Source organism: Pseudomonas paralactis, from assembly GCF_001439735.1.
Classification (GTDB): domain Bacteria; phylum Pseudomonadota; class Gammaproteobacteria; order Pseudomonadales; family Pseudomonadaceae; genus Aquipseudomonas; species Aquipseudomonas paralactis.
Window position 1 is genome coordinate 740,220 of the sequence record NZ_JYLN01000001.1, and the last position, 113,751, is coordinate 853,970.

Consider the following 113,751-nt stretch of genomic DNA (forward strand, 5'->3'; position numbering starts at 1 on the left):
GGCATTGTCAGGGTTGTCGAAGAACTCGCGCACAGCCTTGGCTTGCTTCTCGGGCAGGGCCTGGCGCATATCCAGCCAATCGGCCTTGATCACGCCTTCCAGAGAGCCGAATTTGTCTGCCAGTTTCTGCGCCGCGCCCGGCCCGACGGAAGGCACATGCAGCTTGTCGAGCAAGCCGCCCAAGGTGGTGCTGGCGGCAAATTCGGCACTCAGATCGCCCTGCTCCTGCAATTGCAGGCCGCATTCATCCGGCGACAACAGTGCACCGATCACGCCCTGGTTATGGCTGTCTTCAAAGAAGCTATGGATCTCGTGCGCCACTTCCAGGCCGACGTCGGGCAAGTAGGTCAGCACCTCCGGCAAGGCCTTCTGCACACGCTCAAGGGAGGCCAGGGAGCGCGCCAGCACCTTGGCGGTCTCTTCGCCCACATCGGGAATACCCAAGGCGTAGATAAAGCGCGCCAGCGTCGGGGTCTTGCTGTTTTCGATGGCGCTGATCAGTTTTTTGCTGGAGATATCGGCGAAGCCTTCCAGGTCGATGATCTGTTCGTACTTGAGCTTGTAGAGGTCCGCCGGCGAACCGATGAGTTTCTCATCCACCAATTGCTCGATGGTCTTGTCGCCCAGGCCGTCGATGTCCATGGCACGGCGCGAGACAAAATGAATGATCGCCTGCTTGAGCTGCGCACCACAGGCCAGGCGCCCGACACAACGGTACACGGCGCCTTCGCTGACGGTTTCCTTGCCCTTGCTGCGCTTGACCAGCTGCGTGCGCTCCACATGGGAGCCGCACACCGGGCAGCTCTGCGGGATCTGCACGGCACGGGCGTGTTCCGGACGACGCTCGGTGACCACCGAGACCACTTGTGGAATCACATCACCGGCGCGGCGGATGATCACGGTGTCGCCGATCATCAGGCCCAGGCGCGCCACTTCGTCCATGTTGTGCAGGGTCGCGTTGGACACCGTCACGCCGGCCACCTTGACCGGTTTCAAGCGCGCCACCGGAGTGACAGCGCCGGTACGGCCGACCTGGAATTCCACATCGAGCAATTCGGTCAGCTCTTCCATCGCCGGAAATTTATGCGCAATGGCCCAACGCGGCTCGCGGGCGCGAAAGCCCAATTCACGCTGGTAAGCAATGCTGTTGACCTTGAACACCACGCCGTCGATTTCATAGCCCAGCGCATTACGGCGCTCGCCAATGTCGCGGTAGTAGTCCAGGCATTCCTGGATACCCTTGGCCAGCTTCAATTCGTGACTGATCGGCATCCCCCACTTCTGCAACTGCTGCAGGTTGCCGATATGGGTGTCGCTGATATCGGCGGTCACCTGACCGATGCCGTAGCAGCAGAATTCCAGCGGGCGGCTGGCCGTGATCTTCGAATCCAGTTGGCGCAGGCTGCCCGCCGCCGCGTTACGCGGGTTGGCGAAGGTCTTGCCGCCGACTTCCAGCTGCGAGGCGTTGAGGCGTTCGAACCCAGCCTTGGACATGAACACTTCGCCACGTACTTCCAGGGTGGCCGGCCAGCCTGTGCCGTGAAGCTTCAAGGGGATGTTGCGCACAGTGCGAACGTTGACGCTGATGTCTTCGCCGGTGGTGCCATCACCCCGGGTGGCGCCGCGTACCAGTTCGCCGTCCTGATACAGCAGGCTGACCGCCAGGCCGTCGAGCTTCGGCTCGCAGCTGTATTCCACCGCTGCACCCGCGCCAAACAGATCGCCCACCGGCAGGTCGAGGCCCTCGGTCACCCGGCGATCAAATTCGAGCATGGTGGTTTCATCAAAGGCATTGCCCAGGCTGAGCATCGGGATCTCATGCTTGACCTGGGTGAATGCCGACAGCGCCGCACTGCCGACCCGCTGCGTCGGTGAATCGCGTGTTACCAGCTCCGGGTGCTCGGCTTCCAAAGCCTTGAGCTCGTGGAACAAGCGATCGTACTCGGCGTCCGGAATGCTCGGCTCATCGAGGACGTGGTAGCGGTAGTTATGCTGATCCAGTTCAGCGCGCAGTTCGAGGATGCGGGTATGGGCGGCGGTCATGGGTGTTCTCTCATAAAGCAAAAGAGCAGCCGAAGCTGCTCAATATGTTAGTGCGCTTATTCTACTGACAACGCCGAAGCGTAATCCTCAGCGTTTCTGTGTCAGGGCGCGACGCTCGAACTCGACGATGCGCTGACGGTAGTGCTCAATAGTCTGGGCGGTCAGAACGCTGCGTTGGTCGTCCTTGAGCTCGCCGTTCAATTCCTGGGAGAGCTTGCGGGCCGCGGCCACCATTACGTCGAACGCTTGCTTGGGATGACGCGGGCCTGGCAAGCCGAGGAAGAAACTCACTGCCGGGGTGCTGAACAGATCGATGTCGTCCAGATCGAACGTACCTGGCTTGACCGCATTGGCCATGGAGAACAGCACTTCACCGTTGCCGGCCATGCTCTCGTGACGATGGAAAATATCCATCTCGCCAAAACGCAGGCCGCTTTCCAGAATGTTCTGCAACAGCGCAGGGCCCTTGAAGCCACCGGCGTCGCGGCAGATCACGCTGATGACCAGCACTTCCTCGGCGCCCGGCTGATCGTTGACCGATTGGCGTGGCGCGCTTTTGGTCGCGGTCTCGTCAGGGAAGTCGTCATCACGGCTGCTGAAGCTTGGGCCGTCATCGACGTCGAGGTTCAGGTCGCCCTGATGCGGCTCGGCAACTGCCGCGCCACCACGCTTGCCGCGTTTGGAGGACGGCTCGCGGGCTTCACGCAGCGGTGCGCTCATGGACGGCAAATCATGCTCGTCCAGTTGCGGCTCTTTGTGAGTATCCAGCACACGGGGCGGCCCCAGCAGCTCGGCGGCGCCGTCGTCGTCAGGCAAGTTGGACAGGTTTCGGTCCAAGCGGAACTTGAGCTTGCCCTTGCCACCGCGCATACGGCGCCAGCCATCGAAAAGAATACCGGCAATGACAATGATGCCGATGACGATCAGCCACTCGCGCAGACCGATTTCCATGTAATCCCGTGCCTCTAATAAAAAATGCTGAAAAATAAGGGGTTTAGCACCGTGCAAACCGCTTTAAAACGTGGCGCCAACTCTATGTTCTGACTGACGTTTTGCCCACGCACACGAAAAATTGACATTAAACTAGCACGACCAAAGATAACTTTACACCGTCTGTCAAAATGCCTTGAACAAATATGTCCATTTGCCACTTTCGCCAGACCGGTAAATCGCCCTACAGCGTGCTGTAAATTCTCTCTCTTGGCATGGCTCAGGATTCCACCATTGCCATCGCCTCTTCCACATCCACTGCGACCAAACGCGAACAGCCCGGCTCGTGCATCGTGACCCCCATCAACTGATCGGCCATTTCCATGGCGATCTTGTTGTGGGTGATATAGATGAACTGCACGGTCTGAGACATCTCTTTGACCAACCGAGCGTAGCGTCCAACGTTAGCGTCATCCAGCGGCGCGTCAACTTCGTCGAGCATACAGAACGGCGCCGGGTTCAACTTGAAGATGGCAAATACCAGGGCCAATGCGGTCAGGGCTTTTTCGCCGCCGGACAACAAATGGATGGTGCTGTTCTTCTTGCCCGGAGGCCGCGCCATGATCGTTACCCCTGTATCGAGTAGATCTTCGCCCGTCAGTTCCAAGTAGGCACTGCCACCACCGAAAACTTTTGGGAATAACGCCTGTAAACCGCCATTAATCTGATCAAAGGTATCTTTGAAGCGGTTGCGGGTTTCCTTGTCGATTTTGCGGATCACGTTTTCCAGGGTGTCCAGGGCTTCAACCAGATCGGCGTCCTGGGCATCCAGATAACGTTTGCGCTCTGACTGCTGCTGGTACTCATCGATAGCGGCGAGGTTGATCGCGCCCAGGCGCTGAATGCGCGCAGCAATCCGTTCAAGTTCTTCTTCGGCGTCTTTCTCGTTGGCCTGGGCGGTCAGGGTGTTGAGCACGCCGTGCAGGTCATAGCCGTCTTCCAGCAATTGGTCTTGCAAGGTCTTGCGGCGCACGGTGAGGGCTTGCCACTCCATGCGCTGTTGTTCGAGTTGGCCGCGGATCAACTGGGATTGTTGCTCAGCCATGGTGCGGCGCTTTTCAGCGTCGCGCAGTTCACGGTCGGCATCTTCCAGGGCGATCTGCGCGGTCTTGAGTTCTACGTCGACGGTCATGCGCTTGTCGAGCAGCTCCTCAAGCTTGAGGCGCAGCTCTTCCAGCGGCGCCTCGCCCTCCTCCAGGTTGAGGCTCAGTTGCTCGCGCTTTTCGGTCAGGCGTTCGGACTGCATCTCCAGGCGTTCAAGGGCCTGGCGCGTGGAATCATGCTGAGCCCGCAATGAGCCCAGGCGCACCGCCAACTGGTGAGCGTGATCCTTGTGCTGGCGGGCTTCCTGGCGCACGCGGTCGAGGCGTTCGCGCAGGCTGTCGCGCTGGGCCAGCAGCAACTCGCGCTGCTCGGTGTCCTGGGCCATGCTGTCGAGGGCTTCCTGCAATTGCAGACGCGCTTCGCCAACCTGTTCATGTTCGAGGGCGCGCTGTTCGCCCATCTCGGCCACTTCTTCGTCAAGGCGGGTACGGCGCAGGGTCAGTTGTTCGACCTTGGCTTTGCTCGCCGACAGCTGGGCTTTCAACTCGCCTTGCTGGCGCGCTTCGTCTTGCAACAAGCGGCGCAGGTGTTCGCGGCCGGTCTCCTGCTGACGCTGGGTGGCGCGCAGGGTTTGCAGTTCGGTTTCCAGGCTTTCCAGGGTGGCTTCGCGTTCTTCACGCTCGGCACTCAGGTTGACGATTTCCTGGCCACGGGCCAATACGCCACTTTCCGCCTCACTGGCGCGGCGCACGCGCAGAAAATGTCGGCCAACCCAATAACCGTCGCGACTGATCAGGCTTTCGCCGGCCGCCAATTGGCCGCGTTGGGCCAAGGCTTGCTCAAGGGTCTCCACGGGCCTGACCTGGCCCAGCCAGGGCGACAGATCCATCGCCGCCTCGACCTTGTCCAGCAAGCTGCCCGCTACCCGCACGCCGTCGGGCGCCGGGCTGAGCAGGCGCAAATCGCCCTGGGCGAAACCGGCCAGGTCGAAGCCGCCAAAATCGTCCACCAGCACTGCTTGCAGGTCAGCGCCAAGCACGGTTTCCACCGCCAGCTCCCAACCCGCTTCTACCTTCAAGCCTTCGGCCAGGCGCGGGCGCTCGGCCAGATGCTGGTCGCGCAGCCACTCGGCGGTGCCGGTGCCAGGGTCCAGCGCGGCTTGCTGCAAGGCTTCAAGTGACGCCAGGCGCCCATTGAGCCGCTGCAAATCACCCTGGGCCTGCTGCTGCGCCTGGGTCGCCGTTTGCAGTTGCTGACGCAATTGCTCCAGGCGTTCCACTTGTTGTTCTTCGCTGGCTTCCAACTCTTCCAGCGTCATTTCGCTTTCGGCCAGTTGCTCGCTCAGCTCCATGATCGCCGCGTCTTCGGGGTCGGCGGCGAGCAATACGCGCTCTTCCTGCAGGCGCCGCTGGCGTTCGGCCAGGCGTTCCATGCTGGTTTCCAGTTGCTGGATGCGCGACTGCTGCACCTCGGCCTGGCGACGCGGCTCGGCCGATTGCAGGTTGAACGTGTCCCACTGCTCCTGCCAGGCGTGCATGGTGGTTTCGGATTCTTCCAGCGCTGCGGCGGCCTCTTCGGCGGCGGCGTGGGTGACTTCCTGTTCGGGGGTGAGCATGTCCAGCTCTTCGCCGAGGGTCAGCAGCAAGGTGCGGTCATGGCCCAGGTGCGACTCGGTTTCCAGGCGGGCGCGCTCGGCTTCTTTCAAGTCATCCTGCAACTGGCGCAAACGCTGCTGGCCGTGCTGGATGCTCTGCTCGACCCGGGCGATATCGCCCCCCACCGAATAGAAACGGCCCTGCACCAGATTGAAGCGTTCGGACAGTTCATGGTGCCCGTCACGCAGGCGTTCGATGCTGGCGTCGGCGTTGCGCTGCTCGGCCACCAACGCTTCGAAGCTGACTTCCTGGGTGCCGATGATCGCTTCGCGCTGGCCGACCTGATCATTCAGCGCCTGCCAACGCAGGGCCGAGAGTTGCGCCTTGAGCTGGCGCTCTTCGCCCTTGTACTCCTGATACTTCTCGGCGGCCTGAGCCTGGCGGTGCAGGCGCTCCAATTGGCGCTCCAGCTCTTCGCGCAGGTCGGTCAGGCGGGCGAGGTTTTCATGGGTGCGGCGGATGCGGTTTTCAGTCTCGCGGCGGCGCTCCTTGTACTTGGAGATGCCGGCTGCTTCTTCGATAAAGTTACGCAGGTCTTCAGGCTTGGCTTCGATCAGCTTGGAGATCATGCCCTGTTCGATGATCGAATAACTGCGCGGGCCCAAGCCGGTGCCGAGGAAGATATCGGTGATGTCCCGACGGCGACACTTGGTGCCGTTGAGGAAGTAACTGTTCTGGCTGTCGCGCGTGACTTTGCGGCGAATCGAGATTTCCGCGTAGGCAGCGTATTCGCCGATCAGGGTACCGTCGGAATTGTCGAACACCAGTTCGATGCTGGCCTGGCTGACCGGCTTGCGGCTGGTGGAGCCGTTGAAGATGACGTCGGTCATCGACTCGCCACGCAGGTTTTTCGCCGAGCTCTCGCCCATCACCCAGCGTACGGCGTCGATGATGTTCGACTTGCCGCAGCCATTGGGTCCCACTACCGCCGCCATGTTGCTGGGGAAGTTCACGGTAGTCGGGTCGACGAAGGACTTGAACCCCGCCAACTTGATGCACTTGAGCCGCACGTTTAGGCGTCCGCCAACGCAGCAATGACCAGCGAGCTACTGCGCTGACAATAGGCCGTCAGCACCAGGCGAATCTGCACCAGGTCACGGGCAAGCACCGCTGCGAGCAATTGCTCGAACAGTGCCACGAACTCCCCCATGGACGCTTTACGCTGATCCAGGGCCAGGTAGTAAGCACGGTTCATCGCCGGTTGAAGGTTTTCGACGGTTTCCTGCAAATATGGATTGTTGGCGAATGGGTACGCGGCACGCATCACGTTGAAGCTTTCTTCGACAAAGGCGCGGATGTCCTCGCGCTCCAGGCTCAACTGCAGGCGTTGCTGAATCTGCAGGAACGGCGCCATGTCCGCCTGGGTCTGCCAGCCTTCGGCCACTGCATTGCCGAGCAGGATGTACATCTCGCCCATCAACGTACACAGGCTCTGCACCTTGTGCGCGGTGAGCTCAGTGACGTGGGCGCCACGGCGCGGCAGGATTGCGATCAGATGGCGGCGCTCGAGGATCAGCAAGGCTTCGCGCACGGAACCGCGACTGACGTTGAGCGCCAGCGTGACCTTCTGTTCCTGGATCCGCTCCCCAGGCTTGAGTTCGCCGCGAATGATACGTTCGGCGAGGTGGTGAGCTATTTGCTCGGCGAGACTGTCCGGCGCCTTGAACGTCATGTTTTCCCTTCAAAATCTTCTATCGGTACAAGCGCGGCAGTGTAGCGCATTGGCCCGCTGATGGCGCTACGCCCACCGTGGCGAATTTGGCATGAAATAAGCAACGTTAACAGCCCACACGCCGCCAAAAACACCGGTTCCAGAAGACTGAACCATAATTGAAAGTGTTGCGACCGGATTTTCTTGACCCTTAGGTCAGAAAACCATTGACCGAAAAGTCAGACATGACTAGATTCGGCGCAAAGCGGTTAACAACAATAATGAGTCTGCGAGGCCTTCCGTGATCCAGTTTTTACTTAACCAGGAACTCCGTAGCGAGCACGCCCTGGACCCCAACCTGACCGTGCTCAATTATCTGCGTGAGCATGTGGGCAAATCCGGTACCAAGGAAGGCTGCGCCAGCGGCGACTGCGGTGCGTGCACGGTGGTGGTCGGCGAACTGCATACCGATGAGCAAGGCGCCGAGCAGATTCGTTACCGCAGCCTCAATTCCTGCCTGACGTTCGTGTCGTCGCTGCACGGCAAACAACTGATCAGCGTTGAAGACCTCAAGCACCAGGGCCAACTGCACAGCGTGCAACAGGCCATGGTCGAGTGCCATGGCTCACAGTGCGGCTTTTGCACCCCGGGCTTCGTGATGTCGCTGTTTGCCCTGCAAAAGAACAGCGACGCCCCCGACAGCCACAAAGCCCATGAAGCCCTGGCCGGCAACCTGTGCCGCTGCACCGGTTATCGCCCGATCCTCGCCGCCGCCGAACAGGCCTGCTGCAACAAGCCCCAGGATCAGTTCGACAGCCGCCAGGCCGAGACCATTGCCCGCCTTAAAAGCATCGCGCCCACCCAGACCGGCGAACTCAACAGCGGTGACAAACGCTGCCTGGTGCCCTTGACCGTCGCCGACCTGGCCGACCTCTATGACGCCTATCCGCAAGCCCGCCTGCTGGCCGGCGGCACCGACCTGGCGCTGGAAGTCACCCAGTTCCACCGCACCCTGCCGGTGATGATCTACGTCGGCAACATTGAAGCCATGAAGCGCATCGAGCAGTTCGACGACCGCCTGGAGATCGGCGCCGCCACCGCCCTCTCCGATTGCTACACCGCGCTGAACCCTGAATACCCGGACTTCGGCGAACTGCTGCAGCGCTTCGCCTCCCTGCAGATCCGCAACCAGGGCACCCTGGGCGGCAATATCGGCAACGCCTCGCCGATAGGGGATTCGCCGCCACTGTTGATCGCGCTCGGTGCCCGGATCGTGCTGTGCAAAGGCAACACCCGCCGCACCCTGGCGCTGGAAGACTATTTCATCGACTACCGTGTCACCGCTCGCCAGGACAGCGAGTTCATCGAAAAGATCATCGTGCCCAAGGGCCACGAGCTGTTCCGGGCCTACAAAGTGTCCAAGCGCCTGGACGATGATATTTCCGCCGTGTGCGCAGCATTCAACCTGAAGATCGACAACGGTGTGATCAGCGCAGCACGTGTTGCCTTCGGCGCCATGGCCGCCACACCAAAACGCGCAACAAGTTGCGAGGTCGCGCTGGTGGGCGCCATTTGGAACTCGGCCACGGTCGAAAAAGCCTGCGCCGCCCTGGCAGATGATTTCACCCCGCTGTCGGACTTTCGCGCCAGCAAGGAATACCGCCTGCTCAGCGCGCAGAACCTGCTGCGCAAATACTTCATCGAACTGCAAACGCCGCACATCGAGACTCGGGTGACCGCTTATGTCTAACCATCACGCCGTCGTAAAGACCCAGGCCGAACTCGCCGAACTGTTTGCTCAGGACCTCACCTCCGGGGTCGGGCGCAGCGTCAAGCATGACAGCGCCGCCAAGCACGTCAGCGGCGAAGCGCAGTACATCGATGACCGCCTGGAATTTCCCAACCAGTTGCACCTGTATGCGCGCATGTCCGACCGTGCCCACGCCCGCATCCTCAGCATCGACACCGCGCCCTGCTACGCCTTCGATGGCGTGCGCATTGCGATTACCCACGAAGACGTACCGGGCCTGAAAGACATCGGGCCGTTGATGCCCGGCGATCCGTTGCTGGCCATCGACACCGTGCAGTTCGTCGGCCAGGTGGTGCTGGCCGTGGCCGCCCGCGACCTGGAAACCGCACGCAAGGCGGCGATGGCGGCGGTGATCGAATACGAAGACCTGGAGCCGGTGCTGGATGTGGTCGAGGCCTTTCGCAACAAGCATTTTGTGCTCGACAGCCACACGCACCAGCGCGGCGATTCGGCGTCTGCACTGGCGAGTGCCAGGCACCGTATCCAGGGTACTTTGCATATCGGTGGCCAGGAACACTTCTACCTGGAAACCCAGATCTCTTCGGTCATGCCCACCGAAGACGGCGGCATGATCGTCTATTGCTCCACGCAAAACCCCACCGAAGTGCAGAAGCTGGTGGCCGAAGTGCTCGACGTGTCGATGAACAAAATCGTCGTGGATATGCGTCGTATGGGCGGCGGGTTCGGCGGCAAGGAAACCCAGGCCGCCAGCCCCGCGTGCCTGTGCGCCGTGGTCGCGCGCCTGACCGGCCAGCCGACCAAGATGCGCTTGCCACGGGTTGAAGACATGCTGATGACCGGCAAGCGTCACCCGTTCTATATCGAGTACGACGTGGGCTTCGACGACAACGGTCGCCTGCACGGGATCAACCTGGAACTGGCGGGCAACTGCGGCTGTTCGCCCGACCTGTCCAACTCGATTGTCGACCGCGCCATGTTCCACGCCGACAACTCGTATTACCTGGGCGATGCGACGGTCAACGGCCATCGCTGCAAGACCAACACGGCTTCCAACACCGCCTACCGTGGCTTCGGCGGGCCCCAAGGCATGGTCGCCATTGAAGAAGTGATGGACGCCATCGCCCGCCACCTGGGCCTTGATCCGCTGGCCGTGCGCAAGGCCAACTACTACGGCAAGACCGAGCGCAACGTCACCCACTACTACCAGACCGTCGAGCACAACATGCTCGAAGAAATGACCGCCGAGCTTGAGGCCAGCAGCCAATACGCAGAGCGCCGCGAAGCGATCCGCCTGTACAACGCCCACAGTCCGATCCTGAAAAAAGGCCTGGCGCTGACCCCGGTGAAATTCGGCATTTCTTTCACCGCAAGCTTCCTGAATCAGGCTGGCGCGCTGATCCATATCTACACCGACGGCAGCATCCACCTGAACCACGGCGGCACCGAGATGGGCCAGGGCTTGAATACCAAGGTCGCGCAAGTGGTAGCCGAAGTGTTCCAGGTGGACATCGACCGCGTACAGATCACCGCCACCAACACCGACAAGGTGCCCAACACCTCGCCCACCGCTGCCTCCAGCGGTGCTGACCTGAACGGCAAGGCCGCGCAGAACGCCGCCGAAACCATCAAGCAGCGCCTGGTGGAGTTCGCTGCGCGCAAGTACGACGTGAGCGAAGCGGACGTTGAGTTTCGCAACGGCCATGTGCGCGTACGCGAGCAGATCCTGAGCTTCGAGGCGTTGATCCAGCAGGCGTATTTCGCCCAGATATCGCTCTCCAGCACAGGTTTCTACAAAACTCCGAAAATTTTCTACGACCGCAGCCAGTCACGCGGGCGACCGTTCTACTACTACGCCTTCGGGGCGGCTTGCTGCGAAGTGATCGTCGACACCCTGACCGGCGAATACAAGATGCTGCGCACCGACATCCTCCACGATGTGGGCGCTTCCTTGAACCCGGCCATCGACATCGGCCAGGTCGAAGGCGGCTTCATCCAGGGCATGGGCTGGCTGACCATGGAAGAGCTGGTGTGGAACAACAAGGGCAAGCTGATGACCAACGGCCCGGCGAGCTACAAGATCCCGGCCGTGGCCGACATGCCGCTGGACCTGCGGGTAAAACTGGTGGAGAACCGCAAGAACCCTGAAGACACCGTGTTCCATTCCAAGGCCGTGGGTGAACCACCGTTCATGCTCGGGATCGCTTCGTGGTGCGCGATCAAGGATGCGGTGGCGAGTCTGGCTGACTATCGCCAGCAACCCAAAATTGATGCGCCGGCCACGCCCGAGCGGGTGTTGTGGGGGTGTGAACAGATGCGGCAGTTGCGGCCAGCGAAGGCTGTCGAGGCTGACACTGAATTGGCTTCGCTCTAGACCCAGGCGCTGCCATCGCGGGCAAGCCCAGCTCCCACATTTTGAAGTGCTAACCCGATCAAATGTGGGAGCTGGCTTGCCTGCGGTAGCGGCCGAACTAACAGCAGCAATGTTGAGGTAGACATGGACAACTGGATCAGCGCCCTCGCCACCCTGCAAAACCAGGGCGAACCCTGCGTACTGGTAACCATCATCGAAGAACTCGGCTCAACCCCGCGCAACGCCGGTTCCAAGATGGTCATCAGCGCCGCGCACACCTTCGACACCATCGGCGGCGGGCACCTGGAATACAAGGCGATGCAGCTCGCCCGTGACATGCTCGTGCGCGGCCAGCAAAGCACCCATCTGGAGCGCTTCAGCCTCGGCGCGAGCCTGGGCCAGTGCTGCGGTGGCGTCGCCGTATTGTTGTTCGAACCCATGGGCCAGGTGCAGGCGCAGATCGCGGTGTTTGGCGCCGGCCATGTCGGGCGTGCGCTCGTGCCGTTATTGGCAAGCCTGCCCTGCCGGGTACGCTGGATCGATTCCCGCGAGCAGGAATTTCCGCAGAACATCCCGCAAGGCGTGCGTAAAATCGTCAGCGAAGAACCGGTCGATGAAATTGCCGACCTGCCGGCGGGCAGTTACTGCATTGTCATGACCCATAACCACGCGCTGGACCTGGAACTCACCGCCGCCCTGCTCAAACGCAATGACTTCGCCTACTTCGGCCTGATCGGCTCGAAGACCAAGCGCGTCAAATTCGAACACCGCCTGCGTGACCGCGGCTTCGATACCGCACGGCTGCAACGCATGCGCTGCCCCATGGGCCTCACTGAGGTGAAGGGCAAGTTGCCGGTCGAGATCGCCATCTCCATCGCCGGCGAAATCATCGCCACCTATAACGCCAATTTCGGCCAGCACACCGCCGGCGCCGAACCCATTGCCAAACTGCTGCCGGCTTCGCGCCGCAGCCAAGCTATCAATTGAGATAACCATGCCTTTGACTCGCAAAGCCTACCGCGCCGCCATCCTGCACAGCATCGACGATCCTGCCATCGTTGGCATCGACGCTTCCTACGAGTATTTCGAAGACGGCCTGCTGGTGATCGATAACGGCCAGATCAGTGCGCTCGGCCACGCCAGCGACCTGCTGCCGACGCTGCCAGCAGACATTGATATCACGCACTATCAGGATGCGTTGATCACCCCTGGCCTGATCGACACCCATATTCACCTGCCGCAAACCGGCATGGTGGGCGCCTACGGCGAGCAATTGCTGGATTGGCTCAACACCTACACCTTCCCCTGTGAAAGCCAGTTCGCCGACAAGGCCCACGCCGATGAAGTCGCGGATATCTTCATCAAGGAACTGCTGCGCAACGGCACCACCACCGCACTGGTGTTCGGCAGCGTGCACCCGCAATCGGTGAACTCGTTCTTTGAAGCCGCGGAAAAACTCGACCTGCGCATGATCGCCGGCAAGGTGATGATGGACCGCAACGCGCCGGACTACCTGACCGACACCGCCGAATCCAGCTACCAGGAAAGCAAGGCGCTGATCGAACGCTGGCACGGTAAGGGCCGCCTGCATTACGCGGTGACACCACGCTTCGCGCCTACAAGCACGCCGGAGCAACTGACGCTGGCCGGGCAACTGCTGGGCGAATACCCGGATTTGTACATGCAGACCCACATCAGCGAGAACAAGCAGGAAATCGAGTGGGTCAATGAGCTGTTCCCCGAGCGCAACGGTTATCTGGACGTGTACGACCATTACAAACTGCTCGGTGAGCGTTCGGTGTTTGCCCACGGCGTGCACCTGTGCAACGACGAATGCGCACGACTGGCAGAAACCGGCTCGGCAGTCGCGTTCTGCCCGACCTCGAACCTCTTCCTCGGCAGTGGCTTGTTCAACCTGCCGATGGCCGAGAAACACAACCTAAACGTGGGCCTGGGCACCGACGTGGGTGGCGGCACCAGCTTCTCGCTGCTGCAAACCCTGAACGAAGCCTACAAGGTCATGCAACTGCAAGGTGCGCGGCTGAGCCCGTTCAAGTCGCTGTACCTGGCGACCCTGGGCGGTGCGCGGGCGCTGCGCCTGGAAGGCAAGATCGGCACCCTTCAGCCGGGCACCGATGCGGACTTTTTGGTATTGGATTACAACGCCACGCCGCTGCTGAGCTATCGCCTGAAACAGGCCAATAACATTGCCGAGACGTTGTTTGTGCTGATGACGCTGGGGGATGATCGGACGGTGTTGCAGACCTATGCAGCCGGCCAGTTGGTGCACCAGCGCTGATCTCAGAGACACTACAAAACCAATGTGGGAGGGGCTTGTGTGGGAGCCGGGCTTGCCCGCGATGCAGGCACTGCGGTATGCCAGTTACACCGCGGTGATGCTATCGCAGGCAAGCCAGCTCCCACACAAGCCAGCTCCCACATTTGATTGGGTTTACAACTTTACAGACGTGCGCCCAGGTTTTTTAGTCTGTAGAAGGTGCGAAAACACCGCATGCAGATCATCCGACGCGCTCTCCTCATCGAGGTTGAGCTTGCTGTCGATGTGATCCATGTGATGCATCATCAAGTTCACTGCCAGCACCGCATCCCGCGCTTCGATCGCGTCGATCAACTGGGTGTGTTCATCGTAGGAACAGTGCGAGCGGTTGCCGCTTTCGTATTGGGCGATGATCAATGAGGTCTGGGACACCAGGCTGCGCTGGAAGCTGATCAACGGCGCGTTCCTGGCCGCCTCGGCCAGTTTCAGGTGGAACTCACCGGAAAGACGGATACCCGCACCGCGATCGCCCCGGGAAAAGCTGTCGCGCTCGTCGTTGACCATCTGGCGCAGCTCGGCCAATTGCTCGGCGGTAGCGTGCTGCACCGCCAACTCCGTAATCGCCCGCTCCACCAGACGCCGGGCCATGAATACCTGGCGCGCTTCTTCCACACTGGGGCTGGCAACCACCGCGCCGCGATTGGGCCGCAGCAGTACCACGCCTTCATGGGCCAGACGCGACAGTGCACGACGAATGATGGTACGGCTTACGCCGAAAATTTCGCCCAGTGCCTCTTCACTCAATTTGGTTCCGGGTGCCAGGCGTTGTTCGAGGATCGCCTCGAAGATATGCGCGTAGACGATATCGTCCTGGGTTCCGCTGCGACCGGTCTTGCCGGCTCGCGGTTGTTTCTTGAGAGGTTGCAACTGTTCGTTCATGGGCACTCGGGTTTGGAGAACGGCGGCGAAATAAGGTAATACGGCAACAACGGGTCGCTGGCAAGTATCGCCTAAAAACAGCGCACATTGTACACAACCCAATGCGCCAACACACTGTACGGCTGTTTGCGCCCCCGGCTGTATTGCAATGACTCGTTACGTTTGAGTTTAGGCTTGATTCCACGATTTCCCACGCCCTCTTTCGTAGGAGCGAGCTTGCTCGCGAAAAACCTGAGAGCGCTACGGTTATCCAGGAAGCCCGCGTTATCGTTGACGTTTTTCGCGAGCAAGCTCGCTCCTACAACAAGGATCATCGCTCCATGACCGACGCCACCCAAGCGCCCTTGCGCCCGCTGGCCGACACTTCACCTTCGGCCATCGTCGCCGGTTTTATCGCCATGATGACCGGCTACACCAGCTCCCTGGTGCTGATGTTCCAGGCCGGCCAAGCCGCCGGTTTGACTACCGCGCAGATTTCTTCGTGGATCTGGGCGATTTCCATCGGCATGGCGGTGTGCAGCATCGGCCTGTCGCTGCGCTATCGCACGCCCATCACCATCGCCTGGTCCACACCCGGCGCGGCGCTGCTGATCACAAGCCTGGGCGGCGTGAGTTATGGCGAAGCCATCGGTGCCTACATCACCTGCGCGGTGCTGGTGACGCTCTGTGGGTTGACCGGCAGCTTTGAAAAACTGGTCAAGCGCATCCCGGCATCGCTGGCGGCGGCGTTGCTGGCGGGGATTCTATTCAAGATTGGCAGCGAAATCTTCGTCGCCGCGCAACATCGCACCGGCCTGGTGCTGGGGATGTTTTTCACCTACCTGATCATCAAGCGCCTGTCGCCGCGCTATGCCGTGCTGGCGGCCTTGCTCATCGGCACTGCCTTGTCAGGGCTGATGGGGCTTCTGGATTTCAGCGGCTTTCATCTGGAGGTGGCGACGCCCGTGTGGACCACGCCGCACTTCTCGCTGGCGGCGACCATCAGCATCGGTATCCCGCTGTTCGTGGTGGCCATGACCTCGCAGAACATGCCAGGGGTCGCCGTGCTGCGGGCCGATGGCTACACCGTGCCGGCCTCGCCGTTGATCACCACCACCGGCCTGGCCTCGCTGGTGCTGGCACCATTTGGCTCCCACGGCATCAACCTGGCAGCGATCAGCGCGGCGATCTGCACCGGCCCCCATGCCCATGAGGACCGCAACAAGCGCTACACCGCAGCCGTATGGTGTGGGGTGTTCTACGGCATTGCCGGAGTATTCGGCGCCACGCTGGCAGCATTGTTCGCAGCTCTGCCCAAGGAACTGGTGCTGTCGATTGCGGCGTTGGCGTTGTTTGGCTCGATCATCAATGGCCTGAGCATTGCCATGAATGAGCCCAAGGAACGGGAAGCGGCGCTGATCACCTTTATGGTCACCGCGTCAGGCTTGACGTTGTTTTCCATCGGGTCGGCGTTCTGGGGGATTGTGGCGGGGGTGTTGACGCTGCTGATTCTGAATTGGCGCAAGGCATAACAAAACGGCGACCCTCAGGTCGCCGTTTTGTTTAGTATCACTTGGCCGCGTTGATCGGCTTTTCCGGATACCACACGTCCAGCAACGGGCTGACTTCAGCCTTGGTCAGCTCGGAACGGGTTTTCAGCCAGGCTTCGACAGCAGCGCGCTGCTCTTCGGACACCGAGCCACGCTTCTGCAGGCAAACCAGACCGTAGTCATCGCCGCCGACATAGCCCAGACCATTGGCTTCCATGGCTTCTTTGATGAATGCTTCGAGGAAAGCGTCGATAGCTTCTTCACTCAGGCCTTCGTTGAAGTCCAGGTTCAGTTCGAAACCCAGCTCTTGAAATTCATCAACGCACAGTTTTTTGCGCAGACGCTGGGAACGGTTAGTCGCCATTGGAACAATCCTCATAAGTAATAACGGGCGGCACTTTAGCAGTTTAAGGCGGCAATTGCCCGACTCTCTGGGACGGGCGGCACATCGGCAGTTAAAAAAACCTGATTAGCAGCTATCGTTGAGCTACAAGTGGCGCCACCTTGGGGCATAATGCCGACACTTTCGTGACCATTGAGGGATTTTCTTCTATACCCCTCGCCTTTTTCACCCTTCTCAGCAGTAGGGTTTTATTTCTTATGATCAAATCGTTGCGTTCTGTATTAGTTGCCAGTGTTCTTTTGCCTTTGGCCCTTTCGGCCACCGCTGCTCCCATCAATACCAGCCTGCCGCCCAGCGTCGCGCAGGCCTTGCAGAAAGCCAAACTGCCCAATACCGCGTTATCCCTGGTGATGCTGCCGCTGAACGGCCCCGGTACGCCGACGGTGTTCAACGCCGACGTGTCGGTGAACCCGGCCTCTACCATGAAGCTGGTGACCACCTACGCGGCCCTGGAGATGCTCGGCCCCAACCATCAGTGGAAAACCGAGTTTTACACCGACGGTACCCTCAGCGGTGGCGTGCTACGCGGCAACCTGTACCTCAAGGGCGGCGGCGATCCCAAGCTGAACATGGAGAAACTCTGGCTGCTGATGCGCGACCTGCGTGCCAATGGCGTACAGCAGGTCACCGGCGACCTGGTGCTGGACCGCAACTTTTTCAACCAGCCGCTGTTGCCTGACTTCAATGACGACGGCAACGACGAGAACAAGCCGTTCCTGGTCAAGCCCGATGCCTTGCTGGTCAACCTCAAGGCCCTGCGCTTCGTGACGCGCAATGATTCGGGGCGCGTGATCGTGTCGGTCGAACCGCCGATTGCCAGCATCCGCATCGATAACCAGGTGAAAGTCACCAACGCCAAGCAGTGCACCGGCGACGTGCGCTACAGCCCGGTGACCGCTGCCGACGGCAGTGTGACCGTGACCGTGAGCGGCCAACTGGCTGATGGCTGCAGCTCGCAGACTTATCTGTCGCTGCTGGACCACGCCACTTACACCGCCGGCGCCGTGCGTGCGATCTGGAAGGAGTTGGGCGGCACCATCCAGGGCCGTGATATCCAGGCTCCGGTGCCCAAAGATGCCAAGGTGCTGGCTCGTGCGTTCTCGCCGGACCTGGCTGAAATCATTCGCGACATCAACAAATACAGCAACAACACCATGGCCCAGCAACTGTTCCTGAGCCTGGGCGCACAGTTTCGCAACGACGCCGATGGCGACGATGCCAAGGCTGCGCAACGCGTCGTGCGCCAATGGCTGGCCAAAAAAGGCATCACCGCACCGCACCTGGTGATGGAGAACGGCTCCGGCCTGTCCCGCGCCGAACGGGTCAGCGCCCGCGAGATGGCGGCCATGCTGCAAGCGGCGTGGAAAAGTCCTTATGCGGCGGAGTACATCAGCTCGATGCCAATCGCCGGTACTGACGGCACCATGCGCAAACGTCTGAAGACCACAGCGATGCGCGGCGAAGCTCACGTGAAAACCGGGACCTTGAACACCGTACGCGCTATCGCCGGGTTCAGCCGGGACAACAATGGCAATACTTGGGCGGTGGTGGCGATTCTCAACGACTCCAAGCCCTGGGGCGCGTCGTCGGTACTGGACCAGGTGCTGCTGGACCTGTATCGCCAGCCGAAGGCCGTTGCAGCCGCACCGGTTCTGTAAAGCATCACATTACCTGTAGGAGCGAGCTTGCTCGCGAAAAACGTCAACGATAACGCGCGCCCCCTGAATAAACGCGGCGTCTATGGTTTTTTCGCGAGCAAGCTCGCTCCTACGGGCATCAGGGCTTCCTCGACTCGGTCCCTGCCCGCCTGCTTGGCCACATACACTGCCGAATCAGCACGCAGCAGCAACCCATCGATATCTTCATCGCTCCGCCAACTGGCCACGCCAAAGCTGGCAGTGACAACCCCTACCGGTTCCATCGACGTATCACGCAGCGACTGCCACAACTGAGTGGCCAGGCTATAGGCCTGAGCACCATTGGTACTCGGGCACAGCACCACGAACTCTTCCCCACCCAGTCGGCAAAATACATCGGTACGGCGCAAGCGCTGGCCTATGCGCTTGCACAACTCCTGCAAGACCCCGTCACCCACGGCATGACCGTACTGGTCGTTGATACGCTTGAAGTGGTCAATATCGAGCATGATCAACGACAGTGCACCCGAGCTGCGGTTGATCCGTAGCATCTCGCCCTTGAGACGATCCTGAAAGTAACGACGGTTATAGATGCCGGTCAGCGAGTCAGTGACGGAAAGCGCGCGCAGTTCTTCCTCCACCCGTTTGAGATCGGAAATATCCGACACATAACCGTGCCAAAGCGTACCGCCTCCGGGTAGCTCCTCAGGTGTCGCTTCGCCGCGAATCCAGCGCAGACCTCGCTGAGGCAACTGCACGCGATACTCTTCGCGCCAATGGCTCAGTTGCAGCGCCGACAAACGTATCGAAGTACGCACTCGCTCGATGTCCAAGGGGTGAATGCGTTCCAGCACCTTGCCTGCGTCCTGCTGCAATACGCCAGGTTCGATTTCATAGATATCGCGCATACCTTCGCTGGCGTAAATGAAACGCCCATTGCCCTGCAGGTCCTGGGTGAACTGGAAGATCCCGCCGGGCACATGAGCACTGAGTTTTTTCAGCAGGCGGTCCCGGGCAGCCAGGGCTTCATAAGCGCGCTTTTGCTCGGTGACATCCAGGTAAATTGCCAAATGCCCGACCCACAGGCCAAAGTCATCCAGGAGCACGGTGGCCAGCATGTTTACCGTCAGTTGGGTACCGTCCTTGCGCACCAGCGTCCATTCGCGAGCTTCATGTTGGCTGTCAGGGCTCTCCACCAGCATCGCCTGGCTCGGCGCAATACGCTTGCCTAACGCCTGGCTCAACGGTGCAGCGCGCGCTTCGAGCTCCACGGCCAGGTGCAGGCTCTCCAGGGTCAGGCGCCCCAGCACCTCTTCGGCCTTGAAACCCAGCATCTGTTCGGCGCCGGCATTGAAGGTGTTGATCACACCGCGCAAGTCTGTGGCGATGATCGCTACCTGAGTGGCCGCATTCAGCACACTGCGCAATTGGCCGTGAGCCCCACGCAACTCTTGCTCACGCAAGCGCAACTGCACGGTGCGCTGCTCCACCAGTTTCAACGCGCGCTGGCGCTGGCTGACCAGCACGTAGAGCAAGGCACTGAGCAAGGCGCTGAGCAGCACCCCCATGCCCAGGATGGTGTTTATCGAGGAATGATTGGCCTTGTCGAAGACCTCACTGGCACGCAGGCTCAGGGCATAGACGTGATCGCCAAGCGTGAGACGGCGTGTAGCCGTCAGGTCGCTGTTGCCCACCGTATTGCTGGAGGCATACAACACCCGTTGCTGGGTATCCGAGGTGTCGACGATCTGCATGACCAGGTTGTCGCGATTCGGTTTGGGCAATCCATCAGCCACCAGTTGCCGCATACTGAGCACGGCCATGACAAAGCCGTAGGGCTCGGTGCCGACGGCTTTGCTCACTGGCGCCACCAGCAGCACACCGGCCGCGTAGGCAGGCTCAACGCCCACCAACTGCATGGGTTGTGACACTGCCGGCCTGGCATTTTTTTGCGCACGCTCCAGGGCTGAACGGCGCAAGGGCTGGGCCAGCAGGTCAAAGCCCAAGGGCGAACCCAGCAAGCTCTGCGTCTGGCTGTACAACACCGGTACGTATTCATCGCGCTCGGCAGCGGGCGCCAACTCACCCGCGCTATTGAGTTCACGGATGCTGAAAGGGATGCCGCGCTGGCGGGAAATCTCTTGCTCGAACGCCCTGCGCTGCTCACGAAATATCCGCGGTGCCCAGGCGTAGGCTCGGGCATTGAGCAACAGTGGCTGGGCGAAGCCGTCGAACTCGGCACGGGACACATCGCCGGAGTTGATGAAGAAACGCTGCAGGCTACCCAGGCGTAGCTCCTGGTCTTCAAAGCGTTCCTGAATACGGGTGTAACGTTCATTGACCAGCAACTGGAAACGCTGGCGCACCTGTTGCTGATACAGGTCGGCAGTCGCCCACGCGACAACCAACGTCAACGCGCTGCCAGCCAAAAAGACCACCAATGCCACCAGCCAAGCCGATGCCTGCTCACTGATAAAACCAAGGATTTTCGGGCGGACGGCTTGCATCGGCATAGGCAACACTCACAACGCCAGTGTGCGGGGGTGTCACTTTGGCTGGGGCTTAAGTTATAGCCATTGGTCGTGGGTTTGACCAGCCTAAAAACTGCAGGGGCTTAATGTGGGAGGGGGCTTGCTCCCGATAGCGGTGGATCAGCCAATACATTGGTGACTGATACTCTGCTATCGGGAGCAAGCCCCCTCCCACACCGGATACTCGGCGCATTCAGAACTGCTGATATTAATCAGCGGGCAGTGATTTTCCAGGCACGGTGGATTTTCGCATTGCGCGCGAAATCCGGGTCGATGGTCTTGTCGCTGATCTCCTCGACCGCATAGCGTTCGCTGAGGTTGGCTTCCAACTGGAACTTGCGGAAGTTGTTGGAGAAGTACAGCACGCCACCCGGCGCCAGGCGCGCCATGGCCAGGTCGAGCAACTGCACGTGGTCACGCTGCACGTCGAAGATACCTTCCATGCGCTTGGAGTTGGAGAAGGTCGGCGGGTCGATGAAAATCATATCGAACTCATCGCGACTGGCCTCCAGCCACGCCATTACATCACCCTGCTCCAGGCGGTTCTTGTCGGAGAAGCCGTTGAGGGAGAAGTTGCGACGCGCCCAGTCCAGGTAGGTCTTGGACAGGTCAACGCTGGTAGTGCTGCGCGCACCGCCCTTGGCAGCATGGACGCTGGCGGTGGCGGTGTAGCAGTAAAGGTTGAGGAAGCGCTTGCCGGCCGCTTCTTTCTGAATACGCATACGCATCGGGCGATGGTCGAGGAACAGGCCGGTATCCAGGTAGTCGGTGAGGTTGACCAGCAGCTTCACGCCACCTTCGCTGACCTCGGTGAACTTGCCCTGGGCGCTCTGGCGCTCGTACTGCTTGGTGCCGCTCTGGCGCTCACGACGCTTGACCACCACGCGGCTCTTGTCAACGTTCAGGGCCTGGGGAATCGCTGCCAGGGCATCGAACATGCGCGCCGAGGCTTTTTCCGGGTCGATGGATTTGGGGGCGGCGTACTCCTGTACGTGAACCCAATCGTGGTACAGGTCGATAGCCATGGAGTACTCGGGCATGTCGGCGTCATACACACGGTAGCAATCCACGCCTTCACGCTTGGCCCATTTGCCCAGTAGCTTGAGGTTCTTTTGCAGGCGGTTGGCAAACATCTGCCCGCCTTCGCTCAAGCGCGCCTGCTCGACCACCGGGGCCGGGGCTGGCTTGATCGGGTTGCCGTTCTTGTTGTACTGGCGCTCAACCGGCTCGGTCGGAGCCTGGTCGTAAGCCGCTTGCTCACGCTCGGCCTGACGCTGCTCCGCAGTGCGGCGTTCGCCGGTGACGAACTGATCCGGGTTGACCTTGATCAGCAGCAACTTGCACGGCAACGCGCCGTTCCAGAACGAGTACTGCTTGTGGCTGCGGATCCCCATGCGCTTGCCCAGGTCCGGCGCGCCGGTGAACACCGCGGCTTCCCAGCCCATGCAGGCTTGGCGCAAGCGTTCGCCAAGGTTCTGGTAGAGATACAACAGGCTGGCTTCGTCACCCAGACGCTCACCGTAGGGTGGGTTGCAGATCACCAAACCTTTCTGATTCTGATCCGGGCGCGGCTCGAACGTGCCCACTTCGCCCTGGTACACCTTGATCCAGTGGCTCAGGCCGGCGCGCTCGATGTTATTGCGTGCAGGTTGGATCAGCCGCGGGTCGGCTTCGTAGCCACGTACCCACAATGGCGGCTTGTTCATGCCGATGGCCGCCCGCTCAGTGGCCTCGGCGTGCAGCTTTTTCCACAACGCCGGGACGTGACCCAGCCACGTGGTGAAACCCCACAGCTCGCGGTTGAGGTTGGGGGCCATGTCGGCGGCGATCATTGCGCCTTCAACCAGGAAGGTGCCGACACCGCACATCGGGTCGGTCAGCGCGCCGCCTTCGGCGGCAATACGTGGCCAGCCGGCGCGAATCAGGATCGCCGCTGCCAGGTTTTCCTTCAGCGGTGCCGCGCCCTGCTGCAGGCGGTAGCCACGCTGGTGCAGGCTGTGGCCGGAAAGGTCCAGGGACAGGATCGCTTCGCCGCGGTCCAGGCGCAGGTGAATGCGCAGGTCCGGGTTGATCTTGTCGATGGACGGACGCTCGCCGGTCGGGGTGCGCAGCTTGTCGACGATCGCATCCTTAACCTTCAGCGCGCCGAAGTGGGTGTTGTCGATGCCCGAACCGTGACCGCTGAACTCAACCGCCAGGGTACCGTCGGGGACCATGTGGTCGGCCCATTCGATATCCAGCACGCCGTGGTAGAGGTCCTCGGCGTCCTTCATCGGGAAGCGCTTGAGCACCAGCAACACACGGTTGGCCAAGCGTAACCACAGGCACAGACGGTACGCGGTTTCCATGTCGGCCATGCCGCGAACGGCCGAGGTGTGCTCGCGGGCCTCCTCAAGGCCAAGCCCGACGGCTTCCTCGATCAGCAGGCCTTCGAGGCCCTTGGGGCAAGTGAGGAAGAGTTCAAAACGGTCCGACATGGGGCAATCCAGGCTTTTCAGCAATAAATGAACGGGCGACGCATCGCCGGTTCGGTTTTCAATCAAGCACTTTTCTTGAAGAGTGCTCGCGTGGCACGAATGTGCCGTCCCACCCCGCTTTGCGGGCCGTTGAGCCTTGTTTGACGGGGCAGAAAAAGAATGTGAAGCAACAAAAGGAAATATTCCGACCCTTCGTCGAATAATAACCGACTGCAACAGGCGGGCATTCTCACTAAAGGATTAACCCGCTTCGCTGTGCAGGGCACATCATAGCTGGCTTTGATCCATAAAAGGGGCGAAAAACCATCCCAGCTTATGGCTATAGCATCGTTATCGTTACGTGCTTATGACAAAACGATCATTGAATACATGTGACCTATTGGTTAGAACTCAACACAGGTTGGCGCCGTAACGACGCCGACACATCGGCTCGCCACGCCGGCAGCGAGCCCACCAACGGCAGAAAAACTCTGCCCGGCCTTGGACAAGGCCGAAGGATATCTAGACAGTCAACAAGTGAGGGAAACACCCTATGAGAAGACTTAAGCGTGATCCGTTGGAAAGAGCATTTTTACGCGGATATCAATATGGCGTTCATGGAAAATCCCGTGAGCTTTGCCCATTTACTCTACCGTCGGTACGCCAAGCCTGGATCAACGGCTGGCGAGAAGGACGCGGCGACAACTGGGACGGTATGACTGGCACTGCGGGCATCCACAGACTCAACGAACTTCACGCCGTCGGCTAATCAGGGGCATTTTATTCCGACATACATCTTTGAATGAGTAACGACTTAACCACGCGCGCCCCATCCGGGCGGCGGGCTTCGGCCCAGGGGCTCCTTTATGGAGCCCTTTTTATTGCCTGTCAGATTGTCAGCGCAAGGCAGCGATGGCATCCACCGATTGGCGAATCAACGCCGGCCCCTTATAGATAAAGCCGGAGTACAACTGCACCAGGCTGGCGCCAGCCGCGATCTTCTCGGCCGCGTGCTTGCCTTCGGTAATGCCGCCCACCGCGATGATCGGTAAACGCCCAGCCAACTCGGCCGCCAGCACCTTGACGATATGGGTGCTCTTGTCCCGCACCGGCGCGCCCGACAGGCCACCCGCCTCATCACCGTGGGCCAGGCCTTCGACGCCGACGCGGCTAAGGGTGGTGTTGGTCGCAATCACTGCGTCCATCCCCGAATCCACCAGGGCCTGGGCCACCAGTACGGTTTCTTCATCGCTCATGTCCGGGGCGATCTTGATTGCCAGGGGCACGCGCTTGCCATGACGCACGGCCAAGTCTTCCTGACGCTGGCGCAAGGCTTCAAGCAGTTGCTTGAGAGAGTCACCGAATTGCAGGCTACGCAGGCCCGGGGTGTTGGGCGAGCTGACGTTGACGGTGACGTAGCTGGCGTGGGCGTAAACCTTGTCCAGGCAAATCAGGTAATCGTCCACCGCACGCTCGACCGGCGTATCGAAGTTCTTGCCGATATTGATACCGAGGATGCCCGTGTATTTTGCCGCTTGAACCCGCGATAACAGGTGATCGACGCCGAGGTTGTTAAAGCCCATGCGGTTGATGATCGCCTCTGCTTCCGGCAGGCGGAAAATGCGCGGCTTTGGGTTACCCGGCTGAGGCCGTGGCGTCACGGTGCCGATTTCAACGAAGCCGAAACCCAACTGTGCAAACCCGTCGATGGCCGCGCCGTTTTTGTCCAGGCCGGCTGCCAGGCCGACCGGGTTGGGGAAATCCAGGCCCATCACCGACACCGGCACTTTAGCCGCAGCCTTGCATACCAGGCCATTGAGCCCCAGGCGGCCACCGGCACCGATCAAGTCCAGGGACAGATCGTGGGACGTTTCCGGGGAAAGTTTGAACAACAGCTGGCGGGCCAAGGTATACATGGGCGGGCTAGACTCGGATGGCGGCAAAAGGTGGCGCGATTATAGCCGGGGTGGCGGGCCTCATGCGAGGCGTGCTGAGCTCATCGGCGCTGCGCAATCAACGCCTCATAACGCACCCAGATCCTTTCGGCGTAGCGCTGGCGCAACGCCTCACGCTGCGGGCCGGGCCCAGGCCCGACATTGTAGGAGCCCACCGCCGTCCAGTTGTAGCCAAAACGCTGAATAAATTCGGCCAGAATCGAAGCCCCGACTTCCACCGACAGACAAGGTTCGCTCAACAACCGCTCCTCGGTAATGCCCTGCTTGAGCAAACGCGGCAGGTGGATGCTGTTGATCTGCATCAAACCTATATCACGCGTGCCATTGCGGTTGGTGTGGTTGATCGCCTGCGTGCGGTAACCTGACTCGACAGCCGCGATAGCCTGCAACAACTCCGGTTCGAGACCGTACCGACCGGCCACCTCTTCCCAGCAATAAGCCAAGGCCTGGTGACTGACCATCAGTCCACTGAGCAGCAGTACCCTGCTCCACACCTTAAACATTGCTGGCCTGACCACACACAGAGCACACATGCACGACGCCTTGCGGTGGTTGCCCCACCCGCACCGGGCACGTAAAGCGATAGCCCTTGCCGTAAATCGTCTTGATAAACCCTTTGTCGGCCCTCAAATGTTTGCGCAGGGAATAGATACAGCGCGTCAGTGACTCATCGGCCACCTCTCCCCGGGGCCAGGCCAGCTCCAGCAGGCGATCCTTGGTCATCAGCGTGCCACCGGAGGCCAGCAGCAATCGCAGCACATGCCACTCCTTGGGCGGCAACTGAATATCCGCATCGCCCCCCGTCAACCGGCCATCGCCATGCAAGGTCCAGCGAGCGAAGACCAGGGAGGTCGTCGATTCATCAATCGCGACGGCCATACGCACCTCTGCTTTGGACTACCGACATTCAAATCCTTACTTTCCGTACCGGCTCACCTGCCAATCTCACGACTATAAAAAACCGGCCGACGGCTCGCGCTAGGACAAAGCCCATTCGATCGCCTTTTTTGGGCCGCTTTCGGTCAGATAATTCTCCTGACGTACCTATTTGGGTAGCCATTCCTGATACGTCTCCTGCAACTCAACGCCCAGCCGATCCTCCAGTTGCACCAGCTCACCCAACGCCATCAGTTGCCCATTGACCCGTACCTCCACACAGCGAGTCGCCCCTGGATCCAGGGGCAGCACCTTCCCCGGTGCGAACGCAGCCAACCGCTTGCGGCTGATCAGTTGCTCCTGCAGCAATATTTCCAGGTGCATGGACAAACGCCTTTTTCATGGGGAAAACTCACGATCCGTGCGCAGGAAGGCACGTTGCACACGCTCATGTTGTGCTGCGGTCAACTGCGCCGGTTCGGCCGGTGGCGGTAAGGGGTCAGGGCCTGACAAAACGGCATTCTGCGCCGCGGCCATATCCAGCTCTGCCACCAGTTTTTCGATAAGGCTCACCTGGGCTGGTTGGCCCTTGATCAACACGCTGTTGGTATCCGAATAAGCCACCAGCACCAGGCTGCCGTCGGCCAATTGGCCTTTCTGCTCACGGGATAGCCGGGCCTGAATCATCGAAGCCATACCCGGGACGCGGACCTTATGGGCACCCGCTCCTTGCTGGCGATCCTCCACGGCGGCATTCATCACCTGAACAACCCCGAATGCCGTCGCGTCTTCGGCCCGCTTGCGGCGTGGCTGGTCCATCAGTTTGGCCAGCCGCAAGACATGATCGACATAGCTCGGTGGCCCGTCGACGTAGAAGGTACGCGCCCCACTCTCCCGCAATGGGTAGCGCGGCTCATCCAGCCCGGCACGCCGCATGATGCCGCGCAGCCGATTGACCGAGATATGCCGCAGCACGACCGCAGAGCTACGCCCCTCATCGGCGGTGTAGAGATGCACCACTTGCCCGCTGCGGTGCCAGATCAAATCTTCCTGCTCAGCGAGGGATCCCAAAACCCGCTGCGGCGCGGCGAAGTCGAAGGTTCCGCTGATGCGCCTGCGCGCCACCGCACCGCTGGTGACCACAGGCAGGCCCAATGGCCCCGACAGCGCGGTAAAGAAAGTATGCAGGCCTTCATCCTGTGCCAGGTACGCCTGGCCCCAGGCTACGCGGCTGCCCAGCAACAGGGCGGCACACAGTAGCCCGCAGTGCAGCCAGCGGCAGTTCATGGGTTTCGGGGAGTCAGTGTGCACCGTGGGCATACCTGGGCGGTGTGGCTTGAAGAAGCGGCCATACTGCGAGGCACTGGAGCTTCAATCATGATCGAAAGTTGACGGCAGACTGCACCACGCCACCCGTGGCATGTGCCTTGCTTCGCACTTCGTATCAGGCTCGCACCAAAGGCGGCGCGGGCCTACGGACAAAGGCGTCGTTACCCTGCAATGGCCCGTCATGCCAAACAGGGAAACGACGCCTTTTTTTCAGAAAAGGCAGGTACCGATGAACGATCCGCTGGCTTGGGTAAACGGCAGCGATGCCCCGGAAAAGAGCAGCCTTGACCTGGGGTTCATGGCCCTGACCGATTGCGCTTCGCTGGTGGTCGCTGCCACCCAGGGCTTTGCCCAGCCCTACGGCCTCACATTGAATCTCAAGCGCCAATCATCCTGGGCCAACCTGCGCGACAAGCTGGTCAGCGGCGAGCTGGACGCCGCACACGGCCTGTACGGGCTGATCTATGCCGTGCACCTTGGCATCGGCGGCGTTGCACCTACCGACATGGCCGTCCTGATGGGCCTCAACCAGAACGGCCAGAGCCTTAACCTGTCCCACGGTCTGCAACAGCAGGGCGTGGTCACTCCTGAGGCGCTGGAACGCCACGTGCACCAAAGCCGGACAAAACTGACCTTCGCCCAAACGTTCCCCACGGGTACCCACGCCATGTGGCTGTATTACTGGCTGGCGAGCCAAGGCATTCATCCATTGCAGGATGTGAACAGCGTGGTGGTGCCGCCGCCGCAAATGGTGGCCCACCTGCAGGCCGGACGCATCGACGGTTTTTGTGTCGGCGAGCCCTGGAGCGCCAGCGCGGTGCAACAGCATCAAGGTTTTACCCTGGCGACCACCCAGGCGATCTGGCCCAATCACCCGGAAAAGGTCCTGGGCTGCACCCAGGCGTTCGTCGACGCGTACCCCAATACCGCGCGTATATTGGTCATGGCGATCCTTGAGGCCAGCCGGTTTATCGAACAGAGCACTGAAAACCGCCGCTCCACCGCGCAGTTGCTCAGCGCCCGCGACTACCTCGACGCCCCGTTGGACTGCATCGAGCCGCGCCTGATGGGTTACTACGACGACGGCTTGGGTAACCAGTGGCAGGATCCCCATGCACTGCGCTTTTTCGCCGGTGGTGAGGTGAATGTGCCCTACCTCAGCGACGGCATGTGGTTCATGACCCAGTTCCGGCGTTGGGGCTTGTTGCGTGAAGACCCTGACTACCTCGGCGTCGCCTGCCAGGTTCAGCAATTGGCGCTGTATCGCCAGGCCGCCGGTGCGCTGGGCCTCAGCGTTGGCGACTCGCCGATGCGCAGCAGCCAACTGATCGACGGCAAAATATGGGACGGCTCCGACCCCGCCGGTTACGCCCGCAGCTTCCGCCTCAATGCCCTGGCCGATGACAACCACCGTCAAGCGCTGCGCTGACAGGAGCTCAATGATGCTACGAATCCTGTTGATCAATGACACCCCGCGCAAGGTCGGGCGCCTCAAAGCCGCGCTGACCGAAGCCGGTTTCGAGGTGATCGATGAATCGGGCCTGACCATCGACCTGCCCGCACGCGTCGAAACAGTGCGCCCGGACGTAATCCTGATCGATACCGAGTCACCCGGCCGCGATGTGATGGAGCAAGTGGTGCTGGTCAGCCGCGACCAGCCCCGGCCTATCGTGATGTTTACCGATGAACATGACCCGAATGTGATGCGTCAGGCGATCAAATCCGGCGTCAGTGCCTACATCGTTGAAGGCATTCAGGCCCAACGCCTGCAACCAATCCTCGATGTGGCCATGGCCCGCTTCGAGAGTGACCAGGCCCTGCGCGCGCAGTTGCACGCCCGCGACCAGCAACTGGCCGAACGCAAACGCATCGAGTTGGCCAAGGGCCTGCTGATGAAAATGAAGAGCTGTAATGAGGAAGAGGCTTACACCCTGATGCGCCGCCAGGCCATGAGTCGCCAGCAGAAACTGATCCAGGTGGCAGAGCAGATTATTGCCATGAGCGAATTGCTCGGCTGATCTGGCTCAGCTCTTGCTAAAGAATCCTCACAGGTAGCCAACGGCGGTTGCCCCCTCCACGACAAAGACGTCGCCCACCCGGTTTGCCCTCGCGAACCCGGTGGCGGCGTTTTTTCGTTTTAGACCCCCAACCGTTGAGGTGCGTGATGAAATCAAGCTTCTGGAAATCCGGGCACACCCCGACCCTGTTTGCCGCGTTCCTGTATTTCGACCTGAGTTTCATGGTCTGGTACCTGTTGGGCCCGCTGGCGGTGCAGATTGCTGCCGACCTGCACCTGACCACTCAACAGCGCGGCCTGGTGGTGGCCACGCCGATCCTGGCGGGTGCAGTGCTGCGTTTTCTAATGGGCATGTTGGCCGACAAGCTGTCACCCAAAACCGCCGGGCTGATAGGCCAAGTGATTGTGATCGTGGCACTGTTCTGCGCCTGGAAGCTGGGGATCCACAGTTACGAGCAAGCCTTGCTGCTGGGTGTGTTCCTGGGCATGGCCGGTGCGTCCTTTGCCGTGGCCCTGCCCCTGGCATCGCAGTGGTATCCCGCGGAGCATCAGGGCAAGGCCATGGGCATCGCCGGGGCCGGCAACTCCGGCACTGTGTTTGCCGCGTTGCTGGCACCGGTGCTGGCGGCGGCGTTCGGCTGGAGCAATGTGTTCGGCTTTGCGCTGATCCCGCTGATCCTTACCCTGATCGTATTCGCTTGGCTCGCACGCAACGCGCCGCAGCGTCCGAAAGCCAAATCCATGGCCGACTACTTCAAGGCCCTGGGCGATCGCGACAGTTGGTGGTTCATGTTTTTCTACAGCGTGACCTTCGGTGGCTTCATCGGCCTGGCCAGCGCCCTGCCCGGCTACTTCAACGACCAGTACGGCCTGAGCCCGGTGACCGCCGGCTATTACACCGCGGCCTGCGTGTTCGGCGGCAGCCTGATGCGCCCATTGGGCGGCGCCCTCGCCGACCGTTTCGGTGGGATCAAAACCTTGCTGGGCATGTACAGCGTGGCGGTGATCTGTATCGCGGCAGTGGGGTTCAACCTGCCCAGTTCCTACGCGGCGCTGGCGCTTTTTGTCTGCACCATGCTCGGCCTGGGTGCCGGAAATGGCGCGGTATTCCAATTGGTGCCGCAGCGTTTTCGCAGTGAAATCGGCGTGATGACCGGCTTGATCGGCATGGCCGGTGGTATCGGCGGCTTCGCCCTCGCCGCCGGCATGGGCGCGATCAAACAGAGTACCGGCAGTTATCAGTTGGCCCTGTGGTTGTTCGCCAGCCTCGGTGTGCTGGCCTGGTTTGGCCTGCATGGCGTCAAGCGCCGTTGGAGAACTACCTGGGGCTCGGCTGCGGTCACCGCTGCCCGCGTGTGATGAGCCTTCGACTGAGCGTCGCCCAGGCCAGCGCCATTGGCCCGCGCAGCGAAAACCAGGATGCGCTGCGGGTGGTCACGCCCGTGGCGGAACTGGCGGCGAGCAAAGGCTACCTGTGCGCGCTGGCCGATGGCGTCAGCCAATGCGCCGACGGTGGCCTGGCCGCGCGCTCGACCTTGCAGGCGCTGGCGCTGGACTACTACGCCACGCCGCAAACCTGGGGCGTAGCCCAGGCGCTCGAACGTCTGTTAGTCGCGCAAAATCGCTGGTTGCAAGCCAACGGAGGTGGGCAACCGTTACTCACCACACTCAGTGCCCTGGTGTTTCGTGGTCAACGTTTCACGCTGGCCCATGTCGGTGATTGCCGCGCGTATCGCTGGTTCGACGGCGAGTTGCAACGCCTCAGCGAAGACCATGTGTGGGAACAGCCGGGTATGCAGCACGTACTCAAGCGCGCCCTCGGCCTGGATCAGCACCTGGTGCTGGATTTTCTCGACGGCCAAATGCGCGAGGGCGAATGTTTCCTTTTGCTCAGCGACGGGGTGTGGGCCACGTTGGGCGACCAGAGCATCGGCGCCATCCTGCGTGAGCAAGACGACCTCGACGTGGCCGTCAACACGCTGGTCAGCGCCGCCCACCTGGCAGGTAGCCAGGACAACGCCAGCGCCTTGCTGGTGCGCATCGACCAACTCGGCGCCGCCACACTCGGCGACGCTCTGGTGCAGTTGCAGCAATGGCCCCTGCCGCCGCCGCTGAAGGTTGGGCAAGTTTTTGAGGGCTGGGAGGTGCAAAGCGTGCTGGCGCAGAGTCGGCAGTCGTTGCTGTACCGCGTGCACGATGCGCAGCGGCAACCCTGGCTGCTCAAGACCTTGCCCTTGCGTCACGACGATACCGATGCGGGCCAAGCCCTGTTATCAGAAGAATGGTTTTTACGCCGCGTCGCCGGCCGTGCCTTCCCGGAAGTACATGCCGGCAGTGCTCGTCAGCATCTGTACTACGTGATGCGCGAATACCCCGGGCAGACCCTGGCCCAGCTGTTTCAACAGCAAGGCCCGCTGCCGTTGGCGCAATGGCAGTCGATCGCCGAACGCTTGCTGCGCGCCGTGGGCCTGCTGCATCGTCGGCAGATTCTGCACCGCGACATCAAGCCGGAAAACCTGCTGCTGGGCGATGACGGTGAACTGCGCGTGTTGGACTTTGGCCTGGCCTATTGCCCTGGCCTCTCTGAAGACCGTGCTCACTTACTGCCCGGCACCCCGAGTTTCATCGCGCCCGAAGCTTTCGGTGGCGAGGATCCTACTGCGCAACAGGATTTGTATAGCGTCGGTGTGACCCTGTATTACCTGCTGACCGGGCATTACCCCTACGGCGAGATTGAAGCCTTCCAACGCCCGCGTTTTAACCAGCCTGTCAGCGCCAGCCGCTATCGCCCTGACCTGCCGGATTGGTTGCCCCACAGCCTGGAGCGCGCCGTAGCCGCCCTGCCCGCACACCGCTATGAAACTGCCGAAGAATGGTTGCTGGTACTGGAACAGGCCGACCGCCGCGAATTGAGCGTGCGGCCACGGCCACTGCTGGAGCGCGAGCCGTTGAAGGTCTGGCAAACCCTGGCAGCGGCCTCACTGTTGATCAATCTGGTGCTGCTGTACTGGCTGCTGCACCACTAACGGGCAAAAGTGTTCCGCGTCCCCCTTTAAACGCCCAATAAACCTGGGGATAAGCAACTTGGCACAGCTGCTGCATCAGGTCTTCCCAACAACCCACATATAGCCGCCCCTTCAACGTCGAAGGGTCGAGCTTCCCGAGAGAACGGGACCAGGACAAAGGCGTCCTCGCTAGCTGACTAGCGGGGACGCCTTTTTTTGTTTGCGCATGATTTGTCGAGCCATTGCGGAGAACGACATGAAAAAACTCAAACTGGTGATGATCGGCAACGGCATGGCCGGGGTTCGCACCCTTGAAGAACTGCTCAAGCTGAGCAACGAGCTGTACGACATCACCGTGTTCGGCGCCGAGCCTCACACCAACTACAACCGCATCCTGCTGTCGCCGGTATTGGCCGGTGAGCAAACCTTCGAAGAGATCGTGCTCAACGACCTGGATTGGTACTTGAACAACAACGTCAAGCTGCTGCTCAACCGCAAGGTGGTGCAGATCGACCGGGTCAAGCGCAAAGTCATCGCCGAAGACGGCACTGAGGCCGAGTACGACCGCCTGCTGATCGCCACCGGCTCCACGCCGTTTATCCTGCCGATTCCCGGCAACACCTTGCAGGGCGTGATTGGTTACCGCGACATTGCCGACACCCAGGCGATGATCGACACCGCCAAGACCCACAAGCACGCGGTGGTGATCGGTGGCGGCCTGCTCGGCCTGGAGGCGGCCAACGGCCTGATGCTGCGTGGCATGCACGTGACGGTGGTGCACATCGGTGAGTGGCTGCTGGAGCGCCAACTGGACAAGACCAGCGGCCAATTGCTGCAAACCGAACTGGAGAGCCGCGGCCTGGTGTTCCGCCTGTGCGAGCAGACCCAGGCCCTGCACGATGCCGGCAATGGCCGCGTCGGCTCGGTGCAGTTCAAGAATGGCGACATCATCCCCGCCGACCTGGTGGTGATGGCTGCCGGTATCCGCCCCAACACCGAACTGGCGGAAAAGTCCGGCATCCCCTGCAACCGTGGGATTCTGGTCAATGACACGATGCAAACCTACGACCCGCGCATCTACGCGATCGGCGAATGCGCCAGCCATCGCGGGATCGCCTATGGCCTGGTAGCGCCGTTGTTCGAGCAGGCCAAGGTCTGCGCCAACCACCTGGCTCAACTGGGGTTTGCCACCTATAAAGGCTCGGTGACCTCGACCAAGCTGAAGGTCACCGGCATCGACCTCTTTTCTGCCGGCGATTTTATGGGCGGTGAAGGCACCGAAACCATCACCTTGTCCGACCCGATCGGCGGCGTATACAAAAAGCTGGTGATCAAGGACGACATCCTGGTCGGCGCCTGCCTGTACGGCGATACCGCCGATGGCGGCTGGTACTTCCGCCAGATCCGTGAGAACCACGCCATCGGTGAAATCCGCGATCACCTGATGTTCGGTGAAAATGCACTCGGCGATGTCGGCCACCAGGGCCAGGACAAAGCCATGAGCATGGCCGACAGCGCCGAAGTCTGCGGCTGCAATGGCGTGTGCAAGGGCACGATCGTCAAGGCGATCCAGGAACAAGGGTTGTTCAGTGTCGATGAGGTGAAAAAACACACCAAGGCCGCCAGTTCCTGCGGTTCCTGTGCCGGGCTGGTTGAGCAGATCCTGATCAACACCGTGGGAGGCGCGGCGGACGTCAAACCCAAAAGCGAAAAAGCCATCTGCGGGTGCAGCGACCTCAATCATGGGCAGATCCGCCAGGCTATCCGCGAGCAGCACCTGCTGACTATCGACAGCACCATGCGCTACCTGAACTGGCGTACCCCCAATGGCTGCGCCACCTGCCGCCCCGCGCTCAACTATTACCTGATTTCGACCTGGCCGGGCGAGGCCAAGGACGACCCGCAATCGCGACTGATCAACGAACGGGCCCACGCCAATATTCAGAAAGACGGCACCTACTCTGTAGTCCCACGGATGTGGGGCGGTGTGACCAACCCTTCGGAGCTGCGCCGCATCGCCGATGTGGCCGACAAATACAACGTGCCGATGGTCAAGGTCACCGGCGGCCAGCGCATTGACTTGCTCGGCATCAAGAAGCAGGACTTGCCAGGAGTATGGAAGGACCTGGATATGCCGTCCGGCCATGCCTACGGCAAATCCATTCGCACCGTGAAAACCTGCGTGGGCAGCGAGTTCTGCCGGTTTGGTACGCAGAACTCGACGCAACTGGGTATCGAGCTGGAGCACGACCTGTTCAATATGTGGTCGCCGCACAAGGTCAAGCTGGCGGTGTCCGGCTGCCCACGCAACTGCTCCGAAGCCGGCATCAAGGACGTGGGAATCATCGGCGTCGACTCCGGTTGGGAGATGTATATCGGCGGTAACGGCGGTATCAAGACCGAAGTCGCGGAGTTCTTCGTCAAGCTCAAGACCGCCGAGGAAGTACGCGAATACAACGGCGCGTTTCTGCAGCTCTATCGCGAAGAAGCTTTTTATCTGGAACGCACGGTGCACTACCTGCAACGGGTCGGTATGGAGCACATCAAGAAGGCTGTGCTGGAAGACCCGGCCCGCCGCCAGGCGCTCAATGAGCGTTTGCAGTTCTCCCTGTCGTTCGAACAGGACCCGTGGAAGGAACGTCTGGAACAGCCGCTGCTGAAAAAGGAATTCGACGTGATCCCGGTCAAACAACTGGAGGTGTCGCTATGAACTGGCTGGATATCTGCGCCCTCGATGAAATCAACACCCTGGGCTCGCGCATCATCAGCGGGCCCAAAGGTGACATCGCGATCTTTCGTACCAGTGACGACGAAGTCTTCGCCCTCGATGACCGTTGCCCGCACAAGGGCGGCCCGCTGTCCCAAGGCTTGATCTACGGCAAGCGCGTCGCCTGCCCGCTGCACAACTGGCAGATCGACCTGGCGTCCGGCGAAGCCCAGGCCCCGGATATCGGCTGCGCCCATCATCATCAGGCCCGGGTTGAAAACGGCCGGGTGATGCTGGCCCTGCGGGATGCGGGTTGATGAACCGCCAGACCACCGCGTCCACCTGCTGTTATTGCGGCGTGGGCTGCGGCGTGCTGATCGAGCATGACGGCGAGCAGATCCTGGGGGTGCAAGGCGACCCAAGCCACCCGGCCAACTTCGGCAAATTGTGCAGCAAAGGCGCCAGCCTGCACCTCACCGGCGACGTGAGCGCCCGCGCCCTGTATCCGCAATTGCGCCTGGGCAAGGGTTTGGCCCGTGCCCGCACCGACTGGGATACCGCCCTGGATCACGCCGCCAATGTGTTCGCCGAGACCATCGCCGAGCACGGCCCGGACAGCGTGGCGTTCTATATCTCGGGGCAACTGTTGACCGAGGATTACTACAGCTTCAACAAGCTGGCCCGGGCGCTGGTGGGCACCAACAATATCGACAGCAATTCTCGGCTGTGCATGTCATCGGCGGTGGTCGGCTACAAACGCAGCCTGGGCGCCGACGCGCCGCCGTGCAGTTATGAAGACCTGGAAAACAGCGGCTGCGTGATGATCGTCGGCAGCAATATGGCCTACGCCCACCCGGTATTGTTCCGACGTCTGGAGCAGGCCAAGGCCCAGCGCCCGCAGATGAAAGTACTGGTGATTGATCCCCGGCGTACAGACACCTGCGATCTGGCTGACCTGCATCTGGCAATCTTGCCGGGGACGGATGTGGCGTTGTTTCATGGAATTTTGCATGTGCTGCTGTGGGAAGACTGGATTGATCGTGCCTTCATCCAGGCCCACACCGATGGCCTGGCCGAGCTCAAGCGCCTGGTGCATGACTACACGCCGCAGATGGTCACTCAGTTGTGCGGCATCAGCGTCGAACAATTGCGCCTGTGCGCGCAGTGGGTCGGCACCTCCAGCAGCTTTTTGTCGCTGTGGTGCATGGGCCTCAACCAATCCACTGCCGGCAGTGCAAAAAACAGCGCGCTGATCAACCTGCACCTGGCCACGGGCACCATTGGCAGGCCGGGGTGCGGGCCGTTTTCCCTGACCGGGCAACCGAACGCCATGGGCGGCCGCGAAACCGGCAGCCTGTCCAACTTGCTGCCGGGCCACCGCGAGGCGTCCAACCCGGAACACCGTGCTGAAGTGGCCGCCTATTGGGGGGTGGAACAACTGCCTGCGCCCACCGGGCTTACCGCGATCGAACTGTTTGAACAGGTGCAGGCCGGAAAGATCAAGGCGCTGTGGATCGCCTGCACCAACCCTGCGCAATCCTTGCCCGACCAGAACGCCGTGCGTGCGGCCTTGGCGATGTGCCCGTTCGTGGTGTTGCAGGAGGCTTTTCGCACCACCGAAACCGCCGCTTATGCCGACCTGCTGCTGCCCGCCGCCAGTTGGGGCGAAAAAGACGGCACGGTCACCAACTCCGAGCGGCGCATTTCCCACGTACGCCGCGCCATCAACCCACCGGGAGAGGCGCGAGCGGACTGGGCAATTACAGTAGATTTCGCACAGCGCCTGGAGCGTCGCCTGCGGCCAGGGTTGCCCAGCCTGTTCGCCTTTTCGCAGCCGGCGCAGCTGTTTGACGAGTTCAAGGGGCTCACTCAAGGGCGGGACCTCGACTTGTCCGGTATCAGCCATGGCCTGCTTGACCAACTCGGCCCGCAGCAATGGCCGTTTCCTGCAGGCGCACAGGCGGGCACAGCGCGCTTGTATACCGACGGCATCTTCCCCACCGACAATGGCCGCGCGCGATTTGTGGCCGACCCATACCGTGCGGCCAAGGAACAACGTGACGCACGCTTCCCCCTGACCTTGATCACAGGGCGCCTGCGTGACCAATGGCACGGTATGAGCCGCACCGGCACCGCCGCGCAGTTGTTCGGGCATGTCAGTGAAGCGCTGTTGAGCCTGCACCCGGATGAGCTTCGCCGTCATCGCTTTCAGGAGGGTGACCTGATCAGCCTGAAAAGCCGTCGCGGCAGTGTGATCGTCGCCGTCAGCAGCGATGACAGCGTACGTCCCGGCCAGGCATTTCTGCCGATGCACTGGGGCGACCGCTTTCTCAAGGGCGGCGTCAATGTGATCACCCAGCCGGCGTTTGACCCGCTGTCCAAACAGCCTGAACTCAAGCACAGCGGCGTGCGCCTGGAAGCCGTGCAACTGCCGTGGCAGTTGTTCGCGCTGATCGAGGGCGATGTACAGCAACACTTCCAAGCCCTGCGCCCGCTGTGTGAGGAGTTTGCCTACGTCAGCTTGAGCCTGGCTGGGCGCGAACGCCCTGCGCTGCTGGTACGGGCAGCCCATACCGCAGCGCCGGACCTGCAATTGTTGACTCGGATTGACCAATTGCTGGGCCTGAACGACGGCCCGGTCATGGCCTACGACGATCCGCGCCGCTCAATCGGCAAGCGCGTGAAAATCGAGAAAGGCCGCATCACCGCCCTGCGCCTGGCCGGCGAAACCCTGGCCCGCCACTGGTTGCAAAGCCTGTGGCTGGAAGGTCGGGCCGACGAGCAACTGCGGCGCTGGCTGTTGGCGCCTTTAAGCGCACCACCCGGTGGCGCAACCGCCAGCAACAAGATTGTGTGCAACTGCAAGAACGTCAGCGAAAGCGCGGTGTGTGCGGGCGTTGAACGTGGCCTGGATCTGGATGGACTCAAACAGCAACTGGGCTGCGGCACTCAATGCGGCTCCTGCGTGCCGGAAATCAAACGTCTTTTGGCCAGCAACCCGCAGCCAATCGCCATCAGTGTGTAAGGGGAACAACATGAGCGCAAAAGTGTGGCTGGTAGGCGCTGGGCCCGGTGATCCGGAGTTGCTGACCCTGAAAGCGGTCCGGGCTCTGCAGGCAGCGGACGTCGTGTTGATTGATGACCTGGTCAACCCGGCAGTACTGGAACACTGCGCCAGTGCCCGGGTGATTACCGTCGGCAAGCGCGGCGGCTGCCGCTCTACCCCACAGGATTTTATTCACCGCCTGATGTTGCGTTATGCACGCCAGGGCAAGTGCGTGGTACGCCTTAAAGGCGGTGACCCGTGTATTTTTGGCCGCGGTGGCGAGGAGGCAACCTGGCTGCGCGCGCGTGGAGTCGAGGTGGAATTGGTCAATGGCATCACCTCAGGGCTGGCCGGAGCAACCCAGTGCGATATCCCGTTGACCTTGCGTGGCGTGAGCCGTGGAGTGACCTTGGTCACCGCGCATACCCAGGATGACAGCAGCCTGAACTGGCGTGCGCTGGCGGAGGGTGGGACCACGCTGGTGGTGTATATGGGTGTGGCGAAGCTGGAAGAAATCCGCGAACAGCTGCTCAACGGCGGCATGGCTGCGGATATGCCGGTGGCAATGATCGAAAACGCTTCATTGCCCCAGCAACGGGAATGCCGCAGCTCGCTTGCGGCCATGCATGAAGCGGCAAAAACCTTTGCGCTGAAGAGCCCGGCCATCCTGGTGATTGGCCAGGTTGCCGGCGCCGCACAGATGGCTAGCATCGCCGCTGCGGCAAGCGCCTGAGGCAAATCGCAGGCGAAAAAAAGCCCGGCCTGAGCCGGGCTTTTCTTTACTACTCAGTAATTACTGAGCGGTAGCTTCAACCGACGCTTCTACGCGACGGTTAACAGCGCGACCAGCTTCAGTTGCGTTGTCAGCAACTGGGCGGGATTCGCCGTAACCAACAGCAGTTACACGGCTAGGAGCAACGCCGTCTTTAACCAGGACTTGCTTAACAGCGTCAGCACGACGCTGGGACAGCTTCTGGTTGTAAGCGTCTGGACCTACGGAGTCAGTGTGACCAGCAACTTCTACGTTGGTAGCTGGGTACTGAGCCATGAAGTCGGCCAGGTTTTTCACGTCGCCGTAGCTGTTAGGCTTAACAACCGACTTGTCGAAGTCGAACTTAACGTCCAGCTCAACACGAACAACCTGAGCAACCGGAGCTTCTGGCTCTGGAACTGGCTCTGGAGCTGGTGCTGGGGTAGGAGCTGGAGCTGCTGCGCCAGCGTTACCGCCGAAGTTCACGCCCAGGCCGACCAGTGCGGAGTAGTCCCACTTGCCGTTGTCCAGACCGTAGTCAGCTTCAACACCAGCACGAGCGTACAGGTTGTTGGTGAAGTAGTACTTCACGCCGGTACCGATGGTAGCGAAAGTGGTCTGATCGCGACCGGTGTGGCCGTCAGCGCGCACGTTGCCACGGCTCTGGTGGCCGAAACCGCCTTCAACGTATGGACGCAGGCTATCAACGCCAGCCTGACCGAAGTGGTACTGAGCAACGAGGCTGCCAGTGTCACCTTTGATCTTCTGGTTGCCAGTGCCGTCGTTCGAACGGGTGTGGTTGGTCTTGTCGTACGACAGATTCAACGACAGATCGTCGGTCAGGAAGTAACCAATGCGAGCGCCTGGGTTGAAGCCGTCTTCGATGTGCTTAACGCTATCGTTGTACTGCTTCTTGTAGAACAGCTCGCCTTCAACTGCGCCTTGGCCTTGTGCCAGAACGCCGAAAGAAGTAGCGGCAATAAGAGAACCAATGGCCAAGCCCAAGGTGTTTTTCAGTTTCATCCGTTAAATCCCCATCTGGTGATTGTAAAGCAGTCCCACAAACCGGGGGACAACTCGGCGACAAGTCTAACAGAACTTGCCTACACGTAAGAGATATTTGCTACGCACTAAGTTTCAGTCTCGCCCGCAAATTTCTCACGTAATTTATCAAGAGCACGTTTGTACCGCATTTTTGTAGCACTCAAGCCCATATGCATGATGTCAGCGATTTCCTGGAATTCCAGCTCTGCGACAAAGCGAAGCACCAGAATTTCCCGGTCAATCGGGTTCACATGCACCAGCCAGCGATCAAGTCCGCCCTTCTCCTCGGGTGCCGGCGCCTTTTCTTCAGACGCCTCCTCAAGGGGGTCCAGACTCAAAGCGTCCATCAAGCGACGCTTTCGCCGTTCCTTCCGATACTGCGTGATGCACTCGTTGTACGTGATGCTGTACAGCCACGTCTTGAACTTCGATTTGCCCTCGAAGTTCTTCAGGCCATATAGCACCTTGAGCATCACTTCCTGACAGACATCGTCCGCGTCTCTATCGTTCCCCAAATACCTTGAACAAACGTTGAACAGAGTGCGTTGATACCTGCGCATCAATTCTTCGTACGCGCGTGTTACGTGAAACAGCTCCGTGTGCGAGCGCGCGACCAACTCCTCATCAGAGAGCTCACGGGGGTCATAGCGCGTGGACAGCGTTTGGGCTTTATTCAAAACAAGTCGTGCCGGCAGTCAGGTCAATGTCCGTTGCAACCCGGTCACCCGGGTTTGCGGCGGCGTACATTAGCAGGGTTTGCCGGATTAGCGGCTACTGACCTGCTGCTCCAGGAGAATCCGGTTGGACAGCGAAACCAGTTCCCCGTCATCGGTCAGCACTGTCGTCTTGACTGTGCCGATCTCCTCGATTTGCCCTTCAACCTCGCCCACACGCACTTGTTGCCCAACCTGATATAGCTCACGCACATAGATTCCCGCAAGAATCTGACCGGCAATTTCCCGGCTTCCCAAGCCCATGGCCAGTGCAACGGCCAGACCAACGGTAATCAAAACAATCACAATAACGTGGTTGAGCAGGTCAGTTTTGACCTCCAACTGGCTGATCGCGACGGAAATACTGATGATGATCACCAGCCCCTGTGCGATTCGCCCCAGGCCTGCCGCGTAGTCCAGACCCACGCCTTCAGCGGCCCCGCGCACCAGCCCATTGGCCAATTGTGCGAGCAAAACACCTACCAGCAGTACCAGCGCGCCGCCGAATACCTTCGGCAAATACAGTGCCAGCATGTCGAGCGTAGCTGAAACTCGCTCAAGTCCAAGGGACTGTGCTGCAGAAACCAGAAAAATAAGTAGAACAAACCAGTAGACGATCTTGCCGATCAAGGTAGAAATCGGCACCTGCAGCCCGGCGCGACCGAGCAACTTGGTCAAGCCAGTGCCGGCCATCAGGCGATCCAGCCCAAGTTTGGCAAGCAGCTTGGACAGCAGGGTGTCGAGCAACTTGGCCACGACAAAGCCCAGCAATACCAGGACCAGGGCACCAAACAAGTTGGGAATGAAATTCGCAACCTTGGTCCACAATGCGGTCATCGCGGTGACCAGGCTCTGGGTCCAGAGATCAAGTTCCATATTCAATCAGCCTTATCAGCAGTGCGAGCAAGAGGTTTACGGCGGGAAACCGGTGACACATGGGCCGAACCGTTGTTCAGGGCCATCATCAATGCCGGCAACCAACGCCCGAGCAGACCGAACAGATCACCCGCACCCACCTGACGGTTGGCGGTTTTCAACACGCGACCCAGGCAAGCATCGTCATCACGGTTGGATGGCGAAGCATTGAGCATGTCACGCAAAGACTGTTCGAACGGATCGTGCATAGAGACCTCTCGCAAGTGAATTAAAAGACGAGGGTAAAATTCATCGGGTCACATCGACCCTTTCTTACGTTCAGGTCACATTCAGCTCAAACCCATCGTAATCGTCGAAATAGCCACCATTGTCCCAGGGCTACCGAAATCATTAACAGGCACGCAATCATGAATCCGTAGGGGCTTTCGGAGAACGGAATGCCCCCCACATTTATACCGAGCAAACCGGTGAGAAAACTCATCGGCAAGAAGATCCCGGTGATGATCCCGAAGCGGTACATGGTGCGGTTCATGCGCAGGCTCAAGCGCCGGTCTTCGGCCTCAAGTACAAGCCCCACGCGCTCTCGGGCCAGTTCCAGCTCCTCCAGGTAACGGGTCAGACTGTTGTGCAACTCGTTCCAATAGTCAGCATCGTCATCGCAGAACCATGCCAATTTTATGCGCGTGAGCTGGGCAAAAATATCCCGCTGCGGTGCCAAAAAACGCTTGAGCCCGGCCGCACGCCGACGGATCTGCAAAACGCTGCCGTGCTCCGGGGTATACCGTTCGTCGGCATCGAGTTTTTCTTCCTCGGAATCGACGATTTCAGACAAGCCTGTGACCAGATCCTGCACTTTATTGGTCAGGTACTGGGCCATATAAAGGATGAGTTCAGACGCCGTTTTGGGGCCTTTACCGTCCGCCAGTTGCACCAATAGCTCATCGGTGGCGCGCAACGGACGCAAACGCAGGGAGATCACACGATTGGCGGCGGCGAAAATACGCACCGACACCATGTCCTCCGGTTCTGCCCCAGGGTTGAGATTGATCCCGCGCAAAAACAACAGCAATTCGGCGTCGGGCAATGGCAACAACCGTGGGCGGGTGTTCTCTTCCAGCAGCAGGTCGCAGGCAAATTCGCTCAGGCCGCTGGATTTGCGCAGCCAGGTCTGGGTCTGGGGATGGCTGCGATCCCAATGCAGCCACAGGCTTTCCTGGGGTTGCAACTGCAGATCGTCGAGCTCAGTCCGGGCAATCGAACGCGCACCGCCTTTACCGTCCAGCACCAGGGCATGCACCAGCCCCCATTGCGCGTTCTCTTCCTCGAACATCCAGACTCCTTGGGTTTATTCAGGCATTTTCAGCGGGCTGGGCGACACGATCACACCGTTGTTGTCGGCGTAGATGTACTCACCGGGACGAAACGTCACACCCGCGAATGTCACGACAACGTTCAAATCACCGAGGCCACGTTTGTCGGTTTTCATCGGATGGGAGGCCAGCGCCTGTACACCCAGGTCGGTCTGGGCGAGAACGTCGACGTCCCGGACGCAACCATAGATCACCAGCCCTTCCCAGCCATTTTTCGCGGCTTTATCGGCGATCAGATCGCCCAGCAATGCGCGGCGCAGTGAGCCTCCGCCGTCGACGACCAACACTTTACCGGCGCCCGGCTGGTCGGCCTGTTCCTTCACCAGGGAATTATCTTCGAAGCATTTGATGGTGACGATCTCCCCCCCAAAAGAGTCTCGACCACCGAAGTTACTGAACATCGGCTCCACTACCTGCACCAGTTCCGGGTAGGCGTCACACAGGTCGGGGGTCACGTAATGGTTCATCGAGAAGCTCCTGTCGTCAAAGAAGAGATCGAACATCCACGGTGTACATCAGAAAAACGCGCCATAACAGGCATTCTTTAACTGCCTGCCAGTGCGGGGCGGCCATGATCGGATCCGCATCGGCGCAACGCAATACACGTTGCGCGACTGAATATGACCAGAAGCGCCCAGCGCGTCATATCTTAGCCGCAACCACTCAAGAGTGAAACGCCCTTGGTAGAGCGTTTGCTTAGACCGCTGCGGCTACCTGGGGCCGAGCCCCGAATAATGGTGTCAGTGGATCGTTCAACCATCGCTCCACCAATGGCCATACTTCGGCCTGCGCGGCTTTGCTGACCAGCATCTGCACATGCCCGAAATCCTCGCTGAAACCCTGCTCGCGCCCCAGGCACAGGTACTGGCGATGCTCGCTGCCGACCTGTTCGAAGAGCTTGCGACACGCCCAGTCCGGGTCTTGCCGATCGCCGGCCGCACTGACCGCCAGCAACGGCACATCGATCTGCGCCAAGCCCTTCCACCAGTCACACTCGGCATCGCCGAAGCGGCCGAACAGGCCATTCCAGCGCATCGCTTCGATCATCACGCCCGCCGGCTCATCCTCGGGCCCGCGCTTGAAGCGTGGGCCAGACACGTGGGCAAGGCGCTTGAGGATCAATCGAGTCCCCCACTCCACCGGTGGAATTTTCAACGGCCAATGGGTGCGGCTGACCTGGCAGCCGAACAATGCCACCGAAGCCACCTCAGGCGCCCCCAGGTGTTGCCCGCCCAGGGCCGCAGCCAAGGTCGTGGCACCGAGGGAGTGCCCGATCCAGTGCGGAATTTGCCCGCTTTGCTCACGCACAAATGAGCCAATGGCTGGCAAATCGTAGCGGCCGTAATCGGCGACGCGGTTTCTGGCGTACTCATGGTTGCGTTTGGACAGCCCATGGCCGCGCATTTCCGGGATCCACACATCAAACCCTCGACGCGCCAGGTAAGCGCCCAGACCGACCCCCTTGGGCGAGTACCAGAAACGTCGATTGGAAAAGCTGCCATGCAACAAAATAATCGGCTTGCCCCGGTTTTCAGGGGCATCGGCCAGGCCCAAACGGGTCACCGCCAGTTCGACGGTGCCGTCAGGGCTGTTACCGGGCTTGAGCCGGTAGACGTCTTCACTCAGGTCGCCACGACGTTCAGCGCTGATCAAGGCGACGGGAAACAGGTTGCTGCTGCTTTGCATAATGCTCTTGCACAAAAAAGGGCGGCGTCCGCAAGGAGTTCCCGCCCAGTACAGATAAGAATGCCGGTCACCCTCACGAGTGACCGGCACTTTTGACGCCGCGATGTTAAGCGGACGCTTGGCCTTCCGCCAGGAAGAACCAGGTTTCCAGCACCGAGTCGGGGTTCAGCGAGACGCTTTCGATGCCCTGCTCCATCAGCCATTTGGCCAGGTCAGGGTGGTCGGAAGGGCCCTGGCCGCAGATACCGATGTACTTGCCGGCCTTGTTACACGCCTGGATGGCATTGGCCAGCAGCTTTTTGACCGCCGGGTTACGCTCGTCGAACAGGTGAGCGATGATCCCGGAATCGCGGTCCAGGCCCAGGGTCAGTTGGGTCAGGTCGTTGGAACCGATGGAGAAACCGTCGAAGAACTCCAGGAATTCTTCGGCCAGAATGGCGTTGGACGGCAGTTCGCACATCATGATCACGCGCAGGCCGTTCTCGCCACGGGTCAAGCCGTTTTCGGCCAGCAGGTCAACGACCTGGCTTGCTTCGCCCAGGGTCCGTACGAACGGCACCATGATCTCGACGTTGGTCAGCCCCATCTCGTTGCGCACACGCTTGAGGGCACGGCATTCAAGCTCGAAGCAGTCACGGAAGGCTTCGCTGATGTAACGCGAGGCGCCACGGAAGCCCAGCATCGGGTTTTCTTCTTCCGGCTCATAGAGCTTGCCGCCGATCAGGTTCGCGTATTCATTGGACTTGAAGTCCGACAGGCGCACGATAACCTTTTTCGGGTAGAACGCCGCAGCCAGAGTGCTGATGCCTTCGACCAGTTTCTCGACGTAGAAACCTACCGGGTCGTTGTAGCCGGCGATGCGCTTGTCGACGCTTTCCTTGATGTCCAGCGGCAGGCCGTCATAGTTCAGCAGTGCTTTGGGGTGCACGCCGATCATGCGGTTGATGATGAATTCCAGGCGGGCCAGGCCCACACCGGCGTTCGGCAACTGCGCGAAATCAAAGGCGCGGTCCGGGTTGCCGACGTTCATCATGATCTTGAACGGCAGGTCGGGCATGGCATCGATGGAGTTTTGCTTGATATCGAAGCCCAGCTCACCTTCGAAGATGAAACCGGTATCGCCTTCGGCGCAGGAAACGGTCACGCCCTGGCCATCCTTGAGCAATTGAGTGGCGTTGCCGCAACCCACTACCGCTGGAATCCCCAGTTCACGGGCAATGATCGCCGCGTGGCAGGTACGCCCGCCACGGTTGGTGACGATGGCGCTGGCGCGTTTCATCACCGGCTCCCAGTCCGGGTCGGTCATGTCGGAAACCAGTACGTCGCCTGGCTGGACCTTGTCCATCTCGGACACGTCCTTGATGATCCGTACCTTGCCCGCGCCAATGCGCTGGCCAATGGCACGGCCTTCCACCAGCACGGTGCCGGTTTCCTTGAGCAGGTAGCGTTCCATGACATTGGCTGAAGTGCGGCTCTTCACGGTTTCGGGGCGAGCCTGCACGATGTACAGCTTGCCGTCGTCACCGTCCTTGGCCCACTCGATGTCCATCGGGCACTTGTAGTGCTTTTCGATGATCATCGCTTGTTTGGCCAACTCGCTGACTTCAGCGTCGGTCAGGCAGAAACGCGCGCGCTCGGCCTTGTCGACTTCAACGGTTTTCACCGAGCGACCGGCCTTGGCCTCGTCGCCGTAGATCATCTTGATGGCCTTGCTGCCCAGGTTACGGCGCAGGATGGCCGGGCGGCCCGCTTCGAGGGTGCCCTTGTGTACGTAGAATTCGTCGGGGTTAACCGCGCCTTGTACGACGGTTTCGCCCAGGCCGTAGGCACCGGTAATGAATACCACATCACGGAAGCCCGACTCGGTGTCCAGGGTGAACATCACGCCGGCAGTGCCGGTTTCCGAACGCACCATGCGCTGCACGCCGGCAGACAGGGCCACCAGCTTGTGGTCGAAACCCTGGTGTACGCGGTAGGAAATCGCACGGTCGTTAAAGAGGGAGGCAAATACTTCCTTGGCCGCGCGGATGACGTTTTCCACGCCGCGAATGTTGAGGAAGGTTTCCTGCTGGCCGGCAAAGGAGGCGTCCGGCAAGTCTTCGGCGGTGGCCGAGGAGCGCACGGCAACGGCCATGTCCGGGTTACCGGCGGACAGGGTGGCGAAGGCGGTGCGAATTTCTTCGTTGAGCTTCTCGGGGAACTCGGCTTCCATGATCCACTGGCGGATCTGGGCGCCGGTCTTGGCCAGGGCGTTGACGTCATCGACGTCCAGGGCGTCCAGCGCGGCGTGGATCTGGGCGTTGAGGCCGCTCAGCTCAAGGAAGTCGCGGTAAGCCTGGGCCGTGGTGGCGAAACCACCCGGCACCGAGACACCCGCGCCTGCAAGATTACTGATCATCTCGCCGAGGGATGCGTTCTTGCCCCCCACATGCTCTACATCATGGACGCCGAGCTTATCGAGGGAAACTACGTACTCTACCAAGGTGATCTCTCCACTTTCTGTGTTGGAAAAGCTCAGGACGCGGGTTGCTCAGTAGGAGCTAACGCCAGCGCTTGTGGCCTGGACCTGGAAAATAAGTGAGAATGCGGCCCACTGCGGGACGGCAAAATCGCGCCTATCATATCCAAGATTCGCCATCAGCTTAAGGCCCAGGGCTCAAATGAAACGATCTGCTTTCTTTATTTCCGACGGCACCGGCATCACAGCCGAAACATTGGGCCAGAGCCTGCTCGCGCAGTTCGAAAACATTACCTTCGCCAAATTCACCCGGCCTTATATAGACAGCGTGGATAAAGCGCGGGCCATGGTACAACAAATCAATCTGGCGGCTGAAAAAGACGGTTTTCGCCCGATCATTTTCGACACCATCGTCAATCAAGACATTCGTGAGATTCTCGCAACGTCGAATGGTTTCATGATCGACATTTTCTCGACCTTCCTGGCGCCGCTGGAGCAGGAGTTGAGTGAACATTCTTCATACTCGGTCGGAAAGTCCCACTCCATCGGGCATAACTCCAACTATATGGAGCGTATCGAGGCGGTGAACTTCGCCCTCGACAACGATGATGGCGCCCGCACCCACTACTACGACAAGGCCGACCTGATCCTGGTGGGCGTGTCGCGTTGCGGCAAGACCCCGACCTGTCTGTACATGGCGATGCAATTCGGTATCCGTGCGGCCAACTACCCGCTGACCGAAGACGACATGGAGCACCTGACGCTGCCCGCCGCCCTGCGGGCGCATTCGCACAAACTGTTTGGCCTGACCATCGACCCGGACCGGCTGACCGCCATCCGCAACGAACGCAAGCCCAACAGCCGCTATTCCAGCTATGCCCAGTGCGAATTTGAAGTGCGTGAGGTGGAAAATCTGTTCCGCCGCGAGAATATTGCGCACATCAATTCCACGCATTTTTCGGTGGAAGAGATTTCGGCAAAGATTTTGGTTGAGAAGGGTGTGGAGCGGCGCTTCAAGTGATCTCTGGCGCCTGATCTGACGCTATCGCAGGCAAGCCAGCTCCCACAGTTGGAATGCGTTCCCCTGTGGGAGCTGGCTTGCCTGCGATGAACGGTAACGCGGATTTACAGATGAAACCGCCCGCCCCCCTGCCCCAACGCCGTCGCCAGCGCATCAAACCCCTCGCGCAATAACTGATCATCGTCCGACGTATTACAGATGCTTGCCCGAATAAACTGCGGCACCGCCGTCTGCCCCACGGCAAATGCTTCAGCGGTGGCGATCAGGTAATTGTTCTGCTTGAGCTCTGCCTCGATTTCCGAGGCCCGCCAGGGTTCCGGTACTTCGATCCAGAAATGCGGGCTGTTGAGGTGAGTGCGATAGGCCAAGCCGGTCAATAAATCTTCGACCAGGGTCTTGCGGCGGCTGATCTCGTTGATCTGCTGACGCAACAAATATTCCGCCGTGCCGTTTTCAATCCACTGGGTGGCCAACTCCAGAGTCACAGGTGTCGCCATCCAGCAGGTCGAACGCAACGCCGCCGAAATGCGGCTGACCAACGCCGGCGGCGCATGCACGTAGCCCACCCGCAAACCAGCCGACACCGCCTTGCTCAGGCTGCTGATCAAGATCGTACGCTCAGGCGCGAAATAGCTCAGAGGCGGCGGGCGATCCTCCACCAGCACGCCATGAGCTTCGTCCTCCAGAATCAGCAGGTTATGTTCGCGACACACCCTGGCCAAGGCTTCGCGGCGCGCCACCGACAACACGGCGGTGGTCGGATTCTGGATAGTCGGCGTGCAATACAGCGCCGAAATCCGGTGATTACGGCAAACCTCATCCAGCGCCGTGGGCAACACGCCCTCCTCATCCATCTCCAGGCCAATCAGCCGCACCCCCAACATGCGCGCAGCCGTGATCAGCCCAGGATAAGTCAGTTGCTCGGTGACCACCGTATCGCCAGCACGCAGCAATGCCATCATCGCGCACAGCAAGCCGTGCTGGCCGCCGTTGACGCAGATGACCTGCTCGGGAATCGGATGAAAATCGCGCTGCACCAGCCATTGCGCCCCGGCTTCCCGGTAACGCGGCAAACCGGCGTCGGGGGTGTAGGCGCTGATGTCCTGAAGGAACTTGGCGTTGGTCGACAACGTTTGGAAGCTCTGGGCAAGAAACACCGTTTCCTGCCCCGGAATGTGCATGTTGCGGCTCATGTCGAAATACTGGCGCGGCTCTTCGCTGAAATTGCGAAAGCCTTCATCACGCTGACGCTCCATCCCACGCTTGCGCACGAAGGTTCCGTCACCGACCCGCGCAACCACCAAGCCCAGGCGCTCAAGCTCACCGTAGGCCCGGCTGATGGTGCCGATGGTCACGCCCAGGTTGTCGGACAGCACCCGATGGGGCGGCAGTTTTCGTCCCGGTTCAATCAAGCCTTCAAGAATGCCCCGTTCCATCACATCAGACAGGCGCTTGTACTTCACGCCCTGCCCGTTGGACAGGCCCTCACGCATAATTGACACCATGTCAATATTTGTTTTGACAGCCATCTTTCGCCCTAATAGTGTGCTTTTACGGGTTCAATCGCCGATAAACATAACTCTTTACAAGTTCAATATAGAGTTCAATTCCGGCTCAGGGAAGCAATAAAAGATGCCAATGTCCGCCGTTCTCGAAAACACTGCAAAAACAAAAACTCAAAAACAGTGGCTCGCCGGGCTGGTGACCAGCGTGATGTTTCTGATCGTATGCCTGAGTTGGGGCACCACCTGGTTGGGTATCAAGATTGCGGTAGAGAGCGTGCCGCCGCTGACATCCGCCGGGCTGCGCTTTCTGATCGCATTTCCGCTGTTCCTGTGTTTTGCCATGGTGCGCCGCGAGCCGATCCTGTTCCCACGGGAAAGCCGCTGGTTCTTCGTCTTCGTGACCCTGTCCTACTTCAGCATTCCCTATTACCTGCTCAACTATGGCGAGATGCACGTTTCATCCGGCCTGACGGCTCTGCTGTTCAGCTGTATGCCGGTATTCATCCTGATCTTTTCCGCGCTGTTTCTGCGTGAGCGCATCTACTTCTCCCAGGTGGTTGGCATCGGTATCGGGTTTGGCAGCCTCTACATGATCATCAAGAGCCAGGGCCTGCACCTGGACCACGCCGAGTTCTTCGGGGTATTGGCAATATTGAGCGCCGCGATCATGCATGCCTTGTGCTACGTGATTACCAAGCAAAAAGGCAGCGCCATCAGCGTGATTACCTACAACACCCTGCCCATCGGCATCGCCGGGCTGATGTTGTTCGTCGCCGGCCTGTGGTTTGAAACGCCAGCGTTCAATGACATCACCCTGCGCTCCTGGACGGCACTGTTCTACTTAGGTCTGGTGGCCTCGGTAGGCGGGTTCATCGTGTATTTCATGCTGCTCAAGCGCTTGAGCCCGATCATCCTGTCGTTTGTGTTCATCATCTTCCCGGTGTTCGCGGTGATCATCGGTGCCTGGTACGAAGGCGTGGAAATTTCCCGCGACCTGATGCTGTATTCGGCGATCCTGCTGGCCGGCTTTGCGATCACCAAGTTGCCGGTTGAAAAACTTCTGGCCAAGAAAAAATGACCCTCAACCAACGCGAGAGAAACATGGAAGTCCTCCGCCCCACCACCCTGGAACAGATCTACACCCACGCCAGCCGCAGCTACCCCGAAGAATGTTGCGGCTTCGTCTTCGCCGACGGCAGCGTGTACCTGGGCAGCAATATTCAGAACGAGCTGCACCGCAAGAACCCCCAGATGTACCCCCGCAGCGCGGCCAACGGCTACACCTTCTCGGTGGCCGATACTCTGCTGATGAACAAGGCGTTACGCAGCGACAACCCGGTGGTGGTGATTTACCACTCCCACCCGGATGTTGGCGCCTACTTCAGTGATGAAGACCAGGACAAGGCGCTGTTTATGGGGGAGCCGATCTTCCCCGTCAGCTATCTGGTGGTGGATGTTCGCCAGCGCCAGGTCCTGGGCTCAAAACTGTTTGCCTGGGATGGCAAGCATTTCGCACCTCAACCCTTCAACGACCTGCACACGGAGTTGTCCATGAACGCTGTCTCTTTCCCTGACATCCTGGTCCGCGTGGCCAATCTGCGGGAATCAACCCTTGAGGGCACTGGGTCGACATTGCGCGAAGTCATTGAAAACCTCTGCGAGCGTCACCCGCAGTTGCGCCAGCACCTCTTTCACGAGAAGAACAACCAGCTCAAGGAACACTTCCTGTTTACCACCGGGCAAGCGTTGATTGACGCCGATGAAACCCTGCCGGAAAAAGCCAGGATCGAAGTGTTGCTCGCCACCTCCGGCGGCATGGACATCGACACCCTGAGCAATGAAGAAGTGCAACGCTACGTGCGCCACATCACCTTGCCCGGCGTCGGTCGCGAGGGCCAGTTGAACCTGAAGAACGCCAAAGTGCTGGTCATCGGCACCGGCGGCCTGGGTTCCCCCATCAGCCTGTACCTGGCAGCGGCAGGCATCGGCACCCTGGGGCTGGTGGATTTTGACGTGGTGGAAAGCAGCAACCTGCAACGCCAGATTGTGCATGGCAACAGCACCCTGGGCATGCCCAAGGTCGAGTCCGCCAAGCAACGCCTGCAAGACCTCAACCCTCATATCCGGATCAATGCGCACAACACCGCGCTTGACGCCGACAACGCCCTGGAACTCGTGGGCGCCTACGACCTGGTGATCGACGGCACCGATAATTTCGATACCCGCTACCGGGTCAACGATGCTTGCGTACAGCTGGGCAAACCTTTGGTCTATGGCGCCATCTACCGCTTCGACGGGCAAATCAGCGTGCTCAACTACAAGGGCGGGCCGTGCTATCGCTGCCTGTTTCCCAAGGCCCCGCCGGCTGAACTGGCGCCCAATTGCAGCGCCGGCGGCGTGATCGGCGTGCTGCCAGGCGTGGTGGGCATGATCCAGGCTACCGAGGCGATCAAATTGCTGATCGGCATTGGCGATCCTTTATCCGGCCGCTTGATGCGCTTTGACGCCCTGGCGATGAAGTTCAGCGAAATCCGCTTCAAGCGCCGCGCCGACTGCCCCTGCTGCTCGGAGCTGCGCAGCAGCGAAAGCGCCGCCCCGACGGCGTGCGCCGATGCCGTACCGAGCCAACCGTCGCTGGCGGCAGAACGCTACATCAAGCCCCAGAGCCTCAAGCAGGTGCTTGAGCACCCCAGCAGCGCCGATGTATTGCTGGATGTGCGCGACGCCAGCGAACTGGAAGTGTGCAAACTGCCAGGCGTGTTGCACATCCCTCTGGCCGAACTGGATGGGCAACTCGACAGCCTCAGCCGCGACAACACCCATTACCTGATCTGCTACGCAGGAACCCGTGCCGAACAAGCCGCCAGCACCCTGCTGGCAGCCGGGTTCGCCAATACCAAAGTCCTGCAGGGCGGCATGAAGCACTGGGTTCGCGACGTCGAACCCGACATGCCGCTGTACTGATCGTGGGGGCTTGCTGATGCTGCATAACTCCATTCTCGACGTCATCGGCCAAACGCCGATCGTGCGTCTGGCCCAGTTTTCCGAAGACCTCGGCATCGAGGTTTACGCCAAGCTGGAATCCCTCAACCCCGGCGGCAGCCACAAGGCACGCATCGCCCTGGGCATGATCCTCGATGCCGAGCGCCGTGGCGTACTGATCCGTGACTCCGGGCAAACCATCATCGAACCCAGCGGCGGCAACACCGGCATCGGGCTGGTGATGGCCGGCAATGTCCTGGGCTATAAAGTGGTGCTGGTGATCCCTGACAACTACAGCCCCGAAAAGCAGAAACTGCTGCGTCTTTACGGCGCCAAAGTGGTGCTGTCCGACAGCCGCCTGGGCAACAACTCCCACGGCGAAAAGTGCATGGAACTGCAGTTGGAAAACCCCAACTTCGTGATGCTCAATCAGCAGCGCAACGGCGCCAACCCGCAGACCCACCGCGACACCACCGCGCCGGAGATCATCCGCGCCTTCGGTGATCAGCGCGTGGACTACTTCGTCAGCGGCATCGGCACCGGTGGCCATATCACCGGCATTGGCGAAACCCTCAAGGCCGCCTGGCCAGCGATCCGCGTAATGGGCGTGGAGCCGCAGGAATGCGACCTGCTCAAAGACCAACACGCGGCACACGCGATTCAGGGCCTGTCGATCGGCCTGATCCCGAGCATCCTCAACCTGGACGTAATCGACGGCATGCTCAAGGTGTCGCATTCGGCGTGCCTGGACATGATCAAACGCATCATGCGCACCGACGCCATCAGCCTGGGGCTGTCCTCGGCCGCCAACATGGTTGCCATCGCCCAACTCGCTCCCGAACTGCCGCCTGAAACGGTGGTGCTGACCATGGTCTACGACAATGCCGACAGCTACCTGCCCAGTTTCGAGTAACGGGGCTTTCAATCATCCAGAATGCGGGGGTGCCTCCATGGGGGGCTTTATCGACATGCAACTGCTGCACGATGAGTTGCTGACCCATCTCATCACGACCCTGACGCCCGGGCAGATGAAGCAGTTGGAACCACACCTGGCGCCGCTGGTCCAGAACGCCGCCCAGGCAGTGGCCGAGGACCTGATCGCCTACGCTTATCGCGATCCGGCATCGCGTGGGCGTGGTGAGTTGATCCTGGAATCCTATGCCTCGTTCAAGGCCGTGCTGTTCTATCGCCTGGCGCACCAGGTGTGGAATTTTCCCGACCCGGGCCACGGGATGTTTTCGCGCATGGCGCTCAAGCTCAGCAACCAGGGCAAGATTCTCTCTGGTGCCGAGATTCATCCGGCAGCGCGCATCGGCCGGCGCTTTGTGCTCGACCATGGCTACGGCACGGTCATCGGCGAAACCTGCGTGATCGGCAACGACTGCTACATCCTGTGCGGCGTGACCCTGGGCGCCCGCGGCATCGCCAACAACCCGGACGGCAAGCGCCACCCGCGCCTGGGCAACAACGTCGAAGTGGGCGCCGGTGCCCGGGTGCTGGGCTACGTGTCGATCGGCGACAACGTATTTATCAGCCCCTCCTGCGTGATCACCCAGGACGTACCGGCAGGCACCAAGGTCAAGGTGGTCAACCAGATCCAGCTGCAAAAAAACGACGAATCGGACCGCAGCAATTACCTCGGCGCCTTTGCCCTGGATGAGCGCCTGCACGTCGTCGGCGAGGTGAGTGCCGGGCATAAGGTCACGGTGCTGGATGCCGACTTTCATCCGCTGCACGGGTTAATGCTCGAACCTACAGTGAAAGAGCGCCACCACCTGCAATTTCGCCTGCACCGTGTCGATACCAGCGAACAACTGCCGCGCTTGCCGCTGAACCTGAAAGTCTGCGGACCGGAATTTGAAATCACCCTGCTCTCTCCCCCTGGCTTGAGCGCAATGGTGCGCCATCTCTTGCAAGCCAGCCCACTGATCGTTGGAGGTTGAACATGTCCGTGCACACCATGGAAACCCTGGCGCTGTTTGACAGCGCGCCCTACCAGAACGCCTTCAGTGCCCGGGTGATTGCCGTCAGTGAACACGGCATCGCCCTGGAGCACACGCTGTTTTACCCCACCGGCGGCGGGCAGCCGGGAGATACCGGCCACTTCACCCTGGCCGATGGCACGCGGGTTGAGGTGACAGGTACCGTGCGCGATCCGGTGTTGCGCTCGATCATCTGGCATCAGGTAGACCATTGCCCCGAGCAGTTGACGGCAGGCGTTCAGATAGACGCCGGTCTGGATTGGGCACGGCGCTATCAGCACATGAAAATGCACACCTGCCTGCACCTGCTGTGCTCGCTCATCGACGCGCCCGTCACCGGTTGCAGCATCAGTGCGGATAAAGGCCGACTGGATTTCGACCTGCCGGAGATGACCCTGGACAAAGACGGGCTCACCCGTGACCTCAACGCCCTGATCGAGCAGGCCCACGCGGTGAAAACCTTGTCGATGCCCGCCACCGAGTACGCAACCTTGCTACAGATCACCCGCACCCAGGCGGTTGCGCCACCCGTGGTGTCGGGCTCGGTACGGGTGATTGAAATTCCCGGGATCGATATCCAGCCCTGCGGCGGCACCCATGTGCTCAACACCGAGGAAATCGGCCGTGTTTTCTGCGAGAAAATCGAGAAGAAGAGCAAGCACAACCGCCGGGTGATTCTGCGCTTTGAACACGCTTGAGCCTGCGTCATTGCCTCTGTAGGAGCGAGCTTGCTCGCGAAAAACCCCTAGGCGCCGCGCTTACTCAGGAAGCACGGGTTATCGTTGACGTTCTTCGCGAGCAAGCTCGCTCCTACAGTGACCGTGCTGTTTTTCAGATCGTGAACAGGTCCATGAAACGGTTCACAGGTGTCGCCTCAAGCCGCGCCTGATCCTTGCACAACGCAAAAATTTCGGCGCTGCGTTGTGCAGTGAAGCGCGTCGCCAGGTTGGCTTGGAACTTGTCTTCCAGCAATGGGATACCGTCCACCCGACGACGGCGATGGCCAATTGGGTACTCCACCGCCACCTGCTCGGTGCGGGAGCCGTCCTTGAAAAACACCTGCACTGCATTAGCGATGGAGCGCTTGTCCGCCTCCAGGTATTCGCGGCTGTAGCGCGGGTCTTCGACGATGACCATCTTGTCGCGCAACTCATCAATGATTGGGTGAGCTGCGTGAAAATCATCTTCGTAGTGCTCGGCCACCAGATTGCCAAACACCAGGGGCACGGCGGTCATGTATTGCAGGCAGTGGTCCCGATCGGCAGCGTTGGCCAGTGGGCCAACCTTTGAAATAATGCGAATCGCCGACTCATGGGTGGTGATCACGATACGGTCGATTTCATGCAGACGCTGCTTGACCCGCTGGTGCAGGGTCACCGCCGCCTCGCAGGCGGTCTGCGCGTGAAACTCGGCAGGGAAGCTGATCTTGAACAGCACGTTTTCCATCACATAGGTGCCGTAGGCCTGGGGCAGGCTGAAAGCGCGCTTGTCCTCGGGCTTGAGCGCCAGGTCCTTGTTGGTGTGGCTGAACAGCACGTCGTAGAAGCCCCATTGCGGCGCACTCAACACCCCGGGGATGCCCATTTCACCCCGCAGTGCGATATCCGCCAGGCGCACGCCGCGGCTCGATGCATCGCCCGCGGCCCAGGATTTGCGTGAACCGGCATTCGGCGCATGACGGTAGGTGCGCAACGCCTGCCCATCGACAAACGCGTGGGACAAGGCCGACAGCAGCTGTTCACGGCTGGCGCCCATCAGCCTGGCGGTGACAGCGGTGGAAGCGACTTTGACCAGCAGCACGTGGTCAAGGCCGACGCGGTTGAATGAGTTTTCCAGGGCGATCACCCCCTGGATTTCATGGGCCATGATCATCGCCTCCAGCACCGCACGCACGGTCAGCGGTGCGTCGCCATTGGCCACGCGTTTTTGCGAAAGGTGATCGGCCACGGCAAGAATGCCGCCGAGATTGTCCGAAGGGTGACCCCACTCAGCGGCGAGCCAGGTGTCGTTATAGTCAAGCCAGCGCACGATGCAGCCAATGTCCCAGGCAGCCTTGACCGGGTCCAGGCGAAACGAAGTACCCGGCACCCGCGCGCCGAACGGCACCACGGTGCCCTCCACTATCGGCCCCAGGTGCTTGGTGCACTCGGGGAACCGCAGCGCCAGCAGGCCACAGCCGAGGGTGTCCATCAGGCAGTTGCGGGCGGTGTCCAGTGCATCCGGGGAATCGATGCGGTAGTTCAGGACGTAGTCGGCGATGTCCTGCAACACCTGGTCGTAGTCGGGGCGGTTGTTCTGGTCGACGTTGGCGCTCATGGCAGTTCTCCTAAAAGGTGGGTTTATTCCTCAAGCTCACGGTTGATCATCAGGGCGGGTCTGGTTGCCTGCCTTGGAATAAAGATCCCTTGTGGGAGCGGGCTTGCCCGCGATTGCGATTTTTCAGTTGATAAGATGTCGACTGATACTCCCTCATCGCGGGCAAGCCCGCTCCCACAGGGGCTCTGCGTAGACCTTTAGAAGGCGTCGCCGGGGACGCGCACATAGCCTTCCATTAACACCCGTGCGCTGCGGCTCATGATGGCTTTCTTCACCACCCATTCACCGTCCACCTGGCTGGCCTCGGCGCCCACGCGCAGCGTCCCGGAAGGATGCCCGAAGCGCACGGCATTGCGCTCCACGCCGCCCGCCGCCAGGTTGACCAGGGTGCCGGAAATCGCCGCCGCCGTGCCGATCGCTACCGCCGCGGTGCCCATCATCGCGTGGTGCAGTTTGCCCATGGACAACGCACGCACCAGCAAATCCACATCGCCGGCCTTGATTGCCTTGCCACTGGAGGCCACGTAGTCCGCAGGCCTGGCCACGAACGCGACCTTGGGCGTGTGCTGGCGCTGGGCGGCTTCGTCCAGGTGCTTGATCAGGCCCATGCGCAACGCGCCATAAGCCCGCACCGTCTCGAACATGGCCAGGGCCTTGGGGTCGCTGTTGATCGCGCCTTGCAGCTCGGTGCCGGTGTAGCCCAGATCCTGGGCGTTGATGAAAATGGTCGGAATACCGGCGTTGATCAACGTAGCCTTGAAAGTGCCGACGCCGGGTACCTCCAGGTCATCGATGAGGTTGCCGGTGGGGAACATCGAACCACCGCCGCCCTCCTCTTCAGCCGCCGGATCCATGAATTCCAGCTGGACTTCGGCCGCCGGAAAGGTCACGCCGTCCAGTTCAAAGTCGCCGGTTTCCTGCACCGCGCCGTCGGTGATCGGCACATGGGCGATGATGGTCTTGCCGATATTGGCCTGCCATATCCGCACCACCGCTACCCCGGTTCGGGGTACGCGAGCCGGGTCCACCAGGCCCGCGCTGATGGCGAACGAGCCCACGGCTGCCGACAGGTTGCCGCAGTTGCCGCTCCAATCGACAAACGGCTTGTCGATGGAAACCTGGCCGAACAGATAATCCACGTCGTGATCCTGGCGACTGCTTTTGGCCAGGATCACGGTTTTGCTGGTGCTTGAAGTAGCACCGCCCATGCCGTCAATCTGCTTGTCGTAAGGGTCGGGGCTGCCGATGACCCGCAGCAACAAGGCATCGCGGGCTGCCCCCGGCACCTGGGCGACGTCGGGCAGGTCCTTGAGGCTGAAAAACACGCCCTTGCTGGTGCCGCCACGCATATAGGTGGCGGGGATCTTGATTTGCGCTACGTGTGCCATGGTGGTCCTCTTCAGGCGGTGGCCGCCGATTCCAGGAAATCCTGGGCAAAACGTTGCAACACGCCGCCCGCCTCGTAGATCGACACTTCTTCGGCAGTATCCAGGCGGCACGTCACCGGCACCTCGACACGTTCGCCATTTTTGCGGTTGATCACCAGGGTCAGTTGCGCACGCGGGGTGCGCTCGCCGACCACGTCATAGGTTTCACTGCCGTCGATTTTCAGGGTGTGGCGGTCGGTGCCCGGCAGAAATTCCAGGGGCAACACGCCCATGCCCACCAGGTTGGTGCGGTGGATGCGCTCGAAGCCTTCGGCGGCAATCGCTTCCACACCGGCCAGGCGTACGCCCTTGGCGGCCCAGTCACGGGACGAGCCCTGGCCATAGTCGGCGCCGGCGATGATGATCAGCGGCTGCTTGCGTTCCATGTAGGTTTCGATCGCTTCCCACATCCGCGTGACCTTGCCTTCGGGCTCGATACGCGCCAGCGAGCCCTGCTTGACCTTGCCGTTTTCCTGCACCATTTCGTTGAACAGTTTCGGGTTGGCGAAGGTGGCGCGTTGCGCGGTCAGGTGATCACCGCGGTGGGTGGCGTAGGAGTTGAAGTCGACTTCCGGCAAGCCCATCTTCGCCAGGTATTCCCCGGCGGCACTGTCGAGCATGATCGCGTTGGACGGCGACAGGTGGTCGGTGGTGATGTTGTCCGGCAGCACCGCCAGCGGGCGCATGCCCTTGAGCGGCCGCGCACCGGCCAGCGCGCCTTCCCAATAAGGCGGACGACGGATGTAGGTGCTCTGCGGGCGCCAGTCATACAGCGGGGTGACTTTGGGCCCGGTATCTTCATGAATGGCGAACATCGGGATGTACACCGCACGGAACTGCTCGGGCTTGACCGATGCCTTGACCACTGCGTCGATTTCTTCGTCGCTCGGCCAGATATCCTGCAGGCGAATTTCCTTGCCGTCGGCATCCAGGCCGAGCACGTCCTTCTCGATATCGAAACGGATGGTGCCGGCAATCGCATAGGCCACCACCAGCGGCGGCGAAGCCAGGAAGGCTTGCTTGGCGTAAGGGTGAATGCGCCCGTCGAAGTTGCGGTTGCCCGACAACACGGCGGTGGCGTACAGGTCGCGGTCGATGATTTCTTGCTGGATCACCGGGTCGAGTGCGCCGGACATGCCGTTGCAGGTGGTGCAGGCAAAGGCCACCACGCCGAAACCGAGTTTTTCCAGCTCATGGCCCAGGCCGGCTTCTTCCAGGTACATGGCCACGGTTTTCGAGCCCGGCGCCAGGGAGGACTTGACCCATGGCTTGCGGGTCAAGCCAAGTTTGTTGGCGTTACGTGCCAAAAGGCCCGCCGCGATGACGTTGCGCGGGTTGCTGGTGTTGGTGCAACTGGTGATGGCCGCAATGATCACCGCGCCGTCGGGCATTTGCCCTGGCACTTCGTCCCACTGGCCGCTGATGCCTTTGGATGCCAGGTCGCGGGTAGCCACACGGGCGTGAGGGTTGCTGGGGCCGGCCATGTTGCGCACGACGCTGGACAGATCGAAGCTCAGGCCACGCTCGTACTGCGCGCCCTTGAGGTCATCGGCCCACAGGCCGGTGTGGCGTGCGTATTGTTCGACCAGGGCAACTTGTTCGTCTTCCCGGCCGGTGAGTTTCAGGTAGGCGATAGTCTGCTGATCGATATAGAACATCGCGGCCGTGGCGCCGTATTCAGGAGCCATGTTGGAGATGGTCGCGCGGTCGCCCAGGGTCAGTGCGCTAGCCCCTTCGCCAAAGAACTCCAGCCAGGCGCCGACCACTTTCTGCTGGCGCAGGAACTCGGTGAGTGCCAGCACCATATCGGTGGCGGTGATGCCCGGTTGCAGCTTGCCGGTCAGTTCCACGCCGACGCTTTCTGGCAGGCGCATCCACGACGCACGGCCGAGCATCACGCTCTCGGCCTCCAGACCGCCGACGCCAATGGCGATCACGCCCAGGGCATCCACATGGGGGGTGTGGCTGTCGGTACCGACGCAGGTGTCCGGGAAGGCGACGCCGTCACGGACCTGAATCACCGGCGACATTTTCTCCAGGTTGATCTGGTGCATGATGCCGTTGCCCGGCGGAATGACATCGACGTTCTTGAAGGCTTTTTTGGTCCACTCGATAAAGTGGAAGCGGTCTTCATTGCGACGGTCTTCGATGGCGCGGTTCTTTTCGAATGCCTGCGGATCAAAACCGCCCGCTTCGACGGCCAGGGAGTGGTCGACGATCAGTTGGGTCGGCACCACCGGGTTGACCTGCGCCGGGTCGCCGCCTTGCAGGGCGATGGCATCGCGCAGACCGGCAAGGTCCACCAGAGCGGTCTGGCCAAGGATGTCATGGCACACCACGCGGGCCGGGAACCAGGGGAAATCAAGATCGCGTTTGCGCTCGATCAGTTGGCTCAGGGATGCGTTGAGGGTGGCCGGGTCACAACGGCGCACCAGGTTTTCGGCGAGAACGCGCGAGGTGTAAGGCAAGGTGGCGTAGGCGCCGGGGGTGATTGCTTCGACAGCCGCACGGGCGTCGAAGAAATCCAGGCGACTGCCGGGGAGCGGTTTGCGAAATTCAGTGTTCATCGTCAGGACTCGGTCACGGTAAGTTCGAAAGGTGAACTGTCGACACTGGCTTTGTTTCCTGTGGGAGCTGGCTTGCCTGCTCCCACAAAAAAGCACATTAGCCAGCGAACACAGCCCATCCAATTCAGCGACGTTCGATTGGCACGAACTTGCGCTGCTCAACGCCGATGTACTCGGCGCTTGGACGGATGATGCGGTTGTTGGCACGCTGCTCGAATACGTGCGCGGCCCAGCCGGTCAGGCGCGAGCACACGAAGATCGGCGTGAACAATTTGGTCGGGATGCCCATGAAGTGGTACGCCGAGGCATGGTAGAAGTCGGCGTTGGGGAACAACTTCTTCTGTTCCCACATGGTTTTGTCGATGGCTTCAGACACCGGGAACAGCACCGTGTCGCCCACTTCATCAGCAAGTTTTTTCGACCAGCCCTTGATCACTTCATTACGCGGGTCGCTGTCTTTATAGATCGCGTGGCCGAAGCCCATGATCTTGTCTTTGCGCGCCAACATGCCAAGGGTGCCTTCGACCGCTTCCTGGGCCGAAGAGAAGCGCTCGATCATCTCCATCGCCGCTTCGTTGGCACCGCCGTGCAGCGGGCCGCGCAGGGAACCGATGGCGGCGGTGACGCAGGAATACAGGTCGGACAATGTCGATGCACACACCCGTGCGGTGAAGGTCGAAGCGTTGAATTCGTGCTCGGCGTAGAGAATCAGCGACACATTCATGACCTTGACGTGCAGCTCGCTGGGTTTCTTACCGTGCAGCAGGTGCAGGAAGTGGCCGCCGATGCTTGGCTCGTCGGTCACGCAGTCGATGCGCTTGCCATCGTGGCTGAAGCGGTACCAGTAGCACATGATCGCCGGGAACGCGGCAAGCAGGCGGTCGGTGACATCGCGCTGCACGCTGAAATCTTTCTCCGGCTCGATATTGCCCAGGAACGAGCACCCGGTGCGCATCACGTCCATCGGGTGGGCGTCGGCGGGGATGCGTTCGAGCACTTCTTTCAGGGCCTGGGGCAGGTCACGCAGTTTGCTCAGCTTGTTGCTGTAGGCGGCCAGCTCGGCCTGGGTCGGCAGCTCGCCGTACAGCAGCAGGTAGGCGACTTCTTCAAATTGCGCATCGGCGGCCAGTTCACGCACGTCGTAACCACGATAGGTCAAGCCGGCACCGGCCTGGCCCACGGTCGACAGTGCGGTCTGCCCGGCGACCTGGCCACGCAGGCCAGCGCCACTCAATACTTTTGCTTCAGCCATGTTCGTTCTCCAATCTTGAATTTATTAGGGAGGCGCACCGCATTATTTTTTCGCGGCAAACAGCGCGTCGAGCTTCTGCTCGAAGGTGTGGTAGTCGATACGATCGTAGAGCTCCATGCGCGTTTGCATGGTGTCGATCACGTTCTGCTGCGTGCCGTCGCGACGGATCGCGGTGTAGACGTTCTCGGCGGCCTTGTTCATGGCACGGAAGGCCGAGAGCGGGTACAGCACAATGGAAACATCCGCAGATTTCAACTGTTCGGTGGTGTACAGCGGCGTTGCGCCGAACTCGGTAATGTTCGCCAGGATCGGCGCCTTAACGCGGGAGGCGAACAGCTTGTACATCTCCAGTTCGGTGATGGCTTCCGGGAAGACCATGTCAGCACCGGCTTCGATACACGCGGCGGCACGTTCAAGGGCAGACTCCAGGCCCTCGACTGCCAGGGCATCGGTGCGCGCCATGATCACGAAGCTGTCATCGGTGCGCGCATCCACGGCAGCCTTGATGCGGTCGACCATTTCCTGCTGGGACACGATCTCTTTGTTGGGACGATGCCCGCAGCGCTTGGCGCCAACCTGGTCTTCGATATGGATGGCCGCGGCGCCGAACTTGATCATCGACTTGACGGTGCGTGCCACATTGAACGCCGAGGAACCAAAACCGGTGTCCACATCCACCAGCAGCGGCAGATCGCAGACGTCGGTGATACGGCGCACGTCGGTGAGCACATCATCCAGCCCGGTAATACCCAGGTCCGGCACGCCGAGAGAGCCGGCGGCGACACCGCCACCCGACAGGTAAATCGCCTTGAAACCGGCGCGCTTGGCCAGCAGCGCGTGGTTGGCATTGATGGCGCCAACCACTTGCAAAGGCTGTTCGCTGGCGACTGCGTCACGGAAACGCTGGCCGGGAGTGCTGTTGTTTTTGGAACTCATGACTCACCTCGTGATGAAGGAGCACCGTCCGGGAAGTGACGGGCGATGTTGCGTTTGGAGGCGCCGATGTGCCGGCGCATCAACAGTTCTGCCAGTTCACCATCGCGATCGGCAATCGCGTCGAGAATGCGGTGGTGCTCGGCAAAGGCCTGGCGTGGACGATTGGGGGTGGCGGAAAACTGGATGCGGTACATGCGCACCAGTTGGTACAACTCGCCGCAGAGCATTTGGGTCAGGGTGCGGTTGCCGGCGCCCTGAATGATCCGGTAATGAAAGTCGAAGTCGCCTTCCTGCTGGTAATAGCCGACACCGGCCTGGAACGCGGCATCCCGTTCATGGGTGTGCAATACCTGGCGCAGCTCTTCGATTTCTGCGTCGGTCATGCGCTCGGCGGCGAGGCGGCAGGCCATGCCTTCCAGGGACTCGCGAATTTCATAGAGTTCGATCAGCTCGGCGTGGCTCAGCGACACGACCCGTGCGCCCACGTGAGGCACGCGCACCAGCAGGCGCTGACCTTCCAGGCGGTGGATCGCCTCGCGCAACGGGCCGCGGCTGATGCCGTAGGTACGCGCCAGTTCCGGCTCGGAAATCTTGCTGCCGGGGGCTATCTCACCCTTGACGATGGCGGCCTGGATACGCCGAAAGACGTTCTCGGACATGGTTTGGGAATCGTCTGACGCCGCTATCGGAATTTCCGCCTGACCCAGCATATTGTCGACACCTTTAAAATCAATGCCGCAAAAACTAGCCAATATCCCCGCCACAGTCAAAGAATAAATAGACATTGTCGACAATCGCCTAATACGCCTGAACAATTACGCTCAGGCATGGCCGCCTGCCAGCGCTGGCGCCAAAAAAGCATCATGTTAGAATGCCCGGCGTATTTGCCTGACATCTCTGGATGAAACGGCGCACGAGGGAGTTTGCGCAGCAATGCCAGTCGCCTTGAATTGAACATCGCATGGCACCGCCTCAGGATTTATGAGACTCAAGCCCTTCCCCCTGTTTATTTGCCTATTGTTGCTGCCCAGCCTTGGCGTTGCCGCCGAGAAAACGGTGTATGGCCTTAATGAATACGCCAAGCTGGACGGTATCGACCTGGAAGTCGCCGCCAAGCTCGACACGGGCGCCAAGACCGCCTCGTTGAGTGCCCGTGATATCAAGCGCTTCAAGCGCAACGGCGAAACCTGGGTACGCTTCTACCTGGCCATCGACACGGCCCACTCCCATCCCATCGAATTGCCCCTGGCTCGCGTCAGCAAGATCAAGCGTCGCGCCGGCGACTACGACCCCGATGAGGACAAGAACTACACCGCCCGTCCGGTGGTTGCCCTGGATATCTGCATGGGCACTGCTTTACGCAGCATCGAAGTGAACTTGACTGACCGCAGCAGTTTCCAATACCCGCTGCTGATCGGCTCCGAAGCGCTGAAACGCTTTGATGCGCTGGTCGACCCCAGTCTTAAATATGCAGCAGGCAAACCTGCCTGCGTCGCCGACGCTCATACCGCCGAGTAAACCGAATGCGCTCTCTGACCCTGCACCTGAAAATCCTGATCACCTTCCTGGTGGTGCTCGGTATTTCGGTCACCGCCTATCAGATTTTCGTGCTGGGGATCCCCGTGACTGAGGATGCCACCGACGACTTGTGGAACATCGACGCCAAGGTCGAGTTCGTCGCCAACCCCAAAGACCCCGTCAAGATCCAGATGTTCGTGCCGCCGTTGAGCCGCGACTTCGTCAGCCTTAATGAAAGCTTTATCTCCAACAACTATGGGGTGAGCGTCAATCGCATTGATGGCAACCGCAAGGTCACTTGGTCGGCGCGCCGGGCCAAGGGCAACCAGACCCTGTATTACCGCCTGGTGCTGACCAAGCGTTACAGCGGCGAAAAGGTCAAGATCAAGGGCCCGACCTTCCGCGACAGCATCGCTGTGGAAGGCCCCGAAAAGATCGCCGCCGAAGCCTTGCTGGCACCGATCCGCCAGCACTCGGCCGACGTCGAGACCTTCATCAGCGAAGCCATCAAGCGCACCAACAACCTCAACGACGACAATGTGAAGCTGCTGCTGGCCGGCGACCCGTCGACGCCGCACAAGGCCAGGATTGTCGAGCTGCTGCTGTCCATCGCCCATGTGCCGGTGGAAAAAGTCCACACCATCCGCCTGGTGGCCGACCAGCCGCAAACCCCGGAACTGTGGCTGCGCAGTTTCAACGGCAACGACTGGCTGTACTTCAACCCGGAGACCGGTGAACAGGGCCTGCCGGCCGACCGCCTGCTGTGGTGGACCGGCGATGAAAACCTGATCACGGTCGATGGCGGCAAGAAAGCCATGGTGACCTTCAGCCTCAACAACAGTGAAATGAACGCGATTCGTCTGGCCAAGCTGACCGACGAAAACACCGACGCCAACTTCCTCGAATATTCGCTGTACGGCTTGCCGCTGCAAACCCAGCAGACCTTCATGATCATGGTGATGATCCCGATTGGTGTGCTGGTGATTTTGATCCTGCGCAACCTGATCGGCCTGCAGACCCTGGGTACCTTCACACCGGTGCTGATCGCCCTGGCGTTCCGCGAGACACAACTGGGCTTCGGGATTGTGTTGTTCACGATTATCACGGCACTGGGGCTGTCACTCAGGTCGTACCTGGAACACTTGAAACTGCAAATGCTGCCGAGGCTGTCGGTGGTGCTGACCTTCGTGGTGGTACTGATTGCCGCCATCAGCCTGTTCAGCCACAAATTGGGGCTGGAGCGCGGCTTGTCGGTGGCGCTGTTCCCGATGGTGATCCTGACCATGACCATCGAACGCCTGTCGATTACCTGGGAAGAACGCGGCGCCAACCATGCGCTGAAAGTTGCGATTGGCACCCTGTTCGCTGCCTCCCTGGCGCACCTGATCATGAGCGTGCCGGAGCTGGTTTACTTCGTGTTCACCTTCCCGGCGATCCTGCTGATCCTGGTGGGCTTCATGCTGGCCATGGGTCGTTATCGCGGCTATCGCCTCACCGAGCTGGTGCGTTTCAAGGCATTCCTGAAGGCTGACTCCTGATGTTCGGCTTCTGGAAAACCTGGAAGGCCCTGGAAGCGCGCGGGATCATGGGCATCAATCGGCGTAACGCCGACTACGTGCTCAAGTACAACAAGCGCAGCCTGTACCCGATTGTGGATGACAAGATCATCACCAAGGAACGGGCACTGGCCGCCGGCATCCATGTACCGGAAATGTACGGGGTGATCTCTACCGAGAAGGAAATCGACAAGCTTGACGAGATCATCGGCGGGCGCAGCGACTTCGTGATCAAGCCCGCCCAGGGTGCCGGCGGCGACGGCATCCTGGTGGTGGCAGACCGCTTTGAAGGGCGCTATCGCACGGTGTCCGGCAAGATCATCAGTCACGAAGAAATCGAGCACCAGATTTCCAGCATCCTCACCGGCCTGTATTCCCTGGGCGGCCACCGCGACCGCGCCCTGATCGAGTACCGTGTGGTGCCCGACCAGATCTTCAAGAGCATCAGCTACGAAGGCGTGCCCGATATCCGCATCATCGTGCTGATGGGCTACCCGGTAATGGCCATGCTGCGCTTGCCGACCCGCCAATCCGGCGGCAAGGCCAACCTGCACCAGGGCGCGATCGGCGTGGGCGTGGACCTGGCCACCGGTCTGACCCTGCGCGGCACCTGGCTGAACAACATCATCACCAAGCACCCCGACACCACCAACGCGGTCGATGGTGTGCAACTGCCCAACTGGGACGGTTTCATGAAACTCGCCGCCGGCTGCTATGAGCTGTGCGGGCTGGGCTATATCGGCGTGGACATGGTGCTGGACCAGGAAAAAGGCCCATTGATCCTTGAGCTGAACGCTCGGCCTGGGCTGAACATCCAGATTGCCAACGATTGCGGCCTGACTCTGCGCACCCATGCGGTGGAGGCCCGACTGGAAGAACTCAAGACGGCCGGCGTGACAGAAACACCGGAAGAGCGTGTGAAGTTCGTGCAGGAAATGTTCGGCCATATACCGCCCGTGGAAGGCTGATCCGGTCTTCGAACTGTCTATCCCCGACATCCCCTCTAGGAGCAAATCCTACAGGGGACTACAATCCCCCTCCCCCGCGCCACTGGCTGATCCACCCCCGCATGTCGACCTGTTCCGTATACCCGTTGCCCTACCGGGCCAATCCCGCCGAGTTCTTTGCGGTCATTCGCCACGCCCCTGGTGCGGTACTGCTCGACAGCGGCCGCCCGATGGCTGTTCGCGGCCGGTATGACCTGCTCAGTGCCTGGCCCGAAGCGACCCTGACGGTAGGGCCGGACGAAAGTGGCGGTGATTTCCTGCAACGCTTGCGCAAGAACCTGACGCAGTTGGGCCAAGCGACATTGCCTGACGGCTATGACTTGCCGTTTGCCGGTGGTTTGATCGGTTACCTGAGCTATGACTTTGGTCGGCACCTGGAGCAGGTTTCACACTTGGCCGTGGACGATTTGCATCTGCCCGATGCGCGCTTCGGGCTCTATGCCTGGGCGCTGGTCAGCGATCACCAGGTGCAAACCAGCCAGTTGGTCTTTCACCCTGGGCTGGCCGACAGCGAGCGGCAACGCTTGATCAGCGTGTTCAGTCAGGCTGATGGCGGCGTGCCGACGACCTTCAAGCTTCACGGCCCCATGGCCCCCGACCTCAGCGCCGAGGCTTATCACCAGGCCATCATTCGCATCCAGGATTACATCCAGGCCGGCGACTGCTACCAGGTCAACTTTGCCCAACGCTTTCGCGCGCAGTGCATCGGCGATCCATGGGCAGCCTACTGCGCGCTGCGCGAAGCCTGCCCGACGCCGTTTTCCGGGTTCCAGAGTCTGCCCGATGACGGCGCGGTGCTGAGCCTGTCGCCGGAACGCTTTGTGCGCATCAGCGAGCGCCAGGTGGAAACCCGCCCGATCAAGGGCACCCGCCCTCGCGGTTTGACACCGCAAGAGGACGCCGCCAACGCCGCCGAGTTGCTCGCCAGCCCCAAGGACCGCGCAGAAAACCTGATGATCGTTGACCTGCTGCGCAATGACCTCGGCCGCAGCTGCCGCATCGGCTCAGTGAAAGTGCCGGAGCTGTTCAGCCTGGAAAGCTACCCCAACGTGCACCACTTGGTGAGCAGCGTCACCGGCGAATTGGCCGACGACAAAGACGCCCTCGACCTGATTGCCGGCAGCTTCCCCGGCGGCTCCATCACCGGCGCGCCGAAGATTCGCGCCATGCAGATCATCGACGAGCTTGAGCCCACCCGCCGCGGGTTGTATTGCGGCTCGCTGGTGTACCTGGACGTGCGCGGCGAGATGGACAGCTCCATTGCCATCCGCAGCTTGCTGGTCAAGGACGGGCAGGTGTGTTGCTGGGGCGGCGGTGGGATTGTGGCGGATTCAGAGTGGCAGGCGGAGTATCAGGAATCGTTGACGAAGGTGCGGGTGTTGTTACAGACATTGGAAAGTTTGTAGGGCCTGTACCGGCCCTATCGGGGGCAAGCCCCCTCCCACCTTCGACCGCGCCGCGATCAAAGGTGGGAGCTGGCTTGCCTGCGATGGGGCAATCAGTCGCGCCGCATAACTTACAGGCTCAACTGCCGATTCGACGCCTTGATAAACTCTTTCTTCAAGTCTTCAAAGGTGTGCACCGCCGGGAACTGCGGGAATTCGCGAATCACATTGTCCGGCGCATGGAACAGAATCCCACGGTCCGCTTCCCCCAGCATGGTGGTGTCGTTGTAGGAGTCACCGGCAGCGATCACGCGGTAATACAGGCTTTTGAACGCCAAAACCGACTGGCGCTTAGGATCTTTCTGACGCAACTGGTAGCTCACCACCCGGTCGTTTTCATCAGTGATCAATCGGTGGCACAGCAACGTCGGGAAACCTAACTGGCGCATCAATGGTTGGGAGAACTCGTAGAAAGTGTCGGACAGGATCACCACCTGGAAGCGCTCGCGCAGCCAGTTGACGAATTCGACAGCACCGTCCAGCGGTTTGAGCGTGGCGATCACCGCCTGGATATCGGCCAGCTTGAGCCCGTGCTCATCGAGGATGCGCAGGCGTTGCTGCATCAGCACGTCATAGTCGGGAATGTCGCGGGTGGTGGCACGCAGGGATTCAATACCGGTTTTTTCGGCGAAGGCGATCCAGATTTCCGGAACCAGCACCCCTTCCAGGTCAAGACAGGCAATTTCCACAAGACACTCCCATTGAATTTATTGGTTGAGCGGGCAAAAGGACTGCCGAACTCTAGCGACTCAAGCACGCCGCCGCAACGCACGGCAGATTTTGATACCATCGCCGCCTATAGAGCGCTCAGCGCCACTGACCTGTAGGAACCGTCCTGATGAACCAAGCCTTCGACGTCGTTGAACTCGCCACGACTTATGCCAACAAGTCTGCCCAGGACATTCTCAAGCTGGCGTTCAGCCAGTTCGGTGATGACCTGTGGATTTCCTTCAGCGGTGCCGAGGATGTGGTGCTGGTGGACATGGCCTGGAAGCTGAACAAGAACGTCAAGGTGTTCAGCCTCGACACCGGCCGTCTGCATCCGGAGACCTACCGGTTTATCGAGCAGGTGCGTGAGTTCTACAAGATCGACATCGAACTGATCTCGCCGGACCAGAGCAAGCTGGAACCCTTCGTCAAAGAGAAAGGCTTGTTCAGCTTCTATAAGGACGGCCATGGCGAATGCTGCGGTATCCGCAAGATCGAACCGCTGCGCCGCAAGCTCGCAGGTGTCAGCGCCTGGGCCACCGGCCAGCGCCGCGACCAGAGCCCCGGCACCCGCAGCCAGGTGGCGGCACTGGAAATCGACACGGCGTTCTCCACCCCGGAACGTACCCTGTACAAGTTCAACCCGCTGGCGCAGATGACCAGCGAAGAGGTGTGGGGTTATATCCGCATGTTGGAGTTGCCTTACAACAGCCTGCATGAGCGTGGGTTTATCAGCATCGGCTGCGAGCCCTGCACCCGCCCGGTATTGCCGAACCAGCATGAGCGCGAAGGCCGCTGGTGGTGGGAAGAAGCCACGCAGAAGGAATGCGGACTGCATGCGGGGAATATCATCAGCAAGGCTTGAGCCTCTGATGCCACCGCCTCTGTAGGAGCGAGCTTGCTCGCGAAAAACTCACGGACGCCGCGTTTATTCAGGAAGCCCGCGTTATCGTTGACGTTTTTCGCGAGCAAGCTCGCTCCTACAGAAAGCGATATTTGCTTTTGGGCGGGATAAATCTTGTACACAACCTTGTAACCATAAGTGCCATTTTTGTGTGCAACTTAATGTACAACGCACCAAAACGTAACATCTCCCTGCGCCAATGGCGCTGTCTATAAATAGCCCTGCAATTAACAAAAAAATAAATACCTGTTCAAACGGTCAATTTATAGTATCTGTAATTCAATAAGTTATTCTCAATCCATATAAAAACGAAATTAGCCAAGATTTTCATATATCGAGAATTGGCACGCATATGGCTTAGGCAGAAGTACGCTTTGTATACAATCAATACAAAACCTACATACACTTTGCCATCCGCCGCTTTGCTGCAGATGCGCTGGAGCCTGCCGGAATGCGTACAAGTCTCTCGAACACCCTCGCACTGGATCTGCCCTCCTCCCCATTAAACCCTGCGGCCGCAGGCCCCGGCCCGCTGGTACTCAGCCCGCGCCTGCACAACAAGGACCTGGCGCCCACCAAGGTCGAAGGTCGACGCTGGGGGCGCTACAGCATCTTTGCGTTGTGGACCAACGACGTGCACAACATCGCCAACTATTCATTCGCCATCGGCCTCTATGCGTTGGGCCTGGGCGGCTGGCAAATATTGCTGTCTCTGGGGATCGGCGCGGCGCTGGTGTACTTCTTCATGAACTTGTCGGGCTACATGGGGCAGAAGACCGGGGTGCCGTTTCCGGTTATCAGCCGCATCAGCTTCGGCATTCATGGGGCGCAGATTCCGGCGTTGATTCGGGCGGTGATTGCGATTGCCTGGTTTGGGATCCAGACCTACCTGGCCTCGGTAGTTTTCCGCGTACTGCTGACCGCCATTCATCCAGGCTTTGCCGATTATGACCACGACTCGATTCTGGGTCTGTCGACCCTGGGTTGGGCGTGTTTTGTGGCGATCTGGCTGGTGCAGTTGGTGATCCTCGCCTACGGCATGGAAATGGTACGTCGCTATGAAGGCTTCGCCGGGCCGGTGATTCTGTTGACGGTGGCTGCGCTGGCCGGCTGGATGTACTTCCAGGCGAACGGGCAGATTGCCTGGTCGATCCGCGAGCCCCTGAGCGGCGGCGAGATGTGGCGCAATATCTTTGCCGGCGGCGCGCTGTGGCTGGCCATCTACGGCACCCTGATCCTTAACTTTTGCGACTTCGCGCGTTCATCGCCGTGCCGCAAGACCATCCAGGTCGGCAACTTCTGGGGCCTGCCGGTGAATATTCTGGTGTTCGCCGCGATTACCGTGCTGCTGTGCGGCGGCCAGTTCCAGCTCAATGGCCGGGTGATCGAAAGCCCGACCGAAATCATCGCAGCGATCCCCAACACCTTCTTCCTGGTGCTCGGTTGCCTGGCCTTCCTGATCGTCACCGTGGCGGTGAACATCATGGCCAACTTCGTCGCCCCGGCCTTTGTGCTGAGCAACCTGGCGCCCAAGTACCTGAATTTTCGCCGCGCCGGGTTGATCAGCGCCTTCGTCGCGGTGCTGATCCTGCCGTGGAATCTCTACAACAGCCCGCTGGTCATTGTGTACTTCCTCTCTGGCCTGGGCGCGCTGCTGGGGCCGCTGTACGGGGTGATCATGGTCGATTACTGGCTGATCCGTAAAAGCCAGGTGGACGTGCCGCAACTGTATAGCGAAGACCCCCAAGGCATTTATTACTACAGCCGAGGCGTGAATATGCGCGCCGTGGCGGCGTTTATTCCTGCGGCGGTGATCGCCATCTTACTGGCGCTGTTGCCGGGGTTTGCCAGCGTCTCGCCGTTTTCCTGGTTGTTTGGCGCAGGCATCGCCGGGTTGCTGTACCTGCTGATTGCCAAGCGTCAGCCGCACTACGCCGATGTCAGCGGCGAAAGCATCGCCGTCGATAACGTCAGTCATTAAACAAGGACTTTCCATGCGTATCCTCGTGGTCAACGTCAACACCACCGAATCCATCACGGACACCATCGCTCAGCAAGCACGGGCAGTGGCTTCACCGGGCACAGAGATTGTCGGGCTCACCCCGTACTTCGGCGCAGAATCGGTGGAAGGCAATTTTGAAAGTTATCTGGCAGCCATCGCCGTGATGGATCGGGTCATGGCCTACGACCAGCCCTTTGATGCGGTGATCCAGGCCGGCTATGGCGAACATGGCCGTGAAGGCTTGCAGGAATTGCTCAACGTGCCGGTGGTGGATATCACCGAGGCGGCGGCCAGCACCGCGATGTTCCTGGGGCACGCCTACTCGGTGGTGACCACCCTGGACCGCACGGTGCCGCTGATTGAAGACCGGCTGAAACTCGCCGGCCTCTACCAGCGTTGCGCTTCGGTGCGTGCCAGCGGCATGGCGGTGCTGGAGCTGGAAGAAGACCCGTTGGCAGCCATGGAGGCCATCGTGCACCAAGCGGAACTGGCCATCCGCGACGATAAAGCCGAGGTGATCTGCCTGGGCTGCGGCGGTATGGCCGGGCTGGACGAGCAGATTCGCCAGCGCACCGGGGTGCCAGTGGTGGACGGAGTGACGGCGGCTGTGATGGTGGCCGAGTCGTTGGTACGGTTGGGGTTGTCGACCTCCAAGGTCAGAACTTATGCGACACCGCGGCCAAAGAAGGTCATCGGCTGGCCGGGCAAGTTCGGGCGGTAGACCGATGCGCCTGCATCGCGGGCAAGCCCGGCTCCCACAGTGATCGCGACCCCATGTGGGAGCCGGGCTTGCCCGCGATGGCCACGACTCGATGTAAGGCCCTGCTCAGATGGCACTGAAGCGTTGAGCCAGTTTCTGCTCGGCGAACTGCTCAATAATGAAATCCACAAACGCCCGCGTCTTGCCCGGCAGCAATTTATGCTCGGCGTAGTAGATGGAAATATTGCCGTCGTCCACATACCAGTCGGGTAACACCCGCACCAACGCACCGCTATCCAGGAACGGCACCGCCATTGGCATGCTCACCAGCGCGATACCAAGGCCCTGGGCACTGGCGCAGCACGCGGCTTCGGAGTCGCTCATGGTCATCGCCGGTTTCAGCACTAAAGGGCTGTGCTCGCGCTCACGATGGGTCAGTTGCCATGAACGCACCCGGCCAGTCTGCGGCGAGCGAATCAAGATGCCGAGGCAGTGCGACAGGTCGTCGGGCGCCAGAACCGGCAAGCGTCGCGACAGGTAATCCGGAGAGGCCACCAGCACCCGGTGCGCTGGGGTCAACTTGCGCGCTACCACGCCTTGGGGCAGCTCAAACCCGCCGCCAATGGCCGCATCGAAGCCTTGTCCGATCAGGTCGACCTGGCGGTTATCAAAATGCCAGTCCGGGCTGATATCCGGAAAGCGCCGCATGAATTCGCCCAGCAACGGCACCACGTACCGGTTACCGAACACTGGCCCCATGCTGACCTTGAGCGTGCCTACCGGCCGCCCTTCGGCACTGGCCAGGTTGGCGACCGCATTCTGGATGGTGGTGAGGCTGCCGCTGACTTCCGCCAGAAACATTTTGCCGGCTTCGGTCAGCGCCAGGCGCCGAGTGCTGCGCTGAAACAGCCGCACACCGAGGCGCGCCTCCAACTTGGCAACGCTTTTACCCACCGCAGCCGGGGTCAGGCTCAGGTGCCGAGCAGCCTCGGCAAAGCTGCCACCCTCGGCGCTGCGCACAAAGCATTCGATACTGCCAAAGCTTTCCATATCGCCCCACTCTAAACTTTTGGTTTACACAGACTATAGCAACCACGGGCTACCGAGCTGCGCGGGTGAGGTCGATACTCGCTCCATCAACTACCTCGGAGATCGAAATGACCACACATAACCTCACCGGCAAAGTCGCCTTGATTCAAGGCGGTTCCCGCGGCATCGGCGCCGCCATCGTCAAGCGCCTCGCCGCTCAGGGGGCAGCGGTTGCCTTTACCTACGTCAGCTCGGCCGCCAAGGCTGAAACACTGCAGAACGAGGTGATCAGCGCAGGGGGGCAGGCTCTGGCGATTCACGCCGACAGCGCCGATGCCACGGCGATTCGCGCTGCGGTCAACGCCACGGTCGAGGCGTTTGGACGCCTGGATATCCTGGTAAATAACGCTGGCGTGCTGGCCATCGCGCCGCTGGAAGCATTCAAGCTGGAAGACTTCGACCAGACCTTGGCGATCAACGTACGCAGCGTGTTTATCGCCACCCAGGAAGCCGCCAAGCATATGGGCGAAGGTGGCCGCGTGATCAATATCGGCAGCACCAACGCCGAGCGTATGCCGTTCGGTGGCGGCGGCCCTTATGCGATGAGCAAGGCGGCACTGGTCGGCTTGACCAAGGGTTTGGCGCGGGACCTGGGGCCACGGGGTATCACCATCAACAACGTGCAGCCTGGGCCGGTGGACACCGACATGAACCCGGCGAACAGTGATTTTGCCGAAAGTCTGATCGGGTTGATGGCGGTAGGTCGGTATGGGCATGTGGAGGAGATTGCCAGTTTTGTGGCGTATCTGGCCGGGCCGGAAGCGGGCTACATCACCGGCGCCAGCCTGACCATCGATGGCGGTTTCAGCGCCTGATTTTTGCAGAACCGCAACCCAAATGTGGGAGCGGGCTTGCTCGCGAAGGCGGTGTGTCAGTGCAGCATCTGTCACTGCACTACCGCTTTCGCAGGCAAGCCAGCTCCCACATTTTTGACCACGCGGGGTCAGGCCATGGGTGGCAAGCCATAGGCCGCCAGATCAAACTCCGCAAGCTTGCGGATTATCTGGTCGGCATGATGATACTTGCTGTCCGCCATCGCCTCATCGGGCACGGCGATGGCGGTCATGTTGGCCGCCTTCGCCGCCGTCACGCCGAACGGCGAATCTTCGAACACCAGACAATCCTCAGGCGCTACACCCAACCGGCGCGCAGCCGTGAGGAAGATATCCGGCGCGGGCTTGGCAGCGCCGACTTCCGGGTCGTCGGCAGTGACGATGGTGTCGAACAGGCCAAACCACTCGCGGTGCAAGGTAGTCTTGTGGCCAAACGAGTTACGCGATGAACTGGTGCCCACCGCAATCGGAATATTGTGCGCCTTCAAGTGCCGCACCAACGCCTCGGCGCCGGGCATACCCAGGGCTTTGGGAAAGCGCTCACTCATCAGCGGTTCACGAATTTTCAGAAACTCGGCGGGCGTAATCGGCAAATCCAGCGCCTTGACCACGTAATCGGCCAGATCCTGAGCGCCTCGCCCGATGATGTGCTGCTTGATACCCCAGTCATAGGTACGGCCATAGCGCTCGGCGATGATCTGCGTGACTTCGGTGTAGATGCCTTCGGTATCCAGCAACAACCCGTCCATATCGAAAATCACGGCTTTGATCGGGACAGCGGTACGCGGTGCATTCATCACGACACAACCCTGGGGCAAGGACTAAATGGATTCAGCACAATAACGGCCACGCTAACCGGCGAGCAACCCTTTAGACTGTTTGCCCCTCTTTTCGACGTGCTCCCAATGCTCTACCGACTCGCCGCCGACGGCCTCGTGCTGTTTCACCTGACTTTCATCCTGTTCGTGCTGTTCGGCGGCCTGCTCGCCCTGAAATGGCCCAGGGTGATGTGGCTGCACTTGCCCGCTGTGGCCTGGGGCATTGCGGTAGAGGTACTGCACCTGCCCTGCCCGCTTACCCGTTGGGAAAACCTGTTTCGCCACTTGGCTGGCCAAGACGGTTATGGCGGCGGGTTTATCGAGCACTACATCCTGACGCTGATCTACCCCGCCGGGCTGACGGCGAATATTCAACTGGTGCTGGGGGCGGTGGTGATATTGATCAACCTCGTGGTGTATGGGCGGTTGATCCGGCGTTTGCTGGCACGCAGAAGCGCATGACCTTCGGATCCGAACTTGCTCGCCTGGGCGCACGCACAAGCCTGAACATGAAACCTGGGCAGATTGTTTTCAATCTGCCCGCCGAGCGCTTAAAGTGTCGCCCCCTCGGGAATTGAATCTCGAGGTTGAGTCCATGGAGTTTCAAGTGAAATACGTCAGTAAAGCAGTTGCAGCAGCAGTTCTCGGTTTCACCCTGGCAGGTTGCACCGGCACCGCCATGAAAACCCAGCAATACGACGCCAGCCAATACACCGTCCTCGGCCACAGCGAAGCCAGCGCCACCGGCATCATGCTGCTGGGCGTCATCCCCATTGGCCAGAACAACCGCTTCGTACGCGCTCAGGATGCAGCCATCAAAGCCAAAGGCGGCGACGCGCTGATCAACACTCAAGTGCAAGAGAAGTGGTTCTGGGCCTGGGTATTGAACGGCTACACCACCAAGATCTCCGGTGATGTGATCAAGCTGAAAACCGCGCAATAAGTGTGAAAAAGCCGCTTGATCTCGGTATGAGACAGCGGCTTTTTAGCGCAAGTGATAAGCGGGTGTGCTCCGTCGAGAGCAGCCGATTAAAGGAAGCAGTCATGCGAATATTGTTTGTATCACTCTTCTGTTTTTTTATAACTGCGTGTTCAAGCAATCCTGCAACGCTGTTTGTAGACCAGGTCAAAAACAGCCAGATGCCTTTGGCTCTCAGCGTAGTCACCCAATCCTGAAGCTCATTGGGGTAGCTAACCCCAAACAGCACAGTGTGGGCGAAGGCAGGTATGATCAGACTAACCCGGCCCGACTGACCCATACACATGCCTGCCTCCGACACCCGCCCTACCCCCGCGCCACTCCTCAAGCCCGGTGAAACCGTGGTGTTGTTCGACGGGGTGTGCAAGCTGTGTAACGGTTGGGCAAGGTTTCTGATCCGCCACGACCACCAACGGCGCTTGCGATTAGCCGCCGTGCAGTCACCCCAGGGCCAGGCGCTGCTGGCGTGGGCGGGGTTGCCGCTGGAGCAGTTCGACACCCTCGCAGTGATCCGCGATCAGCACTGTTGGGAGCGTTCGGAGGCGGTGTTGGAAATCATTGCGCAACTGCCTGCCCGCTGGCGCCCATTGCTGCTCCTGCGTGGCATCCCGCGCTTTCTTCGGGATTGGGCTTACGACCGCATCGCGCGCAATCGCTATCGGCTGTTCGGAAAATACGATACCTGTCTGTTGCCGAACGCGGATCATGAACAGCGCTTTTTAAAGGATCAGCCATGAGTCCCCTGATGCGCATCAACTGGATCGCCCGGGGCGGCCTGGCTTTCATGTTTGCCTACCATGGGCTGGTGCCGAAGCTGCTGTGGCTAAGCCCGGGTGAGCGGGCAATGATCCAGGCGCACGGGATCGAGCAGGTGCAGTTGTTCGCCACGCTGGCGGGGGTTGGGGAAATTGCCCTGGCGATATGGATACTGCTTTGGCCACGCAGTGTCTGGCCGCTTGTAGTGGCTGCGACTGCACTGGCGGGGCTGCTGGTGGATGTGGCGGTGTTCAGCCCATCGATGCTCAGGGAAGCGTTTAATCCTGTGTCGCTGAATGTGGCGGGTTTGGCGTTGTGTGCGGTGGCTTGGAATACCAAGCCCTGAACGGCATTTATTTCAGCCCGAGCGCCTCAAGTGCAACGGCCAGCGCTGATGTCAGCCATACAGCAACAGCCCAATCAACTGCCATGGCGTCATCTTAGTAACCATGATCAGCACGATCACAAACATCCCAGAGAAACCCAGAACACCCATCCAGAACCATTGCCTATAGACGCTGCGGTATCCATCACCAAGCGCCCTGCCCGTCTCAACCGCACTGAGCGCCATTTGCTGCAAACGCTTCTGCAGCACCAGCACCGGCAGCCAAAGAGCCCCCACACACAGGAAGATGATCAGCGAAGTCAGCACCCATTCGGTGGTCAACCCAAGTCCGGCAAGCTTGATCAACACAAAGCCGGAAATGATCTGAATGACACCCGCCGGCGTAGTGATCCAGGTATCGAACTGCACCACCATCCGCGCCACATGGGCAATCACTTGCGGGTTGGCCGTACGGCTCGCGGCGATCAGATACAGATACGAGCCCATGCCGAAGCCAAACAGGAAAATCGCCGCGATGATGTGGATGTATTTCAGGCTCAGATAGAGCATGGTCAGCCCTGCCCGTCAGAGAAATGCACGGCCAGGCTGAGGTTCGCCGGGTCGTTGATAGCAGCCATGTATTCGTCGACGGTGATTTCGCCAACGCACGGCCGCGCACCGGGTTCAGGCACATAGCCTTGGGCGACTTTGAGGGCCAGAGCAACGGCGGCGCAGCTGGGGATTTCCGGGCCTTTGTCATTCAGCGCCGTCAGTTGCACCGCCAGGGACAGCGGTTGCCCTTCTGCACCGAGGCCGTTCACGTCGATGTACATCGCGCTTTTGCCATCGCCAAAGCGCTCGAACCAAGTACCCAGCCGATGCAGCCGCGCAGCCCAGGCAAGATGGCCACGCACGACGCCCCACCGCAGCGCCTGGGCCAGCAGATAGTTGGCGACACCGCCAAGCTTGAGCCCCGCACCAGCCTTGAAGCTCAGGGTGTGGGCACCATAGCGGCCAGCAAAGATGTCCATGTCGGGCACATCCACATTGGCCAACACCCGCGTGCCAAGCTCAGGCATTTTGCGCAGCGTCAGGTCCTGCCAGCCCAGCACTTCATGCACCTGGCCATGCCTGAGCTGCTTGATGGGTTTGCCCGCGTAAGCCAGCACACCTTCGACGGTGGACAGGCCCGGCATCTTGGCCGAGGAGGAAATACCGTGCTCGATCGAGTCGATACGGGTGAAGCGATAGCGATACTGATCGATGATGGCGGACGACAGCGTCGGCACGGAGCTGCACCCGCTAAGGATCGCCACGCCTGCCTGCCGTGCTTGTGCATCCAGCACGCTCACGCCGTTGACGAAGGTGCGGCAGTCGGACAAGTCGCAGTAGTTCACGCCCGCGTCGATGCAACTCTGGGCGACAGCATAGGACTGCCCCTGGAACGGGCCGCCGGTGTGGATCACCCACGTGATGTTCATCGACCGCAAAACGGAGGCGAACCCGGCTTCCATGGCATCGCCGCACCAGCCCTCGCAGGCGGTGTTCGACTGGCTTTTCAGCTCATCCACCTTGCGCTGCAGCTTATGAGGGTCGCGACCCGAGATCACCAGTTCAATGCCCGGCGCCAACACCAGATGCCGGCAAACGATGCTGCCGAAATTGCCGTAGCCACCGACTACCAACACCCTGAGTGTCATTCCATTCTTCCCTAAACAAACGATCATGCGCTGCGCCTGAGGCACGCTGGCGGCTGAGGCGGCTAAAGATACCCGATTTGCTTAACAGCTTGGACCAGATCAACAGAGAGAGTCAGAAGAAGGACTACGGTTTTACAGAGCCCTGATCACCAGCCCGCCCCACAAGCCGTCTCAGACCACCTGCAACGGTTTACCGCGATCAATTGACTCCAGGCCAGCTCTCTACATATTCAATAGTGAAGTCCGGATAGGAATCGACAATCTGGATCTTGTAGTCAGGATAGCTATCGACGGTTTGCCATTTCCCGACAGAGTCCGGCCAGGAAACCACCTTCTTTACTTTGAGGTCGGGGAATTGATTCACCACCTTCACCTTGTAGTCGGGATAGCTGTCCACGAACTGGATTTTGCCGTAAATCTTCGACACATCGACCGTCGTACCGGCGTGAGCGCAAAAAGTGCAGGTCAACAGCAAGGAAGCGAGGGCAACTTTGAACATGAGTATTGCATCCTGAAAAATTGAGGCGTCCAGTCTATCGGTAGCCGTGCGGGCCGTGCCGAAAAACGGCTATCCCTTAAACTCACCCGCCCCATTGCAGACGGCGTCAATATACGCCACACACAACCAACAAAACCGCGGCCGTGGTGAGAGCTGCGGTCCCGGGGGTGTTGGGTTAATACTGCTGCTATTCTTTCACCGCACCTCATGTGAGCGCCCAATACGAAGGAGAATAAATGTGTTCCCATTGGATATTTGGTTAACCTATACCGCCGCCTGCCTACTACTTGTGCTTTCCCCTGGGCCGGATAACCTGCTGGCAATCGCCAGAGGATTAAGCCAGGGCAGACTGGCAGCCGCCATTTCAGGAATAGCTTCTGGCACCGGTATTCTCTTCCACGTTATGACCGCCTCCCTTGGGTTAACTCTCTTGATGCAGACCTCGGCGTTGGCCTTCTGGATCGTCAAGGTGATTGGGGCCAGCTATCTGCTTTGGCTGGGCATTAAAGTTCTGCGCTCTCGCAGCCTGATCAACTTCCAGCCCACCGCGCGCCAACCGCTTAAAAAGATATTCCTTACCGGTTTTCTGTCCGCAGCCCTTAACCCAAAGCCGGGCCTGTTTGTGCTTGCCTTCATTCCGCAATTCGTCAACCCCCAACTGGGTTCTGTCACTGTACAAATGATGGTGTACGGCGCGTGGTTCGCTGGTTTGACCGCACTGGGTTTCGCCCTCATGGGGATTTTTGCTACGGGTCTTTCGGCGTGGTTGCAACGCAAGCCAAAGGTGGTCAACGGGCTTAATCTAGGCGCGGGTTTCACCTTCGTTGTTTCCGGACTTTCGATAGCAACCCTGAGCCAGAAATAACATGAGGGTTCGCGTCGGCGAAGTTAGCTATAAAACACAACTCTGTGCGGGCCATAAAGTAAATAAATCCGTCCCCTTTTTCCAGCCAGCCGCCCGCAATCAACTCGCCCGCTCTATCGGTCAGGAGCTGCGACGCGGCCAGCAAAAGCGGGTACAGACACAACAAAGCCCGGATGGCAGCAAGTTCGCACCACGGAAAAGACGAGACTTGTGCGGCAAGCACAGCCGCATCCGACGCAGGTTGAGATGTTCAAAAAGCTGCGTACCGCGACTTATTATGAAAGCTCGAGGCGATAGCAACGCCGTGGCCGTGGGTTTCACCGGGCGATCTCCCGCATCGCCGGGGTTCACCAGTACGGTCTGAGGGATCAAGCTGAGCGTGGTGCTGCTCAGGTGCGCTTTGAAAAACGAGAAATATCAGGTTTGAATGAGACTGACCTGAACATAATAATAGACAAACTACTCGACCATCTGACCGAAACCCTAATTAAGAAATAAAAATTACACCTTTATTCAAAAAAAATCTTAGGACACCCAAAAAACTGTTAATTCTAACAGTACCTCAAACTCTAACAGCGTTGTATTTTGAAATGGCACATCCTTCTAACTAACCGGATTGACAAGATGAAACCCATAAAAATATTTATCTGCATCGTCCTTACTACTGGCTCAAGCCTGATTAACACGGCATTTGCCGCATCAAGTGAGGAATGTGTAAGCGCTTGGAAAAAAAGCGATGCTTATCACTCGTGCTCTACCATTGACAGATATATTAATGTTACCGAAAGTGGAAGCTGCAAAATTGACAAACTTACTTGTTCCGACGGAGGCGGAGGCAGTGTAGTTTACAACGATGCTACGAGACTCGACGGGCACGGAAATAGACCTGCAAAAATCGAAACCCTGGAAAATGTCGAACAATTAAAAAACTGCAAAGGGGATTTGCGAGTTAGTTGTTAACAAAAAGCCACCTATTCCTCACAAGGCAATAGGTGGCTTACAGAGGCACTGCTTTTTCTTAACAGCTCAAAAAACTGTAAATCACTTAAGGCTGCATCCGCCTCATAACGGCGCCAACATCGGCGCCATGAACGACTTAGCCACCCTCGCCCGCCGGCTCGAAAACCTCATCCGCTTCGGTGTCATCACCGCCGTGCAGATGGCGCCCCCGCGCGTGCAGGTAACAACTGGAAAACTGACCACCACCTGGCTTCCCTGACTCGCATTGCGCGCCGGAACCCACCGTGAATGGGACCCGCCCACCGTCTGCGCGTTTACGCCGCCACGGTCATGGCCCTTATGCGCTGGGAAACCCGCATCAGCCTGAGCTGCGTGCAGTTCGCGGGAGCGAACATGCAGGGCCAGGCCTCGATCGATCTGGAGGGCACCGTGGCGGGCACCAATGTACCGCTGAGCCTCAGCGTGCCCCTGCAGCTGGAAGGCAGGGTATGAACAGTTTCGCCGCCATTGACCTCAGCCAACTGCCACCGCCGTAGATCGTCGGGGGGCTGCACCTGACGGAGCGACACGCCTCATGAACATGTGCATGGAGGGATGAGGCATAGCCATGCGCATTTTCCGGACGTGCATCATCGACATAGGCATTGAGGGCGGGCGAATGTATTAGAGCGCCCCTGCCAGTTGCTTTAGCGGCGAGATACAGGCCCGCTTAAGCGACCGTCCGTGCAGCCTTTATGCTCATACTCCCACCCCCGACACGCCAACCCGACATGCTTGGGGATCAACGCAGCACCGCTACTGTAAGAGGTGATAGTCCTACGAGAGAAGTCCAACTCAACAGCAGCTGTCGAAAAGGGACAAATTGTTACTAAGCATCTACTTTCTGAAATCCTGCGTCAGCATGACTTCACCAGACTGTTTCAATGCCAAACGATGCAGCGTGACAGCAGACAGTTCGAGGTCATTACACCATGTCACATCAAAGCCCCAGTCACCGACTTTCGCTTGGCTGAATAGCGCCAAATCCAAGAGCGGCGAGAGAGCAGTAAAAGTATTGATATGCTCGGCGAGGGCAACAATGTGTCGCCTACCGTTACTCCACTCGATCTCTAAGGCATGTTTGCCGGCAACTGGTTGCACAGCAGAAATGCAAAGCTTGCTGGTCATATGTCAGTCCCTCCGGTTTTGCTCATCCCATGTCCGCTTAACATCAGCGATATGAGCTTTTGCCCAAAGCAGGCAGCTTTCAAGGCTTTCGTCTCGGCGCCTGTACCGAGCACGGCAAGCCCTTCTATCTGAACCAGCGACTCACCATCCGGCGTCTGCACGTGAAAATGCGGCGGCGCGTGGTCGTCGGGATAGATTTTATTTTCCAGTTTCGTTCAGTGTGAAGGGTAGCCATGACGGTAGATGCTGGAGAAATATTTTCTCTAGCACAACCTTGCTTTTTAATCCCATACGGCAAGACTCTACGATTCCTTCGACACCTGAGGCGACTAGACAAGAAGCCGCAACAAGAGCCGTTCATACGGGCAACGTCCTACAGGCCAAGCAGAAATGTGGGGCTCCCGTTTCAAAATCGCAATGTGTCTATAGTCACCCGGTCGTCCATACGGCGGCCGGGTTTGGCGACTCGAAAACAAGACGGAACGTTGACGAAGTTATTTTCATGCGGCTGCCATTTTTGGCGGTTTAGCGTGAAAAGAGCTCATTGTTTTTATATTTGTCTTGTGGAGTTAGACATGAACCCATACATCGCCCTCACCAGCAACGACAGCGCCATCCCTGCCCTTTTTGTCGACACCACCGTGCCACTGGTAATACTCCTCGACGCCGCAACCTATCGACTTCGTGCTGTTACACAAGTCCTTGAGAACCTCGCACTACGCAGTGAGATCAGTAGTGATGCGGTTGTACTCAGTGATTTTGCGTTGCTTTGTTCCATCCCTTTGCGCGACGGCTGCGATTTGCTGGACGTCATAGGAAGGCGAATGGATATGCCAAGCGCGTGACCTGATAAAGCTGGACTTTTCAAACCCCAGAAATCACAAAACCCCTGGTTTCTCTCGAAACCAGGGGTTTTGTTTACAGAATTTGGCGGTGAAGGAGAGATTCGAAACTACCCGCAAAGTAACTTTCATTATGCAAGTGCCCGTATTACGCGGGCTGTAGAGGTGCGAGCGCTCTAAAAAATCGACTCGTTTAGTCCCATGGCGGTCCCATGGGTTTTGCACCACATTGGTGCGATAGAGTTGAGATGGGGTGAAAAACGGCACGCGGGCCGTTTTATGTTGAGGCATGGGAAAAAGGTAATATTGGTAATTAGCTTGATAAAAATGAATAAAACCCTTTATTTTCAATGAGTTGGTGGCTTTTCAAAAAGGTAATAATTAGGTAATTTATAGGTTAGGTCATTACCTTTTTATCGGGTAATTCTCGACAGGCTCAATCCCCAGCAAAACCGGGCACTTCGGCGGATATTACCTTTGCCATTACCCAATATTACCCTTCCAGGTAATGCGTCAAACCCACGGATTACAAGGGCTTCAGCAGGTGTAATGCCTTTCCTAACCAAAATTACCTTTTTCCCAGCCCTGGTTCCAAAATAGCCATCTGTTAGGCGAATTCTGCTGCTTTGGGCTAGCCTGAGATTTCACGAGAGGACCGTTCGTATGACGCATGAATATCCGCTTTCGGATGTGCTTGGAAGGATGTATGAAAATCAGTTGGCCCTTGAAGCGGCCTTGATGGAGCTAACGCTTCGCCTAGAAGAACAAGGCTCAGTCGAAGCCGGTGGAAACGTGCGTGGCGCCTTAGAGACGATTGGTGAAAACGCCGGCCATATCAAGCAAGGTTTGGCCCGCCTCAAACGGCAAGAAACCAGTTAGGGTCCAGACAGGTTTTGAAATCCCCTTTCCTCGCTGACCCCTTACACCTGGCGGCCTAGGGCAGCTTTTCGATGGAATCGAAGGTAATGGTTAGGGTAGGAAATAGATCTATCGCGTTTCGGAAAATACCCGTACTCCTACATTTTTCTCTTTCTTGAGCAATGAATCCAGGGCCTACAGCCCTGCCCCGTTCGTAATCGCTTGCTACATCGCTGTGCAACCGCTCTGCATTTCTCTTCTAAACTTTGCAATCTGTGAAATTGCCGCTCGCCCGCAGAGCGGCCCGGCCCGCCTGGGCTGCCGGTTCGTTTGCACTACATCTGCGTTTGCACAAAAAAAGAACGCAGACCCCGTCGGCGGGAGGGGGATAAGTGCTTTTTCAGATGCTTTTTTCTCAGAACCGACGTTTTTCGAAAGAACTAACCATCTCTCCCGACCAAAAATTTCCAGACCGAAAATTTAGGTTTCCCAACCCAACATCATTGACATCCATCGATAGAACCTCGAAAGTCGAAAATTCGAAATAGTGGCTTTTTGAAATGGCAGGCCTCGGCGAGGCTATTTCAACGCTTGAATACTGCCTCACTTAAAATATAAACTTGAGAGTTATTATATGGATATTGTAGAAAACATCGACCAAAGTATCGGCGAGGTCAGAACAGAATCTTTAGATTTAAGTTTTGGCGAGATAGTCAACTTACACTCAAGCAAAGAGCTTATAATTCATCCGGACTATCAAAGGCTATTTCGCTGGTCCGACGATCAAAAATCCAGACTAATAGAATCAATAATTCTTGAGCTACCTGTCCCTCAAATATTTGTAATTGAGAACGAAAACGGCATACTTGAACTTATCGATGGCCTACAACGCGTCAGTAGTGTTATTCAATTCATGGAGCCTGAGAAGCTGTCAATGGACGCACTCATACTAACTGGCTGCGACCTAATTAAAGAGCTGAATGGGAAAGCCTTTTCCGACCTTCCCCTGACTGTCCGATTAAGAATCAAACGTTCCTCTGTACGAACAATAATGATAAAGAGACAAAGCAAACCATTTCTTAAATATGAAATGTTCAAGCGGCTAAATACTGGCGGTGCAATTCTTGCGCCTCAAGAAATAAGAAACTGCTCCGCGCGCATGATAGGTACGATGGGGGATAATTTCTACTCCTTCTTAAAAGAGTGCGCAAACCTCCCTCAATTCAAGACATGCACAGAAACCCTCTCCCAATCGGACTACGACAAAAAAGGAGACGAAGAACTAGTACTTCGTTTCTTTGCTACAAAAAACTCATCACATACATTTAAAGGTAGCGTGCGCGACTGGCTTGACACTTACATGGAACAGGTGCTTTTAGAGGAAATTAATTTTGACTTTGGAGCAGAACTTAATGAGTTCACCGTGCTTTTTGATTATTTGGCAAACTCGATAGGAACGGGAGCTTTTGTTAAGTATCGTGGCGAAAATCCAGTAGGTGCACTAGCTCCCGCTTACTACGAGGCTGTGAGCATAGGTGTCTGGAGAGCACTAAAGAAAGATCCAAACATCAATGCAGACACTGTACAGCTTTGCATCATGCAAACAGTTCAAACTGAAGAATTCCGAAATAATACGGGGCCTGGAGCGAACTCGAAAGAAAAATTAGAAGGTCGAATTTCCGCAATTGAACGCACAATTGAAGAGGCGCATCGTGCCAAGCCTTTCTGACATTTTGGAAGCAGACCTGAATTGGAGAGAGGGCGAACTTGCGTCATTTAAAGCGGCCATACTTTCCTCTGAGCGAAAAACGGTACGTGAAAGCGCTTTGCTTCGTGGTGCCTGGGCAATTCTTTACTCGCACTACGAGGGCTTTTGTAAGTTTGCCTGGGACTCCTATCTAGACGAACTAGAGAAGAGGAAAGTCCCTCGCTCTCAGCTATGCAGCAACATGGCGGCTCTTTCATTAAGAAAGAGCTTCAAGCTGCTGCGCGGAGCACTTAGCGATAAAGACCTTTGGGAATTTGGGCATAGCAAATTTTCAGAGCTGCAAAATACCATTGCAACCTTTGAAGAAAAGCTAGATACCGATTCAAATTTATGGCCAAATTTATATAGAGACAACGCCCATGCACTTGGAATTGCACCCACATATATTGACAAATATGCAACACAAATTAAAACTCTAGTATCGAGGCGGAATGATATTGCGCACGGTCAAAAGATGGTGATCAGGGACATACAAGAGTACTCGGAGTATGAAAGTGCAGCACTTTTGGTAATGCACGACCTCGCTCTTTGTTTGATTGACGCAACTGAGTCAGAATCATACAAACTCAAAGCGTGATACTTTTTAACTTGCCTGATAGCTCGTTGGCATATGCAGCGTTATTAGTGAGTAGCGCTGCGTTGCTTGGAGGTGGCGTTGGGCCGTGCGTATGATTGGCCAACTGTGTGTTCATTTGCTGCACCAGGTCGAGCAAATCACACACTACCTGGAAGATATTCACGCTCTCAGACCCGACATAGTTTTTTGGTGCGAGCATCTGCAGGCTGACTCTCGACACGCTCTTATGTAGCCCCTCGATCCTCTCCTGCATATCGCCACCCACAGTGGCGCTGTGCGTCTGCCCCACCACCAGGTTCAAGTCCCGCCCGGTCGCCTGATGCAGATCATCCACCGCCGCCAGGCTCGCGGATCCGCCCGACAGCAGCTTGAGCGCGCCCAACGCCTCGATCGTCTTGATCCCACCCACTGACTCCTTTGAATGGTCATCCACCGTCCTGGTGTGATTTTGGAAACGCTCAGTGTTGCCCATGGCCTCTACTTCCCGCTCGATCGCCTTGTCGTGGATCTTGCCGTCAGTCTGACGCAGCCAGTTGCCGTCAGCGTCCACACGTTGCTGGCAGGCTTCGCTGTGCTGCCACACCTGATCCCCCTTCGGGACGCTGGGCATACTCAGCCCGTGGGGCAGGATGGTTTGGATATAGGGCTTGTGCGGCAGACCATAGGCAAAGCACACCACCACTTGGGTGCCTTCCTCGGGAAAGGCATAGATGCCCATCTCTTCTCCACCGGTGGGCAGTGGCAACGGTACGCCCGCCAGGATCGGCAGCTTGCTGTCTGGCTCGCCGTCCGGACCCATGACCTCGATGTCGACCGCATAGCGCGGCCGGAAGTCATCACAGATCCCGGCTCCGGCCGGCGCGTCGGCCACGGCGACAACCCGGGCAAAGCGTGGCAGGTGGTAACCGCCGGTGAGTTCAGGGAATTGTCGTTCTACGCTGCGGCGGATTGCGTCGTCCATCGGATGGCCATCTGGTTGTCGATGAGCGCCACACTGGTGATGCGCTCGCCGTGGTTGATTGTTGCACCTGGTCGCAACCCGGGAAGGGCTGCAATCATTGCGCTTTGATTGCCCTGGTAGTCGTCGAACAGTTCCACGGGCAGTTGCAGCGGCTGGCGAACGCCAAAGAAGCTGTCGGCCCAACTGCCCACGAATACCTCTCCGTCACCCTGTTGCTGCCAGATAAAGTCGGGGATGTTGAAAACCCGGGCCAGGCTGTCCATGGCTTGATAGCCAGCGGCCAGGCTGTAGAAGAACGGCGCCTTAACGCCCGCGTAGGGCCGATCCGGGACGCGAAAGCGCAACCCGGTGTGCTGGCTGACCTCGACCAAGACAGCGCGAAGATCGACGTGACGCAGGTTCAGCGGCAGCGGGTTGGCCAGGATCGCGGCCAGCTCGCGACAGAACAGCACCTGCTGGGTGCTGCTGGCCGTGGTGGAGCGTTCGACGTAGCCAATGAAGTGTCGCTGCAGCGTGTTGCCGTTGTAGCCGATATCGAGCGTCACCAGGCCCTTGACCGGCGCCGGGGCTTGAATGGTGAACGTCGCTCGGCCGGGGCTTTTCGCATCCAACCGGACTTCGTTTTTGACCAGGACGTAGGGAACGCCGTTGATGGCCAACTCCTTGTGCAGCTTCATGTGTTAGCCCCGCCCAGCCAGCCGTCGACCTTTTTCAATGTGGCTTCAAAGCCGGTCAGTTCTTCCGGCCCGTTGCTGGAGTCGCCACCGGTACCGCCGCTGCCACCCACTGCCCCGCCTGGGCCGGACTGCGCGGTGACCGCGTTGCCCGATCGCCGGCCCTCGACTTTCTCCGGGTTCGACAGCTTTTCAGTCAGGGTGAACTGGATCAGCCAGCCGCGCAGATTGTCGTCTTCCCGGGCGCTCACGCCTTCGGTGAACGTCACTTGGCGCATACCGAACGCGGCTGCGGTGTCGTTGACGATGCGGTAGGTCTTGAGCTGGCCACCGCCTTCGGTCGCTTCCACCAGGCGCATCAGATCGCGCAGTTGCACCTGGTTAACGAAAGGAATCATCAGGCTGACGGTCAGGGTCTTGGGCTTGAAACCCTTGTGCCCCTTGTCGGTGTTGCTGGTCTGGCCAGACAAGTCGTCGCTCTCGATGCGCAGATTGCCGGTGACCTTGAGGTTTTTTCCGCGCACCTCTTGCCCATCCAGTAGCAGCGTCATAGGCCCACCAACTCGCGGACGAAGCTCAACCCCTTTTCCGATCCCACCAGGAGCGCGCCGGCACAGAGCACCCATTCATGCCCCGGAGCGTCACCGGCCAGCAACGCCTGGCGCAGCTCGGTGGCGTTGCCTGGTCCGATCAGGCGCGCGCGCATACTGCTGTCAGGGTTGCCGCCGGCGAGCGAGGCTTTAAGGTCGGCCAGCTGCTGATCCCGGCCCTGCTGTTGAGCCGCCTTGCGGTTGGCCAGCGCGGCAAGGTCGGCCATGGGCGAGCTGTCGGCCGCGTAGCTCTCCAGAACGGCGAGCTGGCCAGACATGGATTGCTGCGCGGCCTTGACCACGGTGCAGCGCTCCAGGGGTAACGCCTGCCAGCGCGGCAGAGTGCCAGCGGCGGGGATCTCCCACTTTTCCGTCTCCAGCTTCGACAGGTGCCGTGCACGGCGCTCGGCTCGCACCAGGTCAGGTATGGGCAATAGCGCATTGAAGCGCGCCAGGCTCTCGGCCAGTTGATCAAAGCGCGTGGCCAGGAACATCAGGCACAGGGCGAACTGGGGGCCATCGGGCCGGCCGGTGTCGCTCACGTCCACCAGTTTGCCGGCCAGCTGCTGCAGCAGGTTCGGTGCCGACAGGAATCGCTGATAGCCGCGCCCCTGGCCGATACCACTTTGAAACGGCGTCACCACCAGGCACGCCGGGGCCTCGCCCATCTGATCAGCCAATGCCCCACGGCCGGCAACGATCGCGCCCTGGGCGGCGTCACCCACCGGCCCCGGGTTGGTGCTGGCCTTGCCGTCCAGATCGGCCAAGCGCTTGGCGGTACTGGCCTGCTCAGTGCTGGCCAGATCCTTGGGCGCTGACAGTTGGCCCATCCATTGGGTGGCTTGGTCTGGCCAGCGCATCGTCACCGGTGCCCAGTTCATGACTGCAGGCTCTCCCAGGTGACCACCTCAAGCGCGTTTAAGTCGCCGTCTGCCAGCGCCTGGTCCAGCAACTGCTTCAACTGGTTGGCCCGCTGCAGCAGCTCCATCTTATAGGTGGTGAAGTCTTCGCTGACCTGGCGCAACTGCTTGGCGGTGTGCGGTCGCAGTTCTTTCACACCATCCGCGTCTCTGCAGCCGTATGGGCTATCGAAGCCCTGCAGGATCACGCCAGTGAGGTTCAACTGATCATCCAGCTTGCTGGGGTACTGGTGCGGCGAACCGAGTGCGGCCGACCAGAAGCCGCCAATGATTGCAGCCTCACAGGCGGCGTTGATCTCGCTGCTCTTCTGCAGATAAAGGGCCTTCAATTGCTCGGGCTTACTGGTGCCGGGGGCCAGACGCGCCACGGGCTGTTTGGCCTCTGCGTCGAATACGATCTGAAAGCCCTGGGACTGCTTGGCCAGCAGATAGGAATAATCCTGATAGCTGACCACCACGCAATCACCTGGTCGTTTCGGGTGTATGCCCTCGACCAAGAAGGTGTGCAGCGACGGGCTGTAAAAGTATTTGCTCATGAAAATTTCCTTAATGCCCGATCGCAATGTAGGGATAGGTCGAGGTGGCAGTGGCTAAACCGATGAAACCGCTCTGGCTCAACGACCCGGATTTGATGTTCATCACCTCGGCCACACCGGTGGTGTCCTCGCCGGTGCCCAGGTTCAGCACAAAGCACGCGTTGGGGAATCCAATTGGGAACAAGAATTGGGTGTTGTTGGCAGAAATGTAGGCATTGCCCCACTGGATGATCAGCCCGCCCATCCAACGCGGGAACGCAAGGTAGCCATTGGCAGCGAGGCTGATGGAAAACCCCCAACGCAAGGTGCGAGGCGTCACGATGCTGGTTTCATCGGCTCCCGCAACTACCTGGTCTAAGGTGGCAATCGGCGCAATACCGGCTGCACCAGGTGCGGCTTTTTTACTGGAGTCGATCACCTCCGACGAACCCGTGAAGACAATTGGATTCGGTCCTGGGGCAACTCGCTGAACGCGCAGGCCACCAGCCCCGGCGATCAACGCCACAGCGGGCTTGCTCGTGTCGTGGCGAACCCAGCTTGAGCCGTTCCAGTAGCAGTTCTGCGCCAGGTGCGATTCCCGTTCAGCCGTTACGAAGGCATACGATCCACCGTGCAGATCTAGGCTCGCCTCGGGCAGCGGGTTGATGTTCTCAATAGCATTGTTGATCCCATACTCAGCGAGGGTTTTACCTTTGTCCGCCTTCTTGCTCAGGTCAGAATTGATCTGCGAAATGGACTTATCGTGCAGCGCCAGTGACTGATTTACCCCCAGTAAGAAGCGGTCGACCGCCTTCACATCATAGGTATTGCCGCTGTCCATCAGTTGAGCGTTATAGGACCACTGAATCGGATTCGGCCCTGGTAGCGCCTTGCGCACGTAGGCGCCGCCTGAATTAACAAGCACTGTGGCAGACGGCATTGACTCGTCATGGCGCACCCACTGCGAACCGTTGAAATAACAGTTTTGACTGAGGTTAGATTCACTGATCGAAGTGAGAAATGCGTAGGAGCCACCGTGAATATCAAAGCTGCCATTGGGCAGTGGGTTCAGGTTGGGGATGGCGTTATGGATGCCGTAGTCCTCCAGCGTCTTTCCTTTATCTGCCTTCTTGCTGATGGCCGTATTGATCGTTTTGATCAGTTGATCAACGTCTGTTGAACTGTAGGTATCACCGCTGTCCCTCACGTAGTCGCCGCGTTCCCAAACAATTGGATTGGCTCCTGCGCCTACGCGCTGAATGCGCACCCTGCCGGCCCCTGCAATCAACGCCACGGCGGGTTTGGTGATGTCGTGCCGCAACCAGCTCACGCCGTTCCAATAGCAGTTCTGGCACAAGTGGGTTTCATCCGTTGCGGACAAAAAACCGTATTGGCCCGCATGCACATCCAGGTTGTAACCCGGCAATATGTTCAAGTTCGGGATGGCGTTGAGAATGCCGTAACTCTCAAGAGAGGTTCCCTTGTCGGCCTTCTTTTTCAGTTCATCTTCAACCCACTTTTTCCCCGCGAAATGCTTCACCAGGGAATCACTGATGGGCTCAGCCTGGCGCAGATCGATCACGGCGTTGGAATCAGGCAGATCGGCCAGCGGCACGCAGAAATGGCGCACGCCGGCACTGTCGGTGAAGTCAGCCAGGGCGGCGCCGAAACGCACCTCCCAGCGGGCAACCACATCACTTAACTGGCGCTCCAGGCTCACATCCAGCCAGGCTTTGGCGGGGAAAGCCGGCGGCGCGACAGCGACAGCAGCAGTCGAAAGCACCCTCACGCCTTCGATATAGGCGGTACCAGGCTGCACCTTATAACCGCTGCCGACCTTGGCCAGTTTCAGACCATCACTGAAAAAGCACGCCCGGCCGAAGGTATCGCGGTTGCTCAAGCGCTCGCGCTCGTCAATGCCGTGCAGGCGCACAGTGAAGTCGTGCTGCCAGGTCTTGGCGTCGATGGTGATCCCGGTCAGCGCCTGGGCGCCGTCGAACACCACCAGGAAATTGCGCGTCACGTTGTTGCCCAGCTGCTGCGGGGGAATGTTCTTGCGCTTCTGCTGCAGCGGCACGTAGGCCACGGCCAGCAGCACGTTTTCGGCGCTCTCCAGGCCGATCCAGTTCCAGTCAAAGTCCCCGATATCGCTGCCCATCATCAGGCTGTAAACAATCTGGTTGGGGTTCACGAAACCTTTTTGGGTGACGTCATAGGTCGCCACCAGGTGCGCGGCCGGCTTCGGCGCCGCCCGGTCGATCGGGCCGTTAGGATCCAGCCCGGGCACGTTGGCCAGGACGAAACGGGAAACAATCAGGGGTTGTTGTGCGCCTTGTTTTTGCGCGATCAGGCTTTCACCTGCAAGGGTAATACTGGCTCCCACGGGAGGCTCCTACAGGCTGGCAACCAGCGTTTGCTGGTCGTCGTTGAAGTCCACCGCGACAATGCGCAGTGATACGGGGGTGATGGTCACGAAGTCATAACGCCGGCACGTGCGGCCGTACTGCTGGATCAAAACCCGCATCAGCTCGGGGTTTTGCGACAACTGCGAGTCGGAGAGGCGCAGCAGCACCACGTCCCAGTCCCGATCGGGCATACGCTCGTCGATCTCGACGTAGCCCACGCCCAGGCGCTGCAGGATGCGCTTGAGGCCCGCTGTGCTGCCGGCGTCGACGGCGTTGATAAAGGCGAACTTGACCCGCAGGCGGTACAGGCTTTCGGGCTCGTCCTTGAAGCGGCTTATATCGCGCTGCCAGGCCAGCAGATCCAGGACGGTCAGGTGGCAGGTGTCCGCATCCATCTGCAGCAAGGGCCACTGCAGCCAACCCTCGACCGTCTCCCACCACTTTTGGCTGGCGGCTTTGAGCTTGGTCAGCTGCGGGCCATCCAGCCAGAACGGCAAATTCAGCTTGATCATGCGAACACCACCTGCAGCGATTGAATCCGCGGAATACTCAGTTCCGACACGATGTCAGCGTTATCAAAGTGCAGCGACTCAATGCCGGCGAACTGCTGGTGAAGCTCTTCGCCCAGGCGGCTGAACGAGAACCGCGACTGCGGATAGGTCAGCGTCGGCTGATAGTCACCTGTGCCACTCTCGCGGAAGGCTGCGCGAATGAACTGGTCGACGTCGGCCTGCAGCTTGGTGCGCTGTTCGGCGCCCAATAGAGCGTGTGGCCATAGAGTCAGGTGCAGCGCGTGCTGGGTTTCGGGCATGACCATCACCAGCAGATCGTCGCCGTGGCCATGGTTGCCCTGGTCGCGGATATGCGCGTTGATTTGCTCCAGGTAGGTCGCCGCCGGCACGTCCGCTTCAAACAGCACGTAGGCATTGGCACTGCCTGGGCCCCGGGGTGCGCCGTGCAGGAAGTACACGCCATCTGGCCGCACGCCGGGGAAGGCTGAAATCATCGCCCGGTAGACCGCGTCGGTGTGCCACTGGTTGACCGCCGAGAACTGGTTACGCACGCGCAAACGCAGCTGATCATCCGGCTCAGGATCTGCACCTGGTGCAATCAGCCAACCATCGGCGTTCACCACCTGGACAATGCCGGCGATGGGTACCGGCAGAATCGCGTAATAACCCGGGGCCAGGTTGTAGCCGCTGCCTACGTCCTGGGCTTCTACAGGGACTTCCAACTGCACCAACCCGTCAGCGAAGGTCGCGGCCTGGGTGGTCACCAGTTGATAGATGTGGCCATTGATAGCCGCCGATTGCACCAGGATGCCGGCGGGCAGCTCCAACGCGCCGCCGGCGACGTCACGGGTAAACAGCAACACGCCCTTGGCCTTGGTCGCGCCCTTGCGCTCGACGTTGACCGCCCAGGCCAGCATGTCCAGCCACTTGTCGCGGGCAGTTTTGACAAAGAAGTTAGGCAGCACGGTGTCACTGACAAAGCTGATCAGCCACATGACTGGCTTGGTCACCAGGGCCGTGATCACCCGCCAGAACGGGGAGTAGGCACTGGTGTTGCTCATCTTGCTGCCCTGGGCAGCGACTTCCTTTTCCCAGGCTTGGCGCAGCCCTTCTTCGGTGATCGGAATGCCGGCGTCAGCCAGCGCCTGTTTAAAATCGACGTCGCTCACAGGGTCACCTCGATGTCACCGAACTTCAGGGTTTTGGCCGTGACCAGGTACTGCCCGGGCTGCACCTGGTTAATCAACGCGGTGCCCGGTACCAGGCGTGCGTCGGCCTCCACCAGCAGCTCCAGTTGCTGGATGCAGTCGCGCTGACGCAACTTGCTGCGCTCTGCCACCAGCGTGACCAGCAAGCCGCTCTCGCGGATCATGTGCGCAATGTCCTGGGCGATGCTGGCCCGGTCCTCGATCAGCAAAGGCTGACGGGATGGGTCCAGCGACAGGTCGTTGTCGATGATCAGCAGGTCGATGTATTCGCTCATCCCCCCACCGCCATGGCCAACATGCCTTCCAGCTCCAGCGGGTTCATTTGTTTACCGGTGTGAATGTTCACGTTCTCCACGTGGGTGCCCTTGTTCTGGGTTTGGTTGTTGTTCTGGATGCTTGCCAGCAGACCGCCCCGGGGCACGGCGTCGGGCCGTTTCGGTGACAGGCTGGCCACAGCGCCGTTGATGCGCTGTTGGCTCTGTTCTGCCTTCTCGGTAGGGGCCGAGGCCAACACCAGGGCCGGCGGTTGGCGTGGTGGCTCCAGGGCGGCGAGTGGCTGCGCGATCGGCGCCGGGGTTTTCGGTACCGGGGCTAGGACCAAGGCTGGCGCTTGAGCCTGGGGCTGCAGGGCGTTTAGGGTTGGCATGGCTGACGCCGGCATTTTCGGTGTGTTGGCCATTGCCAGCGGTGCCTGGATAGGCTGCTGGGGTGCGCTCACCAGTTGCGGCAGCAACGGCGCCTCGACGGTGGGTGCGCTGATACCTGGCAGCTCAGGCGCTGCCGGCATGTCACCAAACGCCGCCTCGATGTTCACGCCGGGGATCTTGTTCAACATCTCGATCAAGCCGTTGATGGCCTGTTTAAAGATGTTGACGATGCCATCCCAGGCGGCGCTAGCCATGCTCGACCAGCCGCCCATCGAATCGAACCAGTCAGACAAGGCGGTCAGTTGGCCGCTGACCCATTTGAACGCCTCGCTGTTGAGTAGCGCGCTGGTCCACTGGTCCCAGTAGATGATCGCCGCCGCCACGGCCGCGACCAGGGCAACGATACCGATCACGATCCAGGTCACCGGGTTGGCCAGCAACGCGGTGTTGACCAGCCAGATAGCGCCCTGCCACAGCAGCATGGCGCCCTTAACCAGGCCCATCCAGGCGACCATCAGCACCAGGCCGGCCACGAAGCCGATCACCATAACGGTGTGGTACAGGAACATGGCAATGCTGCGGTAACCCGACCAGGTGAGAGCGTTCCACACTACAACGGTCCCCAGCCAAGCCATTTTCGACAGCCCCACCGTCAGGGTGAGTAAGGACATGGCGGCCGTAATCGCCAGGAACGACAGAGTGACAATTCCTATCAAACGGGTGATGTTGGGGAACAGCTGGGTCCAGCGGGTCAGCGTGCTGGCAATGCCTACCAGGCGATCCATAAGCGGTGTCAAGATCGGGATCAATGACTGGCCGAATGCGATACGCAGTGCTTGAACGGCGGCGCTGAACTGTTGCCACGGGTCCACCATGTTCTTGGCCATGCGCTCGGCGTTTTCCAGGCCACGCACATTGCCGAGCTGTTCCATGCCGTTTTTCAAGCGGCCGGTGTCACCCATCAGGGTGGTGATCAGGCGGGCCGCTTCACCACCAAAGGCGTCGCGTAGCTGCTTGCCGTTGGCCTCGATCGACAGATCCCCGAACTTGCCCTTGAGCTTGTCCAGGATGTTCATCATCGGCAGCAACTTGCCCTGCTGGTCGACAAAGGACATGCCGAGCTTTTCCGATGCACCGCTGACGTTCTCAAAGAATGACTTGTAGAGGCCACCGGCCTCCCCGCCGTCCATGGTGCCGCCCAAGGTGCCCAACACCGCCATTTGCTCGGCCAGGCTCACACCTGCGGTGCTGGCCAGGCCACCGGCGCTTTTGAATGCCTCGCCGATCTGCTCGCCACTGGTGCGAAACAACTGCACCGCCGTGGCGGTCTGGCCGGCCAGCGTTTCAACCCACTGGCCCTTGCCCATGGCGTCGGCCTGGCCCTTGAACAGGTTGTACATGGTGCCGACATAGGTGCCCATGGTGTCGGCGTCGGACTTGGTGGCCTTGGCCAGCACGTCGCTGGCATTGGTAAACGTCGCCAGCTGATTGCCTACCAGCCCTTTGATCGCACCTTCAATGTGGTATGCCGAGGCGACAAAATCCCGGGCGTTCTCGCCATAGGCGACAGAGAACTCCAGGGATTTGCGGTTCAGAGCGTTCAACGCATCTTCGGCCACGCCCAGCGATCGGACCTCGCCCAGGGCGCGGTTCATCTCCAGGGCCGGTTCCATCGACTGCGTGATACCGACATACGCGCCGGTGATGCCCGCCAGACCAAACCCCATAGTCTTGATGTGCTTCTCGCTCTGTTCAGCCAGATCGGAAAAACCCATTTTTACTTTGCCCATGGGGGCGGTGACCTTATCGGTCAGGCTCAGAATGAAGGCCAGGCGGGCGCTACGGTCTGTCATCGATGTTTATCCGTTGAGTGCGTGGGCGATACCGTTGGCGATGGCAATTTCCATCCGCCGCCAGTGCTCGTCCTCCAGCCATTTGGCCGTGCCCATCACCTCGGCGGTGGGCTCGGCCCCAGGTAGCCAGCGGCTGGCCAGGGCTACCAGTTGGCCAAGGCCGTTTTCGGTCAGTCGTTCGGCGTGGTCGAGGGCTTTTTTACGGTGACTTCAACATCAGGGCCGTACTCCTCCAGGAGCGTGCCGGCCAGTTGCATCACCAACACCGGGTTGCCCAGCATTCCCTTGAGACTGGCGCGTTCTTCTTGCTTGACGGTGGTGACCAGCAAGTTGTTGGCGGGCGAAACCTTGTTGTTCTGGTTCACCGCGTTGAAGTATTTGGTGACGTCCTGAGGGGTCAGCTCAAAGGTGAATTCCTGGTCGCCAATTTCCAGGGTGATTTCGCGTCTATCGGTCATGGGTGTTGCTCCGTTTAGGGGTAAAAGTAAGGTTCAGCGCAGGCAAACCCGGCGCACGTGGTCCTGCAGGCCCAGGATCATTTGCCGACTGAGGGCAAGCTGATCTCTGAGGGTGAAATAATCCTGTCGAGCGTCTGCTGTGAGTTCGGGGGTGTTTGCATCAGCCACGCCGCCGGCGCTGGCCGCTGTGGTGGCTGGGACGCTACTGCAGGTGGCATTGACTGGCAGCCGCTTACGGCCAGAGCCAACGTCAAGGCGCAGAGCATCGTTTTCAGCACGTTCATGACTCAGTTCCAGGGTTCGTTGAAGATCGATCGCGTCACGCTCGGCCAGCATCTCGCCGCTGATGCGCGCCGCTTCACGCAGGCCGCTGGCTTCGAATAGCGCGGCGTCACGCTCGCTACGGGCTCTGTCGCGCTGGCCTTCCAGCAGGTCAAAGCCGAACCAGGCCACCAGGCACAGCACCAGGATGAAAGTGCCTTCGCGCATCACAGGCCCGCCTCACACAGAGCCGCTTCCGCCAAACGGCGCGCGTGCAGCCCCGGGATAAACACCTTCTTGCCCTGGGCGGTGGTGACGAAGGCCCACACCGGGCTTTTGCCATCAGGCGCCCAGGCCAGGGCCTGACAACCCTCTTTGATGCGGCCGGCGTTGATCAGGCCCACGGCGCGACTGGCGCAGGTGCTGGGGTTGCCGAAGTTGTGGCCATGGCTGCTCAGGGCGTCGAATGTGTTCTGGCCCACGTCTTGATTGGTGATGCAGTCAGCCAGCTGCAGTTGGCCCTTGCTGATCACCAGCTGCTCTACCTCGTTGCACCGGGCATCCGACCAGTAGTCACCCACGACCACGGGGTACGGGCTGGTATGACGGGTGATGCCTTTGCACACGGTGGGCAGGCCACGGGCCAACTTGTCGGCGTAGACAGTGTTCTGGCCGTTGCCTTCCCACGTGCCCAGGAACACCACCAGCGTGGAGCTGCAGAGTGCGATAGCGCCGGCGGCGATCTTGCCGCGCAGGCTCATAGCTTCACCTTCCAGTCGCGCAACATCTGGCGATACTTGGGAACCAACAGGAGGATCTGCAGCACCATGTAAACGGCAGTCAGCATGTAGGCGACAGCCGACCAGTCGACGGCCCCTGTCGCTCCAGTGGCCGCTACACCGATCGCAGGTGACGCCTTCGCCAGTGCGATCGCGGTGTCCTGGGCCGCCTGATTCGTGCTCATCGCTGCACTCCTTTTTCGAAAACAGACTGGCACGGGACACAGCGGGTCTTGCCGCCGAGCGCCTGGCGCGCTGCAGGAATCTCGTTGTCACAGTCCTGGCAGTGAGTAAGGCTTGGGCCCGCTGACTCACGCCGGGCCTGGGCCAACTGGGCGTCGATAGCCTGGTCCCGCTGACGCTGTTCCAGGGCTTGGGCGCGATCGAACGGGCAGACCATCAGCTAATGCCCTCAATCTCGGTGGCATCCAGATACGGCACGCCGTTGATGCGGATAAAGTCCGGGCTGGTGACTTCAAACGGCACCTTGTGCTTGGTCTTCTCGCCGCCCTTTGGATCGATGTTCAACAGGCTGGACACCTTCAACTTGCAGCCGAATGCCTCAATGCGCAGCTCGTCGTCGCCGGCCTTGGCGAAGAACACAACATCGAACGCTTCCAGCTTGCGAAAGCTGCCTGCAGTACGTGCGGCCTCAACCACCAGGGAGAAGTTGGTAGAGTCCAGCTCAATCTCGCCAGCTGCCGCCACGTCGCCGTCGACATAGCCATCAGGCACGCCCCGGGTTTGCGCGGTCTTGCTGTTGTCGGTGATATCCAGGGTGCAGCTCTCGACGTGGACCTGCAGATCGCCCAGGTTCACGTCAAAGTTCTTGCCGCCAATACGTGACATGGGGGTTACTCCGAATCGTCAGTGGAAAGGTCCAGGGCAATGTTCGCCGTGAGGTCTTTCGGGCAGTTGTGGGGCTTGAGCTTGATGTACACCTCAACGGCGGTTTTGCTCGTCCAGGTCAGTACGATGTCGCCGTCTTTGGGCGTTTGAATCTCGCCCGGGAACACCTGGCCGGCGAACTTGGTCGACTTGGCCATCTTGCGCAGTGGCGCCATCAGCGCGTTGACGTTCACGGCCATGCTGTTGGCGGTGCTGTTCAAGCGGCGATCGGCCACGCGGCGGATCAACAAGGGGCGGATCTGGCGAGCGGCTTTGTCAGCCAGGCGCAGGTATTCGATCACCAGGTAATCGCTGCCCGGCGTGTCGAGCATATTGCCGTCCCCCCAGTACACGCCTGGGTAGTCGGGATAGGTCTGGGCGACCGAGAAGCGCGCCTTATCCAGCTCGGCACGAATCGCGGATGGCAGCGGGATGCCTTCGGCGTCGACAGGGACCGGCCCCAGGCCCAGCACGGGGCCGCTGGCCACACGCATGGGGCTGTCTGCGATACTGACGGCGGCATTGGCCAGGCGACCGGCCAACACGCCCAGGTCATTGCCGTGGAGCTGTGGAACCACCAGCGCACGCGGCGCGGCCACGTCGGCGGTGATTGCCTTCTGCTCTACCAGGTATTGAGACCAGGTCAGCGGTGCGACGATGCCGGCAGACGCTGCCATGACGAACACGCGCCGGCCGTAGGTGTTGTTCAGGGAAATAGCCGCGTCATGCATGGCCGACAGTTCGTCCCCCTTGGATACCGGCTTAGTGATCACCACCCCTTCGACGGAAAAACCCTGCTGCTGCGCGGTTTCCAGGGCGATTTTCCAATCACCGTCAGCGCTGATCGGCGCCGCCAGACAGGCCCAGCGATCACCGCCGTTCAAGCGGGCAGTAGTGACCTGGGTTTTCAAGTCGCTGGCCGGTACGCCCAGCTGCGAATCCAGGTCGCTGTCGGTGTTGAGGGCGATCAATTTGCCGATGTTTTTCGGGCCGGGACCGATGAACAGAAAATAGCGCTCGATCTCAGTCACGGCGCCTTGGCCCAGATTGAGATTGTTAACGCTGACCTTGCCAAGTGCCATGGTGTGCCTCGTTAGCGGGGTGAATTAAGGATTTGTTGGAACACCTGGTTAACCAGGTCGCGGGTTTCGTTTCCGCTCTCCACACCGAGGAACTGGCGTTTTGGCAGGGTGATATCCCAGCTCTGCGCGCCGGTGGACTCGGTTCGTTCGTCGTTCAAAATGCGGATCAGCAAGCCGGCCTTGGCGTAGTTCACATGCTCTTGAATCCAGGCCACTGACGGCCTGGCCAACGCCTTTTTGCCCTTCTGGCGGACGCGGAAGCCCAGCCGACGCAAGCGCTTGGCCTGTTTGTCGGTGCAGGCGATGCCTGGGGGGACTTTGTTCCAGCGCCGCATCTGCGCGGCGGTACGTCGCTCGCTGACGCCGTTGTGCTGCTGCGCGGCGACCCAACGGGTCAGGGCGTTTTTCCAGCCCAGTTCGGCTTCTTCGGAGCTGACACGGGTCACCTGCAGCAGTTTGGCCAGGCCGGCTTCCATCTTCTTTTTGCCCTTGGCCGAGCCCTTGCGCTCAGCGAACGGCGTGCCGTCCAGGTTCTTCTGTTCACGTACCCGCTTGCGGCTCATCGTCCGCACTCGCTTGGTCACGTTGTTCAGCAGTCGCCGTCGCAACTGGGGCGGCAGCTCAAGCAACGCCAATTGGGCGTCGACGTTGACCATGCCCCTGACATCGAGGGCGAGCGGACTAGCGGCCATCGCTGCCCACCTCGCCTTGCTCAGCTACCCACAGATCGAAGGGGACGAACGCCCATGTTTTGCCGAACGCCTCGATCTCGCCGGCGGGATCTTCGGCCAGGTACTGCGGCTCGATGAATTCCAGGGACAGGTCTACATCGAAGCTGTCCTGGTCAAGCGGTTCAACAGCAAACAGCGGCGCTGGCAGTTCGTGTCGGTCCCGATCGGGATCGTGGTTTTCCAGCCAACTGCCTACCAGGGCCATCAGTCGTGCCGGGTTGCCGGTGAAACGCTCAAGAGAGAACACAGCGCGGTAGCGCATATCAGACATGTGCAGGCCATCGCGGTCGGGCTTCCAGATCAGCTCAAGGCTGACCTGTTCGGTCCAACTGTCGAACTGCTCAGGCGGCACCAGGTTGCGGGCCATCAGGTAGGCGGTCAGCGCCTGCAACTGGATCACAGCAACGCCGCCGTGATGCGGCCACGGCCCTGCAGGGCACGCACGGCCTGCTGGCTGAAAGCCAAGAAGGTTTCGGCACGCTCGGGCGCTTCCTTGCCGGTGTTTTCAGCGCTTTCGCGACGGGTGACGGTGGGAAACTGCGGCAACGCATTGCCTTTGGCGCGGCAGTACACCGCACGTTTGTACAGCTTCACCTGGAAAGCGCGCTCAGGCAGCACCGTGGAGTCCGCGGACTCGACACGCGTAACGCCGTTGGCTTGCCAGCGTGCTTTGCATTTGGCCAGGTCGGTGTTGACCTCAACCATTGCAGTGTTCAACGCGTCGGCCAGCAGCTCTACCAGGTACTCCGCCGGCAGGCGTTGTTCTTTCTGGAATTCGGCCACAGAGAGGTCGGGCCAGAAGCCGTCATTCTCAATCGCCTGTTCCACAAAGGTGGTGGGTCTCCCGGAAAAGCTCATTGCTGGCCGCTCAAATAGGGCGGGGAGCCTGTTTTCAGTGGGACGGTCCATAAATGGGCGGCGCACTTCCACAAGTCCCCGCTGGGGGGGGTAGTCGGTTATTCGGAAGCCGGGTTAGCAGCCGCTTGTTTTTCCAAGGCCCTGCGGACCTTCTTGATGCGGGTGTCGTTGCCGGCTTTCGGGTACAGCTCGGTAGAGCGCTCCAAATGCTTGAGCGCGGTTTTCCACTGCTCAGCCTCCATAGCGCGCATGCCGATCAACTTGTGGTAGTTGCTCGGGATCTGCTCAGGCAGGTCCCATTCGCCGTCAACGCGGGGCAACAGCTCGGATAGGTAGGGCTCAGGGCTGCGGCCCGCGTTGTATTCGTCGTAGGCCCAGTCGGCTATCGCATCAGCAACAAAGGTCTGGATGTCGCGGCGCTTGAATCGCTCCGGCATCTTCTGGCCTTGCTCCATCAGGAAGTCGGCCAGCTCCAGCGCGTCTTCGAACTGGGCGGTGTCGAACAGCCACACCATCACCTGCACCGCAACGCGGTTAGGGAAGTTCAGCCCCGACTCGCAGTAGCGCTGGACGTATTCCTGGTACTTGGGCAGCAGCTCGTCGCGCTTGAGCAATTGGCGTCCCGCCAAAGCCCCTTTCATCGCGCTCAGGCGCTCCAGGTCCTGGTCCAACGCGGCTTCCTGCAGTAGCAAGTGCTTGCGCGCATTGGCGGGACTGCTCAGGGCATCGGCCGGCGAGTAGGCCAAGCTTGCAGCAGCGGCGAGCGCCGCTACTGCTGTGCTGCCCATGGCCAGGGTGCGGCGCTTGTGCGCCAGGGCCAAACTCACGCCGCCACCAATTCAACGTTTTCAGTGAACGCGATCTTTTCCAGCTGCTCGATCACGTAGCCTTCGTTGCGGCTGTTGTAGTCCTCGACGCGGGAGCGCTTCGGGTTCTCGATCGTCTGCTTACGCCAGCTGGTGTCCTGGTAGTAGATCGACAGGTTGTCCCAACTGGTGACCAGCACCGCGTTGACCGGGAAGTTCGGCACGCTGAAAGCCGGCAGACCACCATAGGTCGCAATGACCTGGGCATTTTCGATGCGCTCTTTTTCGGTCGGCGTATCGCCTTGTTTGGTGTACAGCTTGGCCTTGTCAGAGGCGAGCAAGTCAGTGCCGATGATCGCGACCAGGTCGCCGTCTTCGCGCAGGATCTCGTCCACCATCTGCTTGGTGTCATGCACCAGGGCATCAAGGTTGGCGTAGTCACCACCAGCGCCCAACGTCACCTTGCCGGCGGTGGCGCCCTCTTTAAGCACCTGCTGCGGGGCCTGCTCGCGCAGCTGCTGCAGCCAGCCCTTGTTCACGTCCTGCAGCTTTGGATTGGCCGCCAGATCGGTCTGAGGGGCGGCACGGGTTCCGTGGAAGCCGATAACGATACGGTCCTGGGCAATGCGTTTTTGCACTGCAGCGGAATAGCGCTCTTTGAAGTCGGGAAACTTCGCCCAGGCATCGATCTTGGCGTATGGCAGGCCCACGTCCGACTGGGTATCAGCCAGTTCGTATTGGGTGTTATCCAGCGCCGATGCGTCCTTGGCTTCGCGGTCGGTGGTCTTGGTGTTGGTGCGGCCAGTGACCGGGCCATTCACACCGATAAAGACTTTTTCGCCCTTGATCTCACTTACCGGGACGACGTTGATACGTTCCAGGAAGTCGGCTTTCGCGGTGATTGCGTCGTTCAGCTCCTGGGCAATCGTCGGTTCCACGCTGAACATACGGCTCGATCGCTCGACGCCGTACGCTTCGGCCATCGCTTCTTGCAGCTCGGCATACTGTTTGGCGCCACGGGCGCTTAATGGCTGGGCCATGTCAGAGTACTCGCGGCTTTTTAGGGTTTACCGGACCAGGATTGCGTGGCAACTGGCGACCGGCAGATGTGTTCTGCAGCGCGCTGAACTGCTTCTGCAGCGCATCCAGCTTGGCAAGTACGGACTGATTGCCCTTACCCTTGCGGCGGAATTCCCGCTCTTCCTCGGCGGTGGCCACGATGTCGTCCACGGCCGTGCTGACGTCATCAATCAGGTCCTGGTCGGGCTCGGGGGCATCTGCGGCGGCGGGTTCGATGACGGCTTGAAGGCCGGCAGCGACAACCAGCAGCTGCGCCACCAGGGCCGTCAAAGCCGTTGCTGTAGCTTCATCCATTGGGGGTTTGCTCTCTGTTTGGGGTGGAGTGGTTTCGGTGGGCAACACATCAGCGGCGAGACGCTTGAAAAAGCTCGTCAGAGCGTTGATCAGTCCGGTTTCGGCGGTGGGTTGGCTATCGTCCTGGAAGCGGCCGAGTTCGACCGAGGCGGCGTAATAGGAGGCGCCGCTGTTCTTGTTGGAAAAGTAGAGTTCCTGGGTGCCCACGCTGGCGGGCTGGTCGGTTACGCCCAAACCGGTCAGGTAGGCTTTGCCGCTGCCACGAAAGTCCGGAGTGATTTCAATGCTGCTGAACAACTTCTGGCCCTGATCATTCAGGTAAAGCAGGCGGTCGTTTGGCTTCAATTGCGCTTCCAGCGCTATTTCGCCCGGCTCCAGGTCTTTGCCCTCCTCTACCAAGCGCACGGCATAAACGGTGCCGTGGGAACCTGGCCAGCGCTCGTGGTCACACCAGATCACCGCCGTATAAAGAGACGGCTTGTAGGTTTCAGCGATGTCACGCAGTTCCTGGGGAAGGATCACGCGCCCATCAACGGTGGGTCCGCTGGTGGCGACACGCTTCCAAAACGAAACAAGGGAACGGGGCATGGGTTTGACTGCGCTCAATCACTGAATGAGCCGCCACGATAGGGAGCCGCCAAGCCCCAAACAAACGGTTCAAATGCGCGTTTCTCCTATATCCACGATATAGGTGGATCACGGAATTTAACCCCGCGTTTCCAGCGTTTTCGCCGCATAGACTGCGGCCCATGTACTACTCGACCGAAGTTAAAGAAGCCGCTAAACGCCTGTTTCTACGCCGCTGTAAGGCCAAGGAAATTCAGGCGCAGCTCAACCTGCCTAACATCCGCATCGTCTATTACTGGATACGCCAGGGCGGTTGGGAAGACATGCTGTCGGACGAAGAACCGCTGACCGCTGTCGGCAGGCGAATCACTCTGCTCCTGGACAAAGCCAGCAGCCTAACCAAAGACGAACTCAACGAGCTGGACCGGCTGACCACGGTGCGCGAGCGCCTGTTAAAGCAAGCGGTCAAGCCGTCGCCGGCGCCGGCTGGGGAATCAGCCAGCGAACCGCAGGAACGCCGCCAGGGCGCGCGTGGGGAACGTTCGGGCCGTGGCGATAGCGGAGGGAAGAAACGCGAGAAAAAAGCCAAGAACGACATCAGCGGGCTGACCGAAGTCGACTTCCTGGATAAGTTCATCAGCAAGATGTACCGCTATCAGCAGGAGCTGTTCGCGGCCAAGCAAAACCCGCTGACGTGCCGAATCCGTAACATCCTGAAAAGCCGCCAGGTGGGCCTCACCTACTACTTCGCCGGCGAAGCCTTCATGGATGCGGTGCTGACTGGCGACAACCAGGTGTTCCTGTCGGCCAGCCGCTCGCAGTCGGAGATTTTCCGCAGCTACATCATCCAGTTTGCCAAACAGTGGTTCGACATCGAGCTGACCGGCAACCCGATCACGCTCAGCAACGGCGCCGAGTTGCGCTTTCTCAGCACCAACAGCAGCACCGCCCAGGGCTACCATGGCCACGTCTATGTCGATGAGTATTTTTGGATACGTGACTTCGACAAACTCAGCACCGTGGCCAGCGCCATGGGCACCCACAAGAAGTGGCGCAAAACCTATTTCTCGACGCCCAGCGCGGTGTCGCATCAGGCGTACCCGTTCTGGTCTGGTGAGGAATTCCGCAACAGCAAACGCGGTAAGAAAGCCGGCGGCACTTGGCCCACCGAGGCGTCTTACACCCAGGGCGCGCTGTGCCCGGATGGCCAATGGCGGAAGACCATTACCCTGGACGACGCCATCGCCGGCGGCTGCGATCTGTTCGACCTGGAACAGCTGCAGCTGGAGTACGACGAAGACAAATTCCAGCAGCTGTTCTACTGCAAGTTCATCGACAGCAGCCAGAGCGCGTTCGGCCTCAAGGATCTGGAGCGCTGCTATTCCGACCTGTCGTTGTGGGAGGACTACGACCCGGAACTGGATCGGCCGTTCGGCAATAGCCCGGTATGGCTTGGCTACGATCCAAGCCGTACCCGCGACGACGCCACCTGCGTGGTGGTCGCCCCGCCACTGGAACCCGGGGCGAAATTCCGCATCCTGGAAAAACACAGCTGGCGGGGCCATTCGTTCACCTATCAAGCCGCCCAGGTCAAAAAGCTCACCGAGCGTTTCAATGTGCAGCACATCGGGATCGATATCACCGGTGTGGGCTATGGGGTGTTCGACCTGGTGCGCGACTTCTACGCGAAGGCCACGCCGATCCATTACAGCCTGGAGACCAAAAACACCCTGGTACTCAAGGCCCAAGACACGATCCAGGGCAGTCGCATCGAGTGGGACGCCGGCTGGACGGACATCGCCCAGGCATTCCTGACCATCAAGCGCGGCACCACCACCAGCGGCCAGGTGACCTACAGCGCTTCGCGCACCGACGCCACCGGCCACGCCGACATCGCTTGGGCGGTAATGCACGCCCTGGCCAATGAACCCCTCAATACCAACAAGCGGCGCCGTAGCCGCTACGTCACGAGCGGAAACAATGCCCAAGCAACGACGCAGAAAACCTCAAGCCAGCCAGCAGGTAAGACAGCAGCAGCCCATGCGGGCGTTCACCTTCGGGGAACCCGAACAGGTACTGTCCGGCAACATAGGCGAGTACCTGGGGGTATTTCTCAGCGACGACGGCGAAATCTACAAGCCGCCGGTATCACGGGCGGGCCTGGCCAAGCTGCTGCGCGCCAACGCACACCACGGCGCCATCCCCAAGTTCAAGCGCAACCTGCTGCTGCGTGAATTCATCCCGTCCGAGGGCTGCAGCACGCAGACCATGGGCCGGGCGAGCCTGGATTACATGGTGTTTGGCGAAGCGTATTTCTATCGCGATACCAACGCCTTTGGCGAAGTGCTGGAGATGCAACACCTGCCCGCCATCAACATGCGGGTGAAGGTCGACGGCGGTTTCAGGATGCTACTGCCAGACAGCAAATACATGGACTTCCACCAGGACGAAATCGAACACGTCCTGGACTACGACGTGGAACAAAATATCTACGGCGTGCCCGACTACTTGGGCGGCCTGCAGGCGCTGTTGCTCAACGAAGCCGCGACCCTGTTCCGCCGGCGCTACTACAGCAACGGCGCGCACGCGGGCTACATCTTCTACACCAACGACCCGGACCTGACCGAGGAAGACGAAGAGAACCTGCGCGCACAGATCAGCGCCAGCAAGGGCGTGGGCAACTTCCGCTCTATGTTCGTCAACATCCCGAACGGCAAGGAAAACGCGATCCAGATCATCCCTGTGGGCGACTTCCAGGCCAAGGACGAGCTGGAGAAGGTGAAGAACATTACCCGCAATGACGTGATCGCTGCTTGGCGCATGAACCCCGCCCTGGCCGGGATCATCCCGGAAAACAGCGGCGGGTTTGGGGACATTGAGAAGATCGATCGCGTGTACACCAGCAACGAGATCAGGCCGATCTGTCAGCTGTTCAACCAACTGAATGACACGCTTCGCCATGACAGGCGCATCGACTGGAAAAAGATCGATAAAGCAGGCGAAACCACTACCTGATATTTCAAAGATAGAGAAATATCCTGCATCACATGCGAACATAGTGGCAATTCGCTGCACCCTGGGGAGGGAACATGAGAGTGACTTGTAAGTGTGGGCACAAAGGTCGGATCGCATCGCGTGAGGTGCTATCCACTGACTTCGCGAAGCTTTACTGCCAATGCCTCGACGCAAAGTGCGGGCATAGCTGGGTGGCAAACCTAACGTTTTCTCACACGCTCAGCCCTTCGGCGCAGACATTCGACCGGCTGCTGATTGATCGGCTACGAGACATGCCTAGGGCGCAGCAGCGCGAGCTATTCGAAAAGCTTGGATCGCAAGCGGTCGCATGATGTTTACCGCCGACAGCAACATGTCGGCGGCTCAAAAATCAATCTTCGTCTGACTGGTCCGGGTTGCTCATCAGCGCTTCGGTCAGTCGGCGCAATTGCTCCTGGTCACGCTGACTTAACTGGCGATAGAACCCAATCAGGCGACGTTCAATATGCGAAAGCTCATACCGCGCAGATGCAGCCATTTCAACGTAACCGACATCGGCGTTTGTGCGATCCAACATGCTTACCACTCCATAAAATCAATTGCTGACGCACTGATATGGGGGCAAGCCGATGGCATGGCAGAAACACTCTGTTCAGATCGACCCTTTGACAACATCGTCAGCCAAGGCCTTAACAAAGCGGCGAATAGCTCTCTGATCGTCCTCGGGAATGCTGCGGTATTGCTGAACGATTCTGTCCTCCAGCTCGTCAAGCGAATCGAGCGCCAGCGTAGTACGACGGCCCGTGAGGATGTACGGCACATCGAAATTGAACTGAACAGCGACATTGCTCAGGTAGGAGGCTGTAGCGTCACTCGACCCAGATTCGTAGTTGGCTTGTGTTCGCTTAGAAATACCCAACGCTTCCGCGAGCTGGAGTTGTGTCATGCCGCATCGCTTCCGTTCTTCTTGCAGCCGATTACCTATCTCTTCAGAAAGATGCACTTATTTTCATCCCTACTCTTTACAAGTGCACCTAAGTGTATCATTGTGCATCTCACACCACATGAAACTGCACGGATCTGCACTATGCCGAAGACACGCATCACCGAGCAAGCCCGCATACAGGCGCGGGAAGCATTAGAAAAACGTGGTCAGTCAGCAAAAGACTTTGCGACGGAACACGATCTGAACCCCAGCACCGTTTATGCGGTGCTGAGCGGCCAAAGCCAATGTCGCCGTGGAGAGGCACACCGTGCCGCCGTTTTACTCGGCATTAAAAACGGCGTGATTGCACAGTAATGGCCAGCGAACTGAGGGAACAGCAGAAGATGGAAAGCCAGGTTCTAAAAACACGTCGTGAAGTGGTCAGTGCAATTATTTGCACCTTCGAAGGTGGCCGCGAATGCGCCGCTGCCCGGATAGGATTGCCACTTAAGAAGTTTGATAACCACGCCTACGAGAACAACAACTGCCGTCCTTTGACGGATACGCAGATCTTCCTGCTGGAGCAAGTCACCGGTACCCAACACTTTCCCAACTACGTGGCGGCGATGTATGGCGGCATGTTCGTGCCCGTGATCCCCCCCGAGAACCTGGACAACGTAGAGATGTATGCGCGGGCTATGCAGAGTTCGGCCAAGCAGGGAACGGTCGATCAAGCCATTGCTCAGGCGCTCGATGACGGTGTCATCACCGACGCAGAGGCGGAGTTGATACAGAACGCCCACACCCTGCACATGGCTGCACGGACTGCCGAAGTCTATGCAGCAATCGATCTGTACCGCGCCAAATCAGGGAAAGCAAAATGAATGTTCAAACCAATACCCTGGACTATCAGGAATGCATGCAGAACGCCGCACTGGCATTCCTTGAGCGCCATCAAGCCGAACACCTGTGCGACCTGTCGACGCTTCTCAACAGAACCATTCAACACCTGGTTACCAGCCTCGGCGTAACGGAATCGGTCGCAATCAAACTGGTCTCCCTCGCCCACACTGAGTTGGTGGAAATCGCCTTTCGCCAGCGCCTCGATCTGGACTACAGCAGCGACACCGTTGTGGTGATCAAGGATCCAATCAAAGGATTTTGCTGGTCCGTACCCGTCAGCCTCATCTATGAACGCATCCTGAACGCCCCTGACAACGTGCGTTTGCGCTCCGCCAACTCGTAACACCCAATCCAACCAATCGCCGGCCCCACCTCACGTGGGTTTGGGTGAGCTGCGCCTGAAATCGAGGTTTAACGATGACAAACGCCGTAATTGTCACCACCCAACTGCCACCGGCCGAGGCCGAAGCGTTGCTGGCCAACCTGCGCGAACAGTATCGCTTGAGCCTCAACGAGCATTGGTATGACGACCAGTTCCGCCTTGTTGCGGACGGTCTGCGCCACGGCGCAATCCTCGCCCATGTCCCGGTAATGGCTGCGCAAAAACGCCTGATGGCAGCCCTGTCCCACAGCCTCAAAGCAGTGAAGTAACCCCATGAAAGAAGATCTTCGCCACGACGTATTGCAACGCCTCCAGTCCGACTTCGGGCTCAAGCACCGCACGGGCACAGACTACATGCGCGGCGGCACCTGCCCGAAGTGCAAAAAGAAAGAGCTGTACTCCCGCTTTGACACTCCATGGATGGTGATTTGTGGTCGCCCTGAAAAGTGTGGCCACACCCTGCACGTGAAAGAGCTGTACGACGATCTGTTTGAAGACTGGAGCAAACGTGCGCCGGCGACGGACCAACATCCCAACGCGACCGCACGTGCTTACCTGGAGTTCGCCCGGGGCTTTCGGTTTGAGCTGATCCAGGGCTGGTTCACCCAAGAAACGTTCTATTCGGTTGAACACAACGCCGGCAGCGCCACTGTGCGGTTCGCCCTGGAAAGAGGCGGTTGGTGGGAACGCCTGATCGATCAGCCGCACCGCTTCGGCAAAATGAAGGCCCGCTTCAAGTCCAAGGACAGCTATCGCGGCGTCTGGTGGTGCCCGCCCTGCATTGATCTGCTAGAAGCCAAGGAGATCTGGATTGTCGAAGGGATCTTCGACGCCATCGCCCTGGTGCACCACGACATCGCGGCCGTGTCTGCAATGTCCTCCAACGCATTCCCTGGGGACTCGCTTAAGGCACTGATTAAAACCCGGGAAGGCGGCAAGCTGCCCAAGCTGGTTTGGGCTTTGGATAACGAGCCAAGCGCAAACGCCTACACCAGGCGCTGGGTCCGCGAAGCACGTGCCCTGGGCTTCGTCTGCGAGTCAGCGCAGATCCCGCAACGCGACGGTCGCAAGTCAGATTGGAACGACCTTCATCAACGCTGGAGCTTCATCCAGGACGAAACCAAGCGCGCCGACCAGATCGCGACCGACCTAAAGCAGGCCCGCCACCAGGGCGCTCTGCTGCTGGCCGAGAGCGCGGCGGAAAAAGCTTTGCTCATGTACGACTGGAACAAGCGCGGGGAATTTCACCTGAGCTTCGGGAGCCGCCTGTATTGGTTCAAGTTGGACATGGAGAAATTCAACCGAGCCATGTCCGACATTGAGGACAGCGAGAATCACGACGACCAGTTGCTGAACCAGGCGCAACAGCGCGAAAAAGCGCTGCAGCAGTCCGGCAGCGTCGTGGAGATCGCCAACTGCTACCCCCAGGCGCTGTATTTCCAGCGTAACGAGGTAACAGACGAGTCCTGGTACTACATGCGTGTGGACTTCCCCCATGACTCCGAAAGCGTGAAAAACACCTTCACCAGCGGCCAGCTGTCGGCCGCAAGCGAGTTCAAAAAGCGACTGCTCGGTATGGCGGCTGGGGCAATGTTTACCGGCAGTGGCCAGCAGCTCGACAAGCTCATGAAAGACCAACTGTTCGGCATCAAAACCGTCTCAACGATCGACTATGTGGGCTACAGCAAGGAATACGCCTGCTACGTCTACGGTGACATCGCGATCAAGGACGGCACCACTTATAAGGTCAACAGCGAAGACTATTTCGAGTTCGGCAAGCTGCGCCTGAAAACCCTGCAGAAAGGCGTCCCGATCAAGCTGCAGCGCGAAGCGAAGGGCTTTGACGAGAAGTGGGTGCAGTTGCTGTGGACATGCTTCGGCGCCCAGGGCTTCGTCGCGCTGGTGTTCTTCTTTGGCTCGCTGTTCTGCGAGCAGATCCGCGCCCGCTATCAGTCCTTCCCTTTTCTGGAAGCCACAGGCGAGGCCGGCGCCGGCAAAACCACCCTCTTGAACCTCCTTTGGAAACTACTCGGCCGCGAAGGCTATGAAGGGTTTGACCCTATGAAATCCACCAAGGCTGGGCGCTCTCGCCTGATGGGCCAGGTCTCCGGCATGCCGGTGGTGTTCCTGGAAGCTGATCGCCACGGCGATGATCGGGCACACGCTAAAACCTTCGAATGGGACGAGCTGAAAGACTTCTACGGCGGCGGCACCTTGGCCACCAAAGGCGTCAAGACGGCCGGCAATGAAACGTATGAGCCTCCATTCAGGGGAACGATCGCTATCAGCCAGAACGCGGCAGTGGTCGCCCACGAAGCAATCATGACGCGCATTGTGAAACTGCACTTTGTACGCCCTACCGTCACACCGGAGAGCCGTGCAGCGGCAGACCAACTCAACGCCCTGGACGGGGGCACCCTCAGCCACTTCCTGTTGCGGGCCGTGGGCAAGGAATCCGCGGTGCTTGAGCTGTTCGCCCAGCGCATGCCTGAACACGAATCGAAGCTGCGTCGTTTGCACACCCATTGCTTCGCCTGCAGCACGGCCTATGCCAGTGATCAGGGCAATTGCACCAGCTGCGGCTATGACCTGCGCGGGTACATCCGCGTGGAGCGCATCAGCAAAAACCACGCACAAATGCTCTCGCTACTGGACGGTATTCGCCTGGTCTTGAAATTGAGTGATCCCCAGGTCGCCGCCACACAGCGCCAGATCGTGCGGATGGCCATCGAGCGCCAAGCGTCGATCAGCTCCGACCATGCAGCCGTGGCCGAGTTTTGGGAGGTTTACGACTACCTCGAATCCTTGAGCGAAGACCCGGTAGTCGACCACAGCAGTGACCCCACCGTGATTGCTATCAACCTCAACGAATTCTGTGAACGCGCCGCCGAACACAAACAGAAGCTGGCAGACGTGGCCACGTTGCGCGACCTGCTCAAAGAGTCCCGTTCCCGCAAATTTCTGGATAGCAATAAGGCCGTACACAGCGCTGTACGTGCTGCGTTCAACAGCCGCAATCCGTGTTCACAACCCCGGCCGACCACAGTGAAATGCTGGACATTCAAGGCGTAAAGGAGAGCAAGACCGATGCAGATCCAAATATTTATGGGCAATGCCGGCGACGGCAAAACTAGCAAGTTGCAGGGAGTGCAGGACCGCCTGGACTTCAGCGGTGAGAGCGCGCCGATCATCCAGGCCGGTGCTTATGGGGAATATGGTTTGTTGGAGATCCTGGAAGTTCGGGCAGCCGGTGGCCAGCGCGAAATCCTAGTGGACGACTGCAGCAGGCAACAGATTTTGAGGGTGTTGGAGTGGCAGTCATGCGTTGAGCATGAGCCGGATTTTGAAGGCTTGGTGATCCACCTGGCCCGTAAGGACTTACCTTAAAAGAAGCAGTGTCGAGGAGTTGCAGCTCCCCGACACCTAACCGCAACAGAGGGCTATACCATGCAAGCACAGAACCTAAGCAGCAGCGGCGCGAAGG

General features: G+C 59.6%; 112 protein-coding genes and 2 pseudogenes (2 of these 114 running past the window's edge). 52 read left to right on the forward strand and 62 right to left on the reverse strand.

Going from position 1 to position 113,751, the window contains the following annotated elements:
* The 4 genes from ligA to TX23_RS03465 form a co-directional block, all read right to left on the reverse strand.
* A protein-coding gene (ligA, locus tag TX23_RS03450) for an NAD-dependent DNA ligase LigA (RefSeq protein WP_057701014.1) crosses the window boundary here: on the reverse strand, nt 1-2,043 show its 5' portion. The gene continues 324 nt to the left of window position 1, outside the view; the window shows 2,043 of its 2,367 coding nt (coding positions 1-2,043); it begins with the start codon at nt 2,041-2,043; the stop codon falls past the left edge of the window.
* Nucleotides 2,044-2,130: 87 nt separating this feature from the next.
* On the reverse strand, nt 2,131-2,994 hold the full coding sequence (gene zipA / locus TX23_RS03455) for a cell division protein ZipA (protein ID WP_057701015.1): 864 nt from the start codon (nt 2,992-2,994) through the stop codon (nt 2,131-2,133).
* A gap of 259 nt (nt 2,995-3,253) precedes the next feature.
* Nucleotides 3,254-6,742, reverse strand: a complete 3,489-nt coding sequence (smc, locus tag TX23_RS03460) for a chromosome segregation protein SMC (RefSeq protein ID WP_057701016.1) — start codon at nt 6,740-6,742, stop codon at nt 3,254-3,256.
* A 2-nt stretch (nt 6,743-6,744) separates the two neighbouring features.
* On the reverse strand, nt 6,745-7,404 hold the full coding sequence (locus TX23_RS03465) for a GntR family transcriptional regulator (protein ID WP_057701017.1): 660 nt from the start codon (nt 7,402-7,404) through the stop codon (nt 6,745-6,747).
* A gap of 280 nt (nt 7,405-7,684) precedes the next feature.
* Here TX23_RS03465 and xdhA point away from each other — a divergent pair, with 280 nt between their 5' ends.
* The 4 genes from xdhA to guaD all read left to right on the forward strand — a co-directional run bounded on the left by xdhA (nt 7,685) and on the right by guaD (nt 13,803).
* Entirely contained in the window at nt 7,685-9,133 is a 1,449-nt protein-coding gene (gene xdhA, locus TX23_RS03470; RefSeq protein WP_057701018.1) for a xanthine dehydrogenase small subunit, read from the forward strand.
* Complete coding sequence (gene xdhB / locus TX23_RS03475; RefSeq protein ID WP_057701019.1) at nt 9,126-11,525, forward strand: xanthine dehydrogenase molybdopterin binding subunit; 2,400 nt, start codon at nt 9,126-9,128, stop codon at nt 11,523-11,525. Before xdhA ends, xdhB begins: the two co-directional genes overlap by 8 nt.
* Before the next feature lie 123 nt (nt 11,526-11,648).
* Nucleotides 11,649-12,491, forward strand: coding sequence for a xanthine dehydrogenase accessory protein XdhC (xdhC, locus tag TX23_RS03480; RefSeq protein ID WP_057701020.1), 843 nt, complete (start codon nt 11,649-11,651; stop codon nt 12,489-12,491).
* Between the two features lie 7 nt (nt 12,492-12,498).
* Nucleotides 12,499-13,803 (forward strand): guanine deaminase, encoded by a 1,305-nt coding sequence (guaD, locus tag TX23_RS03485; protein ID WP_057701021.1) that lies wholly within the window; start codon nt 12,499-12,501, stop codon nt 13,801-13,803.
* A 153-nt stretch (nt 13,804-13,956) separates the two neighbouring features.
* Here guaD and TX23_RS03490 read toward each other — a convergent pair whose 3' ends face one another.
* Nucleotides 13,957-14,721 carry a GntR family transcriptional regulator gene (locus TX23_RS03490; RefSeq protein ID WP_057701022.1) on the reverse strand — a complete coding sequence of 255 codons (765 nt, stop codon included), beginning with the start codon at nt 14,719-14,721 and terminating at the stop codon, nt 13,957-13,959.
* Between the two features lie 320 nt (nt 14,722-15,041).
* Here TX23_RS03490 and TX23_RS03500 point away from each other — a divergent pair, with 320 nt between their 5' ends.
* Nucleotides 15,042-16,232 carry a benzoate/H(+) symporter BenE family transporter gene (locus TX23_RS03500; protein ID WP_005790336.1) on the forward strand — a complete coding sequence of 397 codons (1,191 nt, stop codon included), beginning with the start codon at nt 15,042-15,044 and terminating at the stop codon, nt 16,230-16,232.
* Nucleotides 16,233-16,269: 37 nt separating this feature from the next.
* On the opposite strand, the gene TX23_RS03505 is transcribed toward TX23_RS03500, so the two are convergent.
* Complete coding sequence (locus tag TX23_RS03505; RefSeq protein ID WP_003193255.1) at nt 16,270-16,614, reverse strand: YggL family protein; 345 nt, start codon at nt 16,612-16,614, stop codon at nt 16,270-16,272.
* 236 nt (nt 16,615-16,850) lie between these two features.
* Between TX23_RS03505 and dacB the strand changes: the two genes are divergently transcribed.
* On the forward strand, nt 16,851-18,311 hold the full coding sequence (dacB, locus tag TX23_RS03510; protein ID WP_057701024.1) for a D-alanyl-D-alanine carboxypeptidase/D-alanyl-D-alanine endopeptidase: 1,461 nt from the start codon (nt 16,851-16,853) through the stop codon (nt 18,309-18,311).
* An 80-nt stretch (nt 18,312-18,391) separates the two neighbouring features.
* Here the strand turns inward: dacB and TX23_RS03515 are convergent, their stop codons facing one another.
* Entirely contained in the window at nt 18,392-20,803 is a 2,412-nt protein-coding gene (locus TX23_RS03515) for a sensor domain-containing diguanylate cyclase (protein WP_057701025.1), read from the reverse strand.
* 230 nt (nt 20,804-21,033) lie between these two features.
* Nucleotides 21,034-23,298, reverse strand: a complete 2,265-nt coding sequence (gene rlmKL / locus TX23_RS03520; RefSeq protein WP_057701026.1) for a bifunctional 23S rRNA (guanine(2069)-N(7))-methyltransferase RlmK/23S rRNA (guanine(2445)-N(2))-methyltransferase RlmL — start codon at nt 23,296-23,298, stop codon at nt 21,034-21,036.
* A gap of 532 nt (nt 23,299-23,830) precedes the next feature.
* Between rlmKL and rmf the strand changes: the two genes are divergently transcribed.
* Nucleotides 23,831-24,046: a ribosome modulation factor gene (rmf, locus tag TX23_RS26825; protein ID WP_002553055.1), complete on the forward strand. Its 216-nt coding sequence runs from the start codon at nt 23,831-23,833 to the stop codon at nt 24,044-24,046.
* Between the two features lie 127 nt (nt 24,047-24,173).
* Here rmf and TX23_RS03525 read toward each other — a convergent pair whose 3' ends face one another.
* The 5 genes from TX23_RS03525 to TX23_RS03545 form a co-directional block, all read right to left on the reverse strand.
* Nucleotides 24,174-25,193: a quinone-dependent dihydroorotate dehydrogenase gene (locus TX23_RS03525; protein WP_057701027.1), complete on the reverse strand. Its 1,020-nt coding sequence runs from the start codon at nt 25,191-25,193 to the stop codon at nt 24,174-24,176.
* A gap of 80 nt (nt 25,194-25,273) precedes the next feature.
* Nucleotides 25,274-25,735: a transglycosylase SLT domain-containing protein gene (locus TX23_RS03530; RefSeq protein ID WP_057701028.1), complete on the reverse strand. Its 462-nt coding sequence runs from the start codon at nt 25,733-25,735 to the stop codon at nt 25,274-25,276.
* Nucleotides 25,728-26,111, reverse strand: coding sequence for a winged helix-turn-helix domain-containing protein (locus tag TX23_RS03535; RefSeq protein ID WP_057701029.1), 384 nt, complete (start codon nt 26,109-26,111; stop codon nt 25,728-25,730). The genes TX23_RS03530 and TX23_RS03535 overlap by 8 nt, the downstream gene beginning before the upstream one ends.
* Nucleotides 26,112-26,276: 165 nt before the next feature.
* Nucleotides 26,277-26,492 (reverse strand): FliM/FliN family flagellar motor switch protein, encoded by a 216-nt coding sequence (locus TX23_RS03540; protein WP_057701030.1) that lies wholly within the window; start codon nt 26,490-26,492, stop codon nt 26,277-26,279.
* Between the two features lie 15 nt (nt 26,493-26,507).
* Entirely contained in the window at nt 26,508-27,419 is a 912-nt protein-coding gene (locus TX23_RS03545; protein WP_057701031.1) for a secretin N-terminal domain-containing protein, read from the reverse strand.
* A gap of 247 nt (nt 27,420-27,666) precedes the next feature.
* Here TX23_RS03545 and TX23_RS03550 point away from each other — a divergent pair, with 247 nt between their 5' ends.
* The 8 genes from TX23_RS03550 to cobA all read left to right on the forward strand — a co-directional run bounded on the left by TX23_RS03550 (nt 27,667) and on the right by cobA (nt 38,945).
* On the forward strand, nt 27,667-28,866 hold the full coding sequence (locus TX23_RS03550) for a CmpA/NrtA family ABC transporter substrate-binding protein (RefSeq protein ID WP_057701032.1): 1,200 nt from the start codon (nt 27,667-27,669) through the stop codon (nt 28,864-28,866).
* A 13-nt stretch (nt 28,867-28,879) separates the two neighbouring features.
* Nucleotides 28,880-29,455, forward strand: coding sequence for an ANTAR domain-containing response regulator (locus TX23_RS03555; RefSeq protein WP_003193274.1), 576 nt, complete (start codon nt 28,880-28,882; stop codon nt 29,453-29,455).
* A 146-nt stretch (nt 29,456-29,601) separates the two neighbouring features.
* Nucleotides 29,602-30,813 carry a nitrate/nitrite transporter gene (locus tag TX23_RS03560; RefSeq protein WP_057701033.1) on the forward strand — a complete coding sequence of 404 codons (1,212 nt, stop codon included), beginning with the start codon at nt 29,602-29,604 and terminating at the stop codon, nt 30,811-30,813.
* Nucleotides 30,813-32,480, forward strand: coding sequence for a bifunctional protein-serine/threonine kinase/phosphatase (locus TX23_RS03565; RefSeq protein ID WP_057701139.1), 1,668 nt, complete (start codon nt 30,813-30,815; stop codon nt 32,478-32,480). The genes TX23_RS03560 and TX23_RS03565 overlap by 1 nt, the downstream gene beginning before the upstream one ends.
* A gap of 235 nt (nt 32,481-32,715) precedes the next feature.
* Nucleotides 32,716-35,169 carry a nitrite reductase large subunit NirB gene (nirB, locus tag TX23_RS03570; RefSeq protein WP_057701034.1) on the forward strand — a complete coding sequence of 818 codons (2,454 nt, stop codon included), beginning with the start codon at nt 32,716-32,718 and terminating at the stop codon, nt 35,167-35,169.
* The gene (gene nirD / locus TX23_RS03575; protein WP_005790365.1) at nt 35,166-35,483 is read left to right on the forward strand and encodes a nitrite reductase small subunit NirD; all 318 of its coding nucleotides are present in this window, start codon (nt 35,166-35,168) and stop codon (nt 35,481-35,483) included. The genes nirB and nirD overlap by 4 nt, the downstream gene beginning before the upstream one ends.
* The gene (locus TX23_RS03580) at nt 35,483-38,191 is read left to right on the forward strand and encodes a nitrate reductase (RefSeq protein WP_057701035.1); all 2,709 of its coding nucleotides are present in this window, start codon (nt 35,483-35,485) and stop codon (nt 38,189-38,191) included. Before nirD ends, TX23_RS03580 begins: the two co-directional genes overlap by 1 nt.
* 10 nt (nt 38,192-38,201) lie before the next feature.
* Complete coding sequence (gene cobA, locus TX23_RS03585; RefSeq protein WP_057701036.1) at nt 38,202-38,945, forward strand: uroporphyrinogen-III C-methyltransferase; 744 nt, start codon at nt 38,202-38,204, stop codon at nt 38,943-38,945.
* Between the two features lie 60 nt (nt 38,946-39,005).
* Here cobA and TX23_RS03590 read toward each other — a convergent pair whose 3' ends face one another.
* The 8 genes from TX23_RS03590 to ppsA form a co-directional block, all read right to left on the reverse strand.
* Complete coding sequence (locus TX23_RS03590; protein ID WP_057701037.1) at nt 39,006-39,986, reverse strand: OmpA family protein; 981 nt, start codon at nt 39,984-39,986, stop codon at nt 39,006-39,008.
* Nucleotides 39,987-40,093: 107 nt separating this feature from the next.
* Nucleotides 40,094-40,684 carry an RNA polymerase sigma factor SigX gene (gene sigX / locus TX23_RS03595; protein ID WP_003193286.1) on the reverse strand — a complete coding sequence of 197 codons (591 nt, stop codon included), beginning with the start codon at nt 40,682-40,684 and terminating at the stop codon, nt 40,094-40,096.
* 87 nt (nt 40,685-40,771) lie between these two features.
* Entirely contained in the window at nt 40,772-41,596 is an 825-nt protein-coding gene (locus tag TX23_RS03600; RefSeq protein WP_003193288.1) for a mechanosensitive ion channel family protein, read from the reverse strand.
* Nucleotides 41,597-41,598: 2 nt separating this feature from the next.
* Nucleotides 41,599-41,844, reverse strand: coding sequence for a hypothetical protein (locus tag TX23_RS03605; RefSeq protein ID WP_005790375.1), 246 nt, complete (start codon nt 41,842-41,844; stop codon nt 41,599-41,601).
* An 86-nt stretch (nt 41,845-41,930) separates the two neighbouring features.
* Nucleotides 41,931-42,926: a zinc transporter ZntB gene (locus TX23_RS03610; protein WP_057701038.1), complete on the reverse strand. Its 996-nt coding sequence runs from the start codon at nt 42,924-42,926 to the stop codon at nt 41,931-41,933.
* Between the two features lie 15 nt (nt 42,927-42,941).
* Nucleotides 42,942-43,433, reverse strand: a complete 492-nt coding sequence (gene rraA / locus TX23_RS03615; RefSeq protein WP_057701039.1) for a ribonuclease E activity regulator RraA — start codon at nt 43,431-43,433, stop codon at nt 42,942-42,944.
* 229 nt (nt 43,434-43,662) lie between these two features.
* Nucleotides 43,663-44,652, reverse strand: coding sequence for an alpha/beta fold hydrolase (locus tag TX23_RS03620; protein ID WP_057701040.1), 990 nt, complete (start codon nt 44,650-44,652; stop codon nt 43,663-43,665).
* Between the two features lie 106 nt (nt 44,653-44,758).
* On the reverse strand, nt 44,759-47,134 hold the full coding sequence (gene ppsA / locus TX23_RS03625; protein ID WP_003193296.1) for a phosphoenolpyruvate synthase: 2,376 nt from the start codon (nt 47,132-47,134) through the stop codon (nt 44,759-44,761).
* A gap of 178 nt (nt 47,135-47,312) precedes the next feature.
* Here ppsA and ppsR point away from each other — a divergent pair, with 178 nt between their 5' ends.
* Nucleotides 47,313-48,131, forward strand: a complete 819-nt coding sequence (ppsR, locus tag TX23_RS03630) for a posphoenolpyruvate synthetase regulatory kinase/phosphorylase PpsR (RefSeq protein WP_003193298.1) — start codon at nt 47,313-47,315, stop codon at nt 48,129-48,131.
* A 104-nt stretch (nt 48,132-48,235) separates the two neighbouring features.
* Here ppsR and TX23_RS03635 read toward each other — a convergent pair whose 3' ends face one another.
* Entirely contained in the window at nt 48,236-49,660 is a 1,425-nt protein-coding gene (locus tag TX23_RS03635; protein ID WP_057701041.1) for an aminotransferase-like domain-containing protein, read from the reverse strand.
* Between the two features lie 109 nt (nt 49,661-49,769).
* Between TX23_RS03635 and TX23_RS03640 the strand changes: the two genes are divergently transcribed.
* The 5 genes from TX23_RS03640 to TX23_RS03660 are packed head-to-tail and all read left to right on the forward strand — an operon-like array spanning nt 49,770 to nt 55,298.
* A complete protein-coding gene (locus TX23_RS03640) occupies nt 49,770-50,714 on the forward strand; it encodes a DMT family transporter (protein WP_057701042.1) in 945 nt (314 codons plus the stop codon).
* Between the two features lie 23 nt (nt 50,715-50,737).
* Nucleotides 50,738-52,600, forward strand: a complete 1,863-nt coding sequence (gene moeB, locus TX23_RS03645) for a molybdopterin-synthase adenylyltransferase MoeB (protein WP_057701140.1) — start codon at nt 50,738-50,740, stop codon at nt 52,598-52,600.
* 16 nt (nt 52,601-52,616) lie between these two features.
* A complete protein-coding gene (locus TX23_RS03650; protein ID WP_057701141.1) occupies nt 52,617-53,531 on the forward strand; it encodes a PLP-dependent cysteine synthase family protein in 915 nt (304 codons plus the stop codon).
* A gap of 37 nt (nt 53,532-53,568) precedes the next feature.
* Nucleotides 53,569-54,561: a serine O-acetyltransferase gene (locus tag TX23_RS03655; RefSeq protein ID WP_057701043.1), complete on the forward strand. Its 993-nt coding sequence runs from the start codon at nt 53,569-53,571 to the stop codon at nt 54,559-54,561.
* A 2-nt stretch (nt 54,562-54,563) separates the two neighbouring features.
* Nucleotides 54,564-55,298: an alanyl-tRNA editing protein gene (locus TX23_RS03660; RefSeq protein WP_057701044.1), complete on the forward strand. Its 735-nt coding sequence runs from the start codon at nt 54,564-54,566 to the stop codon at nt 55,296-55,298.
* Nucleotides 55,299-55,431: 133 nt separating this feature from the next.
* Here the strand turns inward: TX23_RS03660 and prpD are convergent, their stop codons facing one another.
* From prpD to TX23_RS03690, 6 genes are all read right to left on the reverse strand, one after another.
* The gene (gene prpD / locus TX23_RS03665; RefSeq protein ID WP_057701045.1) at nt 55,432-56,916 is read right to left on the reverse strand and encodes a 2-methylcitrate dehydratase; all 1,485 of its coding nucleotides are present in this window, start codon (nt 56,914-56,916) and stop codon (nt 55,432-55,434) included.
* A 197-nt stretch (nt 56,917-57,113) separates the two neighbouring features.
* Nucleotides 57,114-58,304: a 2-methylaconitate cis-trans isomerase PrpF gene (prpF, locus tag TX23_RS03670; protein WP_057701046.1), complete on the reverse strand. Its 1,191-nt coding sequence runs from the start codon at nt 58,302-58,304 to the stop codon at nt 57,114-57,116.
* A gap of 11 nt (nt 58,305-58,315) precedes the next feature.
* The gene (gene acnD, locus TX23_RS03675; RefSeq protein WP_057701047.1) at nt 58,316-60,910 is read right to left on the reverse strand and encodes a Fe/S-dependent 2-methylisocitrate dehydratase AcnD; all 2,595 of its coding nucleotides are present in this window, start codon (nt 60,908-60,910) and stop codon (nt 58,316-58,318) included.
* Nucleotides 60,911-61,034: 124 nt separating this feature from the next.
* Nucleotides 61,035-62,162 (reverse strand): bifunctional 2-methylcitrate synthase/citrate synthase, encoded by a 1,128-nt coding sequence (gene prpC, locus TX23_RS03680; protein WP_057701048.1) that lies wholly within the window; start codon nt 62,160-62,162, stop codon nt 61,035-61,037.
* A 42-nt stretch (nt 62,163-62,204) separates the two neighbouring features.
* On the reverse strand, nt 62,205-63,098 hold the full coding sequence (gene prpB, locus TX23_RS03685; protein WP_034128348.1) for a methylisocitrate lyase: 894 nt from the start codon (nt 63,096-63,098) through the stop codon (nt 62,205-62,207).
* Nucleotides 63,095-63,808: a GntR family transcriptional regulator gene (locus tag TX23_RS03690; RefSeq protein WP_032879909.1), complete on the reverse strand. Its 714-nt coding sequence runs from the start codon at nt 63,806-63,808 to the stop codon at nt 63,095-63,097. Before TX23_RS03690 ends, prpB begins: the two co-directional genes overlap by 4 nt.
* A 271-nt stretch (nt 63,809-64,079) precedes the next feature.
* Here TX23_RS03690 and rloA point away from each other — a divergent pair, with 271 nt between their 5' ends.
* The 4 genes from rloA (at nt 64,080) to pabB (ending at nt 68,585) form a co-directional block, all read left to right on the forward strand.
* A complete protein-coding gene (gene rloA, locus TX23_RS03695; protein ID WP_057701049.1) occupies nt 64,080-64,616 on the forward strand; it encodes a retropepsin-like aspartic peptidase RloA in 537 nt (178 codons plus the stop codon).
* Nucleotides 64,617-64,621: 5 nt separating this feature from the next.
* Complete coding sequence (rloB, locus tag TX23_RS03700; RefSeq protein WP_032879907.1) at nt 64,622-66,154, forward strand: osmotic stress tolerance membrane protein RloB; 1,533 nt, start codon at nt 64,622-64,624, stop codon at nt 66,152-66,154.
* Nucleotides 66,154-67,140: an alpha-L-glutamate ligase-like protein gene (locus TX23_RS03705; protein WP_057701050.1), complete on the forward strand. Its 987-nt coding sequence runs from the start codon at nt 66,154-66,156 to the stop codon at nt 67,138-67,140. Before rloB ends, TX23_RS03705 begins: the two co-directional genes overlap by 1 nt.
* A gap of 101 nt (nt 67,141-67,241) precedes the next feature.
* The gene (gene pabB, locus TX23_RS03710) at nt 67,242-68,585 is read left to right on the forward strand and encodes an aminodeoxychorismate synthase component I (RefSeq protein WP_057701051.1); all 1,344 of its coding nucleotides are present in this window, start codon (nt 67,242-67,244) and stop codon (nt 68,583-68,585) included.
* Between the two features lie 110 nt (nt 68,586-68,695).
* On the opposite strand, the gene thrH is transcribed toward pabB, so the two are convergent.
* The gene (gene thrH / locus TX23_RS03715) at nt 68,696-69,313 is read right to left on the reverse strand and encodes a bifunctional phosphoserine phosphatase/homoserine phosphotransferase ThrH (RefSeq protein ID WP_057701052.1); all 618 of its coding nucleotides are present in this window, start codon (nt 69,311-69,313) and stop codon (nt 68,696-68,698) included.
* A gap of 149 nt (nt 69,314-69,462) precedes the next feature.
* Between thrH and TX23_RS03720 the strand changes: the two genes are divergently transcribed.
* From TX23_RS03720 to TX23_RS03730, 3 genes are all read left to right on the forward strand, one after another.
* Nucleotides 69,463-70,197: a phosphoadenylyl-sulfate reductase gene (locus TX23_RS03720; RefSeq protein WP_043047100.1), complete on the forward strand. Its 735-nt coding sequence runs from the start codon at nt 69,463-69,465 to the stop codon at nt 70,195-70,197.
* Between the two features lie 490 nt (nt 70,198-70,687).
* Nucleotides 70,688-72,217, forward strand: a complete 1,530-nt coding sequence (locus tag TX23_RS03725; protein ID WP_003193334.1) for an NCS1 family nucleobase:cation symporter-1 — start codon at nt 70,688-70,690, stop codon at nt 72,215-72,217.
* A gap of 13 nt (nt 72,218-72,230) precedes the next feature.
* Nucleotides 72,231-72,959, forward strand: coding sequence for an aspartate/glutamate racemase family protein (locus TX23_RS03730; protein WP_057701053.1), 729 nt, complete (start codon nt 72,231-72,233; stop codon nt 72,957-72,959).
* Nucleotides 72,960-73,064: 105 nt separating this feature from the next.
* Here TX23_RS03730 and TX23_RS03735 read toward each other — a convergent pair whose 3' ends face one another.
* Nucleotides 73,065-73,988, reverse strand: a complete 924-nt coding sequence (locus TX23_RS03735; RefSeq protein ID WP_057701054.1) for a LysR family transcriptional regulator — start codon at nt 73,986-73,988, stop codon at nt 73,065-73,067.
* Between the two features lie 107 nt (nt 73,989-74,095).
* Here TX23_RS03735 and TX23_RS03740 point away from each other — a divergent pair, with 107 nt between their 5' ends.
* A complete protein-coding gene (locus TX23_RS03740; protein ID WP_057701055.1) occupies nt 74,096-74,842 on the forward strand; it encodes a 3-oxoacyl-ACP reductase family protein in 747 nt (248 codons plus the stop codon).
* A gap of 128 nt (nt 74,843-74,970) precedes the next feature.
* Here TX23_RS03740 and TX23_RS03745 read toward each other — a convergent pair whose 3' ends face one another.
* Complete coding sequence (locus TX23_RS03745; protein WP_057701056.1) at nt 74,971-75,657, reverse strand: HAD-IA family hydrolase; 687 nt, start codon at nt 75,655-75,657, stop codon at nt 74,971-74,973.
* A 108-nt stretch (nt 75,658-75,765) separates the two neighbouring features.
* Between TX23_RS03745 and TX23_RS03750 the strand changes: the two genes are divergently transcribed.
* From TX23_RS03750 to TX23_RS03765, 4 genes are all read left to right on the forward strand, one after another.
* Nucleotides 75,766-76,140, forward strand: a complete 375-nt coding sequence (locus TX23_RS03750) for a DUF2784 domain-containing protein (RefSeq protein ID WP_057701057.1) — start codon at nt 75,766-75,768, stop codon at nt 76,138-76,140.
* Nucleotides 76,141-76,285: 145 nt separating this feature from the next.
* Entirely contained in the window at nt 76,286-76,621 is a 336-nt protein-coding gene (locus tag TX23_RS03755) for a hypothetical protein (protein ID WP_032881258.1), read from the forward strand.
* A 320-nt stretch (nt 76,622-76,941) separates the two neighbouring features.
* On the forward strand, nt 76,942-77,394 hold the full coding sequence (locus TX23_RS03760; RefSeq protein WP_057701058.1) for a thiol-disulfide oxidoreductase DCC family protein: 453 nt from the start codon (nt 76,942-76,944) through the stop codon (nt 77,392-77,394).
* Complete coding sequence (locus TX23_RS03765) at nt 77,391-77,759, forward strand: DoxX-like family protein (protein ID WP_057701059.1); 369 nt, start codon at nt 77,391-77,393, stop codon at nt 77,757-77,759. Before TX23_RS03760 ends, TX23_RS03765 begins: the two co-directional genes overlap by 4 nt.
* Nucleotides 77,760-77,810: 51 nt before the next feature.
* Here the strand turns inward: TX23_RS03765 and TX23_RS03770 are convergent, their stop codons facing one another.
* The 3 genes from TX23_RS03770 to TX23_RS03780 form a co-directional block, all read right to left on the reverse strand.
* Entirely contained in the window at nt 77,811-78,308 is a 498-nt protein-coding gene (locus tag TX23_RS03770; protein ID WP_057701060.1) for a DUF2269 family protein, read from the reverse strand.
* Between the two features lie 2 nt (nt 78,309-78,310).
* On the reverse strand, nt 78,311-79,438 hold the full coding sequence (locus tag TX23_RS03775) for a saccharopine dehydrogenase NADP-binding domain-containing protein (protein WP_057701061.1): 1,128 nt from the start codon (nt 79,436-79,438) through the stop codon (nt 78,311-78,313).
* Between the two features lie 199 nt (nt 79,439-79,637).
* Nucleotides 79,638-79,937 (reverse strand): hypothetical protein, encoded by a 300-nt coding sequence (locus tag TX23_RS03780; RefSeq protein ID WP_057701062.1) that lies wholly within the window; start codon nt 79,935-79,937, stop codon nt 79,638-79,640.
* 238 nt (nt 79,938-80,175) lie between these two features.
* On the opposite strand from TX23_RS03780, the gene TX23_RS03785 reads away from it, so the two are divergent.
* From TX23_RS03785 to TX23_RS03795, 5 genes and pseudogenes are all read left to right on the forward strand, one after another.
* Entirely contained in the window at nt 80,176-80,802 is a 627-nt protein-coding gene (locus tag TX23_RS03785) for a LysE family translocator (protein ID WP_032895757.1), read from the forward strand.
* A gap of 1 nt (nt 80,803) precedes the next feature.
* Nucleotides 80,804-81,166 carry a phage virion morphogenesis protein gene (locus tag TX23_RS28700; protein WP_342342572.1) on the forward strand — a complete coding sequence of 121 codons (363 nt, stop codon included), beginning with the start codon at nt 80,804-80,806 and terminating at the stop codon, nt 81,164-81,166.
* Nucleotides 81,163-81,300 (forward strand): hypothetical protein, encoded by a 138-nt coding sequence (locus TX23_RS28705; RefSeq protein WP_342342573.1) that lies wholly within the window; start codon nt 81,163-81,165, stop codon nt 81,298-81,300. Before TX23_RS28700 ends, TX23_RS28705 begins: the two co-directional genes overlap by 4 nt.
* A 589-nt stretch (nt 81,301-81,889) precedes the next feature.
* A pseudogene (locus TX23_RS03790) lies at nt 81,890-82,018 on the forward strand (phage baseplate assembly protein V); the annotation flags it as partial.
* 44 nt (nt 82,019-82,062) lie between these two features.
* Nucleotides 82,063-82,254 (forward strand): annotated as a pseudogene (locus TX23_RS03795) (GPW/gp25 family protein); the annotation flags it as partial.
* 384 nt (nt 82,255-82,638) lie between these two features.
* On the opposite strand, the gene TX23_RS03800 reads toward TX23_RS03795, so the two are convergent.
* Both TX23_RS03800 and TX23_RS28730 read right to left on the reverse strand, forming a co-directional pair.
* Entirely contained in the window at nt 82,639-82,929 is a 291-nt protein-coding gene (locus TX23_RS03800) for a DUF2442 domain-containing protein (RefSeq protein WP_057701063.1), read from the reverse strand.
* Entirely contained in the window at nt 82,926-83,138 is a 213-nt protein-coding gene (locus TX23_RS28730) for a DUF4160 domain-containing protein (RefSeq protein WP_407071375.1), read from the reverse strand. The genes TX23_RS03800 and TX23_RS28730 overlap by 4 nt, the downstream gene beginning before the upstream one ends.
* A gap of 366 nt (nt 83,139-83,504) precedes the next feature.
* Between TX23_RS28730 and TX23_RS03805 the strand changes: the two genes are divergently transcribed.
* From TX23_RS03805 to TX23_RS03820, 4 genes are all read left to right on the forward strand, one after another.
* Nucleotides 83,505-83,774 carry a hypothetical protein gene (locus tag TX23_RS03805; protein WP_057701064.1) on the forward strand — a complete coding sequence of 90 codons (270 nt, stop codon included), beginning with the start codon at nt 83,505-83,507 and terminating at the stop codon, nt 83,772-83,774.
* Nucleotides 83,775-84,434: 660 nt separating this feature from the next.
* Nucleotides 84,435-84,650, forward strand: coding sequence for a hypothetical protein (locus tag TX23_RS03810; RefSeq protein WP_038451147.1), 216 nt, complete (start codon nt 84,435-84,437; stop codon nt 84,648-84,650).
* 613 nt (nt 84,651-85,263) lie between these two features.
* Entirely contained in the window at nt 85,264-86,358 is a 1,095-nt protein-coding gene (locus TX23_RS03815) for a DUF262 domain-containing protein (protein ID WP_057701065.1), read from the forward strand.
* Nucleotides 86,342-86,974, forward strand: coding sequence for an MAE_28990/MAE_18760 family HEPN-like nuclease (locus TX23_RS03820; protein WP_157243900.1), 633 nt, complete (start codon nt 86,342-86,344; stop codon nt 86,972-86,974). The genes TX23_RS03815 and TX23_RS03820 overlap by 17 nt, the downstream gene beginning before the upstream one ends.
* On the opposite strand, the gene TX23_RS03825 is transcribed toward TX23_RS03820, so the two are convergent.
* From TX23_RS03825 to TX23_RS03935, 24 genes are all read right to left on the reverse strand, one after another.
* The gene (locus TX23_RS03825) at nt 86,964-87,935 is read right to left on the reverse strand and encodes a hypothetical protein (RefSeq protein WP_057701067.1); all 972 of its coding nucleotides are present in this window, start codon (nt 87,933-87,935) and stop codon (nt 86,964-86,966) included. The genes TX23_RS03820 and TX23_RS03825 overlap by 11 nt on opposite strands.
* Nucleotides 87,908-88,612 (reverse strand): hypothetical protein, encoded by a 705-nt coding sequence (locus TX23_RS03830; protein WP_057701068.1) that lies wholly within the window; start codon nt 88,610-88,612, stop codon nt 87,908-87,910. The genes TX23_RS03825 and TX23_RS03830 overlap by 28 nt, the downstream gene beginning before the upstream one ends.
* Nucleotides 88,609-89,160 (reverse strand): baseplate complex protein, encoded by a 552-nt coding sequence (locus TX23_RS03835; protein WP_057701069.1) that lies wholly within the window; start codon nt 89,158-89,160, stop codon nt 88,609-88,611. Before TX23_RS03835 ends, TX23_RS03830 begins: the two co-directional genes overlap by 4 nt.
* Nucleotides 89,157-90,080: a hypothetical protein gene (locus TX23_RS03840; RefSeq protein ID WP_057701070.1), complete on the reverse strand. Its 924-nt coding sequence runs from the start codon at nt 90,078-90,080 to the stop codon at nt 89,157-89,159. Before TX23_RS03840 ends, TX23_RS03835 begins: the two co-directional genes overlap by 4 nt.
* Nucleotides 90,077-90,655 carry a DUF4376 domain-containing protein gene (locus tag TX23_RS03845; RefSeq protein ID WP_057701071.1) on the reverse strand — a complete coding sequence of 193 codons (579 nt, stop codon included), beginning with the start codon at nt 90,653-90,655 and terminating at the stop codon, nt 90,077-90,079. The genes TX23_RS03840 and TX23_RS03845 overlap by 4 nt, the downstream gene beginning before the upstream one ends.
* A 10-nt stretch (nt 90,656-90,665) precedes the next feature.
* The gene (locus TX23_RS03850) at nt 90,666-93,017 is read right to left on the reverse strand and encodes a phage tail protein (protein ID WP_057701072.1); all 2,352 of its coding nucleotides are present in this window, start codon (nt 93,015-93,017) and stop codon (nt 90,666-90,668) included.
* A 9-nt stretch (nt 93,018-93,026) separates the two neighbouring features.
* On the reverse strand, nt 93,027-93,551 hold the full coding sequence (locus tag TX23_RS03855; RefSeq protein ID WP_019817390.1) for a phage tail protein: 525 nt from the start codon (nt 93,549-93,551) through the stop codon (nt 93,027-93,029).
* Nucleotides 93,548-94,720, reverse strand: a complete 1,173-nt coding sequence (locus tag TX23_RS03860) for a baseplate J/gp47 family protein (RefSeq protein ID WP_057701073.1) — start codon at nt 94,718-94,720, stop codon at nt 93,548-93,550. The genes TX23_RS03855 and TX23_RS03860 overlap by 4 nt, the downstream gene beginning before the upstream one ends.
* Nucleotides 94,717-95,034 carry a DUF2590 family protein gene (locus tag TX23_RS03865; protein ID WP_019817388.1) on the reverse strand — a complete coding sequence of 106 codons (318 nt, stop codon included), beginning with the start codon at nt 95,032-95,034 and terminating at the stop codon, nt 94,717-94,719. The genes TX23_RS03860 and TX23_RS03865 overlap by 4 nt, the downstream gene beginning before the upstream one ends.
* Nucleotides 95,031-97,259: a phage tail tape measure protein gene (locus tag TX23_RS03870; protein WP_057701074.1), complete on the reverse strand. Its 2,229-nt coding sequence runs from the start codon at nt 97,257-97,259 to the stop codon at nt 95,031-95,033. Before TX23_RS03870 ends, TX23_RS03865 begins: the two co-directional genes overlap by 4 nt.
* A gap of 6 nt (nt 97,260-97,265) precedes the next feature.
* Complete coding sequence (locus TX23_RS28735; RefSeq protein WP_032872601.1) at nt 97,266-97,409, reverse strand: DUF6890 family protein; 144 nt, start codon at nt 97,407-97,409, stop codon at nt 97,266-97,268.
* A 20-nt stretch (nt 97,410-97,429) separates the two neighbouring features.
* Nucleotides 97,430-97,717: a putative phage tail assembly chaperone gene (locus TX23_RS03875; RefSeq protein ID WP_019817385.1), complete on the reverse strand. Its 288-nt coding sequence runs from the start codon at nt 97,715-97,717 to the stop codon at nt 97,430-97,432.
* A gap of 33 nt (nt 97,718-97,750) precedes the next feature.
* Nucleotides 97,751-98,206 carry a lysis protein gene (locus TX23_RS03880; RefSeq protein WP_057701075.1) on the reverse strand — a complete coding sequence of 152 codons (456 nt, stop codon included), beginning with the start codon at nt 98,204-98,206 and terminating at the stop codon, nt 97,751-97,753.
* Complete coding sequence (locus tag TX23_RS03885; RefSeq protein WP_057701076.1) at nt 98,206-98,739, reverse strand: lysozyme; 534 nt, start codon at nt 98,737-98,739, stop codon at nt 98,206-98,208. Before TX23_RS03885 ends, TX23_RS03880 begins: the two co-directional genes overlap by 1 nt.
* Nucleotides 98,736-98,942, reverse strand: a complete 207-nt coding sequence (locus TX23_RS03890) for a hypothetical protein (RefSeq protein ID WP_057701077.1) — start codon at nt 98,940-98,942, stop codon at nt 98,736-98,738. The genes TX23_RS03885 and TX23_RS03890 overlap by 4 nt, the downstream gene beginning before the upstream one ends.
* Nucleotides 98,939-99,157, reverse strand: coding sequence for a TraR/DksA C4-type zinc finger protein (locus TX23_RS03895; RefSeq protein WP_057701078.1), 219 nt, complete (start codon nt 99,155-99,157; stop codon nt 98,939-98,941). Before TX23_RS03895 ends, TX23_RS03890 begins: the two co-directional genes overlap by 4 nt.
* Nucleotides 99,157-99,606, reverse strand: a complete 450-nt coding sequence (locus tag TX23_RS03900; protein ID WP_019817380.1) for a phage protein — start codon at nt 99,604-99,606, stop codon at nt 99,157-99,159. The genes TX23_RS03895 and TX23_RS03900 overlap by 1 nt, the downstream gene beginning before the upstream one ends.
* A gap of 5 nt (nt 99,607-99,611) precedes the next feature.
* Nucleotides 99,612-100,727, reverse strand: coding sequence for a DUF2586 domain-containing protein (locus TX23_RS03905; protein ID WP_057701079.1), 1,116 nt, complete (start codon nt 100,725-100,727; stop codon nt 99,612-99,614).
* An 11-nt stretch (nt 100,728-100,738) separates the two neighbouring features.
* Nucleotides 100,739-101,419 (reverse strand): phage virion morphogenesis protein, encoded by a 681-nt coding sequence (locus tag TX23_RS03910; RefSeq protein ID WP_057701080.1) that lies wholly within the window; start codon nt 101,417-101,419, stop codon nt 100,739-100,741.
* Nucleotides 101,409-101,858 (reverse strand): phage tail protein, encoded by a 450-nt coding sequence (locus tag TX23_RS03915; protein ID WP_057701081.1) that lies wholly within the window; start codon nt 101,856-101,858, stop codon nt 101,409-101,411. Before TX23_RS03915 ends, TX23_RS03910 begins: the two co-directional genes overlap by 11 nt.
* On the reverse strand, nt 101,855-102,316 hold the full coding sequence (locus TX23_RS03920) for a head completion/stabilization protein (protein WP_057701082.1): 462 nt from the start codon (nt 102,314-102,316) through the stop codon (nt 101,855-101,857). The genes TX23_RS03915 and TX23_RS03920 overlap by 4 nt, the downstream gene beginning before the upstream one ends.
* Before the next feature lie 98 nt (nt 102,317-102,414).
* Nucleotides 102,415-103,143: a phage terminase small subunit gene (gene gpM / locus TX23_RS03925; RefSeq protein WP_057701083.1), complete on the reverse strand. Its 729-nt coding sequence runs from the start codon at nt 103,141-103,143 to the stop codon at nt 102,415-102,417.
* Nucleotides 103,140-104,162, reverse strand: a complete 1,023-nt coding sequence (locus tag TX23_RS03930; protein WP_057701084.1) for a phage major capsid protein, P2 family — start codon at nt 104,160-104,162, stop codon at nt 103,140-103,142. The genes gpM and TX23_RS03930 overlap by 4 nt, the downstream gene beginning before the upstream one ends.
* A 1-nt stretch (nt 104,163) precedes the next feature.
* Entirely contained in the window at nt 104,164-105,084 is a 921-nt protein-coding gene (locus tag TX23_RS03935; protein ID WP_057701085.1) for a GPO family capsid scaffolding protein, read from the reverse strand.
* 161 nt (nt 105,085-105,245) lie between these two features.
* Here TX23_RS03935 and TX23_RS03940 point away from each other — a divergent pair, with 161 nt between their 5' ends.
* From TX23_RS03940 to TX23_RS26835, 3 genes are all read left to right on the forward strand, one after another.
* The gene (locus tag TX23_RS03940) at nt 105,246-107,297 is read left to right on the forward strand and encodes a terminase large subunit domain-containing protein (protein ID WP_057701086.1); all 2,052 of its coding nucleotides are present in this window, start codon (nt 105,246-105,248) and stop codon (nt 107,295-107,297) included.
* Complete coding sequence (locus tag TX23_RS03945; protein ID WP_057701142.1) at nt 107,236-108,078, forward strand: phage portal protein; 843 nt, start codon at nt 107,236-107,238, stop codon at nt 108,076-108,078. Before TX23_RS03940 ends, TX23_RS03945 begins: the two co-directional genes overlap by 62 nt.
* A 74-nt stretch (nt 108,079-108,152) precedes the next feature.
* The gene (locus tag TX23_RS26835; RefSeq protein ID WP_043047335.1) at nt 108,153-108,410 is read left to right on the forward strand and encodes an ogr/Delta-like zinc finger family protein; all 258 of its coding nucleotides are present in this window, start codon (nt 108,153-108,155) and stop codon (nt 108,408-108,410) included.
* A 38-nt stretch (nt 108,411-108,448) separates the two neighbouring features.
* Here the strand turns inward: TX23_RS26835 and TX23_RS03950 are convergent, their stop codons facing one another.
* The gene (locus TX23_RS03950) at nt 108,449-108,634 is read right to left on the reverse strand and encodes a hypothetical protein (RefSeq protein WP_057701087.1); all 186 of its coding nucleotides are present in this window, start codon (nt 108,632-108,634) and stop codon (nt 108,449-108,451) included.
* 75 nt (nt 108,635-108,709) lie between these two features.
* Nucleotides 108,710-109,060 carry a helix-turn-helix domain-containing protein gene (locus tag TX23_RS03955; protein WP_082629561.1) on the reverse strand — a complete coding sequence of 117 codons (351 nt, stop codon included), beginning with the start codon at nt 109,058-109,060 and terminating at the stop codon, nt 108,710-108,712.
* A gap of 84 nt (nt 109,061-109,144) precedes the next feature.
* Between TX23_RS03955 and TX23_RS03960 the strand changes: the two genes are divergently transcribed.
* The 7 genes from TX23_RS03960 to TX23_RS03990 form a co-directional block, all read left to right on the forward strand.
* A complete protein-coding gene (locus TX23_RS03960) occupies nt 109,145-109,357 on the forward strand; it encodes a DNA-binding protein (RefSeq protein WP_057701089.1) in 213 nt (70 codons plus the stop codon).
* A gap of 29 nt (nt 109,358-109,386) precedes the next feature.
* Nucleotides 109,387-109,866: a YmfL family putative regulatory protein gene (locus tag TX23_RS03965; protein WP_280513733.1), complete on the forward strand. Its 480-nt coding sequence runs from the start codon at nt 109,387-109,389 to the stop codon at nt 109,864-109,866.
* Nucleotides 109,863-110,228, forward strand: a complete 366-nt coding sequence (locus tag TX23_RS03970; RefSeq protein WP_057701091.1) for a hypothetical protein — start codon at nt 109,863-109,865, stop codon at nt 110,226-110,228. The genes TX23_RS03965 and TX23_RS03970 overlap by 4 nt, the downstream gene beginning before the upstream one ends.
* Before the next feature lie 74 nt (nt 110,229-110,302).
* Nucleotides 110,303-110,536, forward strand: coding sequence for a hypothetical protein (locus TX23_RS03975; protein ID WP_057701092.1), 234 nt, complete (start codon nt 110,303-110,305; stop codon nt 110,534-110,536).
* A 4-nt stretch (nt 110,537-110,540) separates the two neighbouring features.
* Entirely contained in the window at nt 110,541-113,339 is a 2,799-nt protein-coding gene (locus TX23_RS03980) for a toprim domain-containing protein (protein ID WP_057701093.1), read from the forward strand.
* A 15-nt stretch (nt 113,340-113,354) separates the two neighbouring features.
* Nucleotides 113,355-113,654: a hypothetical protein gene (locus TX23_RS03985; protein ID WP_057701094.1), complete on the forward strand. Its 300-nt coding sequence runs from the start codon at nt 113,355-113,357 to the stop codon at nt 113,652-113,654.
* A gap of 60 nt (nt 113,655-113,714) precedes the next feature.
* On the forward strand, nt 113,715-113,751 hold the start of the coding sequence (locus TX23_RS03990; protein ID WP_057701095.1) for a hypothetical protein. It continues 212 nt past the right edge of the window; only the first 37 of its 249 coding nucleotides appear in the window; it begins with the start codon at nt 113,715-113,717; the stop codon falls past the right edge of the window.

Bases quoted from the DNA above. Each gene is read 5' to 3' on its own strand.
- TX23_RS03610 (WP_057701038.1), bottom strand. From the start codon at position 42,926: ATGTTCGAGGAAGAGAACGCGCAATGGGGGCTGGTGCATGCCCTGGTG.
- TX23_RS26835 (WP_043047335.1), top strand. From the start codon at position 108,153: ATGAGAGTGACTTGTAAGTGTGGGCACAAAGGTCGGATCGCATCGCGT.
- TX23_RS03880 (WP_057701075.1), bottom strand. From the start codon at position 98,206: ATGCGCGAAGGCACTTTCATCCTGGTGCTGTGCCTGGTGGCCTGGTTC.
- TX23_RS03770 (WP_057701060.1), bottom strand. From the start codon at position 78,308: ATGCTCTATCTGAGCCTGAAATACATCCACATCATCGCGGCGATTTTC.
- TX23_RS03960 (WP_057701089.1), top strand. From the start codon at position 109,145: ATGCCGAAGACACGCATCACCGAGCAAGCCCGCATACAGGCGCGGGAA.
- zipA (WP_057701015.1), bottom strand. From the start codon at position 2,994: ATGGAAATCGGTCTGCGCGAGTGGCTGATCGTCATCGGCATCATTGTC.
- TX23_RS03835 (WP_057701069.1), bottom strand. From the start codon at position 89,160: ATGACGCTGCTACTGGATGGGCAAGAGGTGCGCGGAAAAAACCTCAAG.
- prpB (WP_034128348.1), bottom strand. From the start codon at position 63,098: ATGAGTTCCAAAAACAACAGCACTCCCGGCCAGCGTTTCCGTGACGCA.
- rloB (WP_032879907.1), top strand. From the start codon at position 64,622: ATGCGCTCTCTGACCCTGCACCTGAAAATCCTGATCACCTTCCTGGTG.
- rraA (WP_057701039.1), bottom strand. From the start codon at position 43,433: ATGAACCATTACGTGACCCCCGACCTGTGTGACGCCTACCCGGAACTG.
- TX23_RS03760 (WP_057701058.1), top strand. From the start codon at position 76,942: ATGCCTGCCTCCGACACCCGCCCTACCCCCGCGCCACTCCTCAAGCCC.
- ppsR (WP_003193298.1), top strand. From the start codon at position 47,313: ATGAAACGATCTGCTTTCTTTATTTCCGACGGCACCGGCATCACAGCC.
- TX23_RS03590 (WP_057701037.1), bottom strand. From the start codon at position 39,986: ATGAAACTGAAAAACACCTTGGGCTTGGCCATTGGTTCTCTTATTGCC.
- TX23_RS03530 (WP_057701028.1), bottom strand. From the start codon at position 25,735: ATGTTTAAGGTGTGGAGCAGGGTACTGCTGCTCAGTGGACTGATGGTC.
- nirD (WP_005790365.1), top strand. From the start codon at position 35,166: ATGAACTGGCTGGATATCTGCGCCCTCGATGAAATCAACACCCTGGGC.
- TX23_RS03550 (WP_057701032.1), top strand. From the start codon at position 27,667: ATGAACGATCCGCTGGCTTGGGTAAACGGCAGCGATGCCCCGGAAAAG.
- TX23_RS03905 (WP_057701079.1), bottom strand. From the start codon at position 100,727: ATGGCACTTGGCAAGGTCAGCGTTAACAATCTCAATCTGGGCCAAGGC.
- TX23_RS03555 (WP_003193274.1), top strand. From the start codon at position 28,880: ATGCTACGAATCCTGTTGATCAATGACACCCCGCGCAAGGTCGGGCGC.
- TX23_RS03690 (WP_032879909.1), bottom strand. From the start codon at position 63,808: ATGCTGGGTCAGGCGGAAATTCCGATAGCGGCGTCAGACGATTCCCAA.
- TX23_RS03515 (WP_057701025.1), bottom strand. From the start codon at position 20,803: ATGCCGATGCAAGCCGTCCGCCCGAAAATCCTTGGTTTTATCAGTGAG.
- TX23_RS03965 (WP_280513733.1), top strand. From the start codon at position 109,387: ATGGAAAGCCAGGTTCTAAAAACACGTCGTGAAGTGGTCAGTGCAATT.
- TX23_RS03750 (WP_057701057.1), top strand. From the start codon at position 75,766: ATGCTCTACCGACTCGCCGCCGACGGCCTCGTGCTGTTTCACCTGACT.
- TX23_RS03935 (WP_057701085.1), bottom strand. From the start codon at position 105,084: ATGCCCCGTTCCCTTGTTTCGTTTTGGAAGCGTGTCGCCACCAGCGGA.
- TX23_RS03490 (WP_057701022.1), bottom strand. From the start codon at position 14,721: ATGAACGAACAGTTGCAACCTCTCAAGAAACAACCGCGAGCCGGCAAG.
- TX23_RS03745 (WP_057701056.1), bottom strand. From the start codon at position 75,657: ATGAATGCACCGCGTACCGCTGTCCCGATCAAAGCCGTGATTTTCGAT.
- TX23_RS03600 (WP_003193288.1), bottom strand. From the start codon at position 41,596: ATGGAACTTGATCTCTGGACCCAGAGCCTGGTCACCGCGATGACCGCA.
- TX23_RS03950 (WP_057701087.1), bottom strand. From the start codon at position 108,634: ATGTTGGATCGCACAAACGCCGATGTCGGTTACGTTGAAATGGCTGCA.
- TX23_RS03650 (WP_057701141.1), top strand. From the start codon at position 52,617: ATGCTGCATAACTCCATTCTCGACGTCATCGGCCAAACGCCGATCGTG.
- TX23_RS03940 (WP_057701086.1), top strand. From the start codon at position 105,246: ATGTACTACTCGACCGAAGTTAAAGAAGCCGCTAAACGCCTGTTTCTA.
- rloA (WP_057701049.1), top strand. From the start codon at position 64,080: ATGAGACTCAAGCCCTTCCCCCTGTTTATTTGCCTATTGTTGCTGCCC.
- TX23_RS03920 (WP_057701082.1), bottom strand. From the start codon at position 102,316: ATGAGCTTTTCCGGGAGACCCACCACCTTTGTGGAACAGGCGATTGAG.
- TX23_RS03500 (WP_005790336.1), top strand. From the start codon at position 15,042: ATGACCGACGCCACCCAAGCGCCCTTGCGCCCGCTGGCCGACACTTCA.
- cobA (WP_057701036.1), top strand. From the start codon at position 38,202: ATGAGCGCAAAAGTGTGGCTGGTAGGCGCTGGGCCCGGTGATCCGGAG.
- TX23_RS03890 (WP_057701077.1), bottom strand. From the start codon at position 98,942: ATGAGCACGAATCAGGCGGCCCAGGACACCGCGATCGCACTGGCGAAG.
- TX23_RS03805 (WP_057701064.1), top strand. From the start codon at position 83,505: ATGAACCCATACATCGCCCTCACCAGCAACGACAGCGCCATCCCTGCC.
- TX23_RS03765 (WP_057701059.1), top strand. From the start codon at position 77,391: ATGAGTCCCCTGATGCGCATCAACTGGATCGCCCGGGGCGGCCTGGCT.
- TX23_RS03525 (WP_057701027.1), bottom strand. From the start codon at position 25,193: ATGTATACCTTGGCCCGCCAGCTGTTGTTCAAACTTTCCCCGGAAACG.
- TX23_RS03620 (WP_057701040.1), bottom strand. From the start codon at position 44,652: ATGCAAAGCAGCAGCAACCTGTTTCCCGTCGCCTTGATCAGCGCTGAA.
- TX23_RS03885 (WP_057701076.1), bottom strand. From the start codon at position 98,739: ATGAGCCTGCGCGGCAAGATCGCCGCCGGCGCTATCGCACTCTGCAGC.
- TX23_RS03740 (WP_057701055.1), top strand. From the start codon at position 74,096: ATGACCACACATAACCTCACCGGCAAAGTCGCCTTGATTCAAGGCGGT.
- TX23_RS03725 (WP_003193334.1), top strand. From the start codon at position 70,688: ATGCGTACAAGTCTCTCGAACACCCTCGCACTGGATCTGCCCTCCTCC.
- prpC (WP_057701048.1), bottom strand. From the start codon at position 62,162: ATGGCTGAAGCAAAAGTATTGAGTGGCGCTGGCCTGCGTGGCCAGGTC.
- TX23_RS03580 (WP_057701035.1), top strand. From the start codon at position 35,483: ATGAACCGCCAGACCACCGCGTCCACCTGCTGTTATTGCGGCGTGGGC.
- TX23_RS03730 (WP_057701053.1), top strand. From the start codon at position 72,231: ATGCGTATCCTCGTGGTCAACGTCAACACCACCGAATCCATCACGGAC.
- TX23_RS03810 (WP_038451147.1), top strand. From the start codon at position 84,435: ATGACGCATGAATATCCGCTTTCGGATGTGCTTGGAAGGATGTATGAA.
- moeB (WP_057701140.1), top strand. From the start codon at position 50,738: ATGGAAGTCCTCCGCCCCACCACCCTGGAACAGATCTACACCCACGCC.
- TX23_RS03505 (WP_003193255.1), bottom strand. From the start codon at position 16,614: ATGGCGACTAACCGTTCCCAGCGTCTGCGCAAAAAACTGTGCGTTGAT.
- pabB (WP_057701051.1), top strand. From the start codon at position 67,242: ATGTCGACCTGTTCCGTATACCCGTTGCCCTACCGGGCCAATCCCGCC.
- TX23_RS03565 (WP_057701139.1), top strand. From the start codon at position 30,813: ATGAGCCTTCGACTGAGCGTCGCCCAGGCCAGCGCCATTGGCCCGCGC.
- TX23_RS03870 (WP_057701074.1), bottom strand. From the start codon at position 97,259: ATGACAGACCGTAGCGCCCGCCTGGCCTTCATTCTGAGCCTGACCGAT.
- rlmKL (WP_057701026.1), bottom strand. From the start codon at position 23,298: ATGTCGGACCGTTTTGAACTCTTCCTCACTTGCCCCAAGGGCCTCGAA.
- TX23_RS03560 (WP_057701033.1), top strand. From the start codon at position 29,602: ATGAAATCAAGCTTCTGGAAATCCGGGCACACCCCGACCCTGTTTGCC.
- TX23_RS03840 (WP_057701070.1), bottom strand. From the start codon at position 90,080: ATGAACTGGGCACCGGTGACGATGCGCTGGCCAGACCAAGCCACCCAA.
- TX23_RS03830 (WP_057701068.1), bottom strand. From the start codon at position 88,612: ATGAAGCTGCACAAGGAGTTGGCCATCAACGGCGTTCCCTACGTCCTG.
- TX23_RS03800 (WP_057701063.1), bottom strand. From the start codon at position 82,929: ATGACCAGCAAGCTTTGCATTTCTGCTGTGCAACCAGTTGCCGGCAAA.
- TX23_RS03865 (WP_019817388.1), bottom strand. From the start codon at position 95,034: ATGAGCGAATACATCGACCTGCTGATCATCGACAACGACCTGTCGCTG.
- TX23_RS03985 (WP_057701094.1), top strand. From the start codon at position 113,355: ATGCAGATCCAAATATTTATGGGCAATGCCGGCGACGGCAAAACTAGC.
- TX23_RS03895 (WP_057701078.1), bottom strand. From the start codon at position 99,157: ATGGTCTGCCCGTTCGATCGCGCCCAAGCCCTGGAACAGCGTCAGCGG.
- TX23_RS28700 (WP_342342572.1), top strand. From the start codon at position 80,804: ATGAGGGTTCGCGTCGGCGAAGTTAGCTATAAAACACAACTCTGTGCG.
- TX23_RS03900 (WP_019817380.1), bottom strand. From the start codon at position 99,606: ATGTCACGTATTGGCGGCAAGAACTTTGACGTGAACCTGGGCGATCTG.
- TX23_RS03855 (WP_019817390.1), bottom strand. From the start codon at position 93,551: ATGATCAAGCTGAATTTGCCGTTCTGGCTGGATGGCCCGCAGCTGACC.
- TX23_RS03970 (WP_057701091.1), top strand. From the start codon at position 109,863: ATGAATGTTCAAACCAATACCCTGGACTATCAGGAATGCATGCAGAAC.
- TX23_RS03815 (WP_057701065.1), top strand. From the start codon at position 85,264: ATGGATATTGTAGAAAACATCGACCAAAGTATCGGCGAGGTCAGAACA.
- TX23_RS03910 (WP_057701080.1), bottom strand. From the start codon at position 101,419: ATGGCCGCTAGTCCGCTCGCCCTCGATGTCAGGGGCATGGTCAACGTC.
- TX23_RS03930 (WP_057701084.1), bottom strand. From the start codon at position 104,162: ATGGCCCAGCCATTAAGCGCCCGTGGCGCCAAACAGTATGCCGAGCTG.
- TX23_RS03640 (WP_057701042.1), top strand. From the start codon at position 49,770: ATGTCCGCCGTTCTCGAAAACACTGCAAAAACAAAAACTCAAAAACAG.
- TX23_RS03780 (WP_057701062.1), bottom strand. From the start codon at position 79,937: ATGTTCAAAGTTGCCCTCGCTTCCTTGCTGTTGACCTGCACTTTTTGC.
- TX23_RS03720 (WP_043047100.1), top strand. From the start codon at position 69,463: ATGAACCAAGCCTTCGACGTCGTTGAACTCGCCACGACTTATGCCAAC.
- prpF (WP_057701046.1), bottom strand. From the start codon at position 58,304: ATGGCACACGTAGCGCAAATCAAGATCCCCGCCACCTATATGCGTGGC.
- TX23_RS03655 (WP_057701043.1), top strand. From the start codon at position 53,569: ATGGGGGGCTTTATCGACATGCAACTGCTGCACGATGAGTTGCTGACC.
- TX23_RS03975 (WP_057701092.1), top strand. From the start codon at position 110,303: ATGACAAACGCCGTAATTGTCACCACCCAACTGCCACCGGCCGAGGCC.
- TX23_RS03845 (WP_057701071.1), bottom strand. From the start codon at position 90,655: ATGAGCAAATACTTTTACAGCCCGTCGCTGCACACCTTCTTGGTCGAG.
- guaD (WP_057701021.1), top strand. From the start codon at position 12,499: ATGCCTTTGACTCGCAAAGCCTACCGCGCCGCCATCCTGCACAGCATC.
- TX23_RS03535 (WP_057701029.1), bottom strand. From the start codon at position 26,111: ATGGCCGTCGCGATTGATGAATCGACGACCTCCCTGGTCTTCGCTCGC.
- prpD (WP_057701045.1), bottom strand. From the start codon at position 56,916: ATGAGCGCCAACGTCGACCAGAACAACCGCCCCGACTACGACCAGGTG.
- TX23_RS03605 (WP_005790375.1), bottom strand. From the start codon at position 41,844: ATGCACGATCCGTTCGAACAGTCTTTGCGTGACATGCTCAATGCTTCG.
- TX23_RS03980 (WP_057701093.1), top strand. From the start codon at position 110,541: ATGAAAGAAGATCTTCGCCACGACGTATTGCAACGCCTCCAGTCCGAC.
- TX23_RS03465 (WP_057701017.1), bottom strand. From the start codon at position 7,404: ATGACGTTCAAGGCGCCGGACAGTCTCGCCGAGCAAATAGCTCACCAC.
- TX23_RS03660 (WP_057701044.1), top strand. From the start codon at position 54,564: ATGTCCGTGCACACCATGGAAACCCTGGCGCTGTTTGACAGCGCGCCC.
- TX23_RS03875 (WP_019817385.1), bottom strand. From the start codon at position 97,717: ATGACCGATAGACGCGAAATCACCCTGGAAATTGGCGACCAGGAATTC.
- nirB (WP_057701034.1), top strand. From the start codon at position 32,716: ATGAAAAAACTCAAACTGGTGATGATCGGCAACGGCATGGCCGGGGTT.
- dacB (WP_057701024.1), top strand. From the start codon at position 16,851: ATGATCAAATCGTTGCGTTCTGTATTAGTTGCCAGTGTTCTTTTGCCT.
- TX23_RS03705 (WP_057701050.1), top strand. From the start codon at position 66,154: ATGTTCGGCTTCTGGAAAACCTGGAAGGCCCTGGAAGCGCGCGGGATC.
- rmf (WP_002553055.1), top strand. From the start codon at position 23,831: ATGAGAAGACTTAAGCGTGATCCGTTGGAAAGAGCATTTTTACGCGGA.
- TX23_RS03825 (WP_057701067.1), bottom strand. From the start codon at position 87,935: ATGGACGACGCAATCCGCCGCAGCGTAGAACGACAATTCCCTGAACTC.
- TX23_RS03775 (WP_057701061.1), bottom strand. From the start codon at position 79,438: ATGACACTCAGGGTGTTGGTAGTCGGTGGCTACGGCAATTTCGGCAGC.
- TX23_RS03635 (WP_057701041.1), bottom strand. From the start codon at position 49,660: ATGGCTGTCAAAACAAATATTGACATGGTGTCAATTATGCGTGAGGGC.
- acnD (WP_057701047.1), bottom strand. From the start codon at position 60,910: ATGAACACTGAATTTCGCAAACCGCTCCCCGGCAGTCGCCTGGATTTC.
- xdhB (WP_057701019.1), top strand. From the start codon at position 9,126: ATGTCTAACCATCACGCCGTCGTAAAGACCCAGGCCGAACTCGCCGAA.
- TX23_RS03540 (WP_057701030.1), bottom strand. From the start codon at position 26,492: ATGCACCTGGAAATATTGCTGCAGGAGCAACTGATCAGCCGCAAGCGG.
- TX23_RS03735 (WP_057701054.1), bottom strand. From the start codon at position 73,988: ATGGAAAGCTTTGGCAGTATCGAATGCTTTGTGCGCAGCGCCGAGGGT.
- xdhC (WP_057701020.1), top strand. From the start codon at position 11,649: ATGGACAACTGGATCAGCGCCCTCGCCACCCTGCAAAACCAGGGCGAA.